Raw genomic sequence first — 115343 nt, forward strand, 5'->3', positions numbered from 1 at the left:
CCGACCCGAAACGCTCGATGGCATACAACAACCGGCCCACGTCGAGGTCGCCGTGGATCTCCACGTATTGCGCGATGGTGAGCGGAATGTCGGGCCTGATGCGCTGCGCGTAATACAGCGCCGCCTGCGCGGGAGAGAGCGCGAAAGGTTGAGCCGAGAATTCACCCGATGAACATTGGTCGACACGATCGGTGGCCAATGAACTCATCAAACACTCCGTTCTGCCGCTGTTGACGCAACTCCCCGAGCCCCAATACCGATCACGGTCGGCGATCGCGCGCATGCGCGAGCCTTAGGACGTGATCCACGTCCTATGATTCGGAGCATCCCGCCGAGTGGATCGGTGGTGATCTCGAGTTGCCCGCAACTGACGACGTTGACGGAGCGCTTTATTAGGCTAGTTACCTCATGGCAAACCTCGCGACTGTCGCTTAACTCGCATAAGAAACCGCATCAAACTCGGGCAAAACGCGAGGAACCGGGCTGACAGAAGCGCCCTGGTTACGCGCTGGCGAATAGAGCGCCGCCGGAGCGGGACGGCCCTCGTCGCACGTGCCCGCTGTCTATCCGATGATGTTGTCCCGCCGGATGGTTACCGGCTCGCACTTACCTCGGCCGGAGTCGCAGGGGTGTGCGTCCGCCGCCGGATCAGCGCCGCCACAGCGGCAGCCGCGGCCAGAATACACAAGATCCGCTCCGGTGCGGGGCCGAACCGAGTGGCGACCGTCGTGTCCGTTTGCAATTGCAGTTGTGCCACCAGCGCCGCCGGAACGAACTGTTCAGTCTGCTGTTGGATGGCGCCGTCGGCGGTGATGATCGCGCTCACGCCGGTGGTCACCGAGACCACCACGGCGCGACCGTGTTCCACCGCGCGGATGCGGGACATGGCCAACTGCTGGAAGGTCATCTCGCTGTCGCCGAAAGTGGCGTTGTTGGACGGAACCGCCAGCAGCTGCGCGCCGGCCTCCACCGCCTGCTGGAAAGCGCGGTCGAAGACCACCTCGTAACAGGTCGCGATACCGATGGGCACCGGTGCGCCGCCGCCCGCCGGCTGTACGTGCACCACGCCGTCCCCGGTGCCCGGCACGAAATAGCCTGCCCGGTCGGCATAGTCGGAGAAGTGCCGGAAGAAGCTCCGCATCGGGAGGTACTCACCGAAGGGCTGGATGATCTTCTTGTCGTGCCGCTCCCCCGGCCCGTCCGCGCCGTTCCACACGATCACCGAATTGGTGGTGGTCCGGTCATCGTTGACGAGCACCGCCCCGACCAGAATGGGGGCCTTGATGTCTCGCGACGCCTGGGTGATGAGCGCACGCGCGTCCGCATTGCGGAAGGGATCGATATCGGAGGAGTTCTCCGGCCAGATCACCACGTCCGGCTGCGGGGCCCGGCCCGCGGCAACGGCTTTCGCCAGTTCCTCGGTGCGCTTGACGTGATTGTCGAGAACCGCGCGCCGCTGGGAATTGAAGTCGAGTCCCAGGCGCGGCACGCTGCCCTGGATGGCGGCGACCGTGATCGGCCGGTTGCCGTCTTCCGGGCGGGGCAGCGCGGTCCGGAGGATCACTCCGGTGAGGGGAACTATAGCCACAAGCATTGCCGCAGCAACAATCCGCGTCCACGATGTGAGACGCCGGGCCCCCCATCTGGGAATATCCGACACACCGCCCGACACGCCCGCACCGCCCTTTTCCGGCAGCGCGCGTAATACCGACGCGGCCAGCGCGGTCCCGGTGAGCGCCACCGCGAAACTCACCAGCGGCGCTCCGCCGATCATCGCGAACGGCAGATACCAGCCGTCGGCCTGCCCGAAAGCCAGCCGCCCCCAAGGAAACCCGCCGAACGGGAAACTCGAGCGCGCCCATTCGGTCGCCGACCAGGCGGCGGCCACCCACAGCGGCCACCCCGGCAGCCGCCCGACCAGACGCACCAACATTCCGAACAACCCGACATATACGGCACACACCGTCGACAGCGCGATCCACGGCACCGGGCCCACATAGATCCCGGTCCACGGCAGCAAAGGCAGGAAGAACGCCAGCCCCGCCAGGAACCCGTACCCGAATCCCCCACGCAGCCGCCCACTTCCGCGCACCGCGAGCACCAACACCGCGATCCCCACCGGCGCCAGGAACCACAAAGTACGCGGCGGAAAACTCGCGAACAGCAACAATCCCGCGACCACCGCCGCCACCGCCCGCCACAGCACCGGATACCGCGCCGCGACGGCAGCCGCCCGACCTCGCACCCCGGAGCCGCCGTCCGCCGCCGCGGCGGTGACCCCGGCCGCGTCACTCTCGTCCACGAACCCGCCCGATACGACCGGATCCCGACGATTTGCCGAGGTTTCGGATTCCACTGCGGCACTCCCGCTTTCGGTCGTCATCACACTCCTGGCAAGAACTCGGCCGCCGAAGCCGGGCGTCCCTCGACCCGTTCGGTAGCACCACTCGAATCACGCGGTGCGGCAGACTCTTCGGACTCCAGGGCCGGCAGCGTGAGGATCTCCGACTGCCGCGGGCGCATGGCGACCGGCTTGCCCGCCTTGTCCGCGGCCCGCCGGCCGGCCGCCGGCTCGGCCCGACCGAGTCCGCTCGCGCGGTACGGCGCCGCTTCCGGTCGCGGGCCCGGCGCGGTGACGTCGGGTTGCGTTGCGGCGGAGGGGTTTTCGGGTCGCGACTCAGCCGGCATGGATGGTGACCCCGCGGTGCACGGTGCGCAGGCAGCGCGGCAGCGGGGCGCCCGGGTGCAGCGGCGGCAGACCGGGGACACGGGAGCGGGGGTCGGTGGACCAGCGCTGGACGGTGTCGGAGGCGGCGGCGACCACGAGATCGGCTGCCTCCCAGACCGCGTAGGAGGCGGGTGCGCCTGCCACCAGGGTGCCCGCCATTCCGTCACGGACGCCGCCGGCGCGCCAGGCGCCGCGGGTGGCGGCGGCGAAGGCGGCACGCGGGGAGATCTGGTGGCCGGGGGTGCGATGGTGGGCGGCGGCGCGGATGGCTTCCCACGGGCTGAGCGCGGTGACCGGGGCGTCGGAGCCGATCGCCAGCGAGATGCCCGCGGCGGCCATGGCCGAGAAGGGGTTCAGGGTGGCGGCGCGTTCGGCCCCCAGGCGGGTGGCGTACATGCCGTCGGGGCCACCCCAGGCGGCGTCGAAAGCCGGTTGGACACTGGCGATCACACCCCACCGCGCGAGCCTGGCGATCTGGTCGGCGTCGATCATCTCGGCGTGTTCCAGGCGGTGCCCGCGCGCGGCGACGGCGGGGCCGCCGACCTGCGCGACGACGCGTTCGAAGGCGGTGACGACCGCGTCCATGGCGGCGTCGCCGATGACGTGGAAGCCGGTCTGGATGCCCGCCTCGGTGCAGGCCAGGAGGTGCGCGGTGACGGCGTCGGCATCGAGGTAGGCGGTGCCGGTGGTGTCGCGGTCGGCGTAGGGGGCGCGCAGCAGGGCGGTGTGCGAGCCCAGGGAGCCGTCGACGAACAGGTCGCCGCCGAGGGCGTGCACGCCGAGATCCTTGATCAGCGTGCGGGCTTCGTCGGCGGTGCGGACGGCCTGGCCCCAGTAGGCGCGGACTTCGACGCCGTGCGGGAATTCCAGGAGTTCGCGCACGTCGGTCTCGCCGGAGATGTCGGGGCCCGCGCATTCGTGTACGGCCGCAATGCCGTTCGCGGCGGCGGCATCCAAGGCGGCGCGGCGGGCCCGGTCGCGCTGGGTGCGATCCAGGGCGCCGAGCGCGGCGGCGCGCACCTTGTGGTGGGCGTCGGCGCGCAGCGGTTCGCCGCGGGTGTAGCCGGTGGTTGCGGTGATGCCGGGGACGGTGTCGAGCAGCGCGGTGGAGGCCATCGCCGAATGTGCGTCCACGCGAACCAGATACACCAGCCGTCCGGGTGCGGCGGCATCGATCTCCTCGACCGACGGTGCGCGCCCTTCGGGCCAGGCGGTCTCGTCCCAGCCGTCGCCGAGCAGCGCGCCTTCGGGGTGCGCGGCGGCGAAAGCGGCCAGCAGTTCCAGGCATTCGCGCAGCGAGGCGGCGCGGCTCAGATCCAGTCCGGTGAGTTTCAACCCCAGTGCGGTGACGTGCACGTGCGGGTCCACGAACGCGGGTGCGACGAACGCGCCGTCCAATTCGACGATTTCGGCGTCGGGGTGCAAGGCCCGCCCCGCGCGGTCCAGACCCACCCAGCTCACCACCCCGTCGGTGACGGCCATGGCCGTCGCGTCGGGATTACTCGAACTGTAGATACGACCGCCGACCAGCAACTGGGTACTCACGAGTTTCCAGTCTGCCCCACGGGTACGCCCCGCCCGCAACCGCACCGGCCCACTGTGACCTGGGTCCGATCCGGAAGGGCCGGGCGCCCAGCGGCGGCCCGGCCCCGAATTGCCGATAGCGTCCGGCTATCTCGAACCTCAGCGCGGATCGATGGCCCGGACGCCTCCGTTCTTGCCCTGCCCGTCGTCGTACCACTCGGTCACCACGGTCGCGTCGATGACCTCGCCGTCGGGATCGACGACCACGTTCCGGTATCCGTACGGCCCGACCGCGGTCGCCACCCGGCGCAGCCGTCGCGCCGCGAACGCCGCCACGACCGGCCGCAGCACGAACCGGGTGAACGGCACCAGCGCCAGCAGGCCGAGCATCGAGGTCAGCAGACCGGGCACGAACATCAGCACCGCGCCCACCCCGACCAGTGCCCCGTCGGCGACCGCGGTACTCGGGTCGGCCTCACCGCGCGCGGCCTTGCGGAACCCCTCGAACACCTTCCGCCCCTGCGAGCGCACCAGCACCAACCCGGCCGCCGACCCGGCGATGAGCAGCAGGATGGTCGGGAACACCCCGATCAGGTGCCCGAACACCACGAGCGTGGCGATCTCGGCAATGAAGTACAGCGCGAACAGCAGTGCGGGCATGTCGGCGATCCTTTCGATCGATCTACCCTCCCCAACGCGCGAGGCCCCCGTTTTTCTCCCGCCTGCGTCCCGACTCACAGTCCCCGCGGAAAGCGGGAACCGGCTGCGGCCGGAACCGGCGTGTCACCGCGGCCGGTTCCCGGTTTGCGGAGGTCAGGCGCTGCCGGGGCGGACGAGACCGGTTTCGTAGGCCAGCACGACCGCTTGGACCCGGTCGCGCAGGTCGAGTTTGGTCAGGACGCGGCCCACGTGGGTTTTGACGGTGGCTTCGGAGAGGAAGAGGGCGGCGGCGATCTCGGCGTTGGAGCGTCCGGCGGCGATGTGTTCGAGGACCTCGCGCTCGCGGGCGGTGAGGGCATCGAGGATCGAGGGGTCGCGGCCCGATCCTGGGGTGTCGGCGATGAGGCGGTCCAGCAGGCGCTTGGTGACCTTCGGGGAGACGACGGCGTCCCCGGCGGCGACGCTGCGAATGGCGGAGACCAGGTCCTCGGGCGGGGTGTCCTTGAGCAGGAAGCCGCTGGCCCCGGCGCGCAGCGCGCCCAGTGCGTGCTCGTCCAGGTCGAAGGTGGTCATGACCAGAACCCGGCTGCCGCAACCGGATTCGATGATCCGGGCGGTGGCGGTGACTCCGTCGGTGACCGGCATCCGCACATCCATCAGCACCACGTCGGGGCGCAGTTCGGCGGTGCGGGTGATGGCGGTGGCGCCGTTGTCGGCCTCCCCCACCACCTCGATGTCGGGTTGCGCACCGAGCACCATCCTCAATCCCGCGCGCATGAGCTCCTGATCGTCGACTACTAGAACGGTGATCGGCACGCGTTCAATCTATCGGTCGGCCGACCGTGCCCGGTGTTCTCGGTCTCCCGCCCGGGTCGCGACCGGCCCCGGCGGCTACTCGGTTTCGTTGCGACTCAGGGGGATGGTGGCGCGAACCGACCAGCCGCCCTGCGGGTTCCGGCCCGCCGACAAGGTCCCGCCGAGCACGGCGATGCGCTCGCGCATACCGACCAGCCCGAGCCCGCTGCCCGGGATCCGGGGCTCGGCGGCGCCGCGGTCATCGGACGGTGGGTTCGAAGCGCGCCCGGCGAGCGCCGGATTCGGCGCGGCCGCACCCGAGGTGCGTGCCGCGGCGGCCGGCAACCTCCGCCCGGGCATCGATCCGGCCTCGGGCAGGTTAGGGCCGGCCAGGCTCGCGGGGGTGTGCCAGGCGGGCCCGGAGCCGTTGCACGACCGGCCTTTCGGGGCGGTTTCGGGACGGATGCCGCGGGAATCGACGATTTCGACCAGGACGTCGGCGTCGCGGCGGGCGACGGTGACCCGGGCCCACGGGGTGGGTCCGGCGTGGCGGAGGGTGTTGGTGAGCGATTCCTGCACGATCCGGTGGATGCCGAGGCTGACTTCCGGGCTGACGGTATCGATTTCGCCGGTCAGCTCGAGGGAGACCTCCAGACCGGTATTGCGCATCATCTCCACCACTTTGGCGATGCCGGCGGTGCCGTGCTGCGGAAGTTGTTCGGGCGCATGCTCGGTGCGCAGCAACTCCACGGTGCGGCGCAGTTCCCGCAGGGCTTCGCGGCCGGTGCCGGCGATGGTGCCGAGCGCCTGCTCCGCGGTGTCGGGATCGTGCCGCAGTGCGAAGCGCGCCCCGTCGGCCTGCACGATGATGACGCTGACCGCGTGCGCGACCACATCGTGCAGTTCGCGGGCGATGCGGGTGCGTTCGGCGGCCACCGCGTCGTGGGCGCGGCGCTCGCGGTCGTAGTCGGCGACGGCCAGGCGGGCCGCGACCTCGTTGTCGTAGGCGTGGCGAGCGCCGACGAATTCGGCCAGGGTCCAGCACAGTGCGTAGTACAGCGCGGTGAACGGAATGTCCGCACCCTCCGGTTTGCCGATCATGCTGTACGAGAAGGCGACATCCAGCACCAGCACCAGCAGGTAGAGAAGACCTTCGCGCCGGCCCACGTACGCGACCAGCGTGTACAGCATGATGCCCAGGCCCAGCAGCGCCGGATGCGCCGAATCGGCGTCGTTGCCGGCCCAGTTCGTCAGCGTCGCCGTCGTGGACACCAGCACCAGCGCCAGCGCGGCGGCCTTCGGATAGGTGCGGCGGAAGATCAGCGGCAGCACCAGCAGCACGCTGAGCACCAGGTAGGCGATCTTGTTGCGGCTCTCCCCCACGGCGAGCACATCGATGACGAACAGTCCGAGCGCGAGCAGCGAATCGGAAACCATGGGCTTGCCACGCAGCCACAGACTGAACCGGCGCACCGCCCCACCCTAGCCGCCGTCCTGCACACGCCGCCGCAGCAGCGGGGGCGGGCCGGGCGGGTGGTGGTTTGCCCGGGGTTGGCGCGGTCTGGTTGGGTTCCGGTGTGGGTGTTGCGGACTGGGCGGTATTGCTGACGGCGGCGACGGCGGCCGGGTGGGTGGACGCGGTGGTGGGCGGCGGCGGCTTGATCGTGTTGCCGACCTTGTTCGTGGTGTTGCCCGGAGTGGTGCCGCAAACCGCTTTGGGGACCAACAAACTCGCCGCGTTCTCCGGCACCAGTGCCGCGGTGATCACCTTCGCCCGCAAGGTGCCGTTGCGATGGAAACAGTTGCTGCCCGCCGCCGCCCTGGCCGCGGTCGCCGCCGCCGGTGGTTCGGCGGCGGTCGGTCTCATCGATCGGGCGCTGTTCATTCCCATCGTGATGGTGGTGCTGGTCGGAGTGGCGATCTTCGTGACCATCCGCCCGTCCATCGGCGTCACCATGGCCACCCATGCGCCGACCCGCCGCAAGACGCTGCTGGTGCTGGGCCTGGCGGCGGGTTTGATCGGCCTCTACGACGGCATTCTCGGCCCGGGCACCGGCACCTTCCTGATCATCACCTTCGCGACCCTGCTGGGGACCGAATTCGTGCGCGCCGCGGCCATGGCCAAGGTCGTCAATTGCGGTTCGAACCTCGGGTCGCTGATCTTCCTGGGCGCCACCGGCCATGTGCTGTGGACCCTCGGCCTGGCCATGGCGGTGGCCAATGTCGCGGGTTCGATCGTCGGCTCGCGGATGGCGCTGGCGCGTGGCGCGGGATTCGTCCGCGTCGTCCTGCTGGTCGTGGTGATCGCCATGGTGATTCGGCTCGGCTGGCAGCAATTCGCCTGAGCCGGTACGGCCTCGGCCGGAAAACACCGAATCGGCCCGGCCGGAGCAGTCCGGCCGGGCCGATTCGCGTCAGCTGCGAACGGGATTCGGCGCTACACCAGCACCTCGTTTTCGGCCTCGGATCCGGATTCACCCAATGCCGTTCCCGCGTCGACGGATTCACCGGCCGTGGGTGTGGAGCCGCCGAGCTCCGGACCGTTCCCGTCCGGCACGCTCGCGGATTCGGCGGCATCGACGCCGATACCGGCGTCGACGGCGGCCGTCTCGGCGTGGTCGATCGCGTTCTCGCCGAAGGCGTTCCCGGCCCGCAGCGTCCGCACCGCCTCCTTGTACAGCTTGCCGGCGTCGGCGTACTCGAGCTGTGCGCTCGCCTCGGAGATCGGCCGGAACACGGCCGAATTGACATGCATACGCGAGCGCCACGGCGGCACCATCACGGCCGGGCGCGGCGGCCGCGGCGCCGGATGCTCGCGCACCACGAATTCTCCGGTCTCGGTCCGCACCGGTGCGGGTTGCTGCGCGGCCCAACCGTCGGCGGCCGGGCGATCCGCGCCGCCCTCGGCCGGGTTCCCTTCGCCCCGCCCCGGATTCACGCTCGCCGACTCGCCCTGGCCGTCCCGCGCCCCGCCTTCGCGCGCCCACTGGCCTGAGACCGAATCGCCCCGGACACCCCGCACCGCGGCCGCGAGATCGTGCAATCGTGCCGCTGCGGAAGGACTTGTTCGCTCGGGCTCCCCGGCCCATGCCACGGTTGCGCTAACCCCGGGAAGGCGCACCACGTTCGATGGCACTTCCCCCGCACGCACCACATTCGACGATGCATCCTCCGGGCGCACCACATTCGATGGCGCATCCCCCGGGCGGACCACATTCGAGGTCACATCCCCCGAGCGGACCACATTCGAGGTCACATCCGCCGGGCGGACCACGTTCGACGACGCATCTCCCGGGCGGACCACGTTCGCGGTCGCATCCGTCGGGCGGACCACGTTCGACGACGCGTCCCCCGGGCGGACCACGTTCGCGGTCGCATCCGCCAAGCGGACCACTTTCGAGGTCGCATCCGCTGGGCCAACCGCGTTCGAGGGCGCACTCGCCGAGTGCACCAGACGCGGTGTCGCCCCGGTGCGTACGCCGTCTTCGGACCCGGCCTTGCCGGTGTCCTCGCTGACCTGGATCTCCGGCTTTCCGACAGACGCGACGATGTCATCGTCCTCGCCGGCGCGCCGGATATCCGCGGGCTGCGGGTCTTCCGATTGCGGCGCCGGCGATTCCGGTTCTTCGAAGTCGAGGCGGAGCGCCGCTTCGCGCACCCCGGTCAGGCCGGAGGCGAACGCGTGCGGACCGACTTCGTCGTCGAGCGGATGCAGCGGCACCGAGGACTCGGCGTCGACGCGCGTGTCCGCCCGGCTCCGGCCTTGGTTGTCGGCGGAGTCTTCTCGCGCGTCCCCGCCCGCCGATACCGGAGGGTTGTGCTGTTGCGGGGCGGGCTCATTGCCGGTGGACCGGAATCGGGGTGACGGGTCGTCGGCCGAATCCGGGCGTATTCCTTCGCTTTCCGGCGTGGGGGCCGACCGTGTGGGGGTGGCGACGCTTCCGGTGTCCGGCCGCGCGGGGTCGCCGATGGTTTGCCCGGGCGCTGGATTGAGCCATGGGGCAAGGACTTTGTTGGTGATCTCGCCGATCTGCCGGTGCAGGCGATCGGAATCCTCGATGCCGCGCGGTTGGGCGAAGAGGGCGGTGAGCGCACCGGAGACCGCGCCCACCACCGCGCCCACCAAGGCGGCGGCTTCGACTTCGTCGAGCTCGTCGGGGAAGGCGGCGCGCAGGTGGTGGGCGATCTCCATCTGGGCGGCGAGCTGGGCGTGCGCGGCGCGGCCACTGACCGCGGGGACCGTGCGGGAGATCTGCGCGCGCAGTACGGCTATGCGCGCGCCCAGATCGTCGCCGAGCTGGTCGCCGGGGTTGTCGCCGGCCGCGCGCAGGGCACGCAACAGCACCTCCACCGGGCGTTCGTCGGCATGGCGGGTGGCGATGGCATGCGCTGCGGCGGTGACGCGTTCGTCGGGTTCGGGGAAGAGCAGCTCTTCCTTGCTGGCGAAGTAGTTGAAGAACGTCCGGGTGCCGACTTCGGCCGCGGCGGCGATATCGGCGACGGTGGTCGCCTCGTAACCTCGGCTCTCGAACATTTCGACGGCGGCCCTTTGCAGGGCGCGGCGGGTACGTTCACGTTTGCGATCACGGAGTGCGGATGGCGGCACGCGGACGGACAGTACGGCATTCACGCGGCAAAACGCCGCATATCCTGGGCTTGTCGGGCGCGTTTCATGCTGTGCGACTTCGCAGTTCGTGCATTGTTGCAGCGTGTGCACGTTTGCATGTTGTGTATTTCACTCGGCGTGAGCGTGTTGTTGATGCCCGCCCGGGTCGCCCTCTAGCGTGGAGCGGGTGAGCATCGCAACCAAGGTCGTGGACGAGCAGTTCCGCGCACTGCCATTGGCCGCGCTCGCCGATGCCGCGCTGTCGGCGGCGAAAGCGGCCGGGGCCGAGTACGCGGATCTGCGGGTGCACCGGCTTCTCCAGCAGTCCATCCGGTTACGTGACGGGCGGGTCGAATCGGTGCGCGACAGTACCGATCTCGGTTTCGCGGTGCGCGTGATCGTGGACGGAACTTGGGGTTTCGCCTCGCACGCCGACCTCACCACCGCCTCCGCCGCCGAAGTGGCACGCCGTGCGGTCACGGTAGCCAAATCATTGCGGGCACTCAATCGGGAGCGTGTCGAGCTGGCTCCGGAGCCGGTCTACGCCGACGCCGAATACGTCTCGCCGTACGAGATCGACCCGTTCGAGGTCGCCACGCCGGAGAAAGTCGCACTGCTGCTGGACTATTCGGAACGGCTGAAGTCCGCGGACGGCGTCGATCACGTGACGGCGAGCGTGCTCCAGGTCAAGGAGCAGACCTTCTACGCCGACAGTTTCGGTTCGCGCATCACCCAGCAGCGGGTGCGGCTGCATCCGGATCTGGAGGCCATCACCGTCGATCCGGCGGCGGGCGTGTTCGAGACCATGCGCACCCTGGCCGCCCCGGCTGGCCGCGGCTGGGAGTATGTCACCGGCGCGGACGGAACCTGGGACTGGGCGGGCGAACTCGCGCAGATCCCGGAGTGGCTGGCCGAGAAGGTGAAGGCCCCGACCGTGCAGGCCGGGCCGGCGGATCTGGTCATCGACCCGACCAATCTGTGGCTGACCATTCACGAATCGATCGGGCACGCGACCGAATACGACCGCGCCATCGGCTACGAATCGGCCTACGCGGGCACCTCTTTCGCCACCCCCGACAAACTCGGCGCCCTGAAGTACGGCACGCCGATCATGCACGTCACCGGCGACCGCACCGAAACCCACGGCCTGGCCTCGGTCGGCTGGGACGACGAGGGCGTGGCCGGGCAGCGCTGGGATCTGGTGCGCGAGGGCGTACTCGTCGGCTACCAGCTCGATCGCGCCTTCGCACCGCGCCTGGGCCTGGAGCGCTCCAACGGCTGCTCCTATGCCGACTCCGCGCATCACGTGCCCATCCAGCGCATGGCCAATGTGTCGCTGCAACCGGATCCGGACCGCGACACCAGCACCGCCGAACTCATCTCCCGCGTCGAGAACGGCATCTACATCGTCGGCGACAAGTCCTGGTCGATCGATATGCAGCGCTACAACTTCCAATTCACCGGCCAGCGCTTCTTCCGCATCCGCAACGGCGAACTCGCCGGGCAGCTGCGCGATGTCGCCTACCAGGCCACCACGACCGACTTCTGGGGTGCGATGGAGGCGGTCGGCGGGCCGTCGACCTGGGTGCTGGGCGGGGCGTTCAACTGCGGCAAGGCACAACCCGGTCAGGTGGCGGCGGTCTCGCACGGCTGCCCGTCGGTGCTGGTGCGCGGCATCAATATTCTCAATACCCGCGCCGAAGCCGGGCAGTGAGGAAAGGACTTTCACCGTGAGTGTGCTCCCCGCCCCCGAGGTCGTCGACCGCGCGCTGCGCGCCTCCCGCGCCGACGAAGCCGTGGTGATCGTCACCGACGCGCACGAGGCGTCGCTGCGCTGGGCCGGAAACTCCATGACCACCAACGGTTCCTCGGTATCGCGGGACTGGGCGGTGGTGTCGATCTTCCGTGACGGCCCGAACTCCGCGCGGGTCGGCAGCGTCGCTTCCACGAGCGTGGATCCGGCCGATATCGAGGCGGTGGTGCGCGCCAGCGAGGAGGCGGCCCGCACCGCCGAACCGGCCCGCGACGCCATGCCGCTGCTGGACGCGGTGGATCCCGGTGCGCTCGATCAGCTGCTGGATTGGGACGGCCTGCCCGTCACCACCGATATCGGCGTATTCGGCGGCCTGGCCCGCGAGCTCGCGCCCGCTTTCGACGAGGCCGACGCCCTCTACGGTTTCGCCCACCATCAGGTGCACTCCAGCTGGCTCGGCACCTCCACCGGGCTGCGCCGCCGCTGGGTGCAGCCGACCGGTTCGGTCGAGATCAATGGAAAGCGCGGCGCCGGAACCGATCTGGCGAGTGCCTGGGTCGGTGCGGGCACCACCGACTTCACCGACCTGGACACCGCGGGATTGCTCGCCGAACTCTCCCGCCGCCTGGACTGGTCCAAGCGGCGCATCGAGCTGCCCGCCGGCCGCTACGAGACGCTGCTGCCGCCCTCGGCCGTCGCCGACCTGATGATCTACATGGCCTGGACCATGGAGGGCCGTGGCGCGCACGAAGGCCACACCGCCTTCGCGCGTGCGGGCGGCACCCGAATCGGTGAGCGGCTCACCGATATTCCGCTCACCCTCTACTCCGATCCCGGTGCGGCGGGTCTCGAATACCGGCCGTTCGTGGCCACCCCCGCCTCCTCGGAGTCGCTGTCGGTGTTCGACAACGGCCTCACCGCCCAGCGCGCCGACTGGGTGCGCGACGGGGTCATCGAATCGCTGGTCTATCCGCGCGCCACCGCCGCCGAATTCGACGCCGCCGTCACCGTGCCGGGTGAGAACCTGCTCATGACAGGCGGTTCCGATGCCACCCTGCCCGATATGATCGCCCGCACCGAACGCGGCCTGCTGCTCACCTGCCTGTGGTACATCCGCGAAGTGGATCCGGCGACCCTGTTGCTCACCGGCCTCACCCGCGACGGCGTCTATCTGATCGAGAACGGCGAAGTCACCGGCGCGGTCAACAACTTCCGCTTCAACGAGAGCCCCCTGGACCTGCTGCGCCGGGTCACCGAAGCCGGCCGCACCGAGATCACCCTGCCGCGCGAATGGAAGGACTGGTTCACCCGCACCGCCATGCCGCCCCTGCGCATTCCCGACTTCCACATGTCCTCGGTCAGCCAGGCGACCTGACCGCTGAGGCGCGCAGCCGCGGGATCAGGATGAACGGCGCGACCGAATTGCACAGCTGCACTTCCGCGCCGGCGCGCACGAACCGATTGCGCTGTCGGCGAACTGGTTGTCGTCGCGCTCCGGCGCGCGCATCCTGAATTCAGGACTGTAATCATGTAATCGGGGACGGTGATCGTCGTGGACGACGAAGCGACCTTCTCGTCGGCGGCGAGATCGGGCGATGCGGCGGACCGCCACGTGGCCGGTGCCCCGGGCGGCGACCAGCCGGGGGAGGCCACCGCCGGGGCGGAATCCACCGGCGTGCCGCACCCCGAGGACGCGGGCACGCAGGGGTCGCCGGTGCTCGGCGGTCCCGCGGACCCGTCCGCGCTGGACTCGTATTCCCGGACCGTCATCGCGGTGGCCGCGTCGGTGACACCGCATGTGGCGAGCGTGCAGACGCGGCGCGGGGGCGGGTCGGCGGTGGTGTTCACCGATGACGGGTTCCTGCTGACCAATGCGCACGTGGTGGGGTCGGCGCGCAACGGGTCGATCGTGTTCGCCGACGGCGTCGAATCGAAGTTCGATGTGGTCGGGGTGGATCCGCTGTCGGATCTGGCGGTGCTGCGGGCGCGCGGCGGTGCGCCGGACGCGGCGCTGCTCGGGGACGCCGATCACCTGGTGGTCGGTCAGCTGGTGGTGGCGGTGGGGAGCCCGCTGGGGTTGGCCGGGTCGGTGACCGCCGGGGTGGTCAGCGCGCTGGGACGGTCGGTGCCGGTGGGGAACAATCGGGCCGCGCGGGTCATCGAGGACGTCATTCAGACCGATGCGGCGCTCAACCCGGGGAATTCCGGCGGGGCACTGGCGAATTCGGCCGGACGGGTGGTGGGGATCAATACCGCCGTCGCGGGTATCGGCTTGGGACTGGCGATTCCGATCAATATCACCACGCGGCGCATCATCACCACGCTGCTGCACGAAGGGCAGGTGCGGCGCGCGTATCTGGGCGTGGTCGGGGTGCCCGCGCCGCTGCCGGCCGCCGTGGCCGAGCGCACCGGGCAGGATGCCGGGTTGCGCATTGTCGAAGTGGTGCGGGGCGGGCCCGCCGAACGCGCGGGGCTGCGCCGCGGCGACCTGGTGCTGAGTGTGGCGCGCCGGGAAGTCCGTGACGCGCAAGGCATTCAGCGTCAGCTCTTCGCCGAGGCGATCGGGCGTTCGCTCCCGGTGACGGTGCTGCGCAACGGCGCGATGGTCGATGTGATCGCCGTTCCGGTCGAACTCACCGTCGACTAGGCCGAAGACGGCTGGGGCGCAGCCGAATTCAGGAAGCCGAGCGATGCGCTGCCGCGGCGCTGGGCTGCCAGACCTCGGCCAGGTCGTCGAGCGGAACCTCCAGGGCGCGGGCGAGTGCGACCACCGTGCCGAAGGCGGGTGTCGGCAACCGGCCCGATTCGATCTTGCGCAGGGTCTCCGGGGAGATACTCGCGGCGGCGGCAATGGCATTGAGGTCGCGCCCGGCCCGTGCGGCGCGCAGTGCGGCCCCGAGGCGGCGGCCGGCCTCGAGCTGGGCGGGAGTCAGCGGCAGTCGGACCATGCCGGTCACCCTACGGTTGGTATTTAAATACCGCAACCCGCTATGGTCGGTATAAAAATACCGAACGATGGAGGTTGTCATGGTGGAGCTCAAGAGCGCGGAGGAGATCGCCCGGATGCGGGTGACCGGACGGTTCGTCGCCGACGTCCTCGCCGAACTGCGCGAGCGGGCGCAGATCGGAGTGAACCTCCTGGAACTGGAAGCGGTGGTGCGCGAGCGCATCCGAGAACGCGGCGCGGTCTCCTGCTATTGGGACTACTCCCCCTCGTTCGGGCGCGGCCCGTTCCGCAATACCGTCTGCCTGTCGGTCAATGACGCCGTGCTGCACGGACTTCCACACGACTACGCGCTGCGCGACGGCGATGTGCTGAGCATGGACCTGGCGGTGAGCATCGACGGCTGGGTGGCCGACTCGGCGGTCACGACCATTGTCGGCACCCCGGACCCGGAGGACGTGCGCCTGGTGCGCGCCACCGAAGCCGCTCTGGATGCCGCGATCGCGGTGGCGCGCCCCGGCAATCGGATGGGCGATATCTCCGCCGCGATCGAGGCGGTGGCGCGCGCCGGCGGCTACCCCGTGAACACCGAATTCGGCGGTCACGGCCTGGGCCGCACCATGCACGAGGACCCGCACGTCTCCAATGCCGGGCGCGCCGGGCGCGGATTCCGGTTGCGGCCCGGACTCACCATCGCCATCGAGCCGTGGTTCGCCCGCACCACCGATCGCGTGCACACCGATGCCGACGGCTGGACCATTCGCTCCGCCGACGGCTCTCGCACCGCCCACTCCGAGCACACCATCGCCGTCACCGCCGACGGTGCGCAGGTGCTGACCCGGCGCGACTGAGCGATTTCCGGCAGCCGCTCGATCCCATTGACTGGGCATTCCCGGGCCGTGAGCTTGACCACACGGTGTGATCCAGTTAACGTTCCGTTCACTAAGCGACCGCTTAGCCGGAACAAGTGACCTGAACCACTCGGCCAGTATGTTCTATCCAACCATTCGGGTAGAGAGTCGGTTCAGGTGAGGCCCTGAGAAGGACACGATGAGGAAGATCGCCGCCACCTCCGCCCTGCTGATCGGCACCGCCGTGGTGGGTTGCGGAACGGCAAACGCCGCCCCGGCCCCCGCCGCGGACCCGGTGAACTACGCCGCCCAGATCAGCGAAAAGAATGCCGTGATCACCACCGACGCCGGTTCGCTGACCGCCGAGAACGGCGTCTTCGCCATCAAGGCCACCGACGGCACCGTGCTGGGCGGCACCGAACTCTCCTTCCGCGTGGACGATTTCGTCTTCCCGATCGCCGCCGAGATCGCCGGCCACACCGCCACCCTCACCCCCCAGTTCGATCTCGCGCACGCCACCTACAAGCCGGTCTCCCTCCCCTACGAGAACCAGGCCCCCTGGAAGACCGAGTACGACCGCGAACAGGCCGCCTGGAACCGCATGACCCAGACCATCACCATGGGCGCCACCATCGGCACCCTGGTCGGCGGTATCGGCGGCGCCGGCCTCGGCTGCCTGCTCGGCGCCGGCGTCGCCTTCGCCGCCACCATCCCGCTGGCCGCCATCTTCGGCCTCGGCCCGCTCGGCGGCTGCGTCATCGGCGCCAGCCTCACCGGCTTCCTGGGCACCGTCGCCGGCCAGCTCTTCGTGACCGCCCCGGTCGCCATCGCGGCCGCCGTGCAGTACTTCACCACCATCAACGCCCCGGCCCCGGGTAAGTGATCGGCCCGGCGGCCTTCGACCCGAATCGGCCGCCGCACCGCACCTTTCGGCGGTGACATGAAACGACGACGCCCTCGCCGGCCGGTGCAGCATGTGTGCACCCGCCGACGAGGGCGTAATCGCGCGATGGGAAATCGACCGGAGCGCATAGCTTTCCGCTATGACACGGTGCACCACGCCGCTTGTGCACCCGCACGATTTTCCGATCTTCTTTCTCGAACAATTGTTTTGCGTGCCAGCATGTTTTAGTCTCGTGGATCTGACACCGACCGGTACCACATTAGGGATTCACAAGTGCTTCGCACCACAGGAATGCGGTTCGGCATGGCCGCGCTCACCATCGCCGCGAGCGCTGCGCTCGCCGCGCCGCCGGCGGCGATCGCGGAACCGGCGTCCACGCCCGCCCCGATCGCGGAGACCCCGCAGGCCGCTATCCTCACCCAGGCTCGCACCCTGCTGGCCACGCTGAATCCCCCGGAGCAGCTCAAAGCGACGTTGGAGAAGGTCATCACCTTCCTGGACGGCAGCGGTGGGGGCGGCCCCGCTCTGCCGCCTTCGGACGGCCCCGTCATCTCCCAGTTCTTCTATCCGACCGTCGGCAAGGGCTGCATGGGTGCGGCATCGAATTCGGTTGGGGCGGCGCTCGCCGTACCCGGACCGGCCACGCTGCCCCCACCCGGACCGAAGGCCGGTCAGACCGGATTCGTGTTCACCGCGCTCGGCACCAAAGCACTGACGCCGCAGCAGAACTCGCCGATCGCCGTGCAGTGGGTCAACCTCGACACCGGCAAGTCGGGTAGCACTCCCCTGACCGACGAGGCGAAGATCAACACCGGGGGTCCGGTCACGCTCAGCGCGATCGCCGACACCGGCTCGGGCCGGATCGCCGCGGTCCTGTCCGGTTCGCTGACCGGTACCGCCGACGTCGCCGATCCCACCACCTGCTCGTTCCTGCCGACGCTCGGATTCTTCACCGTCGCTTGAGCTTTCGATTTCGATCTGGAGAACCCGATGAAGTTCGCAGTACCCGCGCTCACGAGCGCGGTGGCCGGCCTCACCCTGGGCGTGGCCGCCGTCCTCGCCATCACCCTTGCCGCCCAGCAGGATTCACGCCCCGACCACCGGCACAGCGCCGACCCCGGCTCGTCCATGCTCGGCAACGTCGAATACGGCCACCGATGAGCGCCGCGCGCAGGACCGTCGCCTGCCTGCTGGTGGCGCTGGGCGCGCTGCTGATCGTCATGGCGGCGATGATCCCGACCTACACCCTGAACCGGCTGGCCAAGACTCCCCTCGATCTCGAGATCACCACCGTCGCGACGAGCCGGCCGGGCGAGGACAGTCTGGTGCTGGACGCCAAATCGCTCACCTCCCCGGACGGCGCGGCCAAGGTCGACAAGGAGGTGCCGATCATCTCGCAGCGGTTCGTCACCGTCGAAGAGCCCTCCGACGCCGCCGAAATGACCATCCAAGCGGGCCAGACGCTGCGCCGCGCCGACCGGGACGGCACCGGCGGCCTGCTCACCGCGACCGTCGACCGGGTCACCATCGACCGCAAGTCCGGTGCGCCCGTAGCCGCGAGCCCCAATGGCTCGATCGCGGTCACCGTCACCAAAGACGGTGCGCCCATTGCCGATCCGGTCCAGCACGTCGGGCTTCAGTACCGATTCCCGATCGGCACCGAGAAGCACAGCTACCCGTACTTCGACCTGAACGCCCGCAAGACCTACGACGTCGACTTCCTCGACGAAACCTCGATCAACGGCATGCTGGTCTACCACTTCCAGCAGACCATCCCCGTCACCGATATGTGGCAGGTGGTGCAGGCGCCTACCAACAAACTGACCCTGCCCGCCGCCAAATGGGGCCTGCCGGGTGACGGCCCGGTCACCATGACCCGCTACTACACCAACACCCGCGATCTGTGGATCGAGCCGCAGACCGGAACGGTCGTCAAGGGCGGCGAGCAGATCCACCTGTATTACGCCCGCACCGGGGACAAGCCCGATGTCACCGCCTTGAAGTCGCATCTCGTCTTCGACGAGAAGACCATCGAATCGCAGATCGCGGTCGCACAGCAGAGCATCGACAAACTGTCGGTCTTCGGCCGGCGCGTCCCGATCGCCCTCGGCGTTCTGGGCGTGCTGCTCCTGATCGCGGGTACGGCTTCGGGCGTCACCGGCGGCCGGGCTAACGGCGCCCGGCGAGCACGATGACCGACCCGCGTTCGGAGTCGGCCACATACACATCGTGTGTGTGCGGATCGACGGCGATGCCCTGCGGCTTGCCGCCGACGTCGACGGTCGCGACGACCGTGCCGGAGGTGGTGTCGATGATCGAGACGGTGTGGTCCTCCCGATTCGAGACGTACGCCGTGTGCGAGGCGGTGTCCAATGCCGGCAATGCCGCGTCGCGACCGACCTTCACCGTCCCCGTCAGCGTGCCGGACCGAATGTCGATCACCTGGACGCTGCCGGCTTCGCGGTTGGCCACATAGGCGATGTGGCGTTCGGTGTCGACGACGATTCCGTGCGGTCGGCGACCGGTGGCGATGCGGCCGGTCACCGCCAGCGTCCCGGTGTCGATCGTGACGATATCGGTCGCGCAGGACACCAGCGCGATCCCGAGCGCCGGGTCGGTGGCGAGCCCGAACGGGAAGCCCGGTCCGCAATCGATCGCCGTGGACAGGCGAACCTTGCTGTCCGCGGTGTCGATCGCGAAGATCTTGTTGCCGTTACCGTGTGTCGTCGAGTACACGGTCTTCGTGGCCGGATCGACGACCGCGGTCAGGGCGATGACGTCGAGTTCGACGGTCGCGCGAACCGTCCGGCTGCCGGTGTCGATCACCGACAGGGCGCCGCTGCGTGCGTTCGCGACGTACACCGAATGCCCTGCGGGGTCGACCGCGAGCGCGATCGGCCCCGCTTCGACGGTCGTCGTCGTCAAGAGCACGCGCTTGTTCGTATCGAGCATGGCCACCGAACCATCGGTGCCGTTCGACACGTAAGCGAAGCCGCCGGGGTCGATGGCGACACTGTTCGCGCCCGCCCCGGCGGGGATGGTCGCCAGCACCGTGCCGGGCGGTGCCGTTGCCTGTGCCGGGGCATCCGGGCCACCGGACTTCTCACCGTTCATGACCGCGACCCCGATCGCCGTCGCGCCCGCCAGCATCACCACCGACACCGCCGCGCCTGCCGCCCTGCGCATACTCCGGCGCGGCCTGCCCACCGGCGCGACATCCGGTGCCGTCGGGGGGCCGGCTCGCACGGGAGCCACCTGCGTGACGGCCAGCCGCCCGGGAGTTTGCACGGCGGCGCGCGCGGCGGCGGCCAGTGCACCGGCGCTCGCGTAGCGGTCGCCGGGCTGCTTGGCCATGCCTCGTGCGATGACGTCGTCCAGGGCCGGCGGCACCTCCGGGTTCACGACGCCGGCCCGGGGCGGTTCGCCGTAGAGGTGCGCGACCATGAGCTGCGCGAGGTCGGAGTGTGTGAAAGGCTTTCTGCCGGTGAGGCATTCGAAGAGCACGCAGGCGAGCGAATAGATGTCGACTCGTGCCGACAGCTCACCCTCGAACCGCTCGGGCGCCATATAGGCCCAGGTTCCGACCGCTCCGCCGGTATCGGTCAGCGCCGGCTGATCCTGTCGCCACGCGATCCCGAAATCGATCAGGTAAACGAAGCCGGTCGCGTGCACGACGATGTTCGACGGTTTCACATCACGGTGCACGAGCCCCATCGCGTGGGCGGCATCGAGCGCGGCCGCGGCCTGTTCGATGACATCGATCGCGTCGGCCGGCGTCATCGGGCCGGATCGGCGCAGCATGGTGCCGACATCGTCCCCGGCGATCAACGCCATATCGATGTAGAGCTGTCCGTCGATCTCACCGAAGCTGTGGATCGGGATCACATGCGGTTCTTGCAGGCCGGCCGTCACCTCCGCTTCACGCAGGAACCGGGTCCGGTAGGCGTCATCGCGCGCCAGTTCCGCGGGCAATACCTTGACGGCCACGCGGCGGCGCGTCTGATTGTCGAAGGCCGCCCAGACCTGCCCCATACCGCCCGCGCCGAGGAGATGTTCGAGGGTGTAGCGGCCGAACGAAAGCTGTTGCGTCATCCGGTATTCGCCGAGATCAGCGAGACGGTGTCGGCGTCGGCGTTGGTGACGAACACCTCGTGCGTCGTCTCGTCGACCGCGATCCCGGGGCCGTCGGTCGACTTGCCGACCGGCACCGTGGCGACGCGGGTGTTGTCGAAAGAATCGATGACGCTCACCATTTCGTATTGCGCGACATAGACGAACCCGGTCACGGTATCGACCGCGATCGCTTGCGGGGCGTACCCGACCTTGATGGTGGCGGTGACGGCATTGGTCCCGATGTCTATCACCGACACCGATTCGGAGGAGTAGTTGACGACGTAGGCAACGCCTTTCGTCGCGTCGACGGCGATCGCGATCGGCTCGGCGCCAACGGGAATCGTCGCCGTGATCGCATTGGTGCGGGTGTCCAGCACCGTCACCGTGCGGTGCGATTGATTGGTCACATAGACCGTGTTCCCGGGCGGGTACGCGGCGATCCCCAATGGCGTACGGATGCCACCGACAGTGCTCAGCAACGCGTCGGTGCCGGCGTCGATCACGCCGACCGTCTCACTACCCAGGTCGGTGACATAGGCCCGGCGCGCACTCGGATCCGACGCCACGCCGACCGAATAGCCGCCGGTGGCGACCTTCCCGGTCACCGTGCCGGTGCGGTCCGCGACGAACACGCCGCCGTCGATATCGCCGATGAACACCTTTCCCGCCGTGGCGTCGACCGTGACGTCGCGGGGACGCCCGCTCACCGGGACGGTTCGAACGGGCACGCGGGCGCGCGTGTCGAGGACGGCCACCGAATCCGACCCCACGACGTACGCCGTGCCGGCCACCGAGTCGACGGCGATCCCGCGCGGTAGGTGGTTCACCGCGATCGTGGTGGTCACCGTGAATTTCGCGGCCGGCCGGAGTGTCGTTGTCCCGGAACGTGTCCGGCTCGGCGCGGCTTCCGGACGGGCGGCGTCTTCCGTGATGACCAGCGCATGAACTGTGGTCACGACCGCCGCGACGACGAGTACCGCGACTCCGGCGATCAACCCTGTTCGCATCCCACGCGGGCGAGTCGCCTCCTGTGCGGCGCGAGCCAGCGCCCCGGCGCTCCGATAGCGATCGGTCGGGTCCTTCGCCATACCCCGTGCGATGACCGCGTCGAGTGCTCGTGGGACGGTATCGACGAATCGACGGGCGCGCGGCGGTGGCGCGGTCAATTGAGCACGCATCTGCCGCGCCGGGTCGGCATCGCCGAACGGGCGGCGGGCGGTGAGGCATTCGTAGAGGACACCGGCGAGCGCGTACACATCGACAAGGTGGGAAACGCTGCCGGAGAACCGTTCCGGAGCCATATACGCCCAGGTGCCCACGGCAGCGCCGGATGCGGTCAAGCCGGTCTGATCCGCGCGCCACGCGATGCCGAAATCGATCACATGGACGAAACCGCGGCCGTCGATCACGATGTTGGATGGTTTGACATCGCGATGAACCAGCCCCGCGGCGTGTACCGCGTCCAGGGCCTCCGCGATCTGGGCGACCACCCCGACGGCCTCGGCGACCGGCATGGGGCCCTGTCGCAGCCGAGTCGCGAGATCGGTGCCCTCGATCATCTCCATGTCGATGTAGAGCCGGCCGTCGATCTCGCCGTGCCCGTGGACGGCGACCACATGCGGATTGTGGACACTCGCCGCGGCGGCCGCTTCGCGTTCGAACCTGCGGCGATAAGCGGCATCTCGCGACCATGCTGCGGGCAGCACTTTCAGCGCGACAGCACGCTGGTGGCGGGTGTCGAAGGCGAGCCACACCTCGCCCATCCCGCCCGCACCGAGGCGACGATCGAGCCGATAGTCCCCGAAGCGATCGGAGCGGGGTCCCGACAACGAAGATCCTTCCCCGCACTGCGCTGACCTCCACCGGAGCGTAGCACCGCGGTCACCATCCGGCGGCGGTATCGCACGCTCGGGAACATCGGGGCGCGGGGCCACCGGCGAGCGGCCCAAAGCGCCGCTGCGCGATACTGATTCGATGGGTACCGAAGATCAGCCGCAGCCCGCCGCCGACGGCGCGCTCGCCACCGCGATGGCGAACCTGGAACGCACCCAGCGCCGCTTTCCCGAGGGCCAGCGGCGGATCTTCCGTGCCGCCCTCGACGCCTTCGCCGAACGCGGGTTCCATGCCACCACGACCCGCGATATCGCGGCCCGCGCAGGGTTGAGCCCCGCCGGGTTGTATGTGCATTTCGGCTCGAAAGAGGAAGTGCTGCATCAGATCTCGGTGTCTTCGCTGTTGCTGACGCGCAATGTGGTGACCGCGGCGGCCACTGCGGCGGGCACTCCGGTCGAGCGGCTCGCGGCCACGGTGCGCGAGCTCAGCGTCTGGCATGCCGAGCATGCCGCCACGGTGCGAATCGTGCTGCATCATCTGACCGATCTGACGCCGGAGCATCGCACCGAGGTCACCGATATTCAGCGCGATATCTTCGAGATCATGCGCACGGTGGTCGCCGAGGGGGCCGCGACCGGCGACTTCGATATCACCGATCCCGGGGCCACCACGATCGCGATCACATCACTGTGCGTGGACACCGCACGCTGGTACCTGCCCGGCTCACGCCGCACGCCCGCGCAGATCGGCGACGACAATGCGGCCGCCGCCCTGCGCGTGGCCGGGGTGCGAGCGCGGTAGCGGTCAGCGTTCGCCGGTCAGCCAGGCGCTCAACTCGGTGACCAGCTGGAGTTCGGCGGCCACCACGGCGCGACCGGCATCGTCCAGAGCCGCGATCCAAGCTACGGACGGATTCGGGTCGCACGCACATGGAAATTTGCGCGAGCCCGGATAGGCTGCGGTCGTGGAGAACCCGTTCGGGGCCGTGGGCACCGCCAACTACGTCAACCTGACCACCTTCAAGAAGGACGGCACGCCCGTCGGGACCCCGCTGTGGGCCGCGCTGGACGACGGCAAGCTGTACCTCTGGACCGTCACCGACAGCTGGAAGGTGAAGCGAATTCGCCGCAACCCTCAGGTCACCCTGCAACCGTGTGATGTGCGCGGGAAGACGCACGGGGAGATCGTGAAGGGCACCGCGGTGCTGCTCGATACCGCCGGCAGCGACCGCACTCGCGCGCTGATCCGCAAGCGCTACGGGATCATCGGCGCGCTCACCGTCGTCGGCAGCGTCCTCCGGCGCGGTAAGGGCGGAACCATCGGCATCGAGGTCACCGCCGCGTAGCGGTCAGCGGGCCGGTTCATCGGGTGTGATGGCCAGGCCGACGGAGCGATCGGGGCCGCGAAAAAGCTTGTGGCCCTTGATCGCCAGGCTGCCGAGCCAGCCGTACTTGCCGCTGACCACGTCGCGGACATGTTCGGTCCCGGCCGCGTCGAGCACGACGGCGGTTCCGGTGACGATCTCGTCGCCGCGCACCCGCCCGCGATTGTCGCAAGCCTGAAGCGTGACCGCCGGATTGCGCCGGATCCGCTTCACCTTCCAGGTGCCCGGATTGGTCCACACCACGATCCGATCGCCGTCGGGCGCCACCCACACCGGGGTGCCGACGGGGGTGCCGTCCTTGCGATAGGTGGTGATCAGTGCGTATCTGGCCTGCGCCACGTCATTCCACGTCATGTCCTCCACGGTAGGAATCCGGCGGCGGGCGCACATCCGTCCACGGGCGGCCGCGGCGATACGCCCGCGGACGTAGCCCGTACCGTTGCCGCGCGCGGGAAAGCGCCGGACCGGCGGGGACCCGGCCCGGCACTCACCCTCGCGTGCCGTTCTAGGGGTTGTCCCCCGCGATGATGGCCCCGATCAAGCCACCGACCCCGCAGCCGACGATCGCGCCGATCAGGAAGAACCAGATTCCGATCAGGACGCCGACCAGGCAGCCCAGCACCGCGCCGGCCACGATATTGCCGGCGCTGGCGACATCGGCCAGGGCCGAGACCTGGGTGGTGGGTGCGGCGATATCGGCCATGCTCTCCGGCCGGACCGTCAATGTGGTTCCACCGGAATCGATTTCGGGTACGACGTGCACCGTCCGGTCGGCGGCCTGGTAGGTCATCGGTAGCGCGGCCAGGACTTCCCCGCCGGTGCCGAGGATGTTCACGGTGCCGCCCGCGAGTTCGAAGTGGCCCGCGGTGAGGGTGGTGGTGACCGCGGACCGGTCCTGGGCTAGCGAGATCTGGTAGCCGACGCCGCGGTCGACCCCGCTGATGCCCGGTTGCGCGACGGCGGGTTCACCGTGCGCGGTGACGGTCGCGACACAGAGTGCGGCGACGGAAAGCATTGCTGTAGCGGCGAATTTGGCGATTCTCATAATTGTCACCTGTAATCGAAGGCCGATTCACCCCGTGGTCGAGTAGGCGTTTCCGCGAGGGAACACCGAATGGGTTTACTCGATTGCGCGAACACGAGGACGCGGCGAATCGGGAATACACTTCCAATTTTTCGGCCCAACAAGATGATTGGGTTACCCCGCTCGGGGGTGTTCCGAAGCCTCCCCGGGTGACACCGGAACCATTCTTATGTTCCTCTTAATGTCACGCCCGGGGTAGGTCAGGTGTCAGGGTTGTCCGCCCCTTGTCCTACACGCCACCCGGCACGCCGCTACGCGTGCCGGATATCCGCGCCGGAATTCGGAATTCGCCTATTCCAGTTCGCCTTCGGTCTCCAGATAGACCTGACGCAGCCGGTCCAGGGTGCCGGCTTCGGGCTGCTCCCAGAGTTTCCGCTCCGCCGCCTCCAGCAAACGCTCCGCGATACCGTGCAGCGCCCACGGATTCGACCGCTGATGAACTTGCGGTTCACCTCGTCGAATACATAGCTCTCGGCGAGCTTCTCGTACATCCAGTCGGCGACCACATTGGTGGTGGCGTCGTAGCCGAAGAGATAGTCGACGGTGGCGGCCATTTCGAACGCGCCCTTGTATCCGTGCCGGCGCATGGCCTCGAGCCAGCGCGGATTCACCACGCGCGCACGGAATACGCGCGCGGTCTCCTCGGACAGGGTGCGGGTGCGCACATGCTCGGGCCGGGTGCTGTCGCCGATATAGGCTTCCGGATTCTTACCGGTGAGCGCGCGCACCGCGGCGACCATGCCGCCGTGGTACTGGAAATAGTCGTCGGAGTCGGCGATATCGTGTTCGCGGGTGTCGGTGTTCTTGGCCGCCACCGCGATTCGCTTGTACGCGGTCCGCATATCGTCGGCGGCGGGCGCGCCGTCCAGGTCGCGGCCGTAGGCGTAACCGCCCCAGGTGGTGTACACCTGCGCCAGGTCCTCATCGGTGCGCCAGCTCTTGGAGTCGATGAGCTGGAGCAGCCCCGCCCCGTAGGTGCCCGGCTTGGAACCGAAAATGCGGGTGGTGGCGCGGCGTTCGTCGCCGTGCGCGGCCAGATCCGACCGGGTGTGCGCGCGAACATAATTCGATTCGGCGGGCTCGTCCAGGCCGGCGGCCAAGCGCACCGCGTCGTCGAGCATGGCGAGCACGTGCGGGAAGGCATCGCGGAAGAAGCCGCTGATGCGCACGGTCACATCGATGCGCGGGCGGCCCAGCTCCGCGAGCGAGATGGCCTCGAGGGTGGTGACGCGGCGACTGGCCTCGTCCCAAACCGGGCGCACGCCCAGCAGCGCGAACACCTCGGCGATATCGTCGCCGGAGGTGCGCATGGCGGAGGTGCCCCACACCGAAAGGCCCACCGAGCGCGGGTATTCGCCGTGATCGGCGAGGTAGCGCTCCAGCAGCGAGTCGGCCATCGCCTGCCCGGTTTCCCAGGCCAGTCGCGACGGCACCGCCTTGGGGTCGACGGAGTAGAAATTGCGCCCGGTGGGCAGCACGTTGATCAGCCCGCGCAGCGGCGATCCGCTGGGCCCGGCCGGAATGAATCCGCCGTTGAGCGCGTGCAGGATTCGCGATACCTCGACCCCGGTCTGGCGCAGCCGCGGCACCACCTCGGTCGCGGCGAACCCGAGCACCTTGCGCACGTTCTCCAGCCGCACCGGCTCGTCGGTGCCGACCAGGTCCTCGGTGAGCGGATCGATGGCCTGCACATCCCAGTCGTTCTGCTGCAACGCCGACACCAGTTCGCGGGCGCGCGCCTCGAAGCCGTCCACCCGTTCCCGGGATTCGTCACCGGCTTCGCTGAGCCCCAAGGCTTCTCGCAATCCGGGGACGTTAACCTCGCCGCCCCACAGCTGGCGGGCGCGCAGCATGGCCAGCACCAGGTCGACCTCGGCTTCACCTTCGGGCGCTTGGCCGAGCACGTGCAGCCCGTCGCGGATCTGCACGTCCTTGATCTCGCACAGCCAGCCGTCGACGTGCAGCAGCATGTCGTCGAAGACGTCCTCTTCCGGGCGTTCGGCGAGCCCGAGGTCGTGGTCCATCTTGGCCGCGCGCATCAGCGTCCAGATCTGCTGGCGGATGGCGGGCAGCTTGGCCGGATCGAGGGCGGAGATATTGGAGTGCTCGTCGAGAAGCTGCTCCAGCCGCGAGATGTCGCCGTAGGTTTCGGCGCGCGCCATCGGCGGGATCAGGTGATCGACGAGGGTGGCGTGGGCGCGGCGCTTGGCCTGGGTGCCCTCGCCCGGATCGTTGACCAGGAACGGGTAGATGAGCGGCAGGTCGCCGAGGGCGGCGTCGGTGCCGCAGGAGGCGGACATGCCGAGGGTCTTGCCGGGCAGCCATTCCAGATTGCCGTGCTTGCCCAGGTGCACCATGGCGTCCGCGCCGAAGCCCTCCTTCGCCGCGATCCACCGGTAGGCGGCCAGATAGTGGTGGCTGGGCGGCAGGTCCGGGTCGTGGTAGATGGCGACCGGGTTCTCACCGAATCCGCGCGGCGGCTGCACGATCAGCACCACATTGCCGAATCGCAGTGCGGCGATGACGATTTCACCCTTGGGATCCTGCGAGCGATCTACATACAGCTCGCCCGGCGCGGGCCCCCACGCCTCGTTCACGGCCTCGCGCAGATCGGCGGGCAGCGTGGCGAACCATTCGGCGTACAGATCCGCGGAGATGCGAATCGGATTGCCTTCCAGCTGTTCGGCGCTGAGCCAGTCCGGATCCTGACCGCCGGCGGCGATGAGCGCGTGGATCAGCGCGTCGCCGTCCTCCTGCTCCAGCCCGGGAATCTCACCCGGATCGCCGAGATCGTAACCAGCCGAACGCAATTCGTTGAGCAGCTTGATCGCACTCGCCGGGGTGTCCAGGCCGACCGCGTTGCCGATGCGCGCGTGCTTGGTCGGGTACGCCGACAGCACGATCGCGATCCGCTTCTCCGCCGCCGGAATATGCCGCAGCCGCGCGTACCGCACCGCGATTCCGGCGACCCGGGCCGCCCGCTCGGGATCGGGCACATAGCTCGACAGCCCGTCGGCGTCGAATTCCTTGAACGAGAACGGCACCGTGATGATGCGCCCGTCGAACTCCGGCACCGCCACCTGGGTCGCCACATCCAGCGGTGAGAGCCCGTCATCGTTGGCTTCCCACTGCTCGCGCCCGCTGGTGAGGCAGAGTCCTTGCAGGATCGGCACATCCAGGTCGGCGAGCGCGCCCACATCCCAGGCTTCGTCGTCGCCGCCCGCCGAGGCGGTCGCGGGTTTGGTGCCGCCCGCCGCCAGCACGGTCACCACCAGCGCGTCGGCCTGCCGAAGCCGGTGCAGCAGTGCCGGTTCCGCGGTGCGCAGCGAGGCGCAGTACAGCGGGACGGCGCGTGCGCCCTGGTCCTCGACGGCCGAGCACAGCGCGTCGATGTAAGCCGTATTGCCCGCCAGATGCTGGGCCCGGTAGTAGACGACCGCCACGGTCGGCGCGTCTGCGGGCAGCTCGCGCGAATCCCGTTCCAGCTCACCCCAGCCGGGCATGTCGATCGGCGGTTCGAAGCCGTTGCCGGTGAGCAGCACGGTGTCGGACAGGAAGTTGTGCAGTTGCCGCAGGTTCTCCGGTCCGCCGGCCGCCAGGTAGTTGTGTGCGTCGGCCGCGACCCCGCCCGGGACGGTGGAGACCTCCATGAGTTCGGCATCGGGTGCGATCTCGCCGCCGAGCGCGACCAGCGGAATCCCGCTGGCGCGCACCGTGTCCAGGCCCTCTTCCCATGCCCGGCGGCCGCCGAGAATGCGCACGATCACCAGGTCCGCGCCTTCGATCAGGCCCGGCAGGTCCTCCGGCAGCAGGCGCGCCGGATTGGCGAGCCGGTACTCGGCCCCGCTGGCGCGCGCGCTCAGCAGATCGGTGTCGGAGGTGGACAGCAGCAGAATCACAGTTCGGCCTTCCTAGGGGTTGCGCGCCCAGCACGGTTCGGCGCCCGCCGGGAAGGTCTGACTGTCACAGTGGCGCGACCGCACCGGAATTGCACCGGTTTCTTCTGGTCCGACGAGCCCGTGGATGTTATCGCGCCCGGGTCACGGTGCGGCAAAGGTGTTGTGAGCACCGCCGCGCACCGGTACGCCCGCACGTATGCTGCGCGTATGCCGAATACTCCAGGATGGGTCCGGCGGAATCGGTTTGCCGCCTGGTCAGGATACTTTTGCGCCTTGGTTGCTTTCGCAACGCTGGCAATGGCCTTGACGGCCGCCGGCTCCGGTCACGCGCAGTACGCCATGCTCGCCGGCATCGTCTGCGCGGCAACGCTGCTGTTCGCGGTCACCATCATCAGCACGACCGTGCATCGCGATCACGTCCAGCACCATCATGCGCCCAGCCTGCTCATGGACGGCTATCAGCAGTCCCCGGCCTTCGCCACCGAGCGTGGGGCGCAGCCGGCGGTGGACCCGCACCGAACCACCTGATCCGCAACCCTTGCTGAACCCACGAGACGGTGCCCGGCCTCGCCGGGCGCCGTCTCGCGCGAACCGGGCGGGTCGTGCCGGCCGGTGGTGGGGCCGGCGCCACCCGGTTTCGGGCACCGACACAGCCGCAGCGGGTCCGAACCTCGGTGGGCCGGAATCGATCAGCCGGAGCATCCCCGCGCGGTGGCGCGGCAGGCCGCACCCGTTTTCGCGTAGAGGTTCCGCCCCGCGCCGGTTTGCACGTCGGCGCGGGTGGTCCGGAATGTATCGGCGGAGTACACGGTGGCAGGCGCGGCGCGCATCCGCCGTAGGCTGGTGGGGCCATGACCCGCACCGATTCCGATTCCTGCCCCGGCGTATTGCGCCTGCACGAGGCCGCCGACGGTCCCCTCGCCCGCATCCGCGTACCCGGCGGGCGGCTGACCCCCGAACAATTGCAGGTGCTCGCCGAAGCCGCCCGCGATCTCGGCGACGGCAATATCGAACTCACCTCGCGCGGCAATGTGCAGCTGCGCCAGGTCCGCGATGCCGCCGAGCTCGAAACGCGGCTGACCGCCGCCGGTCTGCTGCCGAGCTCCACGCACGAGCGAGTGCGAAACATCATCGCCTCCCCGCTCTCCGGACGCGTCGGCGGCTGGACCGATGTGCACGCCCTGGTGCCCGACCTCGACCGGGGGCTGCAATCCGATCCACGTCTCGCCGAACTACCCGGCCGGGTGCTGTTCACCTTGGACGACGGTCGTGGCGATGTCAGCGGCCTCGGTGGCGATATCGGTGTGCACGCCCTGGACGAGAACACCTACGCGCTGCTGCTCGCCGGTGACGACAGCGGTATCCGGGTTCCGCCACACGCGGCGGTCGATCTCATGCTCCGCGCCGCCCACGCCTTCCTCGAACTGCGCGACGGGCACTGGCGGATCCATGAGATCCCCGAGGGCCGCGCTCGCATCACCGACCGATTGCGTACGGCCGCAAAGAAACTCGACTCGGGGGCGGCGAAGTCGAGGGCAGACGACGACCCGGCCGAACGGGGGAACACTGCTCCGGCGACGCCGGATTCGATGGCGAACGAGGATCCGGCCGAAGGCGAGAACACTGAGGCCCCGGCCGAAGGCGAGAACGCTGCTCCGGACGCGGCCGATACGGAACCCGGCATGGGCGATGCCCCGAACAGCACCGGTGATCCGGTGGCTCTCGTTGCGCGCCAAGACATTCCCATCGGGTGGCTGACCCAGACCGACGACCGCGTCACGCTCGGTGCCGGGGTGCGGCTCGGTTCCCTGCCCGCCCGCACCGCCGAGTTCATCGCCGCCATCGAGCGCCCAATCTATCTCACCCCGTGGCGCAGCCTGCTCATCACCGATCTCGACGAGTGGACCGCCGAGCAGGTGGTCCGAGTCCTGGCCCCGATGGGCCTGATCTTCGACGCGAACTCCCCGTGGCTCGAGGTGTCGGCCTGCGCCGGACAGCCGGGATGCGCCAAGTCGCACACCGATGTCCGCGCCGATGTGGCCGCGGCGGTCGAATCCGGGCGCGTCGTCCACGAAACCCCGGACGCCCCGGCGCCATCGGAGGCCGAGGGCCTCGATGCCGGCGAGGTCGTGGCGGCGGGCCGCCAGCACTGGTCCGGCTGTGAGCGCCGCTGCGGCCGCCCGCGAGGCCAGGTCACCGAGATCACCGCAACTCCCGACGGCTACGGAATCACCCCGCCTTCGTAACCGTCGGGGCCCTGTACCGACAGGTCGGCACCGCACGTGGCACGCGCCGGCAGCCGATAGCCGATAGCCGATAGCCGATAGCCGATAGCTGATGATCTTCGATGCGGCTCCGGGCGGTCGCGGCACGCATCGCGCTCGGTTCAGCGTCCGCGGGTGCATCGGCTGTCGCCGCCGCCACCGCGTCCTGGGTGCGCCACGGTGCGACGCTGGCACAGTGGAGGAACGCGAACCCAGGAGGGCGGGATGTCGGTTTCGAGGCTGAGCGACGAGGAAATCGCTGGGATGTCGGACGCCGAGCGGCGGGCACTGATCGAGCGGCTGCAATTGCCGCCCGACCGGGTGCTGCCGCGGCCGGGGCTGGTGCGCTGGCATCGGCGGGTTCGGTTGACGCTCATGGTGGGTGGGTCGGTGGCTTTGATTCCGTGGATCGTGTTCCTGGCCCTCACGCTGCCGGCCGAGTACACCGCACGGAACTGGTCGGTCACCTGGGTGGGGTTCGACATTCTGCTGGTGCTGATGATGGCCGCCACCGCCTACCTGGGCTGGCGGCGGCGGGCCATGCTCATGCTGCCGGCGTTCGGGACCGGCTTGCTGCTGCTCGTCGATGCCTGGTTCGACATCGTGACGGCCGATGCCCGGGACGTGTGGGTCTCGGTGGGGACGGCGCTGCTCGGCGAATTGCCGTTGGCGGCCTTGCAGATCAGCGGGGCGCTCATGCTCTTCCGGTTCCTGGTGCTCGCGCACCCGTTGCACGATCCGGCGGTCAGTGCGTGGCGGACACCGCTGCCGTTCTGACGGTGCGGGCGGCATGCAGCTCCATGGTGCAGCACTTCACGCTGCCGCCCGACTTGAGCAGTTCGGACAGGTCGATGCCGATCGGCAGGTAGCCGCGGTCGCGCAGTTCGGCGGTGAGCGCGGTGGCGCGATCGGTCAGGAAGACGTGGTAGCCGTCGCAGACGCCGTTGAGCCCCAGCACATTCGCGTCCGCCTCAGTGGCGATCACCGCATCCGGGTAGAGCCCGGCCAGCAGGGCGGCGCTCGCGGCGCTGAAGGCCGCCGGATAGTAGGCGACCGTGTCATCGAGGACCATCAGCGCGGTGTCGAGGTGGTAGAAGCGTGGATCCACCAATTCAAGTGAGACGACCGGCAATTCGAAGAAGTCCTCGACCTCGCGATGCGCGCCGGGCGAGGTGCGGAAGCCGGTGCCGGCCAGGATGCGATCCCCGGCGATCGCGAAATCGCCTTCGCCCTCGTTGGTTTCGGTGGCGGCCGCCACCCGGGTGAAGCCGCCGGCCGCCAGCCGGCGGTGGTATGCGGGCCCTTCGGCGGCGCGTTCGGGATTGGCGAAGCGGGCCGAGAGAGCGCGGTCCCCGATCACCAGGCCGCCGTTGGCCGCGAAGACCATGTCCGGCAGTCCGGGTACGCCGTCGATCACCTCGACTCGATGGCCATGGGCTTCGAACACGGCGCGCAGCGTGTCCCACTGGGCCAGCGCCAGCGCCCGGTCCACGGGCGTGGCGGTATCCATCCACGGATTGATGGCGTAGGTGACCTCGAAGTGTTCGGGCCTGCACATGAGATACCGCCGCGAGGTAGGGCGGCGGTATCCGGCGGGGTCGGGAGTCTGGAGCGTGGCTGCGATGGTCAACGAGGCTCCTCTGGAGTTGGGCGCGTAGTGCGGTTGCCACGAAAGTAACCGGCGTAGCGTTGCGTCCGGAACACCGATTCGTTGCGTGATTCTCGCCTCCATCGGCGATTCATTGCGTCTGGACGAAGGGCTGCATCGTGGACGAACTCGACCGGCGGATCCTGGGCGCGCTGCTGAAGAACGCCCGCGCCTCCTTCCAGGAGATCGGCGCGGGCATCGGGCTCTCGGCCCCGGCGGTGAAACGCCGGGTCGACAAGCTGGTCGCGGGCGGGCAGATCACCGGCTTCACCGCGGTGGTCAATCCGGCCGCGCTCGGCTGGCGCACCGAGGCGTACGTGGAGGTCTTCTACCGCGACAACATCTCTCCGGCCGAGCTGCGGCGCGGCCTGGAACCCATCCCGCAGGTGGTCGGGGTGTGGACCATCGCCGGCGAGGCCGACGCGCTCGTGCACGTCATGGCCACCGATATGGCCGAGATCGAGTCCACGGTGGAACGCATTCGCGAGAACGCGCGGGTGGGCCGCACCCGCAGCAGCATCGTCATGTCGCGGCTGCTGGAACGCCCGCGCCCCTGATCCCGGGATAGCCGGGGTGTGACCCGCTCCACGACCGCCGGGCGGCGAAATCTAGGGTGGACCCCATGTCCGACGTGCGTACCAGCTACATCAAAGACGGGGCCGAGATCTATCGGCGCTCGTTCGCGACCATTCGGGAGGAAGCCGACCTGGCGCGATTCCCCGCGGATGTGTCGCAGGTGGTGGTGCGCATGATCCATGCCTGCGGGCAGGTCGATCTGGCCGGGGACGTGGAATTCAGCACCGATGTGGTGGCGAAGGCGCGGGCCGCGCTGCGGGCCGGTGCGCCGATCCTGTGCGATGCGAACATGGTCGCCTCGGGCGTGACCCGCAAGCGGTTGCCCGCCGATAACGACGTGCTGTGCCTGCTCGGCGATCCGCGGGTGCCGGACCTGGCGGCCGAACTCGGCAACACCAGATCCGCTGCCGCGCTGGAGCTTTGGCGCGACCGCCTGGACGGCGCGGTGGTGGCCGTCGGCAATGCGCCGACCGCGCTGTTCCACCTGCTCGACATGCTCGATGCCGGCGCCCCGAAACCCGCTGCGGTGCTGGGCATTCCGGTCGGCTTCATCGGCGCCGCCGAATCCAAGCAGGCCCTGGCCGAATACGGCGGCGTCGAATTCCTGACCGTGCGGGGACGGCGCGGCGGCAGCGCCATCACCGCCGCGGCCCTCAATGCGATTGCGAGTGAACAAGAATGAGCAAGCTCTGGGGTGTCGGGCTCGGACCCGGCGATCCGGAACTGGTGACGGTCAAGGCGGCGCGGATCATCGGCGCGGCCGATGTGATCGCCTTCCACAGCGCCAAGCACGGGCGCAGCATCTCGCGCGCCATCGCCGCCCCGTACATGCGGGCCGGGCAGCTCGAGGAGCACCTGGTCTACCCGGTCACCACCGAGACCACCGATCACCCCGGCGGCTATCAGGGCGCGATCGACGAGTTCTACGAGACGGCCGCCGCGCGCCTGGCCGAACATCTCGCCGCCGGACGCTCGGTCGCCCTGCTCGCGGCCGGCGATCCGCTGTTCTACAGCAGCTTCATGCATATGCACCGCCGCCTGGCCGACCGGTTCGACACCGAGATCATTCCCGGCGTCACCTCGGTCAGCGCCGCATCGGCCGCATTGGGTACGCCGTTGGTCGAGGGTGATCAGGTGTTGTCGGTGCTGCCGGGCACCATGTCCACCGAGGAGCTCACCCGGCGACTGCGCGACGCGGACGCCGCGGCCATCATGAAGCTGGGGCGCACCTATCCGAATGTGCGTCAGGCCCTTGCCGATTCGGGTCGCCTGGAGGATGCCTACTACGTCGAGCGCGCCAGCTCCACCAAGCAGCGGGTGCTGCGGGCCGCGGATGTGGACGAGGCCAGCGTGCCGTACTTCGCCATCACCGTGGTGCCAGGTCCGACGCCTGCGACCCGGATTCCGTTGAGCGACAACGCGTCCACCGATTCCCTGAGTGCCGTCACGGAGTCCGTTGCGGAATCCGTTGCGCAGCAAGCCGAATCGATCGGCGAAGTGGTCGTTGTCGGGATGGGCCCCGGCGCGCAGGACTGGACCACCCCCGAGGTCGCCAAGGCGCTGGCCGAGGCCACCGACATCGTCGGCTACACGACCTATGTGAACCGGGTCCCCGAGCGGGCCGGACAGCGGCGGCATGCCAGCGACAACAAGGTCGAATCCGAGCGCGCCGCAATGGCTTTGGACCTCGCCAAGCACGGGGCCAAGGTCGTGGTGGTCTCCTCGGGCGATCCCGGCGTCTTCGCCATGGCGGCGGCGGTGATCGAGGAGTCCGCCGATCCGCAGTGGCGCGAGGTCCCGGTGCGGGTACTGCCGGGCGTGACCGCCGCCAGCGCGGTGGCCAGCCGGATGGGCGCGCCGCTCGGCCACGACTTCGCCATGCTCTCGCTCTCGGATCGCTTGAAGCCGTGGGAGACCGTCGCGCAGCGCATCTCCGCGGTCGCCGCCGCCGATATGGCCTTCGCCGTCTACAACCCCGCCTCCACCCAGCGCCGCTGGCAGGTGGCGGCGATGCGCGATCTGGTCCTCGAGCACCGCAAGCCGGAGACGCCGGTGGTGATCGGCCGCGACGTGGGCGGGCCTGCCGAATCCGTCCGCGTGGTCACCCTGGCCGAATTGGATCCGGAGGAGGTGGACATGCGCACCCTGCTGATCGTCGGCGCGTCCACCACCACGGTCTTCGACGCCGCCGGTGGGCCCCGGGTGTACACCTCCCGGCGTTACGGGAGCTAATATCCCATAGTGGAACGTTAAGTGCCTCGAACCGAGAGGGAGACGGTGGCAGAAGACAAGGCTCGACGCCCGCTCAACTCGACGGCAGCTTCCCTACTGGGCTTCCTGCACCAGGGCGACATGTCCGGCTGGGACCTGGTCGCCCAGGCCCAGGACCGCATCGGCGACTTCTGGACCATCACCCAGAGCCAGGTGTATCGCGAGCTGGCGGCCATGCATCAGATCGGCCTGGTCGAGAAGGGCGAGGCGGGGGCGCGCGACCGGACGCCGTATCGCATCACCGAGGACGGCCGCGATGCCTTCGCCGAGTGGATCGCCCGCGATCCCGGGGCCGAGACCATCCGGGTGCCGTTGCTGCTCACGCTCTCCTTCGGTGAGTTCGTGGAGCGGTCGCGGCTGGATCGCATCATCGCCGCCAATCGCGTGATTCACGAACAGCGGCTGGCCGGTTACCTCTCCGGCCACGACGAGCAGCGGATGTCGCCGTTCGACCGCGCCACCCTCGATTTCGGGATCCGCTACGAACGCGCGGTGCTCGACTGGTTCGATCGGCTGCCCGAGCTGCTGGATCGCACGAGCCGGCTGTCCTGACGCCACTCAGTGGGCGAGCCCGCGCAGCCAATCCCAGGCCGCGGCAACGGTTTCCACACTCCGCGCGCCCGCCGGCAGGGCCGGGCGGTCGATCACGACGACGGGCAGGGCGAGCGCACGGGCGGCGGCGATCTTCGCCTCGGTCAGCGCTCCCCCACTGTCCTTGGTGACCAGGACATCGATGCGGCGGCCGGTGAGCAGGGCGATCTCGTCGGCCTCCGCGAACGGGCCGCGCGCGAGCAGCAACTCGTGTCGCGCGGGCAGCGCGCCTTCGGGTGGATCGATGGCGCGAATCAGGAACCAGGCCTTCGATTCCGCGAACGCCACCACGCCTTGGCGGCCGATCGTCAGGAACACCCGATCCCCCAGCCCGGTCAGCGCCTTGGCGGCAGCGGCCAGATCGGGCACGCGCCGCCAATCGTCACCGCTCTCCTGCACCCAAGCCGGACGGCGCAGATGCAGCACCGGCACCCCGAGGCTCTCCGCCGCCTGCGCCGCGTTCGCGGTTATCCCCCCGGCGAACGGATGCGTAGCGTCGATCACGGCTTCGATGCCATTGGCGGCCAGCCACTCCCGCAGCCCCGCCACCCCGCCGAACCCGCCGACCCGCACCTGTCCCACCGGCAGCACGGGTGCGCGCACACGACCGGCGAGCGAGGAGACGATCTCGAATCCTCGCTCGCCGGCGGCGATACCGGCCAGTTCCCGGGCTTCCCGGGTCCCGCCCAGAATCAGTGTCTTCAGTCTTCACTCACCTCGAAGTGCGGCCGACCCGGAATCGACCAGCGGCTGTCCACCGACAATCAGCAACCCGATCAGCGCGCCCGGGAACGCGCCGATCCCGAACAGGAAAGCACCCAGAATCGCACCGACGATGCCACCCACGGCCGACCGCTGCAACTCCCGCCAGAACCAATCCGACCCCGCCGAGATATCCTTCGCCGCGCCCGGCTCCACAGCCGGGCTCAAAGCCAGCTGCTGCCCGTCGTTCCCGATCTTCGCCGAAACGGCCTGCACCCCGGAATTCCCCGCGAGCGGGAATTCCGCGACCACCGCACCGGCCCCGTTCTTCAGCGTGACGACCTTACCCTCGGCGTCCATGCTGAACACCCCGCCACTGACCTCCGCGAGCAATTCCTTACCCGACTCCGAGGCCTTCACGGTGTAATCGACACCCTCCGCCTGCCCCTGCGCAGCCTGCCCCTGCTCGACGGCGGCCGGCGCGGCACTCGAGGTCCCAGCGGCGACGGTGGTGGCGGCGACAGCCAGAAAAGCAGTGGCCACGAACTTCTTGTACGACATGAATCTCCCAATATGGCTGGTACGCAACCCCTTACAAATTGGGTTACCGCCCGTCACCCTACCTGTGACAAATGGTTGTTTCAGTCTGAATGTCTCATCTAGGCCATTCGTGCGCCGTCGCGGTTGTCCTCCCCCGCTTCATTCGCGGCGCCGAACACCACATCGTCGACGAGTGCCGGGAAGGAATAATGCGTGCACCGCAAGTTCCCACCTCACCGGCCGCGATATTGCGATGTGCCGTCGAAGAGCCTGTCGAGGTAGTAGTCGATCGCGGCCGATGCGGCGTCGGAATCGATGACGTCGAGGTCGAGAAGTGGAGTGAAGCCGGTCAGTGCAAGCAGCAGGTTTGTCTCTATGACCGGATCACGATCCGGTGGGATGTGGCCCTCCGTGATTGCTTGCCGGATCAGGCGTTCGGTCAGTGCTCTGCCGTTCCGGAGTCCGAGTCGGGCCCGTTCGTGCAGGTCTGGGTCGTGCAGTGCTTCGAGAGTGTAGGCGGCGCTCATCCGGCTGGTGGCGCGGGCGTCGGCGTGCAGGGGAAGCATCTCCATGAGCGTCACCCGCAGTGCCTCTCGGGGGTGCGGGGGTGTGCCGAGTCGGTCGAGGCTCTGGGCGATGCGCTGGGAGGTCTGTTCGGCAGCGAACTCCATCGCGAATTCGAGCATCGCCGTCCGCGAGGCGAAATAGTGCTGGACCTGGCCGAGGGAGACGCCCGCCGCATTCGCGATCTCGCGCATCGTCGCGCGGGTCCAGCCCTGTTGTTCCACCACCCGCCACAGCGCGCGTGCGATGGTTTCGCGGCGTTCTCGATGGTCGACTTGTTTCGGCAACATGCACCCCCGTTATTTTTGCCATACATCTGACATAATACAGGTGACTTGGAAAGGGTGGCGCAAATGACTCGACCCAGGCCACTTCGAGGCGGGAGTGCGCGATGACCACGTTCGCCGACCCCGAGCTGGAGACGGCATACTTCGCGGCCTACGACGCGGTGATGGCGAATTGGCCGGTGCCGGCCGAGACGGTGGATCTTCCCGGGCGGTACGGAACCACGCGAGTCACGTCCGCGGGCCCACCCGCAGCACCGTCGCTGGTCCTGCTCCACGGATACGGCGGCACGTCCGGAATGTGGTACCCGGTCATCGGCGCATTGGCCGCGGAGCATCACGTGCGGGCCGTGGACACCATCGGCGAGCCGGGTCGCAGCCGACACACCGGCGCCGCCCTGAACAGCATGGATGATCTCGTGGACTGGCTGGCGGAAACTTTCGATCTGCTCGGCCTACCCGCCGCCGACCTGTGTGGCCAGTCCCTCGGCGGGCACCTCGCGTTCCGGTTCGCACTCGCCCATCCCGAACGGGTGCGGCGACTGGTCCTGCTCGATCCGCCCCTGGTCTTCGCCGGGCTCAGCCCCGAGTTCCAGGAGTTGGGCCGCAACCGCGACCCGCACCCGACTTTCGAGGATGCTCGCGCGATGCTGGCAGGGGGCGCCCCCGGCGGCGGGCCGGCGCATCTGGAGGCCTACCTCGACCTGCTCGCGCACGGAGCCGCCCACTTCCCGGCCTCACCGATCGTTCATCCCCGCCTGCCGGACGGGCTCACGCATCTGCCGGTCCCGACCCTCGTCGCCCTGGCCGGAGCGAGCCAGGTGCATGATTCGGAGGCGGCCGCCGAAGTCGCGCGGCGCGCCGGGGCGCACACGGTGATTCTGCCCGGTGCGGGGCACGGTCTCCTAGCCGACGTCGAACCCGTCCGCAGCCTCGTCGTCGAACACCTCCGCGGAAAGAGCGAGCCGCACTGACCATTCCGTCGCGGTGACGTCGGCGTATACCAATTGCGCATTTACCCGATCTCGGTCCCGGTGAGTCTGCGGAACGACGGTGGGAACAGGTCGGCGCTGGGGCGGTGCCGGTAGTCGCGTTCGGAGTAGGCCGCGCGCATGCGGTCGAACAGGGATTGGGCGCGGGCGGTCATGGCATTCAGGTCGACGCCGGGAATTTCGCTGTCGCGCATGGTGATTCGTCCGGCGATCATGGAGAAGGTGGCGGCGCGGGCGGTGCTGTTCATGCACAGGGTGCGGATCGGGTCGTCGATGACACCGTCGAGAGGGTCGTGGAGGCGGAAGGCGACCAGGTCGGCGGTGGCGCCGGGTTCGAGTCTGCCCAGGTCGGGGCGCCCGAGGGCGCGAGCGCCGCCCAGGGTGGCGGAGTTGAGGTATTCGGCGTAGGTGGCGGCGTCGGTTCGGTGTGCCAGGATCTTCGCCACGGTGACGCCGGTATCGATGCCGCGGACGAGATCGGGTGGGTAGGAGTCGGTTCCGAGGGCGAGGGTGATGCCGGCGGCGCGGTAGCGTTCGAAACTGTCGAGGGCGGCGCCGTGCCGGGCCGAGGTGAGTGGGCAGTGGATGACGGTGACGCCGGACGTGGCCAAGGTGGCGATGTCGGTGGAGGTGCCGGCCGCGACCAGGGGGTGTGAGTCGAGGTAGATGCCGTGGGGTATCAACAGGTTCGGGCCGAGTAGGCCGGTTCGTTCCAGGACGGTGAGCGGGGGCGCGCCGAGGGTGTCGAGGACGAGTTCGCGTTCGAGCAGTCCTTGCAGGGCGTGCAGGCGGACCAGGACACCGGTTTCGGCGGCCAGTGCCGCTGTGCGGCGCATGAGGTCTTCGCTGAGCGTCTCGATCCGGCAGGGCAGTAGCGCGCCGTGCACCAGGTCGGAGTGGCGGTCGGCGGCCCAGCGCAGGAATCGTTCGGCGTCGGCGAAGCCGTTCATTCCCAGTTCTTCGTTCCAGTAGATGGAGCGGGTGCCGTCGGCGTCGACCACGTTGACGCCGGAACGGTAGCTCGGTCCGAGGTATACCCGAAGGCCCAGCTGCTGTGCGGTTTCCGCCATGGCGACGGCGTCGTCGTAGGTTTCGGCCCAGTCGCTGTGCACCTCGGAGGCGATCGGCATGGCCGTCGTCACGCCGTGCCGCAGCAGTTGGACGAAACCGTAGCGGCGGATGAAAGCCCGTTCCTCGGCGTCGAATACGGCCCGGCGCCGGTGCTGGGCGTAGTCGCGGGACCATTGCAGGCCCAGGCTCAGCTCCGGGGATTGCCAGGAGTCGAGGATCGTGTGGTCGATATCGGTGAGCGCGTCGAGGTCGATCAGGCCCGGCAGCAGTACGGCGGCTCCGAGGTCGATGGTCTCCTCGACCGCCGGACCGCCCCCGCGCGGCCCGGCGTAGACGATCCGATCCCCTTCGACCACCACCTCGCCGTCGTCGATCAGGAGGTGCTCGCCGTCCGCATGCCCCAGCACATGCGCGGCCCGGATACCGCGCCGCGCGCTCATGCCCACCGTCCGGGCAGCTCGAAACCCTCCAGATCGGTATCGACCCGAACGACCGCACCACGATGCACGACGGTGCGTCCGGCGGGCCGATCCATCACGGCCGCAGTGGGATTCGCCGCGCCGAGCAGCACGAACTCGGCGGGATCCCCCGGCTCGAAACCGGGATGCAGACCGAGCCGGTCGAGCGGTTCGAGCCCGCGATCCAGAATGCCCGCCCCACCCCAGGTGGCGACCGCGAGCGCGTGTTCGATCTCGAGGTCGGAGGAGAATCCGTTGGTGAACGCCAATTGCCAAGCGCGGTCGAGCATATCGCCGTTGCCGTAGGGCGACCAGAAGTCACGCTGGCCGTCCATACCCACCCCCACCCGCACGCCCGCGGCGGCCAGCTCGAGCAGCGGCAGCTCCCATCCCTTCGGCCCGGCCGCATGGGTGATCGCCACCTGGTTGACCGCCAGCCGGTCGATGGTCGCGGGCACCCCGGGCAGACCGCCGCACAGACTGCGCGCGTGCGAAATGGTCACCAGCCCTTGCATTCCCAGCGCTTCGACGCGATCGAGGATCAGCGACATGGTGAACAGCCCGAGTTCCCCGGCTTCGTGCAGATGGATATCGACTCCGACCTGATGCCGTTCGGCCAGGCCGAAAACCGTATCCAGGTGCCGCACCGGATCCCGATCGATTTCGCACGGATCGATGCCGCCGATCAGATCGGCGCCTTCGCGCAGCGCCGCGTCCAGCAGATCGGGCACGCCCGGCTCGAGCAGGATGCCCACTTGCGGAAACGCGACGATCTGCACATCGGCCAAGTCGGCGTACCGGTCACGCGCCGCCCGCACACCCTCGAACTTCTCCAGCCCGGAATCGGCATCCACCTGGGCGTGGGTGCGAATTCGAGTGGCCCCGTTGGCGATCGCGACGGCGAGGGCGAACGTGGCGCGCTCGGCGACGGAACGCTCGGCCGTACGCCAGCGCGCGCGGTCGTTCATGATCCGTCCCCAGCGCCCCGGCTCCCCCGTGTACTGGCGGACGGGCAACCCTAAACAGCTGGAGTCCAGGTGCAGATGCACATCCGAGAACGCGGGCAGGATCAGCTGCCCCCGCCCGTCCAGCCGGTCGTCGGCATCGGCGATGGAATCGATTGCGGCCGACGTGATCTCGGCCACCACTCCGTCCTTCACGACAATGTCGACAAGGTCACCGCCCCAGGGCCGCACCTGACCGATGCGCAGCGTGCTCATGGATCGATCAGCCCTTCCCGAAGCTCGCGGTGCCCACGGTGATCATGCCGTCGGCGCGCGGCGTCCACCGCAGTTCCGGATCCACCGCATAGCTGGTGTCGGGCGTGTACAGCCCGACGATCAGCGCCTGCGCGTCGTTGAGCCGGAACAGTTCGCTGTAGGCGTCGATGCGGGCCTGTCCGCTGACGGTGCGGGTCTTAGCGACCAGCGCCTTGGTGGCGGGCAGCATGGCGTAATCGTTCTGCTGGCCGCCGAACATGGAGGACACGGGCGCGTCGCCGTCCATGGTCGAAGGCGCGTAGGTGTTCAGGTACAGACCCGCCACGGCCTTCTTGCCGTAGATGATCTGCGACAGGCTGGCCTGATCGGTGCCCTGCAAGGTGACGGTGAGACCGGCCTTGGCCAGATCACCCTGGATGGCCTGCGCGATCTCCGAACTCAGCGGGATGCGGCCGTTGGTGGCGTACTGGAAGGGAATCGGCTGCCCGCTGTACCCGGATTCGGCGACCAGCTGCTTGGCCTTGGCGAGATCACGTTGCGCCGCCGGGTAATTCGGGTTGAAGCCGCCCACGTTCCGGGCGACGAGCTGATTGTCGACCGTGGCCCGGCCGGCCAGTACGGTCTTGACGATGGCCTCACGATCGATCGCCAGCGAAATCGCTTCGCGCACTTTCTGATTCGCCAGCGGCCCCGCCGAGGAGTTCATGCCCAGGAAGGTCACCCCGTTGGAGGTGTTGGCTTTCACCGAGATACTCGACGAACCCGACACCGCTGACACCTGATTCGGTGCGATGAGCGCGATATCCAGGCTGCCGGATTGCACACCGTTGAGGCGGGCATCGGCATCGCCGACGGTCTTGAAGGTCACCTTCTCGATCTCGGCGGGCGTCCCCCAATAGTTCGGATTGCGCTTGAGCACGTATTCCACCCCGCGGGTGTAATGGTCGAACACGAACGGCCCGGAGCCCACCGGGGCGGCGGCGAATCCGGCGGAACCGAGCTTGGTGTACACCGCTTCGGGCACGATCGAGACGCCGGTGACAATGGTCGGCCACGCCGAATAGGCGGCGTTCAAAGTGAATTCGACGGTGTTCTGCGGCCCGACGGCGGCGGATTCGAACATCTCCATATAGGACGCCGGATCGCCGGTGGGGTTGGCTTTGATCGTGTTGTAGGTGAACGCCACATCGGAGGCTTTCACCGGCTCGCCGTTATGGAATTTCGCGTCCTCGCGGATGGTGAAGCTCCACCGCGTGAAGTCCTCGTTGTGCTCCCATTTCGTGGCCAGCAGCGGATTGATCTTGCCGTCGGCGTCGAAGCGGGCCAACTGGTCGAAGGCCGCGAAGTAGTAGTTGTAGCCCGCGAGCGAGCCGTCCATGATCGGGTCGGGCGCCTTCTCCGGTTCGGCGACCGCACCGACCACGATCTCGTGTGACGACGCGGCCGAACTGCCCGCGGGCGCGCAGCCGCTCAGCGCCACGGTGGCGGCGAGGACGGCCAATCCGGCCATCGCGGTGGGAATCTTGAATCTCACGGGGTTTCCTCGATCATCGGTAGGGCGGAAATCAGTGGGGTACCGGAAAGTGGCAGGCCACCGTGTGGCCGTCGGAGCCGATCGGTGTGAGTGCCGGTTCACGCTGTGCGCAAAGCTCTTTCGCGGCGGGGCAGCGGGTGCGGAAGGTGCAGCCGCTCGGTGGGTTCGCGGCATCGGGCATCTCGCCGCGGATCAAGGCCGATGCGGTGCGGTCCCGCCGGTGCGGGTCGGGTATCGGCGCGGCGGCGATGAGCGCCCGGGTGTAGGGGTGGCGCGGCCGGGTGAAAACCTCCTCGGTCGCACCGATCTCCACCAGCTTGCCCAGATGCATGACCGCGACCCGGTCGGCCAGATGCCGCACCACCGACAGGTCGTGGGCGATGAACAGATACGACAACCCGAGGCGTTCCTGGAGATCCTGGAGCAGGTTGATCACCTGGGCCTGCACCGAGGCGTCGAGCGCGGACACCGGTTCGTCCAGCACCAGCACTTCCGGGTCCAGTGCCAGCGCCCGGGCGATGCCGAGGCGCTGGCGTTGCCCGCCGGAGAACGCCGCGGGACGGCGGGTCAGCGCATCCTGCCCGAGACCGACTTGGGCGAGCAGTTCGACGACGCGGTCTCGCGAATATCCGCCGGTGATGCGCAGCGGCTCGGCGACGATATCGTGCGCGGTCATGCGGGGATCGAGGGACGAGTACGGGTCTTGGAAGACCAGCTGAACGCGGTTGCGCAAGGCTCTTCGCTCACGCGCGCTCAACGCTGCCAGATCGTGGCCGAGCACGCGAATGGAACCCGCCCTGGGAGTGTTGATTCCGAACAGCGTCCGCACCAGGGTCGACTTGCCGCCGCCGGATTCGCCTACCAGGCCGAAGGTTTCACCGCGGCGCACGGCGAAGGTGACGCCGTCGAGAGCGCGCAGCCTGCGTTCACCGCGCAGCCCGCGGCGGCTGCGGAAGGTGACCGCCAACCCCTCTACGCGTATGACCTCGTCAATGTTCTTGTCGACGGTTGTGCTCATGACGCGGCGTCCTGTCCGACGAGAGTGGATTCCAGTGCGGGCGGGCAGGCGAGGGCGCGGCCGGCCCCGAACGCGACCAAGGCGGGCGCGGTGGCATCGCAGTCGCTGTTCTTGCCCGCGAACTCGCAGCGCGGCGCGAACCCGCATCCGGCCGGACGGGCGGTCGGCGCGGGCGGAGCGCCGGGAATGGCGTAGGCGCGAGCCTCCTCACCGGCCTGCCCGAGCAGACTTCGTTGCAGCCCACGGGTATACGGGTGCGCGGCATCGTCGAACAGCTGCCAGACGGTGCCGGATTCGACGATCCGACCGGCGTACATGATCGCCACCCGATCGGCATGCTGGGCCACCAGTCCCAGATCGTGGGTGATCAGCACCATGGCGGCGCCGCTGCGTTCGCGGGCCTGCGCCAGCACCTCCATCAGCTGGGCTTGAATCGTCACATCGAGCGCGGTGGTGGGTTCGTCGGCGATGAGTATCGCGGGATCGTTAGCCATCGCCATGGCGATCACCGCGCGCTGGCGCATACCGCCCGACCATTCGTGCGGGTAGGCGCGAGAGCGTTGCGCGGGCTGCGGGATTCCCACATCGGTGAGCAGTTCGACGACGCGGCGGCGGCGTGTGCGGGCATCCAGGCGCTGATGAACCGCGAGTGCACGCTCGATCTGGATACCCACGCGGCGCACCGGATTCAACGACGTCATCGGATCCTGGAAGACCATGCCGAGTTCCGCGCCGCGCAATCGGCGCAAAGTTTCGTCATCCGCGCCGACCAGTTCGCGGCCGCGGAAGCGAATACTGCCGCCGAAGATCGTCAACGGCGGGGTGAGCAGGCCGAGCACGGCAAGCATGGTCACCGATTTGCCGGAACCGGATTCGCCTACCAGACACAGGACTTCACCGGCGTCCAGGCGCAAGCTGACCGAGTCGACGAGCACGACACGGCGGCCGTCCGCATCGACATATCCGACGGTCAGATCCGAGACCTCCAGCAGCGGGGTGCCGCTCATGCCGCCACCGCCCCGGCACGGCCTTCGGTGCGAGCGATCGGCCTGCGCACCGTGCGCCGCAGTCCCTGTCCCGCTGCCGCGAAACGCTGACCGACCAACAGGGTTCCGGCGATCACCAGCAGCAACGCGACCGCCGGGACGATGGTCAGATACGGCGCCTGCCGCACGTACTTCTGCCCGTCGGTGATCATGAGACCCCAACTGGGCGTGGGTGGTTGGACTCCGAGACCGAGATAGTCGAAGGACGAGATCATGATCATCACATTTCCGAGATCGGCGGCGGCGAGAATGCCGACCGGGACGAGCACATGGGGCACCACGTGTTTGCGCATCACCCACGCCGGGCCCGCGCCCAGCAATTGCGGGGCGATGACGAAATCGCGCGCGGACAGGCCCAACGCGACCGAGCGGGCGACGCGCGCGTAACCGACCCAGAACGTCAGGCCCAGAATGGTGGCCATCAGTCCGACACTGGGTCCGCGCACCGCCGACAGCGCCAGGATGACCAGGCTCATCGGGACCGCCAATTGCACATCGGCGTAGCCCATGAGCAGGCTGTCCAGGGGGCCGCGGAAATAGCCGGAGACGGTGCCGACGACCACCCCGATCGCGGCGTTGACCGTCACGATGACCACGACCAGCACCAGGGTGATCCGGCCGGCCAGTGCCAGCCGGCTGGCCAGGTCGCGGCCGAGCGAGTCGGTGCCCAGCGGATAGTGCGCGGTCGTGAAGGGACGAGTGAACGCTTGCGCCAGCTCTTGCGCGTACGGGTCGTAGCCCGAGGTGAGCGGGTAGAGCAGCGCGAAACCCACCACCGTGCCGATCATGGCGAAACCTATGAGCGCGAAGGCATTTCGCGGTGACTTGAAGCGTTTGAGGGCGGCGGGGATCATCGGACTCTCGCTCTCGGGTCGACGAAGCCGTACAGAATGTCGACGCAGAGGTTGACGACGACGAAGATGGTGGCGATGACGATCAGCCCGGACTGCACGACCGGGAAATCGCGGCCGAACACCGAGGTGAGCATCAGCTGCCCCAGTCCGGGCCAGGCGAACACCGCCTCGACGATCACCAGACCGCCCAGCAGGGTGCCGAGATTGATGCCCGAAACGGTGAGCACGGGCAGCAGCGCATTGGGCAGCACCTCGCGCAACAGCACGGTCGAGCGCCGCTCGCCACGGGCATACGCGGTGCGCACGTAATCCTGTGCGCTCTCGGTGATCAGCGAATTGTCCAGCAGCCGTGAGTAAACGACGAACTGCCCGGTCGCGATGGTCACCGCGGGCATCACGATCGCCAGCGGATCGGCGCCCGCCAGCGACGGCAGCCAGCCCAGCGATACCGAGAACACCAGCACCAGCAGCAGCCCGAACAGGAAGTCCGGCACCGCGAGTCGCGCCGCGCCCAGCCCGAGCATGACTCCGCGCAGCGACCAGAACCCGCTCAGATGCACGGTGAGCACGGCGGCGAAGGCCAGCACCACCCCGATCAGGAATCCGACGACCCCGAGCTGCAACGAGGCGGGCAGCCGCTCCAGCACGATCGTCATCGACGAGGTGCCCTGTTGCCGGTAGGAGTCACCGAAATCGCCGCTGACGATCCCGCGCAGGTACTCGAAATACTGTGTCAGCGGCGGCTTGTCGAAGCCGAGCTTGGTATTCAAGGCCGCGATATCGGCTTCGCTGGCGGTGTCGGGCAGCAGCGAGGCCGCCGGACTGCCGGTGAGCCGGCCCAGTACGAAGGCCAGCGAGACCACGGCGAACACGGTGATCACCGCCTGGATCAGACGGCGCAGAAGGTAGCCGGTCAAACTCGAACTCTCCTTGCCTCGCAGCATTCGGTATACAGAATCTGCCGGGCGCGTATCTCGGTTGTGTTCCGCATGTTTCGAGTTGGTGAACCATTTCACAAGCTGCTCGTGTCAAATACGCAGCAAGACTGCGCAAATCACGCGGTCACTGCCCAGCTACGGCCACGTGCAACGGTTTCCGAGCGAATCCGAACACCCTCCAGCCGCCACCCGCGGGAAGGAATTCGGTCTACCAAATCGAAGACGAGGCGGTCCGACCCGCTCACCTGAAGGGCAGCGACAGCCGTATCCGGCACCCCGCCCCACCGCTTCGTAGACTGACCCGATGCCCCCAGATCACCGATCGTCGCCACCAGCGATCGACGACACCTCCCAAACGCGACGGATCTACGACGATCTTCGCCGCAGCATCATCACTGGGGTCTATGCCGAAGGCCAGAAACTCCCCGAGGCCCGGCTGGCCGAGATGCTCGGCACCTCGAGGCTTCCGGTCCGAGAAGCCTTGGCCCTCCTCGAATTCGACGGCATCGTCAGCGCCAGCCCGCGCCGCAGCGCCGTCGTCCGCTCCTGGGACCGCACCGCCGTCGAGGAACTCTTCGACATCCGCATCGGCCTCGAACCCCTCGCCGCGCGACTCGCAGCGGCCCGCATCCAGCAGGGCGCCGACAGTTCCCCCCTACATGCCGCCCTCCGAGAATCCAACGCGGCCATCGCATCTCACGACCCCCTGCGCATCGCCGAAGCCAACGCGAAACTGCACGGCGAAATCGTGGAGCTGGCCGGCAACTCCCTGCTCACCCAGCTGATGCGCACCATCCTGGCCCGCATGGCGTGGCTCTTCTTCATCACCACCAAACGCGCCGTAGCCGCCCAGCTCGACGAACACCACCACCTCATCGACGCCATCACCTCCGGCAACGAACGCCTCGCCGAATACGCCATGCTCGACCACACCGAAGCCGGCCGCGCCCCCACCCTGGCGATCATCACCGCACTACGCCACCCCGACGCGAAACTCCCACCCGAGCCCTCGCCGCCGCATTGACAGGGCGACGGCGAAGCCCACATGAACCACCGGCCCGAACCGGTGCGGCCGAAGTCAGCAGAAACGGCCGTTACGGACCGCCGCCTTGGTGTCGAAACTCTCCGGAGTGACCACGGTCCGCACGACCGTCTGCTTGGCCAGATCCACCAGGAAGGTCCAGCCGCCGGCCAGAATGTGACCGTTACTGTCCACCCGGTTGACCTGGATGTACTTCCCACCCTGGCTGGGCCGGCGAGCGGCGAACGCCCCGAAACGAGCATCCTGAGCCTTCGCCCGCACCAGGGCGATCGCGGCGGCCGCCTGATCGCCGAGGTCCTCCGCCACGGCAGCGGTTTCGATGTGCACGATCGTCAGTTCCCCTCATCAGGTCCAGCTTGTCGCCCCACTTCCTACCTTATGGGCCCCACATTCGGTAACCGAAACCTGAAGGCCGCGTGCGCACACCACCCTGAGCGCACCCGCGGCACTCACTGTTGAACGTGAACGCCTCGCTACCCGACCGCGAGCAGATGGAAGGCGGTTTTGCCGACCAGGCCGAAGTTGTTGTCCGACAACAGGATCAGGGATCGAGAACCGTCGAGCAGGGCCGGGCCCCAGGTCATGCCCTCGACGCATTGCGGATCCAGGCCGAGGGTCGCGAAGGCGACGAGCAGGCGCTTGGACACGGGGCGGGCGGTGGCCGGCGCGGCCGTCCCCGCCGATCAACGGTTGTCGTGGCGAAATCAAGGGCAGAATCGGCGGTATCGTGCCGAAATATCTAGAAGGGGAATAGTGGAGGTACCCCTTTTACGGGGGACATAAACATGCATATAACAATTTGATCACGAAGTGCGGTGGCGGGGACATTCGTCCTTGCTGCACGCCTGGCGTAGTGACAGTGTGGAGGGCAGTTTGGCTCAGTTCAACCTCAAGGACGAGGAGTTTTGAAATGAGTAACAAGCTTTCGCGCAATTCTTCTCTTCGAAATACGCTCGATCTGCTGGGCAATCTCGAAAATCCTGAACCGCCCATGACGAACGGTGCGGAAAAGAATTCTCTCCATATTGTCCTGGTGGCTCCGCCGTATTTCGATATTCCGCCCGCCGGGTACGGCGGCGTCGAGGCCGTGGTCGCCGCGCTCGCCGATGAGCTGGTCGAACACGGGCATCGGGTGACGCTGCTGGGCGCGGGACGCGCCGGGACGAAGGCCGACTTCGTGCGTATCTGGGACGATTTGCTCACCCATCAACTGGGGCAGCCGTATCCGGAGATCGTGAATACGCTCAAGGCGTGGCGGGTGATCGAGGAACTGCACCAGCGGGATCCGATCGATGTGGTGCACGACCACACCTTCGCCGGACCGGTCAATGCCGCCGCCTACCGGATGCTCGGCATTCCGACCGTCGTCACCGTGCACGGCCCGGTGGATCCCGAAATGCACGAGTATTACCAGGCATTCGATCGCAGTGTCCGGCTGGTGGCGATCAGCGACCGGCAGCGTGAGCTGGCTCCGGACCTGAATTGGATCGGCCGGGTACACAATGCGATTCGGCCCGACGAATGGCCGTTCCGCACCGAGAAAATGGATTACGCGCTGTTCCTCGGCCGGTACGCGCCCTACAAGGGCCCGCACCTGGCGCTCGAGGCCGCGCACGCCGCCGGCCTGCGCCTGATCCTCGCGGGTAAGTGCAACGAGCCTCCCGAGCGCGCCTTCTTCGACGAGTTCGTGCGCCCGCTGCTCACCTCCACCGACGACGTGTTCGGTGAGGCCGACGCGGTCGCCAAGCGGCAATTGCTGGCCGGCGCGCGCTGCCTGCTGTTCCCCATCCAGTGGGAGGAACCCTTCGGCATCGTGATGATCGAGTCCATGGTGTGCGGCACGCCGGTGATCGCCCTGCGCGGCGGCGCGGTGGAAGAGGTGATCGAGCACGGCGTCACCGGGTTCATCTGCGACGATCCCGAGGAGTTGCCGGAGGCCATCGCCCGCATCGACGAGATCGATCCGTACGCCTGCCGGGAACGGGTCGAGCGGCTCTTCGCCACCGACCGTTTCGCCGCCGGCTACGAAGCGGCCTACTTCCGGGCCATCTCGAAGACCCCGAAACCCGCCGCGCACACCGTTATTCGCACCGCGGAGCGCCACCGGCCGACCATCACCGTGCCGCGCGACGCCCAGCTGCCGAGCGTCCGCCCGTGACGGTGCTGAATGCCGGGCCGCCGACCCCCGTCGACGGCGGCACCGGCCTCATCACGCTGGTCGAGGCGAGCACCTTCTGCCTCTCCGACCAGCTGGGCGACATTCACCCGGGCACCGCGCACGGCCTGTTCTACCGCGATGCCCGGGTGCTCACCCGCTGGGAGCTGCGGCTGGACGGGCAACCGCCGGAACAGCTTTCGGTGGTGCTGCGCGATCCCTTCCGGGCACGGTTCGTGGCGCGCAAACCGCCACCGCACGGCGTCGCCGACGCCACCGTGCTGGTGCAGCGGCGGCGCATGATCGGCGAGGGCATGCGCGAGGCCATCACGGTGCACAATCTCGGCGCCGAGGACACCGCCATGACCGTAACCCTCACCGCCGACGCCGATTTCGCGGATCTGTTCGCGGTCAAGGAGGGCCGCGGACATGGGCACGGCTGCGAATACAGCGTCTCGGAGGGAGCGCTACGGCTCACCGGGCGCGGCGGCCCCGGGCGTGAACTCGCCATCACCGCCGAGGGCGAACCGGAGATCCAGCCGGGCTCGCTGTCCTGGCAGATCCTGGTGCCCGCACACGGGTCCTGGCACACCGTCGTATGGTGCCAGCCCATCGTCGAACACCATGCGGCGCCGATGAAATTCGACGCCGGCGACGAGGACAGCCCGGTCAACAAGATCCGGCAGTGGCGCGCCACCACCACCGCGCTCACCGCGAGCGGAGCCGGGCTGAACACCATCTTGCAGCGCACCGAAACCGATCTGGGGGCGCTGCGGCTCGACGATCCCGAGGACGGCACCGCGTATGTGGCGGCGGGCGCGCCCTGGTTCATGGCGCTGTTCGGCCGCGACAGCCTGCTCACCTCGTGGATGGCCCTGCTGCTGGATTCCGCCCTCGCCGTGGGTACCCTGCGGCAACTGGCGAAACTACAAGGCACACAGGATGATCCGGTCACCGAGGAGGAGCCGGGGCGGATCATGCACGAACGGCGCTACGGTCCCGGCAGCGAACGGGTGCTCGGGGGCAGCGTGTACTACGGCAGCGTGGACGCCACGCCGCTGTTCGTCATGCTGCTGGCCGAATGCCTGCGCTGGGGCGTGGACCCGGCCGCGATCCGCGAACTGCTGCCGGCCGCCGACGCGGCACTGACCTGGCTCGACACCTGCGGTGACGGCGACGGCGACGGGTTCGTGGAGTACCGGCGCAAAACCGATCGCGGCCTGGCGAATCAGGGCTGGAAGGACAGCTGGGACGCCATCGGATTCGCCGACGGGCAGCTCGCCGAACCGCCGATCGCGCTCTGCGAGGTGCAGGGCTACACCTACGCCGCTCAGCTGGGCCGCGCCGAACTGGCGGACGCGTTCGGCGATCACGAGACCGCCGCCCGCCTGCGCGCCCGCGCCCAGGAGCTGAAAAGCCGCTTCGACGAGGCGTTCTGGATGCCGCGCGAAAGTTGCTACGCGCTCGCGCTGGACGCCGGGAAACGACAGGTCGATGCCGTGTCCAGCAATCCCGGCCACTGCCTGTGGACCGGGATCGTGCCGGACGAGCGGGCCGCGGCCCTGATCGAGCGCCTGGCCGGCGCCGATATGAACAGCGGATTCGGTTTGCGCACACTCTCTTCCAGGGCCGGTCGATTCAATCCCATGGGCTACCACAATGGCTCGGTGTGGCCGCACGACACCGCCATCGTGGTCGCCGGGCTGCTGCGCTACCGGCACATCCCGGGGGCGCTGCGGCTGGCCGAACATCTGGCCACCGGGCTGCTCGAAGCCATCCTGGAGTACGGGGCGCGCCCGCCGGAGCTGTTCTGCGGCTTCGCCCGGACCGAATTCCGTTCGCCGGTACCGTATCCCACCTCGTGTTCGCCGCAGGCGTGGGCGAGCGCGGCGCCACTGCTGCTGATGCGGTCGTTCCTGGGCCTGCGACCGGACGCGCCCAACCGCACCCTCACCATCGCGCCGCGACTGCCCGAGCGGGCGGGCACGGTGCGGCTGGCGGATCTGCGGCTGGGCTCGGCGTCGGTCACCATCGAGGCGACCGGCACCTCCGCGAAAGTCATCGGCCTGCCCGATGATTGGCGGCTCAACGAGGAGTGAGGGGTTTCACCACCGACCACTGGGTGACGGGCAGTTGCGGACGCCAGGAGGTGAAGTCGCCCAGCGGTTCGGCCCGGTAGATCTGGAACCGGCGCAGCGTGCCGCCGTGTTTGACCGACAGGATCGTCAGCAGCGCCTCGGATTCGGCGGTCACCGCATTGGCCACCAGCCGACCGCCGGGGCGCAGGCGTTCCCAGCAGGCGTCGAACATGCCGTCCTGGGTGAGGCCGCCGCCGATGAAGACCGCGTCCGGGGCGGGCAGGTCGGCGAAGGCCGCCGGGGCTTCACCACGTACCCCGATGCCCGGCACGCCGAGCCGCGTGGCGTTCGCGGTGATCTGCTCGCGGCGGCTCTCGCGTTGTTCGAAAGTCATCGCGCGGCACGAGGAATCGGTACGGCACCATTCGATGGCGATGGTGCCCGAACCGCCGCCGACATCCCACAGCAGCTCCCCGGGGGTGGGGGCGAGCGCGGCCACGGTGAGCGTGCGGACCTCGGACTTGGTGAGCTGGCCGTCGCCCCCGTACACCGTGTCCGGTAGCCCCGGCACGCGGCTCAGATGCGGCGCGTCGGCGTCGGAAACGGCTTCGATGCCGACGATATTGAGCGCGTCACCGGCCGGATGGCTCCACTTGGCGGCGATACCGTCGTAGATCCGCTCCCCCGGCCCGCCGAGTTGTTCGAGCACCGTCAACAGCGATTCGCCGAAGCCGTTGCGCGCCAGCAGTTCCGCCAGCCGGCCCGGGGTGCGCTCATCGGAGCTGAGCAGCAGAATCCGCCGGCCGTCGGCCAATTCGGGCAGCACGGTTTCCAGGGGCCGCCCGACCGCGCTGACCACCGGGGTTCCCGCCAAGCCCCAGCCCAGTCGCGCGCAGGCCAGCGAGGCCGACGACGGCTGCGGCAGCACGCGCAGGGCTTCGGCCCCCACCAGGCGCGCGAGCGTCACGCCGATCCCGTAGAACATGGGGTCGCCGCTGGCCAGCACGCACATGCGCCGCCCGGCGAAGCGTTCCAGCAGACCCGGCAGCGCGGGCACCAGCGGCGAAGGCCACGCCACCCGCTCGGCCGCGCACGCCTGCACGGGCACCAGCTCCAGTTGCCGGGCGGAACCGAACAGCACCTGCGCCGCCGCGATCTCGCGCCGCGCGCCGCCGCCGAGGCCGTCCCAGCCGTCGGCCCCGATACCGACGACGACGATCGGATGACCGGTCACCGGGGAGCCCGCCGCCACAGCGACTGCGGGACCAGGCGCATGGTGAAGAACACCAGCTTCAGCGCACGCGGCACCGTGACGATGCGGGTCCGCTTGTACAGCCCGGCGATCACCCCGTCGGCGACCTGATCGGGGGTGCTCGACAGCGGCGCCGGCTCCATGCCCGCCGTCATCCGGCCGATCACGAATCCCGAGCGCACCAGCAGCAGGTGAACTCCGCTGCCGTGCAACGCATCCTGGAGACCGTTGACGAAGCCGTCGAGCCCGGCCTTGGCCGATCCGTACACATAGTTGGCCCGCCGCACCCGGATCCCCGCGATGGAGCTGAACGCCACCAGCTGCCCATCGCCCTGCTCCCGCAACAGGTTCGCGAGCAGGGTGAGCATATTCACCTGTGCCACATAGTCGGTGTGCACGATCGCCACCGCGTGCGCCGGATCCTGTTCCGCGCGAGCCTGATCCCCGAGAATCCCGAACGCCAGCACCGCCACGCCGATCCGCCCGTGCTCGGCGACGAGCTTCTCCAGCAGCGGCTGATGGCTGCCCAGATCGTCGGCGTCGAACTCCACGCAGTGCACCGCGGCGGCCTCGGAGGTCATCAGCTCACGACGCTGTTTCTCCAGTTCGTCGCTGCGGCGCGCCGCCAGGATCACCACCCGCCCCGGGGCCAGCCGCCGAGCCACCTCGAGCCCGATCTCGCTGCGCCCACCCAACAGCAGAATGACGCCCGCGTCGACGTCTCGTGATGATCCGAATGCCATGGCCCACAGTTTGCCATCCGCGCCGCGAAGGCCCGCGTGGCGAGCGTGTCGTGACCGCCGGTTGCTAGCGTCGTGTCCATGACGACCACCACCACCCGCCCCGGGCTGACTCCCGCCGCCACCGAATTCGTCACCGAGCGGCACCTGGCGACCCTCACCACGCTGCGCGCCGACGGCACCCCGCACGTGGTCGCGGTCGGGTTCACCTGGGATGCCGAGACGGGGGTGGCGCGGGTGATCTGTGACGGCGCGTCGGTGAAGGTCCGCAATGTGCGCCGCTCCGGGTATGCGGCGGTCAGCCAGGTCGACGGCGCGCGCTGGATCACCCTGGAGGGCAAAGCCACCGTCCTCGACGACGCGGATTCGGTAGCCGAGGCGGTGGAGCGGTACGCCGGCCGCTATCGGCAGCCGCGCGAGAACCCGACCCGGGTGGTCATCGCCATCACCGTGGGAAAGGTCCTGTCCAGCAGCGGCTTCAAACCGAAGGCGGCAAGCGGTAGCTGACCGGCGCGGGTGGGCCGCCCCGGCGGACGGCCCACGGTCGCTCAGAGTCGCGTCAGCCCGTGCGGGCGCTTGTTGACCGATTCGCAGCCATCCGCGGTGACCACCACGATGTCCTCGATGCGCGCGCCCCACTGGCCCGGGAAGTAGATGCCCGGCTCGATGCTGAACGCCATCCCGGTCTCCAGCACCAGGTCGTTGCCCGCCACGATGTAGGGCTCCTCGTGCACCGACAGCCCGATGCCGTGGCCGGTGCGATGCACGAAATACTCGCCCAGACCGGCTGCGGTGAGCACGTCACGGGCGGCGGCGTCCACCGATTCCGCGGTGACGCCCGGGCGCGCGGCCGCGACCGCGGCGGCCTGGGCGCGCTCGAGGATCGCGATCTGCTCGGCGACCTCTTCCCCGGGCTCGCCCAGCACATAGGTGCGGGTGGAGTCGGAGTAGTAGCCCGGCTCGACCGGCCCGCCGATATCGATGACCACCACATCATCGGGTTCGATGACCCGCTGCGACACCTCGTGATGCGGATCGGCCCCGTGCGGGCCACTGCCCACGATCACGAAAGCCGCTGCGGTATGGCCTTCTTCGACGATCGCCGCCGCGATGTCGGCCGCCACCTCGGCCTCGGTGCGCCCGGCCCGCAACCACTCGCCCATCCGCGCGTGCACCCGGTCGATGGCCGCGCCCGCCCGCCGCAGAGCGTCGATCTCGCTGGCGTCCTTCGACATTCGCAGCTCGCGCAGCACCGGGGTGGCCGAAACCGGCAGCGCCCCCAGATGATCCGCGATCGGCAGCAGATGCAGCGCCGGCATCGCGTCATCCACCGCGGTCCGCGCCCCGGCATTCAGAATGCTCTTCACGATCCGATACGGATCCACCCCGTCGACCCAGTCCACCACCTGCAACCCGAGCTCCCCGGCCGCCGAATCCTTCAGCGAAGCCAGTTCCAGCTTGGGAATCACCACCGAGGGCGTCTCGCCGCTCGCCGGAATCACCAGGCAGGTGAGCCGCTCGAAGGACTGCGCCCGCGACCCGATCAGATACCGCAGATCCGGCCCCGGCGTGATGAGCAGTGCGTCGAGGTGGGCAATGCGGGCGAGTTCCGCCGCCCGCTCCAACCGCGCCCCGTAGATCCGTGCCGCGAACCGTGACTCGTCATGAGAGCTCATGTCGATCCAAGTTACCCGGTCGGGCAAACCGGGCGCAGCCCAACGTGGCCCCCCGGGGCCGGAGACCCGGAATGTCCCCAGGTCGCGGTAGTGTCGGACTCCATGAGCACTCCTGCCGCCGGTCCGCTGCTGCTGCTCGACGGGGCCAGTCTGTGGTTCCGCGCGTTCTATGCGATTCCGGAGAAGATCACCGCGCCGGACGGGCGACCGGTCAATGCGTTGCGCGGGTTCACCGATATGGTGGCGGCGCTGGTCAAACAGCATTCGCCGAGCCGCCTGGTGGTGTGCCTGGATCTGGATTGGCGGCCGAAGTTCCGGGTGGAGCTGATTCCGTCGTACAAGGCGCACCGGGTGGCGGCGGAGGTATCCGCCCTTGCCGCAGCGGGATCGGTGGCCGAGGAGGTTCCCGACACCCTCACGCCCCAGGTCGAGATGATCATGGAGGTGCTGGCGGCGGCGGGGATCGCCACCGCCGGCGCCGAGGGGCTGGAGGCCGACGATGTGATCGGCACCCTCGCGACCGTCGAACGCGATACCGAGGTGATCGTGGTGAGCGGCGACCGCGACCTGCTGCAACTGGTGCGCGATACGCCCACGCCGCCGGTCCGCGTCTTCTATGTGGGCCGTGGCCTGGCCAAGGCCGAGCTCTGGGGCCCGGCCGAGGTGTCGGCCAAATACGGTGTGCCGGAAGCGATCGCGGGCCCGGCCTATGCCGATATGGCCGCCCTGCGCGGCGATGCCTCCGACGGTCTGCCGGGTGTGGCCGGTATCGGCGACAAATCCGCCGCCCAGCTCATCACCCGCTTCGGATCGGTGGAGGCGCTGCGGGCCGCCGCCGCGGACCCCGACTCCGACCTGGCCAAGGGCGTGCGCGCGAAACTCGTTGCCGCCGACGACTATTTGAGGGCCGCCGCCCCGGTGGTCCGCGTGGTCCGGGACGCGACCGTCGAATTCTCCGGTCCGGACCTGCTCCCCTACACCCCCGCCGACCCGGAGGCGCTGCAAGCCCTCGCCGTCGCCTACAACGCCGAAAGTCCGGTCAAGCGCCTGATTTCCGCCCTGGCGAAGCACTGACCGCCGACCCACGGACCGACTCGGTGGGATAGCCCTCCCGAGCGAGACGCGTGAAATACCTTCGGACACAGAAAGGCCCGGCTGCGATTCTCTCGAATCACAGCCGGGCCAAGCTTTTTCACGCCGAGGCGAATCCGGGTTTCAGGGGTTTGTCTCTGAGAGTCCCGAGAGCCGGCCTAGCTGGGGCGACCCACCTCGTAGGTGCCGTCGTCCTTGGTCACCTTGATGGTCACCTTCTTGTTCTCGCCACCCACCTTGAGCTGGCATTCGAAGGTCGCGTCCACCTTGACCTTCTGGCCGGACGGGCAGCTCACATCGGCCACGTCCTCGATACCGTAGGAGTCCTTGAGCACCTTCTGCACCCCGGTCGCCACGGCCTTGTTGTCGAGCTTGTCGGTGGCGGTCAGGAACAGCACACCGGCGATGATGCCGCCCAGCACCACCAGCAGCACCGCGACGCCACCGATGATCAGGCCGGTCTTCTTCTTACCGCCAGGCTGACCGGGCTGACCCGGCTGCGGCCACTGGCCCGGCTGCCCGGTCTGCTGGTTCCAGTCCGGCTGTCCCTGCTGCGGCCATTGCGGCTGACTCTGCCCCCAGGTCTGCGCGCCCGGCTGCACCTGCGGCTGCGGCTGGCTCTGATTCCAGTCCGGCTGCCCCGGCTGCGGCTGGCCCTGCTGCGGCCACTGCGGCTGACTCTGCCCCCACTGCTGTCCCTGCACCGGCTGCTGCGGCTGGCTCTGCCCCCACGGCTGCTGGCCCGGCTGGGGCTGTTGCTGCTGCGGGTCGCCCCACTGCGCGGTCGGCGGCGCCGGCTGCTGCGGCTGCCCACCCCATTGCTGACCCGGAACAGCGCCGCCGGGCGCGGGCTGACCGCTGCCCCACTGCTGCGTCGGATCGTTGCGTCCCTCCCCTGTGCCAGGGGCGTCGTTCGGTCCGTACGGGCCGCTCATTTGCTTGCCTCCATCGCAATTCCGTTGCACAACACGCTAGCCCCCCGAGCGGGAACACGCTCGTGAACCCACCGCAGTTGCCTGCGTCCAGGAAATCAAATCACAGTCACCGAGGCTAGGCGGCGTCCACCGCCACGACACCCCGCCGGATAGCGCGTACCGCCTTGGCCGCGGTGGCGGCCACTTCCTCGTCGTCGGCGGTGGAGTGGATCTGGTCGAGCAGGTCGATCACTTGCCGACACCATCGCACGAAATCACCCGCCGACAAGGAGTTTCCGCGATCCCCGCTGGCGAGCAGCGCGTCGGCGAGGTCACCGCCGGCGGCCCAGGTGTGCACACCGGAGATGAAACCCAGATCGGGTTCCCGGGTCGGCTGCAACCGGTGTTTGGATTCGTCCGAACGCAATTGGGTCCAGATGCCGATGGTGGCGTCCACCGCGCGGCGAATCGGCGCGGTCGGCCCGGACGCACCCAAATAGCCGCCCTCCTGCCGGGATTCGTACACCAGGATCGAGACCACGGCCGCGAGTTCGGCCGGGCCGAGACCGCGCCACACACCCTGCCGCAGGCTTTCGGCCACCACCAGATCGGCTTCGGCGTAGATGCGCGCCAGCCGCCGCCCGTCGGCGGTCACCTCACCGTCTTCGACGTAACCGCGTTCTTCCAGCAGTCCGAGAATGCGATCGAAGGTGCGCGCGAGGGAGTTGGTGGTCGCCGCGACCTGCTGCCGCATGGACTCGGTCTCCCGCTGCACCCGGTTGTAGCGTTCGCCGATGCGAGCCAGCTGTTCCCGGTCCGGCCGCGCATGCGCCGGATGGTTGCGCAGCGCCCGCCGCAGCGCCTGCAATTCGTGATCGTCGGCGGCCCGCGATTTTGGTCCGCCGCCGCGCCCGCGCCGGGGCACGCTGATCCCGGTGCTGCGCAGCGCCGAGGCCAGGTCCCGGCGCACCCGCGCGGTCCGGTGATCGACATGCTTGGGCAGCCGCAGTTTGCCCAATGTCTGTGCGGGCGTGGGGAAGTCGGCGGCCGACACCCGCCCCGCCCACTTGTCCTCGGTGAGCACCAGTGGTCGCGGATCGCCCGGCGTCATATCGGGTTCCAGCACCACGGCCAGCCCCTGCCGGCGCCCGGACGGAATCACCACCACATCGCCGCGCCGCAGCCCGCTCAGCGCCGCCACCGCGGCCTGCCGCCGATCGGTGCGCCCCTGCCGTTCGATGCTGCGCTCCCGGTCCCGGATGCGTTCGCGCAACTGGATGTATTCGAAGAAGCTCTCATCGCCCAACTGGGAGCGCAGCTTCCGCTGCTGCGCCTCATTGCGTTCGATGCCGCGCACCAACCCGACCACCGACCGGTCGGCCTGGAACTGTGCGAAGGACCGCTCGAGCAGCGCCCGCGATTCCGCCGCGCCCATGCGATCGACCAGGTTGATCGACATGTTGTAGCCGGGCCGGAACGAACTGCGCAGCGGATAGGTCCGGGTCGAGGCCAGACCGGCCACCGCACTGGTGTCCACCTCCGGCTGCCACAGCACCACCGCATGCCCCTCGACATCGATGCCGCGCCGCCCCGCACGCCCGGTGAGCTGCGTGTACTCCCCCGGCGTGAGTTCGGCGTGGCTCTCGCCGTTGAACTTGACCAGCCGCTCCAGCACCACGGTGCGCGCGGGCATATTGATGCCCAATGCCAGTGTCTCGGTGGCGAATACGGCTCGCACCAGACCCTTGACGAACAACTCCTCGACGGTGTGCCGGAAGGCCGGGAGCATGCCCGCGTGATGCGCCGCGAACCCGCGATGCAGCGCCTCCCGCCATTCCCAGTACCCGAGCACCTCGAGGTCGCTGCGCGGCAGATCACCGGTGTGCTTCTCGATGATCGCGTCGACTTCTTCGCGATCCTCGGCGCGCGAGAGATCCAGCCGGGACCGCACGCACTGTGCCAGCGCGCCGTCACAACCGGCGCGGCTGAAGATGAAGGTGATGGCCGGCAGCAGCCCGTCCTCGTCGAGGCGCGCGATCACCTCCGGCCGCGGGGTCGGCCGGTACATGCGCCGCCCGCCGCCGCGCCCACGCCCCGGCACCCCCCAGTTCTCCATCCGGTCAACGGCTTCCCGCTGTTTGATGAAGCGCACCAGGTCCTGGTCCACCACCACCTTGGCGTCACTTGACTTGGGGTCGAAGAGGTCGAACATGCGCCGCCCGACCATGACGTGCTGCCACAGCGGCACCGGCCGGGTCTCGTCCACGATGACCGCGGTGTCGCCGCGCACGGTCTCCATCCACGCACCGAACTCCTCGGCATTGGAGACCGTGGCGGACAGGCTGACCAGGCGCACCTCCGGCGGCAGGTGCAGGATGACCTCTTCCCAGACCGCGCCGCGGAACCGGTCGGCCAGGTAGTGCACCTCGTCCATCACCACGTACGACAGGCCCTGCAACGCATCGGAACTCGCGTAGAGCATGTTGCGCAGCACCTCGGTGGTCATCACGACCACCGGGGCATCGGGGTTGATGGACTGGTCACCGGTGAGCAGCCCGACCGTCTCACGCCCGTAGCGCTCGGTCAGGTCCGCGAACTTCTGGTTCGACAGCGCCTTGATCGGGGTGGTGTAGAAGCATTTCCCGCCCGAGGCCAGGGCCATGTGCACGGCGAATTCACCGACCACGGTCTTGCCCGCGCCGGTGGGCGCGCAGACGAGCACGCTGTGCCCGCTCTCGAGAGCTTCACACGACTGCTGCTGGAACGGATCCAGTGCGAATTTCAGCTCGGCGGCGAATGCCGCCAGTTCGCCAGTAAGCGACCTTGATGTCACTTGTCAGAGCGTATCGGAGTAGTCCGACGCGGATCGCGTGGTTTTCTCCGCGGATGTCGCGCCGACCGGCTCGGGAGTCTCGACCGGCGACACGCCGTCGCCACCGTCGGCGTCGCTCAGCGGGGAGGCTTCGTCGTCCGAGAGTTTGCTCCAGTCCTCGCCCAGTCGCGCCTTGCGCTTGTCGTTGATCCGGGCGATTTGCACCGCGACCTCGAACAGCACGGTCAATGCCAGCGCCAGGGCCAGCATCGAGAAGGGGTCCTGCGGGGTGACGATGGCCGCGAACACGAACAGGCCGAAGATCAGGCCGCGCCGCCATTTGGTGAGCCGCTCGTAGGTGAGCACGCCCAGGAAGTTCAAACCCACGATGAGCAAAGGGGTTTCGAAGCTGACGCCGAAGATGATCAGCAGCTGGATGATGAACCCGAAGTACTGCGAACCGCTCAACGCGGTGATCTGCACGTTGTTGCCGATGGTCATCAGGAAGGCCAGCGCGTGCGAGACGATGAAGTAGGCCAGCACCGCGCCCGCCACGAACAGCGTGGCCGCGGCGGTCACGAACGACACCGCGTACTTGCGCTCCTTGGCGTACAGGCCGGGCGTGATGAACGCCCACAGCTGATAAAGCCAGATCGGGCAGGCCAGCACCACGCCCGCGGTCACGCCGACCTTCAAACGCAGCATGAACTGCTCGAACGGCGCGGTCGCCAGCAGGCGGCAGGCCCCGTCGGGGCTCAGCGCGGCGCGCGAGGACGCCGGCAGCTCACAGTAGGGACCGGTCAGGATGTCACCGAGCGGGGTGATCCCGAACAGCGAATGCGAATACCAGAAGAAGCCGACCAGCGTGGTGACCGCGATGGCCGCCAGCGCCAGCAGCAATCGGGTCCGCAGCTCGGCCAGATGCTCGACCAACGACATGGTGCCGTCGGGATTGGTTCGCCGCTTGCTGCGTCGCGGATCGAACGGAATACGCATGTAAGTGCTGCCTCGCTGCGAGTGAACGCCCCGGACCTGGACAAAAACTTACCCGGGATGAGCCGCGCTCACCCCGGCACAACGACCGTTGTCAGGCCTGCTGCTGGTCGCCCTGCGGCTTGGTCAGGTTCGCGGCCGGAGCGACGGCCGGAGCCGACGGCAGCTGCTGCTGCGGGGCGGCGGGGGCGGGCGCGGCCTCGTCGGCCTTGCCCTCGTTCTGCATCTGGTTCATTTCACTCTTGAAGATGCGCAACGACCGGCCGAGGCCACGGGCGGCGTCGGGCATCCGCTTGGCGCCGAAGAACAGCAAGAAGACCAGCGCGACGATCAGCAGATGAGTGGGACTGAGCGAGCCCATCGTTTCCTACCTCCAAAGACTGTGGTGTTTCAGATGCTACCGGACATGCATATGCCCGGTTCACGCGTCAAGTGCTCGGGGCGCCGCTGTGAACGCCCGGTGAACGGCTAGCTCGCCGCGGCGGCGGTCAGCTCGGCCAGCAACTCCGCGCCCGACCAGGTGCGACGGTCGCCGTCCTCCGCTCGTCTCACGAGTTCGATCAACCTGCGGTTCACCGGAGTGGGCAGTCCGACCATGTCACCCAGGCTCACGATTTCACCGCAGAGCCAAGCGATCTCGGTCTTGCGGCCGGCGGCGAGGTCGTCGGCCATGGAGGAACGGGCCACCGGATCGATGGCCAGCACCTTGCCCGCAACCCGCTGGAAGAGACCGTCGGGGACGGTGAGCAGGCGGGTCATCAGCTCGGGCGGCAGCGCGGTGAGCCGGGCCGGGCGAATGCGGGCGCGCGCCATGGCGGTCAGGGCCTCGCGCTGGGTCAGGGCCAGGCAGCGGCGGTAATCGCGATTGCCGAGCTCCTCGCGCAGCGGGCGGCCGGAGAGCGCGTTGATCGGATTGTTGAGGTTGAGCAGCAGTTTCGCCCATTGCACCGGCAGCAGATCGGGGTAGCGCTCGAACTCCAGGCCGGATGCGGCGAAGACCGTGGCGAATCGGCTCAGCACCGGATCGTCGGCGATGGCCACCCCGCCCGCGGTGCCGCGATGGAACCGGCCGCCCGAATGGTGCACCACATTGAACATGACCATGCCGGGCAGCACCACACAGGCCGGCAGCACTTCGCGGATGACCGCGTCGTTGCCGATGCCGTTCTGGAGGCTGATCACCACGGTGCCGGGTTTCAGCAAACCGATCAGCTGCCGCGCCGCCGCCTCGGTATCGGCCGATTTGACGGTGACGAGCACCAGGTCGGCTTCACCGGAAGGCTCGGTGGCCGTGCGGAATCGGCCCTGCTCGACCCGGATGTCGTGGCCGTCGAGGTCGGTGAGGCGCAGGCCGTGGGCGCGGATCTCGTCGAGCAGCCGGGGGCGGCCGACGAAGGTGACGTCCGCGCCCGCGGCCGCCAGCGCCCCACCGACATAGATCCCGATACTGCCCGCGCCGAGCACCATCACGCGAAAGCTCAAGCGGGACCGACCTCCTCGAGCCCGGCCGGCTGTAGACCGCTGGGCTCGTCGGCCAGTGCCGCGTAGGCCGAGAGCGCGGCGCCGGAGCGTTCGCGGACGGCGCTCACCAGCTCCGGCGGGCCGAGCACGGTGACGCCGGCGCCGAAGCCGAGCAGCAGGCGGGCCATCCAGTCGAGGGTGGCGAAGCGCATGGTGGCTTCGATGCTCTCGTCGGGATGGGTGGTGACCTTGTGCATGGGGTACTGGTCGAGCACCCAGGCGTAGTCGGGGCGAATCAGCAAGCGCGCCAGCGGGACCGCGGGATCGTCCACGAACAGATCCAGCGCCGAGGTCTCGTCGGCGGCGGCCTCGGCGGGCGGGCGCGCGGGTTCGTCGAGTTCTGTGGCCTCTTCGATGCGGTCGAGGCGGAACAGGCGCACGCCCTCGGCCTCGCGGCACCAGGCGCGCAGGTAGGAGTTGTTGTCCACCAGCACGATTCGAATGGGATCCACCACGCGTTCGGAGACCACGTCGCGGCTGGCCGAGTAGTAGACCAGGCGCAGGGCGTGATCGCGCTCCAGGGCGGACCGGACGGTCGCCACGGCGGGGGCCTCGGTCGGGACCGGGACGGTGACGGCGTCGAATTCCAGTCCGGAGAAGGCGGATTCGATCTTCGCGATGGCGGCTTGGGCGGCGCTCGGGTCCACCATGCCGGGCAGGTCGGCGATGGAGCGCAACGCCACCAGCAGGGCGGTCGCCTCCAGGGAGGTCAGGCGCAGCGGGCGGTCGATGCCCGCGGAGAAGGTGACCTCGATGCTCTCCTCGGAGAAGGACAGATCGATCAGGTCACCGGGCCCGTAGCCCGGAAGCCCGCACATCCACAGCTGATTCAGGTCGGTCATCAGCTGCTTGGTCGTGACACCCAGTTCCGAGGCGGCCTCAGCGGCGCTGATACCCGGATTGGCCTGGAAATACGGCACCATATTGAGCAACCGGGCCAGGCGGGTGGAGAGCCGGGTCCCGGCCGCCGCGGTGCTCCGGCGCTCCCGACCATCCGACGCGCGCGTCACGCTGTTCACATTTCGGCGTTCCCGGGTGCCGCCGTGGTTACGCTCGCTGCCGCCTCCGGCCCCGTCGCTCACGCCGACACCTCCGTCCGTTCCAGCACCGACTCCAGCCGGGCGATCACATTGTCGCGCAGGTCTTCCGGCGCGAGCACCAGGGCGTCCGCGCCCAGACCGGTGATGAGGCGAGCCAGCCAATCGCGTGAGCGCACCGGCACCTCCACGATGGTGCCCTTGCGGCCGCCGAGCTCGCGCTCTTCCATGGTGGCGCCGAGCCGGCGGATCTCCTGGCCGCGGCCGTCGGCGACCCACACGGTGGCCGATCCGGTGATCGGGGCCTGCCCGGTCACCTCGGCGACGCGGGCACGCACGTCCACGCCCTCGGGCTTGTGCACGGCATTGGCCGGACCGTATTCGACGATCTCCTCGCCGATGCGGGAGACCCGGAAGACGCGTTCGGCGTTGCGGGCATTGTCATAACCCACGAGATACCAGCGGCCGTGATGGGTGACCACGCCCCAGGGCTGCACATCGCGTTCGATGGGGTCGCCGTGCGACTGCCGGTGCTGGAACTTCACCGCCCGGCCCGCGTCGATCGCGGCCAGCAGCTTGCCCAGTACCGGTTCGGAACCGCGGGTGCGCGCCGGAACCGCGGGTACCGAGGCCACCCCGGCCTCCGGCTCCACATGGATACCGGCCGCCTTCAGCTTCAGCAGCGCGCCTTCGGCCGCGGTCGCCAGCTCCGGCGATTCCCACAGCTGCACCGCCACCGCCACCGCGGCGGCTTCCTCGCTGGTCAGATCGATATCGGGGAGCTCGTAGGAGTCCCGGTTGATCCGGTAGCCCTCGACACTCGAATACCGGCTGACCGGGCCGATTTCCAGGGGAATGCCCAGATCGCGCAGCTCGTTCTTGTCGCGCTCGAACATGCGGCTGAACGCCTCGTCGCTCGCGGACTCCTCGTATCCCGCGACACTTTCCCGGATCCGCTCGGCGGTCAGGAACTGGCGGGTGGACAGCAGCGCGATAACCAGATTCATCAACCGCTCGACCTTGGATATCGCCACCCGTAAGAGAGTAATGTGCCCGCCTCGCGCATGTGGTACGGCGGGTCCCTAATTTCCCCGCGGCCCATACCGACGCATCCTCTCGCGCGGGCTCCTCCCCGAAGACACGGGATGACCAGGCATGCCGCGGGCCGCGAACCCGGGAGGTTCGCGGCCCGTTGTGCACTCGGGATCGACGCGCAAACGCGTTGCGCTACACCGATATTCGCGACTACATGGAGGCGATCAGCCGGTCCACGCGCTCGTCGACCGAACGGAACGGGTCCTTGCACAGGACCGTGCGCTGCGCCTGGTCGTTGAGCTTGAGGTGCACCCAGTCGACGGTGAAGTCGCGCCCGGCCTCTTGCGCGGCGGTGATGAAATCGCCGCGCAGTTTGGCGCGGGTGGTCTGCGGCGGCGTGGTGACCGCGGCATCCACCGCCTCGTCCTCGGTGACCCGCTTGGCCAGACCCTTGCGCTGGAGCAGGTCGAAGACGCCGCGCCCGCGCTTGATGTCGTGGTAGGCCAGGTCCAGCTGGGCGATCTTGGGATCGGACAGCTCCATGTTGTAGCGGTCCTGGTAGCGCTGGAAGAGCTTGCGCTTGATGATCCAGTCGATCTCGGTGTCCACCTTGGCGAAATCCTGCGCCTCGACGGCGTCCAGGGTGCGGCCCCACAGGTCCACCACGGCGTCGACCTGCGGATCGCGATCGCGATTGTTCAGGTGCTCGACCGCGCGGGCGTAGTACTCGCGCTGGATGTCCAGGGCCGAAGCCTGCCGCCCACCGGCCAGCCGGACCGGCCGCCGCCCGGTCAGATCGTGCGAGACCTCGCGGATGGCGCGAATCGGGTTGTCCAGGGCGAAGTCCCGGAACGCCACGCCCGCCTCGATCATCTCGAGCACCAGTGAGGCGGTCCCCACCTTGAGCATGGTGGTCGGCTCGGCCATGTTCGAGTCGCCGACGATGACATGCAGGCGCCGGTACTTCTCGGCATCCGCGTGCGGCTCGTCACGAGTGTTGATGATCGGCCGGGACCGGGTGGTCGCCGAGGAGACGCCCTCCCAGATGTGCTCGGCCCGCTGCGAGAGGCAGAAGGTCGCCGCCTTGGGCGTCTGGAGCACCTTGCCGGCGCCGCAGATCAACTGCCGGGTCACCAGGAAGGGCAACAGCACATCGGAGATGCGGGAGAACTCACCGGCGCGCACCACGAGGAAGTTCTCGTGGCAACCGTAGGAGTTGCCCGCGGAGTCCGTGTTGTTCTTGAACAGGTAGATGTCCCCGCCGATGCCTTCTTCGGCGAGACGCTGTTCGGCGTCGATGAGCAGATCCTCCAGGACCCGCTCGCCCGCTCGATCGTGCGTCACCAGCTGCACCAGGCTGTCGCACTCGGCCGTCGCGTACTCCGGATGGGAACCGACATCGAGGTAGAGCCGGGCGCCATTACGGAGGAACACGTTGGAACTACGGCCCCAAGAAACTACCCGGCGGAATAGATACCGGGCCACCTCGTCAGGACTCAACCGACGGTGACCGTGGAAGGTGCACGTCACCCCGAATTCGGTTTCGATCCCCATGATTCGTCGCTGCACCCTATCGACATTACAGCGATGTTGTGTGCTACCAGGGTGTAGTCGGACAGGTACTGCAAACGGGTTCACAACGATTTAGCACGGTCTGCAACCCGGCAGCACGCGCACGCAGCGAAAAAGCAAGGCCCCTTTGCACTCTGCCATTGAGAGTGCGAACGGATTCGTCCCGAATATCGGGATTGTTTTTCCGGCGGAGTGACCGTGAACACGCGATCGGCCGCGATTCCGGGTGGAATCGCGGCCGATCGGCGGGCCCGCGCCGGCGCGGGCCGAATCGTAGTGTGGGACTACGGGTTGGACGGGTCCCCGGAGGACGGCTTGTCGGCTTCGGCGCCTGCCTCGGCGTTGAGCGTCTTACCGGTGACCAGCTCTTGCAGGAGCGAGCCCTGGATGCGGCGGAAAGCCCGTCGCGGGCGCGCCTGTTCGAGGGTGGCGACCTCGAGCGAACCGACACCGACGGTGCGCTTGTCCTTGTCGCCGCCTTCGGGGGCGGCCTTCTGGAGAGCGGCCGTGGCGACGGTGATCGCCGTGTGCAGGTCCATGCCGGCCTGGTAGGAACCCTTGAGCGCGGCGATGATCGGGTCGGTATTGCCGCCCATCACCACGAATTCCCGTTCGTCGACAATGGATCCGTCGAAGTTGATCCGGTACAGCACCGAGTTCGACTGCTGCTCCGGGTATCCCACCTCGGCGACGCAGATCTCCACCTCGTAGGGCTTGAGCTGATCGGTGAAGATGCTGCCCAGGCTCTGCGCGTACAGGTTGGCCAGGAAGCGGCCGGTCACGTCGCGCCGATCGAACTGGTAGCCGCGCAGATCCGCCTGAAGGATGCCGCCGCGGCGCAACGCCTCGAACTCGTTGTACTTGCCGACCGCGGCGAAACCGACACGGTCGTACAACTCGCTCACCTTGTGCAGTGTCGCCGAAGGGTTCTCGGCGACGAACAGCACGCCCTTGTCGTAGGTCAGCACGACGACACTGCGGCCCCGGGCGATGCCTTTGCGCGCAAGTTCGGTCTTGTCGCGCATGATCTGTTCGGCCGACGCGTAATACGGCAGTGTCATGCTTCGCCGCCCCCTTCCGCAGCCAGGGCGGCACGATCGGCCACGATCGCCCGCGTGATCTCCTTGAGCCGATCCTCGGACACCTCGGCCGCGCCTTCGGCGTCGATGACGATCGCCGTCGGATAGATGTCCCGCATGGTGTCGGGACCGCCGGTGGCGGTGTCGTCGTCGGCGGCGTCGAACAGCGACTCGACCGCGTAGCGCAGCGCCTTGTCCTGATCGATGCCGCGGCGGTAGGTCTTCTTCAGCGACGATTTGGCGAACAGTGAACCGGACCCCACCGCGGTGTAGCCGAAGCGCTCCTCGGAGCGCCCGCCGACCACGTCGTAGGAGATGATGCGGCCGGACTTGTCCGGGTCCTGCGCGGCGGGATCGAACCCGACGAGCAGCGGCACCACCGCCAGGCCCTGAAGGGCCGCGGGCAGGTGGTCGCGCACCATCTTCGACAGCTTGTTGGCCTTGCCGTCGAAGGTGAGGGGGACGCCTTCGATCTTCTCGTAGTACTCGAGCTCGACCGCGAACAGGCGGATCATCTCGATCGCCATGCCCGCGGTGCCCGCGATGCCCGCCGCCGAGTAGGTGTCGGTGATGTACACCTTCTCGATGTCACGGCTGGCGAGCAGATTGCCCTGGGTTGCCCGCCGGTCGCCCGCGATCAGCACCCCGCCGCGGTAGGAGACCGCGACGATGGTGGTGCCGTGCGGGGCGATATCGGCGTGCGCGCCCGCCGCGGTGGGCGCTCCCCCGGTCCCGAAACCGTTGCCGGGCAACAGTTCCGGTGCACTCATGCGCAAGTATTCGGAGAAAGAGGATTGGGCGAACCCCGTCTGGAGCCGCAGGGGGTCACCTTGGGTCACTGGCCGCCCTTCTGCACATAGGCGCGGACGAAGTCCTCCGCGTTCTCCTCCAGGACGTCGTCGATCTCGTCGAGCAGGTCGTCGGTCTCCTCAGCGAGCTTCTCGCGTCGCTCCTGTCCAGCAGCACCGTCCCCGACCGGGCCCTCGTCCTCGTCGCCACCACCGGCGCGCTTGGTCTGCTCTTGTGCCATAGCAGCCGACCTCCTCTGTGATCATCGGCGAGCATCGGAAAGATCCGATGCTCGTGCAGTCAACATTACCCACGGTCGGCGACAACATGCCGGATTAGCCGCAATGTGCTCTTGCTGCGACCCTTCCGAGGCTCCCGGAAAAGCGGGTGCGGGGGCCTGGCCCCCGCACCCCGGGAGAAATACGTCCGGCGCTCAGTGGGTGAGTTGCTGGACCAGTTCCGAAGCGGTGTGGACACCGTCGAGCAACTTGCCGACGTGAGACTTGGTGCCGCGGCGGGGTTCCAGGGTGGGGATGCGGACCAGCGAGTCGCCGCCCAGGTCGAAGATGACCGAATCCCAGCTGGCCGCTGCGATATCCGCGCCGAAGCGGCGCAGGCATTCGCCGCGGAAGTAGGCGCGGGTGTCGGTGGGCGGATTGGTCATGGCATCGACGATTTGTTGTTCGGTGACCAGACGCTGCATGGAGCCGCGGGCCACCAGACGGTTGTAGAGGCCCTTGTCGAGGCGGACATCGGAGTACTGGAGGTCCACCAGGTGGAGTTTCGGGGCGGCCCAGGTCAGGCCCTCGCGGTTCCGCATGCCTTCCAGGAGGCGGAGTTTGGCGGTCCAGTCCAGCAGGTCGGCGGTTTCCATCGGGTCGCGTTCGAGCAGATCGAGGACGTGCGCCCACTTTTCGATGACGTCCTTGACGCGCGGGTCGTCATTGCCCTCGCGGTCCATGAACTTCTCGACGCGATCGAGGTAGATGCGTTGCAGGGCAAGGCCGGTGAGCTCGCGGCCGTCCGAAAGGGCAACGGTGGCACGGAGAGTGGGGTCGTGGGAGATGGTGTGGACCGCGGTCACCGGGCGGGCCAGCTGGAGATCCGACAGATCCTCGCCGGCCTCGATGAGATCGAGCACCAGCGCCGTGGTGCCGACCTTCAGGTAGGTCGACCATTCCGAGAGGTTGGCGTCGCCGATGATGACGTGCAGCCGGCGGTACTTGTCGGCGTCGGCGTGCGGTTCGTCACGGGTGTTGATGATGCCGCGCTTGAGCGTGGTCTCCAGGCCGACCTCGACCTCGATGTAATCCGCGCGCTGCGAGAGCTGGAAGCCGGGCGTATCACCGGACTGGCCGATGCCCACCCGCCCGGAACCGCAGATCACCTGGCGGGAGGCGAAGAACGGCGTCAGGCCGAGGATGATCTGGTTGAAGGGGGTGTCGCGGCTCATCAGGTAGTTCTCGTGGGTGCCGTAGGAAGCGCCCTTGCCGTCGACATTGTTCTTGTAGAGCTGCATCCGGGGCGCGCCGGGGACGCTGGAGGCGTAACGAGCGGCCGCTTCCATGACGCGTTCGCCCGCTTTGTCCCAGATGACCGCGTCGAGGGGGTCGGTGACCTCGGGGGCGGAGTACTCCGGATGGGCATGGTCGACATAGAGCCGGGCCCCGTTGGTGAGGATCATGTTCGCCGCGCCGACCTCGTCGGCGTCGATGACCGGAGCGGGCCCGTTGAGCCGCCCCAGGTCGAAACCGCGCGCGTCGCGCAGCGGGGATTCCACCTCGTAGTCCCAGCGAGTTCGCTTGGCGCGCGGCACGCCTTCGGCCGCGGCATAGGCGAGCACCGCCTGGGTCGACGTGAGAATCGGGTTGGCCGACGGCTCCGAAGGCGTCGAAATGCCGTACTCGACCTCGATTCCGATGATGCGCTGCATGGGTTCGAGCCTAGGCGAACACCGCACCCGGCCGCGGGTGGACTGTCCGGGTTGGGGTCATTCGCGAGTCGTACGCCGGATCGTCCCGCAGGCCGATCCGGAAATCCCGGCCCGCCCGGCACAATGACGCGCATGGTCGAATCGGTCTCCCCGCAGCGCGCGACGCCCCCCGCCACCGGCGTCCCCGCCGAACCGAATCCCACTCCCCCGCAAGCACATTCGCCGCGATTGGCGGCCCTGGACGTGCTGCGCGGCATCGCCATCCTGGGCACGCTCGGCACCAATATCTGGATCTTCACCAATGCCGAAGGGCTGCTGGGATATATCTCCCACGGTGACGAACCCCATGGCGCGTGGCTGTGGGCGGAACGGTTTCTCCAGCAGCTGGCGCAGGGCAAGTTCCTGGGCCTGCTGACCATCATGTTCGGCATCGGCCTGGCGATTCAGCAGCGTTCGGCGGTCAAGACCGGGCGACCCTGGCCGGGCGGCTATCCGATTCGCGCGGGCCTGCTGTTCCTGGACGGTCTGCTGAACTTCTTCCTCGTCGCCGAATTCGATGTGCTGATGGGCTATGCGGTCACCGGCCTGGTGGTGGCGTTCGTGCTGGCCACCGGACCCAAGGCGCAGCGCCGCTGGCTGATCGTGACGGCGAGTATCCACCTGGCCATGCTCACATTGCTCGCGGTCGCCATGACCCTCGCCGGTGCGGACGAATCCCCCGCCCGCGAGCCCCTGGATCCGAATCCCTATGCGGATGGCTCGTTCTGGGATCTGATGGTCTTCCGCTGGGAGCACCTGCTCACCTTCCGCCTCGAACCGATCTTCATCTTCCCGATGTCGATCGCCCTGTTCCTGCTGGGCGCGCGCCTGTTCCGGGCCGGGGTGTTCCTGCCCGAGGGTGCGCGAATCCGCAAGCGGCTCATGATCATCGGTTTCGCCGTGGCCGCACCCCTGGACCTGGTACTGGGCATGATCGGCGGCGATCTGATCCTGTTCACCCGCTACGGGCTCGCCCCGTTCGTCGCCATGGGCATCCTGGGCCTGGTCGCGGAGTTCTATGTCCACCGCTCCGCCCCCGGCCCGGTCGGCCGCCGCTTCGCCGAGGTCGGCCGGATGGCCTTGAGCTGCTACATCTTGCAGAACCTGGTGGCGGGCGCGATCTGCTACGGCTGGGGCCTGGGCTTGGCCGCGCTGGTCTCCCCGGACTCCCGCGTCCCGTTCACCATCGGCGTCTACCTGCTGGTGTGCGCGCTCATGCTGGCTTTCGCCCACCTCTGGCTGCGCCGCTTCGAGCGCGGGCCGGTGGAGTGGCTGTGGCACGTGAGCTACCGGGCGATCACCGTACGCCGTCAGCCCGCGGCGGCCTGAGCGCCCGCTCGCGCGATCACCTCGGCGACCACACTGTCGCGCGAGAGCGGCACGTCCAGGCTGCGCGCGTTGCCTTCGATGAGCGCCAGCACCGATTCGGTGAGGATGCCTTCGACCTGCTCGGAGGTCAGCGTGTCGTCCGAACGCCAGCTGTTGACCACCCCGTCCACGAACCCGACCATGCCGAATGCCATGGGCCGCGCCCGATTCCGATCCAGCCCGAACCGGGCCAGTGTGTCGGCGAACAGGTCCGCCAGCTGCCCGCCGATCCGATCCCGCGCGCCCGCCAGCGCACTGGAGGAAACATGCTGCGGATCGGCCGCGGTCAGGAATCGATGCAGGTTGGGATGGCGTTCCACCCAGCCGACGTAGGTGCCGACGGCCCCGCGCACGGCATCGCGCACGGTCCCGTCCGGGCGTAGTCGCGGAAGCAGTTCGGCCAGTAGCGAATCCAGGATGTGGCGGCGAATCGCCTCGTCCAGATCGGCGCGGCCGTCGAAATGGCGGTAGACGACCGGTCGCGGCACGCGCAGCCGATCCGCGATCTGCTGCACCGAGATCTCGATGCCGTGCTCCTCGATCACGGCGGTGGCGGCATCGAGCATGTCCGCCCGCCGCCGCGCTTTGTGCCCGTTCCAACGGGTACTGCGGCCGTCCTCGGCCTGGTTCTGCTTTCTCGCGTTGGTCCCGGTCACGACGCTCACGATACCCATCCGACGGTTGACCGATACACGGTGTACCACTAATCTGAGTGTAACAGCTTGTATCAGCAATCCGAGCTAGGAGCTGCCATGGGCGACAACGCCGTCACCGCCGCATTACTCCCCGAGGAATCCTTCGCACAGCGTTTGCTACAGGGTTCGGTCAAGAAGTCCTACGACCCCGTGGTGGATCTGGACTGGGCCGCACCCCTGGATCCGGAGAAACTCTTCCTGCCCGCCGAGGTGATCTCGCTCTACGGCACCGAGCTGTGGGATGCGCTGAGCCCCGAGCAGCGGCGCGAGCTCTCCCGCCAGGAGCTGGCGAACGTGCTCTCGGTCGGCATCTGGTTCGAGAACCTCTTGAATCGCCTGTTGCTGCGCGAGCTCATGGCCAGCGATCCGACCTCGCGCCACGCGCACTACACGCTCACCGAGATGGGCGACGAATGCCGGCACATGATGATGTTCGGCAAGCTCATCGACCGCATCGAGGCCCGCCCGTACTGGCCGAATCGCTATGAGCGCCTGGTCATCAGCTCGCTGCAACTGTTTCTGCGCGGTTCGATGGTCTGGGTCGGCGCCCTGGTCGGCGAGGAGATCTTCGACGCGATCCAGCGCCGCACCCTCGACGATCCGCAATTGCAGCCGATCGTGGCGCGGGCCATGCGGATTCACGTGACCGAGGAGGCCCGGCACATCGGCTTCGCGCGCGATGCCCTCGCCCGGCGGGTGCCGGTCATGTCGAGATCCGAACTGGCGTATACGCGTTTGTGCGTGGCGGTGGCCGCGCCGTTGTTCGTGCATTTGATGACCAACTGGCACATGTACAGCCGCGCGGGCCTCGAGGACGGTCGCGCGGCGCGCCGAATCGCGCGGAGCAACCCGCAGGCCAAACGCACGCTCGGCGCGGGCGCCGCGAATCTCGGCGCCTTCCTGGAGAAGCAGGGCCTGATCGGGCCGATCGGCAAGCGCATCTGGCGGCGTCAGGGGCTGCTGTGATTCGCGGGCGGCGGAACCGCACCCGCGATCGCAGCCGCAGCGCCTTGCGCGGGTGGAACAGCGGCGACGCGGCGATCGACCCGCTGGAACCCGAACCCGCGCCGGAGTATTCGGGTCCGGCCCTGCTGGACGCACCCGGGCTGGAATTGCCGGTGACGGTCGCGCTGAGCGGCCATCTGGACCCGACCGACGGCCATTTCCATTGGTACGGGCGGATTTCCGCATCGGAACCGGCCGAGCTGCCCGATCCGGGTCGCGGTCAGATCTTCCTCACGCTGCCCGGCGGCTCACCCGTCGCCGGTCGGCTCCAGGAGCGCGATCCGTGGGGCAACCTGCGGGTCGCCGGGATCGGCGTACCACCGTTCCCGTTGGCGGAGGACGAAATTCCGGCCTGACCGGTCAGCTCACTCCAGCCCGATCAGGTCGGCCATGGCATCGACCGCGTAGTCGAAGAACGGCCCGGACGGGTCCATACTTCCTTTGAGCTGCCCGAACACTTCGAAGCTCACCGCGCCGAACAGCTGCGTCCAGGCGATCACCACCCGGACCACGACCGCGTGGGGCACCCCCGGCGCGAGCTGCTTCGACACCGCGGCCGCCTGGGCGGCGAGTTCCCCCGTGACCGCCCCCGGGTGGCCGCTCAATCGCCCACTCTCCCAGGCGCGATGGACGATCCCGAGCACCGCGACCGGCACCCGCGAGGCATGCGCGATGGTCGCCTCCGGAGCCTGATACCCCGGCACCGGCGACCCGTACACCAGCGCGTACTCGTGCGGATGCGCAAGCGCCCACTCCCGCACCGCCGCCGCCACGCCCCGCCATTGCCGCCGCGGCGTATCCCCTTGTCCCGCGGCGCTCTCCACCGCCCCGCCGATGGCGTCGTACGCCTCGATGATCAGCGCGGTCAGCAGCTCGTCACGGCTCGGGAAGTACCGGTACAGCGCCGAGGACACCATCCCCAGCTCCCGCGCGATGGCCCGCAGCGACAACCCCGGCGCCCCGCTGTCGGCCAGCTGCCGGCGCGCGGCATCGGTGATCTCGCGGGTGATCTCGGCCCGGGCACGCTCCCGGGCGGTCCTGGTGACGCCCATTCGACCAGTCTGCCACATTCCGGATCATCGAAATGTTTCGAGAGCACTGCTCTTGACAGATCCGAGCCGTCACGCGCACACTGTTCACATCAGAGAGCACCGCTCTCGAATCGGCTTCTCGAGGAGATCGCAATGGACGCCCACACCGCCGCCACCCGCAATATCGCCCCCTCCGGCCTGGACCCCCTCATGAACCGCATCTTCAATACGCTGCCCAAACTCGGCATCAGCGTGGCCGGTTCCCGCCTGCTCGCGGTCCGCGGCCGCAAAACCGGCGAATGGCGCTCCACCATGGTCAACGTCCTGACCGCCGCGGACGGCACCCGCTACCTCGTCGCCCCGCGCGGCCACACCCAATGGGTCCGCAACCTCCGCGCAGCCGGCGCCGGCGAACTCCGCCTCGGCCGCAAAGTCGAATCCTTCACCGCCACCGAACTACCCGACGCCGACAAGGTCCCCGTCCTGCGCGACTACCTGAAGCGCTGGGGCTGGGAGGTAGGCCGCTTCTTCGAGGGCATCACCAAGGACGCCACCGACGCCGAACTCGCCGACATCGCCCCCGGCTTCCCCGTCTTCCGCATCGCGTGACTATTACGCCCCGTCATCCCGGCATGCTTTTGGCCGGGATCCACACAGTGCCGGCGTGTGGATCCCGGCCAAAAGCGCGCCGGGATGACGGGAGTTCGACTTCAGCGGAGGGTGTCGAGGGTTTCGTCGTCGCGGACTATGCGGGCTCGGCCGTCGGCGGTGAGGACGATGGGGCGCTGGATGAGGCGCGGGTGGGCGGCGAGGGCTTCGATCCAGCGGTCGCGGTCGGCGGGGGTTTTGGGCCAGGAGCTGAGGCCGAGATCTTTGGCTTCGGGTTCGGCGGTGCGGGTGATCTGCCAGGGTTCGAGGCCGAGTTTGGCCAGGACGTCGCGGATTTCGGGGGCGGTGGGCGGGTTGTCGAGGTAGCGGCGTTCGACGTAGTCGGCACCGGTCTCGTCCAGCACCGCTTTGGCCGTGCGGCTCTTGGAGCACTTGGGGTTGTGCCAGATTTCGGTTACTTCGGATGCCATGGCCGCAGCTTAGGCCCTGGCTTCGGGCCCGCCGCGATCAGAGCCAGTCGACATGCCAGTGGTAGGGGCGCATCCAGTAGAGACCGGCTTCCGGGATCGGTCCGTTCCAGCGTTGCGCGGCTTGTTCGAAGTGCCAACGGTATTCGGGGGCGGGTTCGCCCTCGTGGATTTCGCGCAGATGGCGTCGCCAGGTGTTCAGCATGGGCGGCACCGCCATCGGGTCCTGGCCCGATGCCCAGTCCACGCAACGCCCCATCAGGGTGTCGACCGCGTGATTGGCGGCATTGCGATCACCGGTGCTCAGCGAATGCAGGAACGCCGCGACCAGGTTGTAGGCGATGCCGTCGTGCACCGAGGTCTGCCCGTTCTCCAACGCCCAGATGCCCAGGTAGGTCGGCCCCTGCTCGTCGATCCACACCTCGTGCGCCTCACCCACCCGATTGTCGAAGATCAGCGACATGAGCAGGCCGAGAACGGATTTCCCGACGATCAGCGGATCGGGTTTCCCGCTGGCCATGGAATCGTCGATCAGTGCCCGGTAGGCCGCGGCCGCGATACCGGGCCGCTGCGCATCCAGCAGCGCGTCCGCGGTCTCACCACCGGCCACCATCTCGGCGGGCGGCTGCGCGTGCGGCGTCGCCGAATCCGCGTCGCCCCCCGAAATCCGCAGGTACTGCGTCGCATTCGCGTCGGCGGGCGACGGCGCGTACTGCCCGGCCAGCGGCGGCGGCACGGCGGGGCTCGAGAACGGACCGTTACCGGGCGGCGGCCCCCCGAAAGGCGCTGCACCGGACGGCGAAACCGGTCCCGGCCCCGGGATGGGAGTGGTCGAAGGCGGTCCCCCGAACGGATCGAACGGAGGCGGCGGTGTGACCCCGGGAAAGGGAATGACGACGCCCGGCGGATTGGAACCGGGTGCCGCGTACGGACCGCTCGGCACCGAATCCGCCGGGGAGGCACCGACATCCGACGGCCGTGCGGCGAATGCGTCCGCCGCATAACCCCCCTCGCTAGCGCCTGATTCAGCCGCGAAAGGACCGGCACCGCGTGGCGGGGAGGGCAACGGGTCGACCGCGAACAGCTCGGTCACGGGTGGCGGGGCGAGCGGATCCACCGCACGCGGCGCGGCACCCAGCGGATCGACAGCAAAACCCGGCGCGGCCAGCGGATCAACGGCGCGCGGCGCGGCAGGCGCAGGGTCGGCGGCTGGATGTGGGGCGGCCAGGGGGTCGGCGGCGAAGGGGTCCACCGCGGTGAGCGGGGCGATCTGGGCGTTGCGGATGGCGGGGGCGTGGTCCAGGTAATCGAGTGCGACGCGGGCGAATTCGATGTCGTGGGTGGTCAGCCAGTCGCGGCCGGCGCGGAGCAGGTCGATGAGGTCGGTGTCGGCGGCGTGTTCGATGGCGGCGCAGATGCCGTAGTAACCGTAGGCGCGGTATTCGTCGTAGCCTTCGCCTTCGGCGACCAGTAGCCGGGCGTAGCGGCCGGCCAGGTCGTGGCGTTCGATATCGCCGAGCAGGGTGCAGGCGGTCATGGCGGCCATCAGGACTTCGCCGTGATCGGCATGGCCGCGGCGCAGTTCGATGCAGCGGTCGGCCATCTGGACGGCGCTGTCGGCGCGCCCGAGCTGGGTCGCGGCCTCCACCGCCATGGAGTACATGCTGGCCAGGGTGGCGGGCGGGATATCGGCGGGGAAGCGCGCCGGGCCCTGGGCGGCCAGGCGCAGGGCCTGGTCGAATTCGCCTGCGGCGAAGGCGGAGCGGAAGCGGTAGGAGACGATCCAGCCGTACTCTTTGGGGTCCGGCGGCGCGGTCAGGCCGTCGTCGAATGCCGTCAACCTGGCGAGCGCCTCGGGTGCGCGTCCGGCATCCAGCATGCCGCTCGCCTCGTTCATCACTTCGACGAACGCATTTCGATCCACAGCCTCCACGCCTTCCCACATCATTCAGGCCCGGATCGTATGGCGCACCGCCAGACCCGCGGGCCCAGTGAGGGCAAGGTCATAGTTTGGAAACCCGCGGTATGACCGCGGGCTCGCCGATAATGCCCCGCCCCAACGTAATTGCACCTTACCGGCGGCGGTGACGGTGCTGCCAACGTGCGGGTGGCGGGTCCCGTTCAGTGACGGTGGCGCGGACTTCGGTTCCGCGCCATCGTGCTTCGTGCTACGAGCGGTTCAGCCCGGCACCTTGTCCAGGAAGCCCTGCACCCGGCTGATCCGCCCGGCCTCGAGGGTGATCACGTCGAAGCCGATCACCAGCGGTTCGGCCGCGCCGGGCGCGCCCAGTGTCCAAGTGAACCGGGCGATGTCGTGATGCCCGTCCACCGGACCGAGCCCGAATTCCAATCCGGCGAACTGCGCCTGCGCCCCCGCCACCATGGCGTCGATGGCCTCGGTGCCCGCGAGCTGCACCAGCGGGTCGGTGAATTCGGCTCCCGCCGTGTACAACTCGTCGATCAGCGCCTTGCGCTTGTCGGCGTCCTGCTCGTTCCAGGTGTCGATGTATCGCTGTGCGATGTTCTCGTATTCGCTCATGTACCAAGCATCTTCGGAACGCGGCACGGAAGCGATTACGCGTCGGGTAATGCCGGCGGTGCGCCGCGTCACAGCCAGTCGATCACCCAGCGCGAGGGCTGCGACCAGTACAGCGGGCCCGGCGGCGCGGTGTAGCCGAGCCGGCTTTCGGCCACCTCGACCTGGGCGAATACCGCCGGCGGCGGTGCGTCGTCGTAGATTTCGGTGAGGTGCCGCCGCCAGTTGGTGAGCATCCGCGCCACGACATCGGGTTCGTGCGCGAAGGCGTAGTCGACGCAGCCGCGCATCACGGTGTCCACGGCCTGCGTCGCGGCGGTCTTGTCGCCCGAGCTGAGCGAGTGCAGATACGCCTCGACCAGGCGGTAACCGATGAGATCGTGGACCGAGGTCTGCCCCTGCTCCAACGCCAGAATGCCGATCTTGCTCGCCGGTCCCTGGTCCACCCAGACGTCGAACGCCTCCCGCACCCGATTGTCGAAGATCAACGCCTGCATCAGGCCGAGCAGCGATTTGCCCATGATCAGCAGATCCGGGCGCCCGGTGCCGAGGGCGTCGGTGATGAGCGCCCGGTAAGCCTCCGCCGCCCGCCCCGGCTGCCCTGCGGCAAGGAGTCCGTCGGCGAGCTCACCCGCCTCGCACTGCGCGGCCGGCGGCTGCTTCGTCACGGGCGCCGCCGCCGGGCCCTGATCCGGCGCGAACCGCACCCCCGCCACCCGGTCGACGGCCTCCGCCCGTTCCCGCAGCGCCGGGAAGCTCTCGATGAACGCCAGCGCCGCCCGCGCTTCCTGGCTCTCGCTCCCGCGCAACCATTCCCGGCCCGACAGCAGCACCGCCATCACCTCCGGGTCGGGGTTCTCCGCGGTCGCGTCGCACAGCTGCCGGTACCCGTGCGCCCGATACCGCTCGAACCCCTCGCCCTCGGTCACCAGCAGCAGCGAGTACTTGCGCGCCAGGTCGTAGCGCCCGATCCGGCCCAGCAGCGTCCCCGCCGTCATGGCCGCCATCAGCACTTCCTCGCGCTGATTCTGCTTGCGCCGCAATTCGATCGAACGATCGGCCATCACCACCGCCGACTCCGGCCGCCCGAGCTGGACCGCGGCCTCCATGGCTTCGGAGTACATGGTTCCCACCACCGGCGCGGGCACGTCGGCGGGGAAGCGCGCGGGCCCGTATTCGGCGAGCCGCAGCGCCAGCTCGTAGTCCTTGGTCTCGAAGGCGGCCCGGAACCGGTAGTAGTGGATCCACCCGTAATCCTTGGGTGGCGGCGGCGATTCGAGGGCCGCGTCGTAGGCATTGAGCAGCGTCAATGCCTCCGCGACCCGGCCCGTCTGCAACAACCGCGTCGACTCCGTCATGACGGCGACGAACTTCTCGCTATCCACCCGTGTAACTCCCCTCCGGTCGAACCACGGAGTCTATGACACGGCCGGATCGCGGGTCGTCCTACACGTCGAAGTACAGCTCGAATTCGTAGGGATGCGGCCGGAGATTGATCTCGGCGATTTCGGCGTCGCGCTTGAGCCGAATCCAGGTTTCGATCAGGTCCTCGGTGAAAACACCCCCCTGCGTGAGGTATTCGTGGTCCGCTTCGAGCCGGTCGATGACCGCGTCCAGACTGCCGGGGGTCTGGGTGACCTCGGCCGATTCCTCGGGGGTGAGTTCGTACAGGTCCTTGTCGATGGGAATGGCGGGCTCGATTTTGTTCATGATGCCGTCGAGTCCGGCCATCATCATGGCGGCGAAGGACAGGTACGGATTGCCGGAGGAGTCCGGGCAGCGGAATTCGAGGCGTTTGGCGTGCGGATTGGCTCCGGTCACCGGGATTCGCACCGCGGCGGACCGGTTACGCTGGGAATACACCAGATTCACCGGCGCTTCGTAACCGGGCACCAGCCGCTTGTAGGAGTTCACCGTCGGATTCGTGAACGCCAGCAGCGACGGCGCGTGATGCAGTAATCCGCCGATGTAGTGGCGCGCCAGATCCGACAGCCCCGCATATCCCGCCTCGTCGTAGAAGAGCGGCGATCCGTCCTTCCACAACGATTGGTGCACATGCATTCCCGAGCCGTTATCGCCGAAAAGCGGTTTGGGCATGAACGTCACGGTCTTGCCGGACTCCCAGGCCGTGTTCTTGATGATGTACTTGTAGAGCATCAAGTCATCGGCGGCGGCCAGCAGCGTATTGAATTTGTAATTGATTTCGGCCTGTCCGGCGGTGCCGACCTCGTGGTGGCCCTTCTCCAGTTCGAATCCGGCGCGCATCAGGTTGGTGCACATCCGGTCGCGCAGGTCCACATCGTGGTCGTAGGGCGCCACCGGAAAGTAGCCGCCCTTGGGCCGCACCTTGTAGCCGCGGTTGATGCTGCCGTCGGGGTTCAGCGCCGACCCGGTGTTCCAGTCCGCCGAGGCCGAATCCACCTCGTAGAACGCCTTGTTCATGCCGGTGTCGTAGCGGACCGAATCGAAGATGTAGAACTCGGCCTCGGGCCCGAAGTAGGCGGTGTCGGCCAGCGCGGTGGAGCGCAGATACTCCTCGGCCTTGCGGGCCACATTGCGTGGATCGCGGCTGTAGGCCGCGCGCGTCTGCGGATCGTGCACGAAACAGTTGATGTTCAGCGTTTTCGCGGCCCGGAACGAATCCGGTTGCGCGGTGCGCAGATCCGGCAGCAGCAGCATGTCCGATTCGTGGATGGCCTGGAACCCGCGCACCGACGAACCGTCGAAGGCGATGCCGTCCTCGACCAGTTCGTCGCCGAACATGGTGGCGGGAATGGAGAAGTGCTGTTGTGTGCCGGGGACATCGCAGAACCGGATGTCGACGTACTCGACTTCCTCCGAGTCGATGTAGTCCTGCACTCCGCTGATGGTCGGTGGGATCACTGTGGGGCTCCTCGTACAGCCGCACCGCTGCCCGATCGGACGGCCCGGTCGGGGTCCGGTGTCCTCTTCGTGCAATTCACGATACGTCCGACGCATGATCAAGATTCCGGAATCGGACCGCGCCACAGCCTTTGTCACTGTGCACAAATCGCCCGAGTCAGATCTTGACCATTGCCACTTACCGGGACCGGAGTTTGTGCGGTGTGCTGTATGGCACCACGGGGCCGGGTGGCCTCGCCCACACATGAGCCAGAGGTAGGTCGTGAGTTCAACACCGGTTGCGGGGAATGCCCCGCGCACCATGGTCGAGGCGTTCCAAGCCGATGTGGCCCGGTACCCGGACGAGGTGGCGCTGCGCACGCTCGGCGGCGCGGTCGCCATCACCTGGCGCGAATACGGTGATCGGGTGCGGGCCATCGCTACCGGGCTGGCCGCGCGCGGTATCGGCCGGGGCGACACGGTGGCGTTGATGATGACCAACCGGCCCGAATTCCATCTGTGCGACACCGCGATTCTGCATACCGGCGCGACGCCGTTCTCGGTGTACAACACCAACCCGGTGGATCTGCTGGTGTACCAGTTCGGGAACGCGGGCAACAAGGCGATCATCTGTGAGGCGCAGTTCGCGCCCAAGGTCCTGGAAGCGGTCGAGCAGGCCGCCGCGCAGGGCATTGTCGTGGAGCATGTGATCTGTGTGGACGAGACGCCGGCGGGGTGCGTCTCGCTCGCCGAGATCGAGGCCACGGAGAACGCCGGGTTCGACTTCGAATCCGCCTGGCGCGCGGTGGATCCCGAGGATCTGCTGACCATCGTCTACACCTCGGGCACCACCGGGCCGCCGAAGGGCGTGGAGCTCACCCATACGAACTTCTTCGAAAACGCCCGCGTGGTGGCGGAATTCGGCGGCGGCACCGCGGACGACCGGGTGATCTCCTATCTGCCCGACGCGCACGCCGCCAACCGCTGGCTGGCGCACTACCTGTCGATTCTGACCGGCGGCCAGATCACCACCTGCCCGGATCTCAAGCAGGTCGCCGCCGCCCTCACCGAGGTGCATCCGACCGTGTTCCTGGGTGTGCCGCGCGTCTGGGTGAAAGTCAAAGCGGCACTGGAGGAACGGTTCGCCGCCGACCCCAGCCCGCTCAAGCGCCGGCTGATCGCGTGGGCGATCGACACCGGCCGGGCGCGGGCGCGTGCGGCCTCCGACGGACGCGCGCAGGGCCTGCTGCCCACGCTGCGGTACCGGCTGGCCGATCGCCTGGTGCTCTCGACCGTTCGAGAACAGCTGGGCCTGGACAAGATTCGCATCGCCGTCACCGGTTCCGCGCCCATCCCGAAGGACACCCACGAGTTCTTCCTCGGCCTGGGCCTGCCGCTGTGCGAGGGCTACGGCATGACCGAATGCACCGCGGGCGCGACCATGGACCGTCCGGCCCGCATCAAGATCGGCACGGTGGGCACCGCGTTCCCGGGCACCGAGGTGCGCATCGCCGACGACGGCGAGGTGCTGGTGCGCGGCAAGAGCGTCATGCGCGGTTATCGCAACGCCCCCGACAAGACCGCCGAGACGGTGGACGCGGACGGCTGGCTGCACACCGGCGATATCGGCGAGCTCGATGCCGAGGGGTTCCTGAAGATCGTGGATCGCAAGAAGGAGCTCATCATCAGCGCCCACGGCAAGAACATGTCGCCGACCAATATCGAGAACACCGTCACCGAGAACACGCCGCTGGCGGGCACGGTGGTGGCGATCGGTGAGGGCCGCCCGTACAACACCGCGCTCATCTGCCTGGACCCCGATCTGGCCGCCGGTTTCGCCGAGCGGCATCAGCTACCGGACCGCAGCATTGCCGCCCTGGCCCGGCACCCGGCGGTGCTGAAGTCCCTGCAAGAGGGCATCGACGCGGCCAATACCAAGCTCTCTCGGGTGGAACAGATCAAGAAGTTCACGGTGCTGACCGAGGTGTGGAATCCGGGCTCCGAATGCCTCACGGCCACCGGAAAGCTCAGGCGCAAACCGATAGCTAACGCGTATGCGGATACTATCGAGGCGCTGTACAGCTAGTAGGAGAGTCATGCACGCGCAAACCCGGGACCGAGCGCTCGAAGAGCTGTACAAGCGTGCGGTCGTGGTGCGGGAGGAGTTCACCTCCGTGCTGCTCCCCTATCGCACCCTGCCGCAGCGGCTGATCGAGAGCGGCTTCGAACGCGGCGCCAAGCTGAATGTCGATCTGTTCTTCGACTTCCTGCGCACCGGCATCCTGCCCACCGAGGAGGAGACGCGCGAGCTGGTGGAGATCGCGCTGTGCCGGGTGCGAGACGGCGAACCCCTGGAAGAAGTGCTGGGCCGCTATCGAATCGGGGCCGAGTTCATCTGGACGCGGCTGCGCGAGGCGGCCGCCGAGCACGAACGCGACCTGCTCTCCGACGGCGCGCTGAACCTGCTGCAATACGTGACCCTGGTGACCGAGCGGATCGCCACCGCCTGCCTGCGCCGGGCGCACGATCCGCGCTGGGAACTCCTCGACCGGCGGCGCGCCATCGCGGACGCGCTGCTCACCGGGCGCGATCCCATCGAATGGGCCGAGGAGCCGGCGATCGCGGTGCCCGACGCGGTGCTCATCGCCGTCTTCCGGCTCGGGGCGGGCCGCGGCACCGATACCAGTGAATTGCGCCATCGCATCGAGGCGATCCCGGGAGTTTTCCTGCGCCTGGACAGCGGCGGCTGGACCGCACTGCTGCCCCTGCAACCCGGCGACGACGGCACCGCCACCACGGCCGCCCTGGCCACCCGGCTGCCGGCCGCCGTGCCCGGGCAACCGGCACAGCCCGCGCCCTTCTGGGTGGGGGTGACCGCGGCCCCGGCGCGCACGCTGATTCCCGAGCAGTTCGCCGAGGCGCGCATGCTCGCCGAACTCGGCCGCTGCCTGGATCGTTCGCAGATCGTCTGCCGCCGTGCGGATCTGATGTTCGAGTACACCGTCGCGGCCGGCGGTCCCGCCCGCGCCGGGCTGGCGGCGGTGCTCGCACCCCTGGATTCGCAGCCGCTGCTGGCCGAAACGCTGGAGGTGTTCGTGGACACCGGTTTCAACCAGCTCGCCACCGCCCGGCTGCTCACCATCCACCGCAATACGGTGACCTATCGGCTGGCCCGTGTGCACGAGCTCACCGGCCTGGATCCGCATCGTCCCACCGATGCCATGACCCTGTCGGCGGCGCGCATCGCCCGCCGCCTGGAAGCGGCTTCGTTCACTCCGTAACTCCGCGCCGCGCCTTGGTCGGATGCACAATCCGCTCGCACGCAGTCTTGGTGATTGCCGGTAGCGACGCCTATCGGCTGTGCGGTGTGCTGAATTCCGACGACGAGGTCAGGCGCGCGGCGGCGGAAACGGCTGCGCGCGGCGGCCTCCCGACCATCCGCAGAGGTAGATCTTGAGAAGCAAGCCCAGGCCGCCGCGGCGCTGCCGATTCGCGCCACTGGCGATCGCCGGATTCTCCGCACTCGCGCTGACCGTTTCGGCCACCACCGCGAACGGTGCGCCGGTGTTCGGTCCCGTGCCGGACGCGCCCACGAACTTCGGACTGCCGGCCGACTACCAGCCGACCGCCGCCGGGTACGGGGTGGAATATCAGCTGGGACAGGTGGTTTCGCTCTCGGACGGTACCCAGTTACAGACCGAGGTGCGGTATCCGACCGATCCGGCGACCGGGCAGCGGGCGGTGGGTGAGTTCCCGGTGGTCGTCAACTTCACCACCTACGGCGCGGTGACCAGCGCGCTCACCGCCGCGATCACCAGCGTGATCGACGAACTGCACATTCAGTTGCCCGATCAGTTGAAGGACGCGCGCCGCATCATCAATCAGGCCACCTCCATGCAGGACACGCTGGTGCGGCACGGGTACATCGAGGTGACCGCGGATGTGCGCGGCACCGGCGGCTCCACCGGGGCGTGGAGCCCGGCGTCGAAGCAGGACGGCCGCGATGGCGCGGAGTTGGTGGAGTGGGCGGCGAAACTGCCCGGCTCCAATGGCAAGGTCGGCATGTACGGGTATTCGTTCCCGGGCCTGTCCGCCATGCGCACCGCCGAAACCGTCGGCCCCGGTTCGCCTTTGAAGGCGATCGTGCCGTTCGCGGTGCCCAACAACATCTTCGACGAGGTGTTGAACCAGGACGGCATGATGAGCCCGCTGCTGCTCACCGTCATCTCGCTGATGGTGCCGTACATGAGCCTGATCGGGCCGTTCCTGAGCGCGGTGGTGACCCCGCAGCTGTTCCTGAAGTCGCTCGGCGATCACCTTGCGGCGCTGGTGGGTTCGGACAGCACGGTCAAGCTGCTGCTGGATGCCTACACCGGCGGGCGCACCGCCTACGACAACGAGTTCTGGCAGGATCGCCGGTTCGAGACGGGGCTGCGCAATCTGGTCGACAACGGCATCGCCATGTATCAGGTCGACGGCTGGTGGGATCTGTATCAGGAAGGCGCGGTGCGCAATTACGCGCAGTTGCAGAACCTGGCTGCCGGGCGCGACCAGTTCGGTCCGATGGCGCCGGATCAGCGGGCCGACGGCCGCTACCAATTGCTGATGGGCCCTTGGTATCACGTCGGCCTGGGGCTGGGTCCCGGCTCGCGGATGGACACCGACCAGATCACCCTGGCCTGGTTCGACCGCTGGCTCAAGGACATCGACAACGGCGTGGACAAGACCGACAAGCCGCTGCATGTCATCGACGCGAACAATCATGCCGCCGATACCGCCCGCTACCCGTTCGAGCAGGCCGCCGTGCAGCAGCGCTGGTTCGACGGTGACCGCCTGACCGTGGCCCGGCCCGCCATCGCGGAGGCCTCGGATCGCCTGGCGTACACCGGAATCGACAATATCTGCAATCGTGAGACGCTGGGCCAGTACACGGCCGGGCTGCTGGATTTCGTGTTCCGCGCCTTCACCGTCTCCAACCCGTGCACCGAATGGGTGCAGGGCCCGACCGCCGGGCTGAAGTACACCATGGACCCGGTGACCGAGCCGACCGTGCTGGCCGGGCCGTCGAGCGTCTCGCTGTACGTCTCCTCCACCGGCACCGACGCCGCGTTCCAGGTGTGGCTCGACGATGTGGCCCCCGACGGGACGGCCGTGAACATCACCGGCGGAGCGCAATTGGCGTCGCAGCGGACGCTGAACGAGGAGAAGACCTGGCGCAGCGCCGACGGCACCGTCTACGCGCCGGAGCACACGGTGCTGAAGGAGAACGAGAAGCTGCTCGTCCCGGGTGACGTGGTGCAGCTGGAGATCAAGCTGCGGCCCACCTTCTACCGCCTGGACCCGGGTCATTCGCTGCGGCTGCGCATCACCAGCGGCACCTTCCCCTCCACCATCCCCAATCCCGCCGATCTGGGCCGCCTGCTGGGCACTTCGCAGCAGATCCAGCGCAATTCGGTGTTCCCGTCGAGCCTGGTGGTCCCGCTGGCCCCGGCGAGCGAGTTCACCCACTAGCCCCCGGGGAGCCGGGCAAGGGTGGCACGGCCGGTCGCCGCCGCCGTGCCACCCGGCCTGAGGTGAGTGAACGCCGCGCGGGCCCCCTGCACCCACGCGGCGTCCCATCACACCGGATCGGAGATCCGGCGGCACTCGGTGATGTAAGTCCCGCGGCGGTCCATTCAGAATACAGCTGTCCCAGACAATTTCGATACCATGGTCATCGCGGGCATGACACACTGGTGCCGCCGATCTTTCGGAGGTCACGAATGCCCGAACCGCGCCAGGGTGGATTGCGACGATTGCGCCGTCGCAGCGCGTCCGCGAACACCGGACAACCGCCGACCCTCCCTGCCCTGCGCAATGCCAAGATCGCCGTGCTGCCGGTGGCCTATGCCGCGCGCAAGGCCGGGGGCTTGGGCCGCCGGGCTGCCGGGCAATCGAAAGCCCGGGTGGACTTCGACATTCAGGCCCGCACCGCCCAGCACATGTTCGAGGTGCTCGGCGAACTCAAAGGCTGCGCCGCCAAATTCGGTCAGCTGCTGGCGCTCTACGAACTGGCGCTGCCGCCGGAGCTGGGCGCGCCCTACCGCGAGGCGCTGAGCCGGCTCCAGGATTCGGCCCCGGCCATGCTGCCCGCCGCGGTGCATCAGGCGATGGCCGCACAGCTCGGCCCGCAGTGGCGAACGCTGTTCGCCGCCTTCGATTCCCGCGCCACCGCCGCCGCCTCGGTCGGGCAGGTGCATCGCGCGACCTGGCACGACGGGCGCCGGGTCGCGGTCAAACTGATGTATCCCGGTGCGCGCGAATCGGTCCGCTCGGACCTGGCCCAGATCCGGCGGATGGCGCCGTTGGCCGCCATCTTCATGCCGGGCGCGGATGTGCAGGCGGTGACCGACGCCCTGATCGCCTGCATCGACGACGAACTCGATTACGCCAAAGAGGCCGCCGCTCAGCAGATCTTCGCCGCGGCTTTCGCCGGCGACCCGGACTTCGTGGTGCCGCGGGTGGTGCATCAGCAGGGCGATGTGGTGATCAGCGAATGGCTGGACGGGATTCCGCTGACCCGGGTCATCGCCTCCGGCGCGCAGCAGGAGCGGGATCGGGTCGGCGTGCTGCTGCTGCGCTTCGTGATGAACTCCTTCACCCGCACCGGTCTGCTCTACACCGATACGCATCCGGGCAATTTCCGGGTGCTGCGCGACGGGCGGCTCGGCGTGGTCGACTACGGGGCTTGCTCGCCGTTCCCCGCCCACTTCCCGCACCTTTTCGGCGAGCTGGCCGATGCCGAGCTCAACGGCACGCCCGCCGATCTGAAGGCGGCGCTGCGCCGCAACGGATTCCTCGGCATCGAGCGGGATTTCGACATCCACGCCTTCAAAACCATGATCGAACCGATCAGCGCGCTCATCTTTCCCCGCACCGTGCACCTGACCACATCGTGGCTGCGCAGTCAGGTGCTGCGCGCGACCGAGATGCGGCTGTCGAATGTGGTGCGGCAGCTCACCACGCCCGCGGAGTACACCCCGATCGGCCGGACCATGCTCACCACCACCGGGGTGCTGTGTCAGCTGGGCGTGCAGGGGGCGCTGCGCGACGAGGTGTTCGCGCAGTGCCCGGAGCTCGCGGCGGTGCTGGAGCGTTTCAACCTCGGCGAGGGCCCGGCTAGAGATGCATCCACTTCGGCCACAGTTGCGCCCAGGCTTGTTTCCGTCCCGTGCACTTCCAGATGGTGACATCCTGGGTATTGCCCGGGAAACCGATGCGGGTGTTCACCTTGCCGACCGGGTCGACATGCTCGAATTGGGTGCGCAGGACCGCTTCGTAGCCGCCGACCGCGATCACGGCGGTGGCGTCGTCCGGTGGCGTGCCGAAGTAGCCGAAGCCGCGGCTCGGACTGTAGACGGGCGGCAGCTGATCCCGGCCCAGTTGATCCAATGCGGCTGCCTGCCAATAGGTGTCGGTGAGGATGATGGCGCGTTCCTGCTCGGCGGGCGGCAGGCCGTCGTAGACCCGGATGACCTCATCGGTGAGTTCGTGCCAGCCGAAAGAGCCGTACACGCCGATATTGATGGCCGCCTCGGCGTCGTCCCGGTAGGGCTGGATCGAGTCCGCCGACCGCCACGGGGTCGCGTACAGCACGAAACCCGTTGCCCCGGCCGCGAGTAGGGCCGTCGCGACGATAAGGGTGTTGCGCCACACCGGTTTCGATCGCTCGGCCGTGGTGACCAGGCCGACCGCACCGGCCGCGATCATCACCGCGTACATGCCCGCCGCGTAGTAGATGCGCCCGCCGGTGACCAGGAACGCCAGGAACAGCAGGATCAGCGTGACACCCAGAAACCGATACGGCCGCAGCGATTCCCACAGCAGCAGCACCCACAGCCCCCACAGCAACAGCAGGGCCCCGAGGTATCCGGCGAGGCTGATGGACATGGGCACGAACAGCAGTCGGCCGCCCAGAATGTCCTGCTCGGCGCCGATCACCCGGCCCATCTCCAGCTGCGGCCAGTCGTGATGCGCCTGCCACAGCAGCTCCGGCACGGTCGCCAGCACCACCACCACACCGCCCGCCCAGAGCAGCGGCCGGCGCACCAGCCGGCGCGGGCCGAATAGCAGGCTGCTCACCGCGACCGCGATCCAGAAGAACGGGATCAGCCATTTCACCTGCATATCCACGGCGGTGACGAGCGCAGCCGCCAGCAGTAGCCGGTCGTCGCGGGTGCGCACCCAGCGCACCACCAGCCAGGTGATGATCACCCACAGCGCGGTGTCGACCGCGTTGGTGGTGAGCATGGTGCCCTGCAAGAGCAGGAACGGTGAACTGGCGTAGCCGAGCGCGGCCAGGGTCTGCGCCCAGCGGCCGCCGCCGAATTCGCGGGCGAGCATGGCGCACAATACGATCGCGAGCACGGTGAGCAGGACCGACGGCAGGCGCAGCACGAAGAACGAACCGGGCGCGAGCAAATCCATGAGCCGCGACAGCAGCGGCAGCACCGGTCCCTGATCGGCGTAGCCCCAGGCGGGCCGGCGCCCGGCGGCCAGGAAGTACAGCTCGTCCCCGAAGTAGCCGTAGCGGGTCGCGGAGAGCAGCAACACCACAGCAGCCGGTCCGGCGACGGCGGCCACCGCACCCCAGGACATGCGCGGACGATCCTCGGGTGCGGCGTGCCGCCCGGACGATCGCGGGTGCGGCGGACGATCGACCACGTCGGTCAACGTTTCGGCTCCTCGTCGGCGGGGTGGAGCTCCGGATACCGGCGAATCTACAGCGCCCGGACGAACCTCCCGGTCTGCGAAACGCCCGCGACCCGCTCGAGCCGTCCGCCACCGGCCTATACTCGATTTTGTATCAGCCTGCCGTGCAACGCTTTTCCGCGAAGGAGACCGGCATGTCCGAGCAAACCCCTGAAACCAACCCGTACGGCACGCCGAGCACCAGCGGCCCGGAACCCATCCGCTCGTATCAAGGCACCCTCAACAAGGTCATCCGCACCCTGCTGAAGGCACCGATCCTCGGCCGGCAGCTCGGCAAACGCCTGGCGGTCCTGCATGTGACCGGACGCAAATCCGGCAAGGTCTACGACGTTCCCATCGCCTACACCCGCCAGGGCGGCGCCCTCCTGGTCGGCACCGCCAAGCATCCGTGGGTGCGCAATATCCGCAAGGACGTCCCGATCCAGATCTCGATGGGCGGTCCGAAGCTGACCGCCGACGCCGAGGTCTTCGAGGACGCCGAATCGGTGGTGCGCCTGTCCACGGTCATCGCCACCGACAACAAGCAGTGGGCCAAGTTCAACGGCATCGGCTTCGACGCGGCGGGCAACCCCAACAAGGCCGACGCCTATCAGAGCTGGCAGCAGGGCGCGGTGATCATCAGCGTCACGCCCCGCTGATTCAGGCCGCCTTGCGCGCCTGCACGTAGTACTCGACGTTCAACGTTTTCAGGAATTGCCGTACCGGCGGCGGCGCCCACGAGACCGAGGCATCCTGACCGATCACGGGATCGGTCAGGGTGACGGTCTTCCCGCGGTGCTCGAATTCGAACTTCCCGGCGGCCCGAATGTTCTTCACCCAGTCCACATCCCGCCCGTAGGTCAGTGCGATACGGTATCCCCCGTCCCGGGCGAACACCGCCACCGGCGCCCGATACGGCTTCCCGGATTTGCGCCCGGTGTGGATCACGATGCCGAACCCCGGCAGCACCCGCGCGAACACCCCCAGCACCGGATTGCTGACCCGCCGATTGATCTTGGCAAGCGCCTTCGGAAATGGCATAACCTCGTCCTCTCCGACGAAAACCATTGCGCCCCAAACGCTACGCCCCTCCCACCCGATCCGCCCGCCGTCCCGCCCTTCCCACCGCCTAATGTTCACGAAAACGGGAAGGAGCCACCCCAGATGCCGGAAACGATCGCCGTCTACAACGCCGCCGGCCGAGAGATCGGCGCCGAAGACCGAGCCGTGGTCTACGAATCCGGCCTCTGGCACGCCAGCGCCGGCGTCCTGGTCCGCTCCACCGACGGCAAACGCGTCTACGTCCACCGCCGCACCACCACCAAAACCGTCTTCCCCGGCATGCACGACTGCCTGGCCGGCGGCGTCCTCGCCCCCCACGAGGACCCCGCCGAAGCCGCCATCCGAGAACTCTCCGAAGAACTGGGCATCACCCTCTCCCCCCACACCGACCGCCCCCTCCCGGTCGCCGCCGCCTCCTGGGACGGCGCATGGGCCGGCCGTCCCATGCGCTGCCACCTCTTCGCCTACGAACTCCGCCACGACGGCCCCTTCCACCACCAACCGGAAGAGATCGCCGCCGGCTGGTGGTGGACCGACGAAGAACTCCGCTCCCACCTCGAAGACCCGGCCTGGCCCTTCGTCCCCGACACCCGAATCCTCATCCCCGACCTACTCCGCTGACCGGCATACGAATCCGACCGGCCATGGCCACTCCTGTTGGAAACCGCTTATTTCCAAGGGTTTAGCCGTCACATCCGTCAATGACGGCAGCTTGCTCCGAAAGACCGGAGCGGCGGCTCACTCGGACTCGAACCATTCGCCAGCCTTCCGGCGAATGGCGCCCGATCTTGCTGCGCTCCAGGGAAAATCCACCCTGATCGTGTGCATGTGTACCACCCGCGCGGACAGTTGAGGTGCGGTCGCTCGAGGCTCCTGACGACCTTGTGTAGCCCCTCTCGGGTTCGAACCCGGCCAAAACGCAGTGAGCCCACCGAATCCCGCGCGATTCGGTGGGCTCTGGTACTACGCGACTACTTGCCGGCAGTTCCGGTGAACAGACCCTGGATGGTCTTGATCAGAACTTCGGACAGGAAATCCGCTGCGGATCCGGACACGTGGTACTCCTCATCTACTACTGACATGTCAGACGTGTGAAGCATGCATGATTCACATTCCCCGGCGTGGGATTTTCGGTAAGAAAGTCGGCCGGTTCGGACGAGGATTCCAGATAGAACACGTTTCAACTGCGGTTATGTCCGGTCAGTGGGACTGTGGCGTGGGGCACATTTTAGCCGCTGGAGGCGACGGAGCCGGCCCAAGCGGCGAAAGCGCCGGGATTGCGGGTTTGGAGCAGGACGCGGCCGGGGCCGACGAAGTCGAAGACGAAGCCTTCGCCGGATTTGAGGGATTGCAGGGAGCGGCCGGAGACGGCGCGGCGGATGGTGAAGTTCATGGCGAGGTCGTAGGCGACGACGTGGCCGGTGTCGATGGTGACCGGTTCGCCAGGGGCCAGGTCGATGACGTCGATGGCACCGAAGACGCCGAGGACCACCTCGCCCTGACCATGGGCGCGCAGGCCGAAACCGCCTTCGCCGCCGAAGAGATTGGCCAGGCCGCCCCATTTGGCTTCGACGGTGACGCCGTGCGAGTTGGCGATCCAGCCGCCGCGGCTGATGAAGTAGGGGCGATCGGGGCTGATGTCGAGGGCGAGCATGTCACCGGGGAGGGCGGGGGCCACGTCCACCCAGCCGCCCTGCTGCGGCGCGGTGAACGTGGAGACGAAGAACGATTCCCCGGCCAGCACCGAGCGCTTGAGCCCGGCGAGAATCCCGCCTTCGGCCTTGGCGGCCAAGGTGACTCCCGCCGAGTGCGCGACCATGGCCCCGCTCTCCACGCGCATCGGTTCGCCCCCGGCAAGGAAGCAGCGGGCAATGGTCGAGGAGGGATTGTGCCGCAGTTCTACCTTCATGACGGCGACGATAACAGCGCGGGCCGACCGCCGGGTGAACGTCGAACAAGCTGCTCGCAGCGGCTATTTGCCGCCCTCGGCGAGGGTCACGGGCTGGGGCGAATAGCCGACGCCGTTCACGTCCACGCCCTGGGTTCTCAGCATGTCCAGCGCCTTGGTGACGTACTCGTTGGAGTAGGCCGCCGCGTCCGGATCCTTGGTCAGCACCGTCGCGCCCTCTTGATTACGCGCGGTCTTGGCGATGGAGACGGTGCGATCCCAGGCCGCCTTGTCGATCATGCCGATGCCGTTGGGGGACGGCCAGATCAGCTTGTTCACCTCGGTGATCTGCCATTGCTGATGGCTGGCGCCCAGCGTCGATCCGGCCGCCACCGTGATATCGCGGCACTTGTCCACATTGTCGCGGCAGAAAGCCCAGCCCTTCAGCGAGGCCGCGATGAACTTGACCGTGCGATCGGCGTAAGCGCTGTCCTTCAGCTTCTCGGTATTGGCCCAGATGGCGTCCTGCAACATGGCCACGCCTTGATCGTTCCAGTCCAGGGCGGCGAAATCGGCTGCGGTGTAGAGCTTTCCGGTCGCGGGGTTCTTGGTCTCGAGCAGCTGCGCGTACTCGTTGTAGGACATGGCCTGGGCGGCGTCGATATCGTGCGCGAGGAAGGCGTTCATATCGAACTGCTGCTGCACCAGTTTCACGTCCGCGGACGGATCCAGTCCGGCCTTGGTCATGCCCGCGAAGAGCTCGAATTCATTGCCGTACCCCCAGTTTCCGACCTTCTTACCGCGCAGGTCGGCCGCGCCGTTGATGCCCGCGGCCTTGAACGACACCTGCTTGGTGCCCGAACGCTGGAAGACCTGCGCCACATCGGTGATCCCCGCTCCGGCTTCGCGGGACGCGAGCGCCTTGGGCACCCAGGCGATGGCGTAATCGGCCTGCCCCTGCGCCAGCACCGTCTGCGGCACGATATCGGTTCCGCCGTCGAGGATTTCGACGTCCAGGCCCTGTTCTTTGTAGAACCCCTGATCCACGGCGGCCAGATACCCCGCGAACTGCCCCTGCTTGAACCACTGCAATTGCAGCTTGATCTTGGTCAGCCCGTCGGCGGTGGTCCCGCTGTCGGAGGTGCTGCACCCGGTCAGGGCGGCAAGGCCCAGCGCGGCGGCGGCCAGCACGGCTCGAAACCGGTATTGCTTTGCGGTTCTTCTCATTTGGATCTCCCAAGGATGGTGCGGGGTCTGCGGGTGAGCTGCTCGAGCAGCAGCACGGCGGCCAGGAACACCAGGCCGAGCACCATGGCGGCGACGACGTAGGCCCAGGCGCGCGGGTAGGCGGTATTGGCGGCGGCGGAGGTGATGCGGCTGCCCAGGCCGTGCTGGAGCCCGCCGAAGTATTCGGCGATGATGGCGGCGATCACCGCACCCGGCGCCGCTATCCGCAGCCCGGTGAACAGGTGCGGCAGCGCGGCGGGCAACCGCACGGTGCGGGTGATCTGCCAGCCGGTGGCGGCGTAGGCGGTCATCAGGTCGGCGTGTACCCGCGGCACTTGGCGCAATCCGCGTGCGGCACTGACGAAGACGGGAAAGAACACCACGATGGTGGCGACCAGCCGGCGCGGGGTGTCGGTGGTGGTGGAGTACATGGAGTTCAGCAGCGGCGCCAGCGCCACGATCGGCACGGCGGCCGCCCCCGCCGCGAGCGCGCCCAGTATGCCGTCGGCGACGCTGAAGCGCACGGCCAGGATCGCGGCGGCGATGCCGAGCACCGCACCCACGACCAGCCCGACCAGGGCATTGGATCCGGTGGCGAGCGCGGCCTTGAGAATGGCATCGAAGTTGTCCCCGAAGGCTTTCCCGATGGCGGTCGGCGCGGGCAGCAGGAACGAGGGCACGCCCGCCGCGACGGTGAGCACCTGCCAGAGCACCAGGATGGCCGCGCCGAACAGGACCGGCGGCAGCCAGGTCGCGAGCACGCGTTTCATCGAAGATCCCGTCCCGCAGCGCTTTCCACGGGCGCGTCCCCGTGCCCTTCGCGCAGCGCGGCGCGCACGGCCGCGACCGCGGTGAAGAATTCGTCGCTGGAGCGCACGTCACCCTCGCCGTCGCGCCCCCAGCCGCCGGTGTCCAGCACCGCGGTGATGCGCCCCGGCCGCGGCGACATGACGACCACCCGATCGGAGAGGAACACCGCCTCGGGAATCGAGTGCGTCACGAATACCACTGCGGCGCCGGTCTCTTCGGCGATCCGCAGCAGCTCGCCCTGCATGCGTTCCCGGGTCATCTCGTCGAGCGCCCCGAAGGGTTCGTCCATGAGCAGCAGCGGCGGTTTGCGCGCCAGTGCCCGGGCGATCGCGACCCGCTGCTGCATGCCGCCGGAGAGTTCGGCCGGAAAGCGCTCGGCGAAATCGGTGAGCCCGGTGATCTCCAGCAGTTCCGCACTGCGCGAACGTCTTTCACGTTTGCCCACGCCGTGCAGTTGCAACGGCAGTTCCACATTCTCCTGCACGGTCCGCCAATCCAGCAGCCCCGCCTGCTGGAACGCGATCCCGTACTCCTGATCGCGGCGCGCCTGCCGCGCGGTCTTACCGTGCACCACAACGGTTCCCGTGCTCGGCTGTTCCAGATCGGCGACGATCCGCAGCAGCGTGGATTTACCGCATCCGGAGGGCCCGATCAGCGAGACGAACTCGCCCGCCGCCACGGTCAGCGTGATGTCCTGGAGCGCGGTGACCTGCCCGGCCGGGAAGACCTTGCCGACTTGCCGCAGCTCGACGGCGGGCGTCGAATCCGGCCCGGCCGTACCGCTCGCGGCGAGGGGTGTTTCGACGGTCAACGCGAACCTCCTGAAGAATCACCGGCCCCGGCCGGCCGGTGGTAGCGGCGCAACGCGAGTTCGATGAGCGAAACGAGCGCGGTCAGCACCACGCCGAGCAGGGCGGCGGCGATGACCGCCGCATAGAGCCGGGCGGCATTGCCGGTGGACTGCTGGGAGAACACGATGATCTGCCGCCCGATCCCGCCCGCGGTGCCGGTGGAGATCTCGGCGACCACCGCGCCGATCACCGCGGCGGCCGCGCCCAGCCGTAAGGCGGGCAGCAGATGCGGGACGGCGGCCGGTAACCGCAAGTGCAACAGCGTGGCCCACCATCCGGCGGCACAGCTGTGCAGCAGCTCCACGGCGGCTTTCGACGGTGATTGCAGGCCGCGCAGCATGCCGATGGCGACCGGGAAGAACACCAGGTACGCGGCGATCACCACGATGCTCATCCACGGCTGCCACGGCTGCCCGGCGATATGGATCTTGCCGCCCCAACCGGCCACCAGCGGGGCGAGGGCGATGAGCGGAACGGTCTGCGAGACGATCACATACGGCAGCAGACCCCGCTCCACCCACGCGAAGCGTTGCATGAGCACGGCCAGCGCGATGCCGACCACGGTGCCGAGCACCAGCGCGAGCAGCGCCAGTTCGAGGGTGAAACCGGCGGTGCGCAGCAGGGTTCCGCCGACGGTGGATTTACCGTCCCGCTCCCCCAGCACGGTCACCACCGCCCACGCGTGCGGGAGGGCGCCGTCGGTGGTGCGCGGCAGGATCCGCTGATCGCCGATGCTGACCCCATTCGCCGGGACCAGGTACTTGATCAACTCCCAGACCGCGATGAGCAAGCCGAACGCCGCGATCGGATACAGCAGGCCGCGCACCCCGGGCCGGACGGCGCGCCGTCTGGGCAGCACCGAAACCGGTTCCGGGGCAATCGCTTCCGATAGCTCCGAGAGCGCGGTCACGAGGCGCTCCCGGTGGCCGTGGCCGGATGCGCGAGCCGCGGCAGCACCGATTCGCCGTACGCGTCCAGCGTCGAAGTCTTGGCGTCGTGCTGGAGGTAGACCGCGAACTGGTCGACGCCGAGCGCCTCCAGCTCCCGCAGGCGCGCCAGATGATCATCGGGTGTGCCGAGGATGCAGAACCGGTCCACGATCTCGTCCGGCACGAACGCGGCGTGCGTATTGCCGGCACGGCCGTGCTCGTTGTAGTCGTAGCCTTCCCGCCCGGCGATATAGTCGGTCAGCGCCTGCGGGACATCACTGTCGGTGCCGTATCTGGTCACGATGTCGGCGACGTGATTACCGACCATACCGCCGAACCAACGGCATTGCTCCCGAGCGTGTTTCAAGCCCGCGGCCGTGCCGTCGGTGATGTAGGCCGGGGCCGCGACGCAGATGCTGATCTGCGCCGGATCCCGGCCCGCGCGTTCGGCCGCGGCCCGCACCCGGGCGATCGTCCACGCGGCGATATCGGGGTCGGCGAGCTGAAGGATGAACCCGTCGGCCACCTCGCCGGTCAGATCCAGTACCCGCGGCCCGTAACCGGCCACCCACACCGGCAGCCGCGAATCCGCCGCCCACGGGAAGCGCACCTCCACCTCACCGATGTGCGCGGACCTGCCATTGCCCAATTCCCTTATCACGCCGATGGATTCGCGCAAAGCGCCCACGGTCGCCGGTCGCCCGCCGAGCGTCCGCACCGCCGAATCCCCGCGCCCGATCCCGCACACGGTGCGATTGCCGAACATCTCGTTCAAGGTGGCGAAGGTGGAGGCGGTGACCGTCCAATCCCGGGTAGCGGGATTGGTCACCATCGGCCCGACCACGACTTTCCTCGTCACCGCCAGGATCTGGCTGTAGATGACGTACGGCTCCTGCCACAGCAGGTGCGAGTCGAACGTCCACACATGCGAGAACCCGTGCGTCTCGGCGATTCTCGCCAATTCCACGACCCGTGATGCGGGCGGCGTGCATTGCAGCACCACACCGATATCCATGCGGCACCCTCCGTTTCGCTCAGCTGGGTCGGTTCAGATCAGGTTCTGCGAGAGCCCGCGTTTGACGAACCGGCCGTGCCCGGTACCGCCCAGGTATTCGCCGCCGTCGACGATCACCCGTCCGCGCGAGAGCACGGTGTCGACATGCCCGTCGATCTCGAAACCCTCGTAGGCGGAGTGATCCATGTTCATGTGATGGGTCTTGCCGAGCCCGATGCTGGTGTGCCCGTTGGGGTCGTAGATCACCACGTCGGCATCGGCTCCCGGGCTGATCACGCCCTTGCGCGGATACATGCCGAACATGCGCGCGGGCGCGGTGCAGCAGATCTCGACCCATTTCTCCAGCGAGATGCGCCCGTCCTTGACGCCCTGGAACATCAGGTCCATGCGATGCTCCACACCGCCGATGCCATTGGGGATCTTGCTGAAATCGCCGAGCCCCAGCTCTTTCTGGCCCTTCATACAGAACGGACAGTGGTCGGTGGCGACGCTGGTGACGTCACCGGTGCGGATATACCGCCACAGCTCGTCCTGATGCCCCTCCGAGCGCGCCCGCAGCGGTGTCGAGCACACCCACTTCGCGCCCTCGAAACCCGGTGCGCCCAACTGTTCTTCGAGCGAGAGGTACAGGTACTGCGGGCAGGTTTCGCCGAACACGTTCTGTCCCCGGCCGCGTGCCTGCGCGATCTGCTCGAGGGCCTGTTTGGCCGAGACGTGCACGACGTACAGCGGTGCGCCGGTCACCTTGGCCAGCATGATGGCCCGGTGGGTGGCCTCCTCCTCCAGTTCCCACGGCCGTGAGGTGCCGTGGAAATACGGTGCGGTGTCGCCCCTTCGCAGCGCCTGCTCGATCAGCACGTCGATGGCGATCCCGTTCTCGGCATGCATCATCAGCAGCGAACCCAGGTCGGCGCTGGTCTGCATGGCGCGCAGGATCTGCCCGTCATCGGAGTAGAAGACGCCCGGATAGGCCATGAACAGCTTGAAGCTGGTGACGCCCTCGGACACCAATTCGGCCATCCCTTTGAGGGATTCGGCGTTGACGTCCCCGATGATCTGGTGGAAGCCGTAGTCGATCGCGCACTGCCCCTCGGCTTTGCGATGCCAGAGCGCGAGGGTGTCCTGCACCCGCTCCCCCGGCTTCTGCACCGCGAAGTCCACGATGGTGGTGGTGCCGCCCCAGGCCGCGGCCCGGGTCCCGGTCTCGAAGGTGTCGGAGGCTTCGGTCCCGCCGAAGGGCAGCTGCATATGGGTGTGCCCGTCCACACCGCCCGGAATGACGTATTTGCCGGTGGCGTCGATGACCGTGTCCGCGGTCGCGGCCAGGTCGGCGCCGAGCGCGGTGGACCCGGGCTGCACGACCGCGGCGATGGTCTCCCCGTCGATCAATACGTCCAGCGGTTGAGAACCCGTGGCGGACACCACGATTCCACCGTGGATGAAGACCTTGCTCACGGCTCCACCAGCTTCCCGTAGGAATCCGGCCGCCGGTCGCGATAGAACGCCCACCGGTCCCGGACCACCTTGATCAGATCCATATCGAGATCCCGCACCACCAGCTCGGGGCTGGTATCGGAGGCGACCTCACCGACGAACTTGCCCTCGGGATCGACGAAGTAACTGGTCCCGTAGAAGTCGTCGTCCCCGAGGTCCTCGATCCCCACCCGGTTGATGGCCCCGATGTAGTACTCGTTGGCCACCGCCGACGCGGGCTGCTCGAGTTTCCACAAATAACTCGACAGCCCGCGCGAGGTGGCCGAGGGATTGAATACGATCTGCGCCCCCGCCAGCCCCAGCGCCCGCCAGCCTTCCGGGAAATGCCGGTCGTAACAGATGTACACGCCGACCTTGCCGACCGCGGTATCGAACACCGGCCAGCCCAGATTCCCGGGCCGGAAATAGAACTTCTCCCAGAACCCGTACACCTGCGGAATATGGTGCTTGCGGTATTTGCCGAGGTAACTCCCGTCGGCGTCGACCACGGCCGCGGTGTTGTACAGGAACCCGTCCTGTTCCTTCTCGTACACCGGCAGCACCATCACCAGCCCGAGTTCCCGGGCCAGCGCCTGGAACCGCTCCACCGTGGGCCCCGGCACCGTCTCCGCGTACTCGTAGAACTTCGCGTCCTGTACCTGGCAGAAGTACGGCCCGTAGAACAACTCCTGGAAGCAGATCACCTTGGCCCCCGCCGCGGCGGCCTGCCGCGCGTACTCCTCGTGGGCCTTGATCATGGACTCTTTATCACCGGTCCAGTTCGTCTGAACCAGCGCAGCTCGAACAATCGCCATGCCTTGTAATACTGCACCTGAAACGGAATTACTTGTGTTACAAGATGAAGGAAACAGTTTCGTGACCGTAAATCTTGCGGCACTCCCCGCCAACTTTTCCCGCGCACCCGCAGAATCACAGTGTGACAACCGATCTCGGCCCGTCGCCCCCGGACCCGGCACCGCCCGGGCAATCCGGCCGTGCGCGGGACCCCGATCGCACGATCCCGTCCCCGGCCACGGCCTCCGACGCCCTGCTCGCCGACATCCACGAACGCACCGCGGCGGGGATAGCCGCCGCCGTCAGCCGTAGCATCCGCTCCGGCAACCTGCCCCCGGGCGCCCGGCTGCCCACCGTCCGCGAGGTCTCCCGTCAACTGAAGGTCTCCCCCGCCACCGTCACCCAAGCCTGGCGCGCCCTGGCCGCCGCGGGCGCGATCGTCGCGCGCGGCCGCGCCGGCACCTTCGTCGGCAGCACCCCGCACCCCCTCCCGCCCTCGGGCCGCTACCAGCGCCTGCACCCGCACTCCGACAACACCTTCCGCACCGACCTGTCCCGCGGCACCCCCGACCCGGCCCTGCTCCCCGACCTCACCGCCGCCCTGCGCGCCATCAGCACCGGCGACGCCGTCGACGACCTCTCCGCCACCTACCTCGGCGACGCCGTCCTCCCCGACCTGGAACGCCTGGTCCGCGCCGACTGGCCGGGCCGCGCCGAACGCCTCACCGTCCTGGACGGCGCCCTCGACGCCGTCGACCGCCTGCTCACCGCCCACGTCCGCCTCGGCGACACCGTCGCCGTCGAAAACCCCTGCTTCCCACCGTTTCTCGACATGCTGACCCGCCTCGGCGTACGCCCCATCCCGGTCGCCCTCGACCACTGCGGCATGCTCCCCCACGACCTGGCCACCACCCTGGCCACACACTCCCCCACCGCCGTCCTGCTCCAACCCCGAGCCCAGAACCCCACCGGCGCCTCCCTCTCCCCCCAGCGCATCCGCGAACTGGCCGACGTCCTCTCCGACGCCGCCGTCACCGCCGGCGCCACCCCCACCATCATCGAAGACGACCACAGTGCCGGCATCGCCCACACACCCCCGCGCTCCCTCGCCTCCCGCCTCCCCACCCGCACCATCCACATCCGCTCCTACTCCAAATCCCACGGCGCCGACCTCCGCCTCGCCGTAGCCGGCGGCCCCGCCACTCTCCTCGACCCGGTGATCGAACGCCGCATGCTGGGCCCCGGCTGGTCCAGCCACCTGCTCCAGCGCATCCTCACCCACATGCTCACCGACCCCACCGCCCGCGCCACCGTAGCCACCGCCCGCGACACCTACCGCACACGCAGCGACGCTCTCCGCAAAGCCCTGGCCCGCCAAGGCATCCCGCTACTCCGCGCCGACGGCATCAACCTCTGGATCCCGGTGGCCGACGAGAATGCCGCCCTCATCACTCTCGCCGCGGCAGGCATCAAAGCGGCCCCCGGCGGCCCGTTCGAAGTCACCGATCATCGACCCACCGATCACCTGCGCCTCACCGTGGCAGCCGTTCAGGCCGGCGAAATCGACGACCTGGCAATCCATCTCGCCGCCGCCGCCACCGCCGCCCCCACCTACCGCCGCATGCGCCGCCCCTGACCCGCGTTCCGGCGTGATCACAGCGGGGCGGGCGTCCACCACTTCTCGATCAAGGACTGGCCGCCGACCGTGCCGCCGAATACGGTGAGGGAACAGAACTTGCGGGCGTCATCGTCGAACGTGATCACGAGCGTGCCGGTCGACCTGTCGAATTGGCCGACGCCCGCGCCCCAGGCCTGGCGGCCCGTGCCGGAAGAGCGTTCCCACGCCCGTTCGCCCCAGGCGGTACTACCCTTCGACATCTCCAGGGCCATGGCGCTGCGGTCGACCGCGCAGTCCACGAAGAGCCATTCCACCGGATTGCCGTCGCCTCGGCACCGCAACCGGGCCTCGGAGCCGAGCGGCACGGAGATCTCGATGCGTTCACCCGCTTGGGAGTACGCACTGCATCGCAGCCCCTGGAAGCCGATACCCGTCGGGGCGGACGGTAGCAGCGCGGGCAGTGCGTCGATAACGAATTGGTATGCGCCCCAACCTAATCGACCGCTCGCCGCCGTACTCGGCACCACGACCGCCGGTGTCGTCGCGGCGGTTTCCGGTGTGGCCGGTCCGGCTCCCGGGCTCAAGGGCCAGACCGCCACGGCGGCCGTCACCGCGGCGACCGCGGCCACCAGACCGGCGGCCGCCCAGCCGAGGCGGCGGCCACCGGTCCGGCCTTCCCGGTTGCCCGATCCGGTCCGGGTGCGCGGCGCCGGTGCACCGCCCGGCGAACCTGGCCCGCCGAACGCCGCCTGCTCGGCGGCGCTCGCCAGCGCGCCGCACGATGCGTAGCGTTCCTCCGGATCTTTGGCCAGCGCGCACCGGACGACCTCGTCCAGCGCCGGCGGCAGCGCCGGGCGCAGCGCGCTGGGTCGCGGCGGCGGATCCGACAGATGCGCACGTACCAGCGCCGCGGGCGTGGCGTGCGGGAAAGGTTTGGTACCCGTGAGCAATTCGAAGAGTGTGCAGCCCAGTGCATAGACGTCCGCGCGCTGATCGATGGCCTGCCCGGTCAGCAATTCGGGGGCGGCGTACGCCAGGGTGGCGACCACGGTGCCCGCCGCCGTCAGGCGCGCGGTGTCCGCGACCGGGCGCGCAATCCCGAAATCGGTGACGTAGACCCGATCGGCCCGCCCCGGCCGCGGTTCCAGCAGAATATTGGCGGGCTTCACGTCTCGATGCAGGACACCGGCCCGATGCGCTTCGTCCAATCCGCGCGCGGCCTCGGTCACCACATGGGTGGCCTGATCCGGCGGTACGCCCTCCGGCCACCGCCGGATCAGCTCGGCGGCATCGATACCGTCGACGAAACCCATGGCCAGCCACGGCAATCCACTTTCACTACCGCGATCGAACACCGGCACGATATTCGGATGGTCCAGCAGTGCGACCAATTCCGCCTCGCGCCGGAAGCGCGCCGCCTGCTCGGCATCAGCCCGGTCGAATTCCCCTGGCGCCCCGCTGAATTCGGCGTCACCGCCCGGCGAAGTCATCACCTTCAAGGCGTCGTAGCGAGGCAGGCGAGGGTGGGCGGCCAGATACACCGCACCCATTCCGCCCCGGCCCAGGATCCTCTCGATCCGGTAGCCGGCGAATACGTCACCGGGCTCCGGGAGTGGCGTCCGCATCTATGCCACGCCCGCCAGCAGACCGTACTGCGCGGCCACCTTCCGCCGGACATGCTCGTGGTCACGGCTGGTCACCACGGCGTAGTAGCGGCCGTACAGCAGACGGCAGGTGTAGGTGACCATCGTGTCCACCTCGGACAGTGCGCTCTCCGCGGTCCGGCTGTACTCGAAACAGTGGACGTCCGGAACGCCCTCGGGTCCTGCGACGGCCCGCCAGCCGTTCCGGCCGGCATACAGCGCGGGACCGGCATCGAAGTACCGCCGCGCCTCCCGCACCCCGGAGAACCGCGCGAGCTCGGTCGATCCGTTCACCGCCAGCGCCTCGATCGCCCGGTCGGCGCCGGTCCGTCCGCTCCACAACCAGGCCGCCCGCGCGCCGTACACCACGCCCGCGCCCTCCACGCTGGTCCCCCAGCGTGCCACCAGGCTCACCATGCCGACGGTGATCATCGGATACGGCCAACGGCCGGGCGCTTCGGGCAGCATCCGGCGCAGCATGCCGTCGCGGTCCAGTGACAGGGTGGCCAGCTGCGCCCGCGGGGTCGGGGTGAACTCGCGCAGGCGCGGCAGCTGGGCATCGAAAGCCTTGCGTGCCAGCCCGGTCAACGCCGCCGGGTCGGCCGTGGTCTCGCCGGCGAGCAGGCTCACCACGTACACGTCGTCCGCGATGGTGGCGGCCAGAGTGGGCACGGTGGGCCGCCAATGCGCCTGCGCCGCGGGATGATCGGGAATCTCGATCGCTTCGTTGCCGGGGCTCAGCCCCGAGTCGAGGGCGTCGATCTCGGCGGCCGCCGACCGCGCCGCCTCCGCGTCCGGGAAGCGCAGGACGAGCAGCGACAACACCCGCGCCGCACCGACCGCCGTACCGTCGATCGAAGGCGGAATGCTCGCCCGGTTCACCGCGCACCCGGCCAGCATCCCGTGCCGGTCCAGCACCGTGCGCACCGGTTCCGCCAGCAGCACACTCGCTTTCGCCGCGGTGGGCAGCAGCGAAAGGCTGCGGGTGCCGGCGGAGTACGCGAGCTCCGAATCGATCTCGCTGGGATCGATCAGGGCCTCGGCCATGCGCGCCGATTCCACCACGCGCCCGTACGCGTCGGTCCCGGCCGGTTCGTCGAGCGGGCGAATGCTCATGCCGCCGGTATCGAGCGCGCGCGGTCCCGGATAGTCAGCGACGGGGTTGCCCTGGACCACGCAGCCGGTGGTGAGCAGCAGCGCCGCCGCCACGAGCAGCGCCGCCACCCCACACCGCCCGGGAATCGGTGACCTCATGCCGTTCGCTCTCCTGACCCGGCCGATCACAGCGGCGCGTCTTGCCACCAGCGGGCCCGCAATTCGGCCCCGCTGTTACCGCCGCCGTGAATCTGCAAGCGGCAGAAGTTCCGCGCCGGATCGTCGAAATACAGCTCCAGCACGCCGGTCGCCCGCTCGAACACGGTCTCGCCGGTGCCGGCGTCGGCCGAGGTCTTCCCGAACCCCCAGGACAGGGTGCCGCTGCCCGACGCGCGCGACCATCGCTCGGTGCCCTCGGTCGGCACCGCCGCCGGGTCCGGCGAGATCGGCGACCGGTCCGCATTGCACACCACGTAGATCAGATACGCCGGATCCGAGTCGCCGGCGCACATCAGGAAGTTCTGCGCGACCTGATGGCCGAAGGACAGCTCGTTGTAGTTCTCGTCGGTGGCGGCACACCCCGAAAGCCCTTGGTAGCCGATGCCTTCCGGCGTCGCGGGCAGCAGATTGGGCAGGGCCTCCGCGATATAGGCGTATACGCCCCATTCGACCGGATCGATGGTTCCCGTGACCGGTGTGTTCGGGGCGGCCTCCGGCTTTCCGGCGCCGGACTCGCCGCCGCCCCCGCGCAGTACGATCACCGCCGTCGCGGCCAGCGCCGCCACCAGTGTCGCCGCCACTCCCATCGATAGCGAACGGCGTCCATTCCGGCTGCGCCACAATCTATTTCGGGTCACGTGCCGATCGGTCGCGGCCCGGGGACGCGGCACCGTCTCGGCGGTGCCCACCAGCGCCGCGCGCGCCGCGACGGCCAGCTCGCCGCAACTGCCGTACCGCTCGTCCGGATCCTTGGCCAGTGCCCGCGCGATCACCGCGTCGAAGGCCGGGGGTACCCCCGGATTCACCACGGACGGCCGGGGCGGCGGCTCGGTGAGGTGTGCGGTGATCAACCCGCCCGCGCTGTCCCGAGGGAAGGGCACCGACCCGGTGAGCATCTGAAACAGTGTGCAGCCCAAGGCATAGACATCTACGCGATGGTCGATCCGGCTGGTCTCGATCTGCTCGGGCGCGGCGTAGGCCAGGGTGCCGGTGAACCCGCCGGCGTTCAGCGTGGTCCAGTCCTCGACCCGCCGCGCGATCCCGTAGTCGGTCACCAGCACCCGCTCGGGCCGGTCCGGCTGCTCGGCGAGCAGGATATTGCCGGGCTTCACATCTCGATGCAGCAGGCCGGCCGCGTGCAGTTCGTCCAAGCCCTGCGCGGCTTCCCACAGCACGCGTACGGCTCGCTCCGGATCACCGATGCCCCGGCCCGGAACGATCACCTGGGACAGGTCCCGTCCGGGGACGTACTGCATCGCGATCCACAGCCGGCCCCGGTACTCGCCCCGGTCGCGCCCGGCCACCAGATTCGGATGCCGCAGCCGCGCAGCCACTTCCGCTTCCCGCAGGAACGCGGTCCGGAAGACGAGATCGTCGCCGTGTTCCACCGAGAGCACCTTGAGCGCGTCCAGGCGCGGCAGTCGCGGATGCCGGGCCAGGTACACCGTCCCCATCCCGCCCGCACCGAGTAGTCGTTCGATGCGATAACCGGCGAACACCGTACCGCCGGCGATCTGCACCGGGGCTCCCCTCCCGTGTCGTGCATCGGTCCAGCGGACCGATAGATACTGCGTGGCAACAACTCCCGTCGGCACTATAACAGTGCAACTGCGACAATTCAGGCAAGCAGTAGCACTGCGTGGACACGAGTCAGGACCAACCGGCCAGCAGCCCGTACTGCACCGCGGCCCGCCGCCGGGAGGACTCCTTGTCCCGGCTGGCGAAGCTCACCGAATACCGCCCGGAGAGCACCCAGCAGTTGTACTTGAACGCCTGGCTGATCTCCGCCTCGTCCCACTCGGCGCAGGACACGTCCGGCAACCCGTCCGGTCCGAGGTATTCGGTCCATCCCCGTTCGGGCGTCCGGCGTTTCCGACCGGCCTCGAAGTGTTCGCGGGCAGCAGCGACGGTGGCGAATCGAGTGAGGTCGGTCCAGCCGTTGGTGGCCACCGCTTCGATCGCCGGATCGGCGACGGCGTCGGCACGCCACAGTCGCACGCCCCGCGGACCTAGCACCACGCCCGCGGCCCGGATCAACGGATTCCACCGATCCACTCCCTGCACGATGCCCGCGGTCACCACCGGATACGGCCAGCGCCCCGGGGCGTCCGGGACCATATGCGCGAGCATGCCATCAGTGTCCAGCGGCAGCGCGGCCAGCTGATCCCGTGGGGTCGCGGCGAACTCCCGCAAGCGGGGCAGTTGCGCGTCCAGGGTCTTGCGCACCAGTGCGGTCAACGCGTCCAGGTCCGGTGCGGCGTCGACCGCGAGCACGTCGACCACGTAGGAACCGGTCGCGACCACGGCCTCCAGCGTCGGCGCGTCGGGACGCCAATGCGCTTGCACCGCAGGATATTCCGGCACGGTGACCGGCGTGGTCCGGCCGGTCGCGGCGGCATCGGCGGCATCGACGGCGATGGCGGCCCGCGCCGCGGCCGCATCGTCGGGAAAGCGCAATACCGTCACCTCGAGGATTCGGACGGTATCGAAGCGCGGTCCCCGGATCGGCTGGTCGGAGTTCGCGACCGCCACCCCGGTCAGTAATCCGTGCTGTTCGAGGATCGTGCGCACCGCGGGTTCGAACACCAGCGCCGCGCGGGCGGGCGCGGACAGCAGCATCACTCCTACCGCTCCGGCCGGATTACTCAGCGCGGCATCGACTTCGACCGGATCGACCACGGCCTCGGCCAGGCGCGCGGCCTCCAGCACCCGGCCGTACCGCTCACTCCCGCCCGGCGCGGCCAAGGGCGCCAGACTGTAGGCGCCGATATCCGCGCTCGCCGGCTCCGGGTACTGGCCCACCGGATGCCCCGGTATCGCACAGCCTGCCACCGGCAGTGACGCGGCGAGCAGCGTCGCGACCCACCGCCATCCGCGCGAGCTCGGCTTCACCATGGACCTCTCTCCGGCCGGCTGACGTTCACAGCGGCGCATCCGGCCACCATCGCGCCCGCAGTTCGGCCCCGCTGCTGGTGTATCCGAATACTTTCATCCGGCAGAAGTCGCGATCCTTGCCCTCGAAGTACAGCTCGAGCCAAGCCTGCGCGCCTTCGAACGATGCGGCGGCCGCCGCGTATCCCCAGAACAATGTGCCCGATCCCGACTTGCGGGACCACCGCTCGCTGCCCTGCGCGGCTATCGGGGATGCGTCGGGGGTGATCGGCGCTCGATCGGTGTTGCAGGTGAGCTGTACGAGCCGCACCGGATCCACATCGCCGTCGCAGCTCACCACTTCGACCGGCAGCGCGACCGTGAAATTCAATTCGACGCCGTGTTCGTCCTCGGGCCAGCAGCCCGAGACCGCCTGATAACCGGTCGAGTCCGGAGCAGGCGGCAGCAGATCCGGAAACGCCTGTGCGATATAGGCGTACGCGCCCCATTCGGCGGGCTCGACGGTCCCGGTGCGCGGCGGGATCGGCGTCGCGGTCACCGGCCCCGCCACGGAATGATCATCGCTGCGCGCGGCCGCCATCGCGCCCGCCCCGGCCACGAGCGCGGTGACCAGCGTCGCCGCGATCATCGTCCGCCGACCCGGCCGCCGGCGCGGCGGCCGGATCCCCTTGTCCGCCTCCGGATTCCGTGAGACCCGCGGGACGCGCACGGTCTCCTCGATCCCGGCTCGGGCCGCGCGCACCGCCACCGCCAGCTCACCGCAGCTGCCGTAGCGATCCGCCGGATCCTTGGCCATGGCGCGGGCCACCACCGCGTCGAAAGTCGGGGGCACCGCCGGATTCAGCCGTGACGGCGGCGGCGCGTCCTCGTGCAGGTGCGCGTAGATCAGCCCGCCGATGGTCTCCCGCGGAAACGGTACCGATCCGGTGAGCATCTGAAACAGCGTGCAGCCCAAGGCATACACATCGACGCGGTGATCGATCCGGCCACCCTCGAGCTGTTCGGGGGCGGCGTAGGCCAGCGTCCCGCTGAACCCGCCGCCGTTGACGGTGGTCCAGTCCTCTACGCGCCGGGCGATGCCGAAATCGGTGACCAGCACCCGATCGGTGCGGCCCGCCGCCTCGGAGATCAAGATGTTGGCGGGCTTCACATCTCGATGCAGCAGCCCCGCGCGATGCAGCTCGCCGAGGCCCTGCGCCGCCTCACCGAGAATATGCACGACGCGATCGAGATCGTCACCGGCGATGTGCCCCGGCCGGATCAGTCCGCTCAGATCGCCGCCCGGGACATACTGCATGGCGATCCACAGCCGGCCCGCGTCCTCGCCGCGATCGTGCACCGCGACCAAGTTCGGGTGGCGCAGCCGCGCGGCCACTTCGGCTTCACGCAGAAAATTCGCACGGAACCCGGGGTCGTCACCGTGCTGGGCCGAGAGCACCTTGAGTGCGTCCCGCCGCGGCAATCGGGGATGCTCGGCCAGGTATACCGTCCCCATTCCACCGGACCCCAGCGTGCGCTCGATCCGATATCCCGCGAACGTCGCGCCGACGTCGAACTCCACGGGGCTCCCCTCCCGATTTCACTGGGCCCCGCACTCCCGCAATGGCTCTGGTCCGCACTATATAAGTGCCGACCAGTCCGCAACAATCGCCGCCGGTCCCGAGCCCCGGACTCACGCCACGTGACGCGGATCATGGAAACTGACCGGTCCGCTGCGACGATGAGCCCTATGATGCCGAATGGCTATCGTGATCGAAGACGATGGAGGGAAACGCGATGACAGCACGTACCGCCAAGCGTGTGGGCGCGATCGTATCGGCCGCCGGAGCCGCACTCGCCCTGGGAATGGGGGTGGCGCATGCCGGTGAGTGGCCCGAGCAGCAGCCCAACAGTCCCATCTCGGTGTTCGAGACGAAGAACTTTCTGACGCCGGACAATCCGGGGTATTGGAATCCGTTCGACTTCGGCAATCGGCTGACTTCGCCGTATGGCACCAGCACTCGGATCGTGTGCAACAGCTTTCACGGGGTGACCATGTCTTGCTGGCAGGCCGATCAGGACGGGAATCCGCACCAGTTGCAGAAGTTGCCGTTCAATTTCCCGGCGCTGCCGGGGTATGGGCGGCTCGATGGCGGCAGCAACTTCGTTTATCCGGGATATATCCCCGGGGTGAGCTGAGTTCGGCTCTGCGCGAACGACGAAAGCGGCGCATCTCCGGTGAGGAGATGCGCCGCTTCGGTTTCCGGCTTACAGGTACTGGCCGGTGTTCGACTCGGTGTCGATGGCGCGGGAAGCACTCGCGTTCTTCCCCGTGACCAGGGTGCGGATGTAGACGATCCGCTCGCCCTTCTTGCCCGAGATGCGTGCCCAGTCATCGGGATTCGTGGTGTTGGGCAGGTCCTCGTTCTCGGAGAACTCGTCCACGATCGAATCGTAGAGATGCTGGATGCTCAGGCCCGGATTGCCGGTTTCGAGGACGGACTTGATGGCGTACTTCTTGGCCCGGTCCACGATGTTCTGGATCATGGCGCCGGAGTTGAAGTCCTTGAAGTACAGGACTTCCTTGTCACCGTTGGCGTAGGTGACCTCCAGGAAGCGGTTGTCCTCGCTCTCGGCGTACATGCGATCCACCACGCGTTCGATGGTGGCCTGCACGCACTTGCCGCGATCACCGTCGAACTCTTGCAGGTCGTCGGCGCGCAACGGCAGCGTTTCGGTCAGGTACTTGGAGAAGATGTCCTGTGCCGCTTCGGCATCGGGGCGCTCGATCTTGATCTTCACATCGAGACGACCGGGACGCAGGATGGCCGGGTCGATCATGTCCTCGCGGTTGGAAGCGCCGATGACGATGACGTTCTCCAGACCCTCGACGCCGTCGATCTCCGAGAGCAGCTGCGGCACAACGGTGGTCTCCACATCGGAGGAGACGCCCGAACCACGGGTGCGGAAGATGGAATCCATCTCGTCGAAGAACACGATCACCGGGGTGCCCTCGGACGCCTTCTCACGGGCCCGCTGGAAGATGATCCGGATATGCCGCTCGGTCTCACCGACGAACTTGTTCAAGAGCTCGGGGCCCTTGATGTTCAGGAAGAACGACTTGGCTTCCTTGGCATCCTCACCGCGCGCCTCGGCGATCTTCTTGGCGAGCGAATTGGCGACGGCCTTGGCGATCAGCGTCTTACCGCAGCCGGGAGGGCCGTAGAGCAGCACGCCCTTGGGCGGCCGCAGCGCGTACTCGCGGAACAGATCCTTGTGCAGGAACGGCAGTTCCACCGCGTCGCGAATCTGCTCGATCTGGCGCGAGAGGCCACCGATGTCGTGGTAGTCGACATCCGGCACCTCCTCCAGGACCAGATCCTCGACCTCGGCCTTGGGGATGCGCTCGAAGGCGAAGCCGGCCTTGGTGTCGACCAGCAGCGAATCACCCGGGCGCAGTTTGCGAATCGGACGATCCGGATCTTCCAGGTCGTCGACGTCCACCAGCGCGCTCAGCGGTCCGGACAACCAGACCACGCGCTCCTCGTCGGCATGCCCGACGACCAGGGCGCGACGCCCGTCGTCGAGAATCTCACGCAGCGTGCCGATTTCACCGATCTGATCGAACAGCCCCGCTTCCACGACGGTCAGTGCCTCGTTGAGACGCACGGTCTGACCGTAAGTGAGAGTGGAGGTATCGATATTCGGTGAACACGTCAGCCGCATCTTGCGCCCGGAGGTGAACACATCGACCGTTTGATCGTCGTACGTACCAAGCAGGACGCCGTAGCCGGACGGTGGCTGACCGAGCCGGTCGACTTCCTCACGGAGAGCGACCAGTTGCTGGCGCGCCTCCTTGAGGGTGTCCATCAGTTTGGTGTTGCGAATCGTCAGCGAATCGACGCGCGCTTCCAATTCCCGTGTGCGATCCGGCGAGTCGGCGAGTTGCCTCCGGAGTGCAGCCGCCTCGGCACGTACGGCCTCGAGTTCCCTCCAGGCGGCCGAATCGGAATGTTCCATGGGGCTCATGATGCTGCTCCTCCCAGTCCCGGTCTATCAACGCTACCGGGCGATAACCGTTCCCGCTTTCCGACATGGTTTCGTCGTGATCACATCTAGGCTGCGGCGGACGTCCTCGGCAGGCATGTTAGCCTGCCCTAACCTGTTTCCGGCGAGTTAATCGCCGGCCGAACCGAAAGGGTGCCGTCGATGCTCCTTCCCGAGAGTCGTACCCGTATATCGGGGAACGTCACGCGGACGCTTCGTGTTTCCGTGGCTACCGTCGCGGCGGCGATCGCCGTTACCGCAACTTTGGCTGGCTGCGGCTCCGACGACAAGGGTTCCGCGCAAAGCGGAACCAGCGTGTCGGCCTCGACATCGGCCGCGGCCGTCGCTCCGGCCCCCACCGCGGCCGAGTTGCAGGGCGTGCTGAGCGCCTTCGCCGATCCCGCGAAACCAGCCGCTGACAAGGCGAAACTCGTCGTGGACGGGGACAAGCGGGTGGCCTTGATCGAGACCATGAACAAGGGCTTGGCCAACTATCAGGTGAGTTTCACGGTCGGCGAAATCAAGACCGAGGGCAACAAGGCCGACGCCAAGGTTTCGGTGGTCTCCCCGCACGGCACCATGCCCGACGTGCCGATGAGCTTCACCTACGTCGATGGCGCGTGGAAGCTCTCCGACGCCGGCGCCTGCACCATCCTGGGCATGGCGCGCGCCGCCTGCCAGCCGTAATTCGTTCCGCTTCAGTCGAAAGGCACGTTCGCACATGCTCGCTCGCACCGCCCGCATCTCCTTCGCCGCGTTCGGCATCGCCGTCGCGCTGACCTCGGCCACCGGACTCGCCGGTGCCGCCGACGCGCCCGCCCCGGAGGAGTTGCAGTCCCAGCTGGTTCGCTTCACCGACCCGTCGGTTCCGGCCGCCGACAAGGCGAATCTCATGGTCGGCGGATCGAACCGGACCGCCAATATCGAGAAGATGAACCAGGGACTCGCCAATTACGGCACCATCGGCTGGAGCGTGTCGGGCGTGCAGGCGAACGGCGACACCGCCAACGCGACCGTCGCGATCTCCTCGCCGCACGGAACCATGCCCGGCGTGCCCATGACCTGGACCCACACCGAAGCCGGCTGGCAGCTCTCGGAAAGCACGGGCTGCACCATCCTGGCGATGGGCAAAGCACCCTGCTAGGCCGTTCCGCCTCTCCGAGATTTCAGCGCGCGGCTGAGAGCCGTCGCCGGTCCCACACGCGGGCCTGCGGCTAGGCGCGACGCCGATTTCGGGCGTACCCGGTGAGTTACCCTCGCGGCTCGAAATCAGTTGTCACCCACCACAAAGGCGAGTCCCCCGTCACCATCCAGGTGACGGGGGATTCAGTATTTCCATGACTGCGCGAGCTCAGCCCTTCGAAGGGCGGCGCTGGGGGCGCGGGGCGACGACGCCGTCGGCGAGGCGGCGGGCCTTCACCAGGAAGGCGGTGTGGCCCTGCATGCGGTGCTCGGGGCGGACGGCGAGGCCGACCACATGCCAGGGGCGGACCATGGATTCCCAGGCGAGGGGTTCGGTCCAGCACTGCTGGCGGCGCAGGTGCTCGACGACCTCGGAGAGCTGGGTGGTGGTGGCCACGTAGACCAGCAGCACGCCACCGGGGATGAGCGCCTTGGAGACGGCCTCGAGGGTGTCCCAGGGCTTGAGCATGTCCAGGATCACCCGGTCGACCTGCTCGCCGGAGTATTCGGCCACATCGCCGAGGGTGACTTCCCAGTTGGCGGGGCGTTCGCCGAAGAAGCGCTCGACGTTCTTGACGGCGTGCTCGAGGTGGTCGTCGCGGATCTCGTAGGAGATGACCTTGCCCTCGGGGCCGACCGCACGCAGCAGCGAGCAGGTCAGCGCGCCCGAACCGGCGCCGGCCTCCAGCACGCGCGCGCCGGGGAACATGTCACCCTCGTGCACGATCTGGGCGGCGTCCTTGGGGTAGATGACCGCCGCGCCGCGCGGCATGGAGAGCACGTAATCGGTGAGCAGCGGGCGCAGCGCCAGATACTGGGTGTTCTTGGCCGAGTTGACCACGCAGCCCTCGTCGGCGCCGATCAGATCGTCGTGCTCGATGTGCCCGGCGTGCGTGTGGAACTGCTTGCCCGCCTCCAGGATCACCGTGAACTTGCGCCCCTTGGCGTCGGTCAGCTGTACCCGGTCACCGATCTGGAAAGGGCCGGTCCGTCTGGCCGTCATGAGACTCCGTTCTCTATCGCTGCGATTTTGCTGCGTACGTGTGCAATGCACCTTGTCGGTGCGTGCGTCTAGCCTGCCAGGTATGTCGGTACCCGCTATCACTACCCCGGAGACAGCGGGTTTCGCCCCGCGTGGTCCGGCGCTGTCCCCTTCGCGGGCAATCGATTTCAAGCAGTGCCCGTTGAAGTACCGGCTGCGCGCCATCGATCAGATTCCGGAGCAGCCGTCGCGGGCGGCGGTGCGCGGAACGCTCGTGCACTCGGTGCTGGAAGCGCTGTTCGACCTGCCCGCCGGGGATCGGGACCTGCCCGGCGCGGTGACGCTGATCGAGCCCGCGTGGACGGCCATGCTCGAATCCCAGCCCGAGGTGGCCGAGTTGATCGCCGAGGACGATCGGGGGGTGTTCCTCGAGGAGGTGCGCGGGCTGGTCGATGTGTACTTCCGGCTCGAGGATCCGACCGGCTTCGATCCCGAATCCCGTGAGACGTTCATCGAGACCGAGCTCGCCGACGGCACCCCGCTGCGCGGCATCGTGGACCGGATCGACCGCGGTCCGGCCGGGGAACTGCATGTCATCGACTACAAGACCGGCCGGGCCCCGGGTATCGCGTACGAGACCAGGGCGCTGTTCCAGCTGAAGTTCTACGCCCTGGTGCTCATGCGCAAGCTCGGCACGGCCCCGGCGGAGCTCAAGCTGATGTACCTGGCCGACGGCCAGACCCTCACCTATGAGCCCGACGCCGAGGAGCTATCCCGGTTCGAACGGATCCTGTCGGCGCTGTGGGCGGCGATCATCACCGCCGCCGAAACCGGGGACTTTCCGCCCAATCGCAGCTGGATGTGCCAGTACTGCGATTTCAAGCCGCTGTGCCCCGAATTCGGCGGCACCACACCGCCTTTCCCG

General features: G+C 68.4%; 103 protein-coding genes and 2 pseudogenes (2 of these 105 running past the window's edge). 39 read left to right on the plus strand and 66 right to left on the minus strand.

Features of this window, described 5'->3' with window-relative positions:
* From NI1_RS17895 to NI1_RS17925, 6 genes are all read right to left on the minus strand, one after another.
* Window positions 1-208, minus strand: partial view of a non-ribosomal peptide synthetase gene (locus tag NI1_RS17895; RefSeq protein ID WP_084523416.1) — the beginning only. Its footprint begins 13505 nt before the window's first position; the window shows 208 of its 13713 coding nt (coding positions 1-208); its start codon is at window positions 206-208; the stop codon falls past the left edge of the window.
* A gap of 384 nt (window positions 209-592) precedes the next feature.
* Window positions 593-2245: an apolipoprotein N-acyltransferase gene (lnt, locus tag NI1_RS17900; protein WP_067822560.1), complete on the minus strand. Its 1653-nt coding sequence runs from the start codon at window positions 2243-2245 to the stop codon at window positions 593-595.
* Between the two features lie 432 nt (window positions 2246-2677).
* Window positions 2678-4273: an amidohydrolase gene (locus tag NI1_RS17910; RefSeq protein WP_067821640.1), complete on the minus strand. Its 1596-nt coding sequence runs from the start codon at window positions 4271-4273 to the stop codon at window positions 2678-2680.
* A gap of 138 nt (window positions 4274-4411) precedes the next feature.
* Window positions 4412-4912: an FxsA family protein gene (locus tag NI1_RS17915; RefSeq protein ID WP_067821644.1), complete on the minus strand. Its 501-nt coding sequence runs from the start codon at window positions 4910-4912 to the stop codon at window positions 4412-4414.
* A 153-nt stretch (window positions 4913-5065) separates the two neighbouring features.
* Entirely contained in the window at window positions 5066-5728 is a 663-nt protein-coding gene (locus tag NI1_RS17920; RefSeq protein ID WP_067821648.1) for a response regulator, read from the minus strand.
* A 75-nt stretch (window positions 5729-5803) separates the two neighbouring features.
* On the minus strand, window positions 5804-7180 hold the full coding sequence (locus NI1_RS17925; protein WP_369690143.1) for a sensor histidine kinase: 1377 nt from the start codon (window positions 7178-7180) through the stop codon (window positions 5804-5806).
* Window positions 7181-7284: 104 nt separating this feature from the next.
* Between NI1_RS17925 and NI1_RS17930 the strand changes: the two genes are divergently transcribed.
* Window positions 7285-8052 carry a TSUP family transporter gene (locus NI1_RS17930; protein WP_067821649.1) on the plus strand — a complete coding sequence of 256 codons (768 nt, stop codon included), beginning with the start codon at window positions 7285-7287 and terminating at the stop codon, window positions 8050-8052.
* Between the two features lie 92 nt (window positions 8053-8144).
* Here NI1_RS17930 and NI1_RS39370 read toward each other — a convergent pair whose 3' ends face one another.
* On the minus strand, window positions 8145-10424 hold the full coding sequence (locus NI1_RS39370) for a TetR family transcriptional regulator (protein WP_369690144.1): 2280 nt from the start codon (window positions 10422-10424) through the stop codon (window positions 8145-8147).
* A gap of 76 nt (window positions 10425-10500) precedes the next feature.
* Here NI1_RS39370 and NI1_RS17945 point away from each other — a divergent pair, with 76 nt between their 5' ends.
* The 3 genes from NI1_RS17945 to NI1_RS17955 all read left to right on the plus strand — a co-directional run bounded on the left by NI1_RS17945 (window position 10501) and on the right by NI1_RS17955 (window position 14713).
* Window positions 10501-12027: a TldD/PmbA family protein gene (locus tag NI1_RS17945; RefSeq protein ID WP_067822563.1), complete on the plus strand. Its 1527-nt coding sequence runs from the start codon at window positions 10501-10503 to the stop codon at window positions 12025-12027.
* Window positions 12028-12049: 22 nt separating this feature from the next.
* Window positions 12050-13441 (plus strand): TldD/PmbA family protein, encoded by a 1392-nt coding sequence (locus NI1_RS17950; RefSeq protein WP_067822566.1) that lies wholly within the window; start codon window positions 12050-12052, stop codon window positions 13439-13441.
* Window positions 13442-13780: 339 nt separating this feature from the next.
* A complete protein-coding gene (locus NI1_RS17955; RefSeq protein ID WP_067822569.1) occupies window positions 13781-14713 on the plus strand; it encodes a S1C family serine protease in 933 nt (310 codons plus the stop codon).
* A 28-nt stretch (window positions 14714-14741) separates the two neighbouring features.
* Here the strand turns inward: NI1_RS17955 and NI1_RS17960 are convergent, their stop codons facing one another.
* Entirely contained in the window at window positions 14742-15014 is a 273-nt protein-coding gene (locus NI1_RS17960; protein WP_067822571.1) for a helix-turn-helix domain-containing protein, read from the minus strand.
* Window positions 15015-15093: 79 nt separating this feature from the next.
* On the opposite strand from NI1_RS17960, the gene map reads away from it, so the two are divergent.
* From map to pgfA, 5 genes are all read left to right on the plus strand, one after another.
* Window positions 15094-15861: a type I methionyl aminopeptidase gene (gene map / locus NI1_RS17965; protein ID WP_067822574.1), complete on the plus strand. Its 768-nt coding sequence runs from the start codon at window positions 15094-15096 to the stop codon at window positions 15859-15861.
* A gap of 199 nt (window positions 15862-16060) precedes the next feature.
* Entirely contained in the window at window positions 16061-16744 is a 684-nt protein-coding gene (locus tag NI1_RS17970; protein ID WP_067821655.1) for a DUF8020 domain-containing protein, read from the plus strand.
* A 294-nt stretch (window positions 16745-17038) separates the two neighbouring features.
* A complete protein-coding gene (locus tag NI1_RS17975; RefSeq protein WP_245663273.1) occupies window positions 17039-17728 on the plus strand; it encodes an Rv1157c family protein in 690 nt (229 codons plus the stop codon).
* A 27-nt stretch (window positions 17729-17755) separates the two neighbouring features.
* Entirely contained in the window at window positions 17756-17926 is a 171-nt protein-coding gene (locus NI1_RS37225; RefSeq protein WP_084523366.1) for a DUF2613 domain-containing protein, read from the plus strand.
* On the plus strand, window positions 17923-18960 hold the full coding sequence (gene pgfA, locus NI1_RS17980) for a cell envelope lipid trafficking protein PgfA (RefSeq protein ID WP_084523367.1): 1038 nt from the start codon (window positions 17923-17925) through the stop codon (window positions 18958-18960). Before NI1_RS37225 ends, pgfA begins: the two co-directional genes overlap by 4 nt.
* Here the strand turns inward: pgfA and NI1_RS17985 are convergent.
* Complete coding sequence (locus tag NI1_RS17985; protein WP_067821660.1) at window positions 18935-20857, minus strand: serine/threonine-protein kinase; 1923 nt, start codon at window positions 20855-20857, stop codon at window positions 18935-18937. The genes pgfA and NI1_RS17985 overlap by 26 nt on opposite strands.
* Entirely contained in the window at window positions 20854-22707 is a 1854-nt protein-coding gene (locus NI1_RS17990; RefSeq protein ID WP_157535171.1) for a serine/threonine-protein kinase, read from the minus strand. Before NI1_RS17990 ends, NI1_RS17985 begins: the two co-directional genes overlap by 4 nt.
* 145 nt (window positions 22708-22852) lie before the next feature.
* Between NI1_RS17990 and NI1_RS17995 the strand changes: the two genes are divergently transcribed.
* Together NI1_RS17995 and NI1_RS18000 are read left to right on the plus strand one after the other, a co-directional pair.
* On the plus strand, window positions 22853-23512 hold the full coding sequence (locus tag NI1_RS17995) for a TetR/AcrR family transcriptional regulator (protein ID WP_157535172.1): 660 nt from the start codon (window positions 22853-22855) through the stop codon (window positions 23510-23512).
* A 163-nt stretch (window positions 23513-23675) separates the two neighbouring features.
* A complete protein-coding gene (locus NI1_RS18000; protein ID WP_067821667.1) occupies window positions 23676-24056 on the plus strand; it encodes a PPOX class F420-dependent oxidoreductase in 381 nt (126 codons plus the stop codon).
* A 3-nt stretch (window positions 24057-24059) separates the two neighbouring features.
* Here the strand turns inward: NI1_RS18000 and NI1_RS18005 are convergent, their stop codons facing one another.
* From NI1_RS18005 to cobN, 3 genes and pseudogenes are all read right to left on the minus strand, one after another.
* Complete coding sequence (locus NI1_RS18005; protein ID WP_067822580.1) at window positions 24060-24449, minus strand: PPOX class F420-dependent oxidoreductase; 390 nt, start codon at window positions 24447-24449, stop codon at window positions 24060-24062.
* A gap of 151 nt (window positions 24450-24600) precedes the next feature.
* Window positions 24601-25140, minus strand: coding sequence for a DUF8020 domain-containing protein (locus NI1_RS18010; protein ID WP_067821670.1), 540 nt, complete (start codon window positions 25138-25140; stop codon window positions 24601-24603).
* A gap of 330 nt (window positions 25141-25470) precedes the next feature.
* Window positions 25471-29078: pseudogene (gene cobN / locus NI1_RS18015) on the minus strand (cobaltochelatase subunit CobN).
* 273 nt (window positions 29079-29351) lie between these two features.
* On the opposite strand from cobN, the gene NI1_RS18020 reads away from it, so the two are divergent.
* A complete protein-coding gene (locus NI1_RS18020) occupies window positions 29352-29606 on the plus strand; it encodes a hypothetical protein (RefSeq protein ID WP_157535174.1) in 255 nt (84 codons plus the stop codon).
* Window positions 29607-29767: 161 nt separating this feature from the next.
* Here NI1_RS18020 and NI1_RS37980 read toward each other — a convergent pair whose 3' ends face one another.
* Complete coding sequence (locus tag NI1_RS37980; RefSeq protein ID WP_157535175.1) at window positions 29768-29908, minus strand: hypothetical protein; 141 nt, start codon at window positions 29906-29908, stop codon at window positions 29768-29770.
* 21 nt (window positions 29909-29929) lie between these two features.
* On the opposite strand from NI1_RS37980, the gene cobG reads away from it, so the two are divergent.
* The gene (gene cobG, locus NI1_RS37230) at window positions 29930-31324 is read left to right on the plus strand and encodes a precorrin-3B synthase (RefSeq protein WP_084523369.1); all 1395 of its coding nucleotides are present in this window, start codon (window positions 29930-29932) and stop codon (window positions 31322-31324) included.
* A 243-nt stretch (window positions 31325-31567) separates the two neighbouring features.
* Window positions 31568-32119 carry a hypothetical protein gene (locus NI1_RS18035; protein ID WP_067821675.1) on the plus strand — a complete coding sequence of 184 codons (552 nt, stop codon included), beginning with the start codon at window positions 31568-31570 and terminating at the stop codon, window positions 32117-32119.
* On the opposite strand, the gene ddaH is transcribed toward NI1_RS18035, so the two are convergent.
* The gene (gene ddaH / locus NI1_RS18040; protein WP_245663274.1) at window positions 32088-32972 is read right to left on the minus strand and encodes a dimethylargininase; all 885 of its coding nucleotides are present in this window, start codon (window positions 32970-32972) and stop codon (window positions 32088-32090) included. The genes NI1_RS18035 and ddaH overlap by 32 nt on opposite strands.
* 137 nt (window positions 32973-33109) lie before the next feature.
* Here ddaH and NI1_RS18045 point away from each other — a divergent pair, with 137 nt between their 5' ends.
* The 4 genes from NI1_RS18045 to NI1_RS18060 all read left to right on the plus strand — a co-directional run bounded on the left by NI1_RS18045 (window position 33110) and on the right by NI1_RS18060 (window position 36389).
* Window positions 33110-33547: an Lrp/AsnC family transcriptional regulator gene (locus NI1_RS18045; RefSeq protein ID WP_067821681.1), complete on the plus strand. Its 438-nt coding sequence runs from the start codon at window positions 33110-33112 to the stop codon at window positions 33545-33547.
* A gap of 65 nt (window positions 33548-33612) precedes the next feature.
* Window positions 33613-34248 (plus strand): precorrin-8X methylmutase, encoded by a 636-nt coding sequence (locus NI1_RS18050; RefSeq protein ID WP_067821684.1) that lies wholly within the window; start codon window positions 33613-33615, stop codon window positions 34246-34248.
* Window positions 34245-35798, plus strand: a complete 1554-nt coding sequence (locus tag NI1_RS18055) for a precorrin-2 C(20)-methyltransferase (protein ID WP_067821687.1) — start codon at window positions 34245-34247, stop codon at window positions 35796-35798. The genes NI1_RS18050 and NI1_RS18055 overlap by 4 nt, the downstream gene beginning before the upstream one ends.
* A gap of 45 nt (window positions 35799-35843) precedes the next feature.
* The gene (locus NI1_RS18060; RefSeq protein ID WP_067821690.1) at window positions 35844-36389 is read left to right on the plus strand and encodes a PadR family transcriptional regulator; all 546 of its coding nucleotides are present in this window, start codon (window positions 35844-35846) and stop codon (window positions 36387-36389) included.
* A 6-nt stretch (window positions 36390-36395) separates the two neighbouring features.
* Here NI1_RS18060 and NI1_RS18065 read toward each other — a convergent pair whose 3' ends face one another.
* The 3 genes from NI1_RS18065 to NI1_RS18075 form a co-directional block, all read right to left on the minus strand.
* Window positions 36396-37133 carry a cobalt-precorrin-6A reductase gene (locus NI1_RS18065; RefSeq protein ID WP_067821693.1) on the minus strand — a complete coding sequence of 246 codons (738 nt, stop codon included), beginning with the start codon at window positions 37131-37133 and terminating at the stop codon, window positions 36396-36398.
* Window positions 37134-37136: 3 nt separating this feature from the next.
* Window positions 37137-37691 (minus strand): DUF8020 domain-containing protein, encoded by a 555-nt coding sequence (locus NI1_RS18070; RefSeq protein ID WP_067821695.1) that lies wholly within the window; start codon window positions 37689-37691, stop codon window positions 37137-37139.
* A gap of 212 nt (window positions 37692-37903) precedes the next feature.
* Complete coding sequence (locus NI1_RS18075) at window positions 37904-38524, minus strand: TetR/AcrR family transcriptional regulator (RefSeq protein WP_245663275.1); 621 nt, start codon at window positions 38522-38524, stop codon at window positions 37904-37906.
* Window positions 38525-38625: 101 nt separating this feature from the next.
* On the opposite strand from NI1_RS18075, the gene NI1_RS18080 reads away from it, so the two are divergent.
* A complete protein-coding gene (locus NI1_RS18080; protein WP_067821697.1) occupies window positions 38626-39492 on the plus strand; it encodes an alpha/beta fold hydrolase in 867 nt (288 codons plus the stop codon).
* Window positions 39493-39533: 41 nt separating this feature from the next.
* On the opposite strand, the gene NI1_RS18085 is transcribed toward NI1_RS18080, so the two are convergent.
* Genes NI1_RS18085 through NI1_RS18115 form a run of 7 tightly spaced genes read right to left on the minus strand, consistent with a single transcriptional unit; the run spans window position 39534 to window position 47628 of the window.
* Window positions 39534-41021, minus strand: coding sequence for a chlorohydrolase family protein (locus NI1_RS18085; protein ID WP_067822586.1), 1488 nt, complete (start codon window positions 41019-41021; stop codon window positions 39534-39536).
* The gene (locus NI1_RS18090; protein WP_218026767.1) at window positions 41018-42259 is read right to left on the minus strand and encodes an amidohydrolase family protein; all 1242 of its coding nucleotides are present in this window, start codon (window positions 42257-42259) and stop codon (window positions 41018-41020) included. Before NI1_RS18090 ends, NI1_RS18085 begins: the two co-directional genes overlap by 4 nt.
* A 7-nt stretch (window positions 42260-42266) precedes the next feature.
* Window positions 42267-43793: an ABC transporter substrate-binding protein gene (locus NI1_RS18095; RefSeq protein WP_067821700.1), complete on the minus strand. Its 1527-nt coding sequence runs from the start codon at window positions 43791-43793 to the stop codon at window positions 42267-42269.
* A 31-nt stretch (window positions 43794-43824) separates the two neighbouring features.
* Window positions 43825-44811: an ABC transporter ATP-binding protein gene (locus NI1_RS39375; protein ID WP_067821703.1), complete on the minus strand. Its 987-nt coding sequence runs from the start codon at window positions 44809-44811 to the stop codon at window positions 43825-43827.
* Window positions 44808-45818 (minus strand): ABC transporter ATP-binding protein, encoded by a 1011-nt coding sequence (locus tag NI1_RS39380; RefSeq protein WP_067821705.1) that lies wholly within the window; start codon window positions 45816-45818, stop codon window positions 44808-44810. Before NI1_RS39380 ends, NI1_RS39375 begins: the two co-directional genes overlap by 4 nt.
* Window positions 45815-46711, minus strand: coding sequence for an ABC transporter permease (locus tag NI1_RS18110; protein WP_067821708.1), 897 nt, complete (start codon window positions 46709-46711; stop codon window positions 45815-45817). The genes NI1_RS39380 and NI1_RS18110 overlap by 4 nt, the downstream gene beginning before the upstream one ends.
* Complete coding sequence (locus tag NI1_RS18115) at window positions 46708-47628, minus strand: ABC transporter permease (protein WP_067821711.1); 921 nt, start codon at window positions 47626-47628, stop codon at window positions 46708-46710. The genes NI1_RS18110 and NI1_RS18115 overlap by 4 nt, the downstream gene beginning before the upstream one ends.
* 325 nt (window positions 47629-47953) lie before the next feature.
* Here NI1_RS18115 and NI1_RS18120 point away from each other — a divergent pair, with 325 nt between their 5' ends.
* Window positions 47954-48673 (plus strand): GntR family transcriptional regulator, encoded by a 720-nt coding sequence (locus NI1_RS18120; protein ID WP_084523371.1) that lies wholly within the window; start codon window positions 47954-47956, stop codon window positions 48671-48673.
* Between the two features lie 54 nt (window positions 48674-48727).
* Here NI1_RS18120 and NI1_RS18125 read toward each other — a convergent pair whose 3' ends face one another.
* Together NI1_RS18125 and NI1_RS37235 are read right to left on the minus strand one after the other, a co-directional pair.
* Window positions 48728-49018: a hypothetical protein gene (locus NI1_RS18125; RefSeq protein ID WP_067821714.1), complete on the minus strand. Its 291-nt coding sequence runs from the start codon at window positions 49016-49018 to the stop codon at window positions 48728-48730.
* Between the two features lie 146 nt (window positions 49019-49164).
* Window positions 49165-49344, minus strand: a pseudogene (locus tag NI1_RS37235) (esterase-like activity of phytase family protein); the annotation flags it as partial.
* Window positions 49345-49682: 338 nt separating this feature from the next.
* On the opposite strand from NI1_RS37235, the gene NI1_RS18130 reads away from it, so the two are divergent.
* Together NI1_RS18130 and NI1_RS18135 are read left to right on the plus strand one after the other, a co-directional pair.
* The gene (locus tag NI1_RS18130; RefSeq protein WP_067821717.1) at window positions 49683-50849 is read left to right on the plus strand and encodes a glycosyltransferase family 4 protein; all 1167 of its coding nucleotides are present in this window, start codon (window positions 49683-49685) and stop codon (window positions 50847-50849) included.
* Entirely contained in the window at window positions 50846-52945 is a 2100-nt protein-coding gene (locus NI1_RS18135; RefSeq protein ID WP_067821720.1) for an amylo-alpha-1,6-glucosidase, read from the plus strand. Before NI1_RS18130 ends, NI1_RS18135 begins: the two co-directional genes overlap by 4 nt.
* Here the strand turns inward: NI1_RS18135 and NI1_RS18140 are convergent.
* Complete coding sequence (locus NI1_RS18140; RefSeq protein WP_067821722.1) at window positions 52932-54176, minus strand: bifunctional cobalt-precorrin-7 (C(5))-methyltransferase/cobalt-precorrin-6B (C(15))-methyltransferase; 1245 nt, start codon at window positions 54174-54176, stop codon at window positions 52932-52934. The genes NI1_RS18135 and NI1_RS18140 overlap by 14 nt on opposite strands.
* Window positions 54155-54919, minus strand: coding sequence for a decaprenylphospho-beta-D-erythro-pentofuranosid-2-ulose 2-reductase (gene dprE2, locus NI1_RS18145; protein ID WP_067821725.1), 765 nt, complete (start codon window positions 54917-54919; stop codon window positions 54155-54157). Before dprE2 ends, NI1_RS18140 begins: the two co-directional genes overlap by 22 nt.
* Before the next feature lie 78 nt (window positions 54920-54997).
* On the opposite strand from dprE2, the gene NI1_RS18150 reads away from it, so the two are divergent.
* Entirely contained in the window at window positions 54998-55423 is a 426-nt protein-coding gene (locus NI1_RS18150) for a PPOX class F420-dependent oxidoreductase (protein ID WP_067821727.1), read from the plus strand.
* A 41-nt stretch (window positions 55424-55464) separates the two neighbouring features.
* On the opposite strand, the gene NI1_RS18155 is transcribed toward NI1_RS18150, so the two are convergent.
* Window positions 55465-56592 carry a M24 family metallopeptidase gene (locus tag NI1_RS18155; protein WP_067821730.1) on the minus strand — a complete coding sequence of 376 codons (1128 nt, stop codon included), beginning with the start codon at window positions 56590-56592 and terminating at the stop codon, window positions 55465-55467.
* A 102-nt stretch (window positions 56593-56694) separates the two neighbouring features.
* Here NI1_RS18155 and NI1_RS18160 point away from each other — a divergent pair, with 102 nt between their 5' ends.
* Window positions 56695-57666 (plus strand): 5'-3' exonuclease, encoded by a 972-nt coding sequence (locus NI1_RS18160; protein WP_067822597.1) that lies wholly within the window; start codon window positions 56695-56697, stop codon window positions 57664-57666.
* A 176-nt stretch (window positions 57667-57842) separates the two neighbouring features.
* Here NI1_RS18160 and NI1_RS18165 read toward each other — a convergent pair whose 3' ends face one another.
* The 12 genes from NI1_RS18165 to dop form a co-directional block, all read right to left on the minus strand.
* A complete protein-coding gene (locus NI1_RS18165) occupies window positions 57843-58619 on the minus strand; it encodes a DUF4333 domain-containing protein (protein WP_067821733.1) in 777 nt (258 codons plus the stop codon).
* 115 nt (window positions 58620-58734) lie between these two features.
* Window positions 58735-61431, minus strand: coding sequence for a DEAD/DEAH box helicase (locus NI1_RS18170; RefSeq protein WP_067821736.1), 2697 nt, complete (start codon window positions 61429-61431; stop codon window positions 58735-58737).
* A gap of 3 nt (window positions 61432-61434) precedes the next feature.
* A complete protein-coding gene (gene tatC / locus NI1_RS18175) occupies window positions 61435-62406 on the minus strand; it encodes a twin-arginine translocase subunit TatC (RefSeq protein ID WP_067821740.1) in 972 nt (323 codons plus the stop codon).
* 91 nt (window positions 62407-62497) lie between these two features.
* Window positions 62498-62764 carry a Sec-independent protein translocase subunit TatA gene (gene tatA / locus NI1_RS18180; RefSeq protein ID WP_067821743.1) on the minus strand — a complete coding sequence of 89 codons (267 nt, stop codon included), beginning with the start codon at window positions 62762-62764 and terminating at the stop codon, window positions 62498-62500.
* A 107-nt stretch (window positions 62765-62871) separates the two neighbouring features.
* The gene (locus NI1_RS18185) at window positions 62872-63885 is read right to left on the minus strand and encodes a 2-dehydropantoate 2-reductase (RefSeq protein ID WP_245663277.1); all 1014 of its coding nucleotides are present in this window, start codon (window positions 63883-63885) and stop codon (window positions 62872-62874) included.
* A complete protein-coding gene (locus NI1_RS18190; RefSeq protein ID WP_067822601.1) occupies window positions 63882-64847 on the minus strand; it encodes a helix-turn-helix transcriptional regulator in 966 nt (321 codons plus the stop codon). Before NI1_RS18190 ends, NI1_RS18185 begins: the two co-directional genes overlap by 4 nt.
* 155 nt (window positions 64848-65002) lie before the next feature.
* Entirely contained in the window at window positions 65003-65995 is a 993-nt protein-coding gene (locus tag NI1_RS18195; protein WP_084523373.1) for a helix-turn-helix transcriptional regulator, read from the minus strand.
* Window positions 65996-66206: 211 nt separating this feature from the next.
* Complete coding sequence (pafA, locus tag NI1_RS18200; RefSeq protein ID WP_218026768.1) at window positions 66207-67565, minus strand: Pup--protein ligase; 1359 nt, start codon at window positions 67563-67565, stop codon at window positions 66207-66209.
* A 287-nt stretch (window positions 67566-67852) separates the two neighbouring features.
* Window positions 67853-68629, minus strand: a complete 777-nt coding sequence (gene prcA / locus NI1_RS18205; RefSeq protein WP_067821748.1) for a proteasome subunit alpha — start codon at window positions 68627-68629, stop codon at window positions 67853-67855.
* Window positions 68626-69417 carry a proteasome subunit beta gene (prcB, locus tag NI1_RS18210; protein WP_157535176.1) on the minus strand — a complete coding sequence of 264 codons (792 nt, stop codon included), beginning with the start codon at window positions 69415-69417 and terminating at the stop codon, window positions 68626-68628. The genes prcA and prcB overlap by 4 nt, the downstream gene beginning before the upstream one ends.
* A gap of 65 nt (window positions 69418-69482) precedes the next feature.
* Window positions 69483-69677 (minus strand): ubiquitin-like protein Pup, encoded by a 195-nt coding sequence (locus tag NI1_RS18215; RefSeq protein ID WP_067536347.1) that lies wholly within the window; start codon window positions 69675-69677, stop codon window positions 69483-69485.
* A 192-nt stretch (window positions 69678-69869) separates the two neighbouring features.
* Window positions 69870-71369 carry a depupylase/deamidase Dop gene (dop, locus tag NI1_RS18220; RefSeq protein WP_067821754.1) on the minus strand — a complete coding sequence of 500 codons (1500 nt, stop codon included), beginning with the start codon at window positions 71367-71369 and terminating at the stop codon, window positions 69870-69872.
* 132 nt (window positions 71370-71501) lie between these two features.
* On the opposite strand from dop, the gene NI1_RS18225 reads away from it, so the two are divergent.
* The gene (locus NI1_RS18225; RefSeq protein ID WP_084523417.1) at window positions 71502-72737 is read left to right on the plus strand and encodes a DUF418 domain-containing protein; all 1236 of its coding nucleotides are present in this window, start codon (window positions 71502-71504) and stop codon (window positions 72735-72737) included.
* On the opposite strand, the gene NI1_RS18230 is transcribed toward NI1_RS18225, so the two are convergent.
* A complete protein-coding gene (locus NI1_RS18230; RefSeq protein ID WP_245663278.1) occupies window positions 72719-73432 on the minus strand; it encodes a TetR/AcrR family transcriptional regulator in 714 nt (237 codons plus the stop codon). The genes NI1_RS18225 and NI1_RS18230 overlap by 19 nt on opposite strands.
* A gap of 96 nt (window positions 73433-73528) precedes the next feature.
* On the opposite strand from NI1_RS18230, the gene NI1_RS18235 reads away from it, so the two are divergent.
* Together NI1_RS18235 and NI1_RS18240 are read left to right on the plus strand one after the other, a co-directional pair.
* Window positions 73529-74437, plus strand: coding sequence for an AurF N-oxygenase family protein (locus NI1_RS18235; protein WP_067821759.1), 909 nt, complete (start codon window positions 73529-73531; stop codon window positions 74435-74437).
* On the plus strand, window positions 74434-74832 hold the full coding sequence (locus NI1_RS18240; RefSeq protein ID WP_245663279.1) for a DUF4873 domain-containing protein: 399 nt from the start codon (window positions 74434-74436) through the stop codon (window positions 74830-74832). The genes NI1_RS18235 and NI1_RS18240 overlap by 4 nt, the downstream gene beginning before the upstream one ends.
* A gap of 9 nt (window positions 74833-74841) precedes the next feature.
* Here NI1_RS18240 and NI1_RS18245 read toward each other — a convergent pair whose 3' ends face one another.
* Entirely contained in the window at window positions 74842-75528 is a 687-nt protein-coding gene (locus NI1_RS18245) for a TetR/AcrR family transcriptional regulator (protein WP_067821762.1), read from the minus strand.
* 132 nt (window positions 75529-75660) lie between these two features.
* On the opposite strand from NI1_RS18245, the gene NI1_RS18250 reads away from it, so the two are divergent.
* Window positions 75661-76116 (plus strand): nitroreductase family deazaflavin-dependent oxidoreductase, encoded by a 456-nt coding sequence (locus tag NI1_RS18250; RefSeq protein WP_067821765.1) that lies wholly within the window; start codon window positions 75661-75663, stop codon window positions 76114-76116.
* A 101-nt stretch (window positions 76117-76217) separates the two neighbouring features.
* Here the strand turns inward: NI1_RS18250 and NI1_RS18255 are convergent, their stop codons facing one another.
* The 5 genes from NI1_RS18255 to glnA all read right to left on the minus strand — a co-directional run bounded on the left by NI1_RS18255 (window position 76218) and on the right by glnA (window position 82002).
* Complete coding sequence (locus tag NI1_RS18255) at window positions 76218-76586, minus strand: arsenate reductase family protein (RefSeq protein WP_067821768.1); 369 nt, start codon at window positions 76584-76586, stop codon at window positions 76218-76220.
* A 37-nt stretch (window positions 76587-76623) separates the two neighbouring features.
* Window positions 76624-78507: an ATP-binding protein gene (locus NI1_RS18260; RefSeq protein ID WP_157535177.1), complete on the minus strand. Its 1884-nt coding sequence runs from the start codon at window positions 78505-78507 to the stop codon at window positions 76624-76626.
* A 255-nt stretch (window positions 78508-78762) separates the two neighbouring features.
* On the minus strand, window positions 78763-79122 hold the full coding sequence (locus NI1_RS18265) for a nuclear transport factor 2 family protein (protein WP_067821774.1): 360 nt from the start codon (window positions 79120-79122) through the stop codon (window positions 78763-78765).
* 68 nt (window positions 79123-79190) lie between these two features.
* Window positions 79191-80504 (minus strand): ATP-binding protein, encoded by a 1314-nt coding sequence (locus tag NI1_RS18270; RefSeq protein WP_067821777.1) that lies wholly within the window; start codon window positions 80502-80504, stop codon window positions 79191-79193.
* Between the two features lie 61 nt (window positions 80505-80565).
* Window positions 80566-82002 (minus strand): type I glutamate--ammonia ligase, encoded by a 1437-nt coding sequence (gene glnA / locus NI1_RS18275; RefSeq protein ID WP_067821781.1) that lies wholly within the window; start codon window positions 82000-82002, stop codon window positions 80566-80568.
* Between the two features lie 301 nt (window positions 82003-82303).
* On the opposite strand from glnA, the gene NI1_RS18280 reads away from it, so the two are divergent.
* From NI1_RS18280 to NI1_RS18295, 4 genes are all read left to right on the plus strand, one after another.
* Window positions 82304-84067, plus strand: coding sequence for an AMP-dependent synthetase/ligase (locus NI1_RS18280; protein WP_067821785.1), 1764 nt, complete (start codon window positions 82304-82306; stop codon window positions 84065-84067).
* A 10-nt stretch (window positions 84068-84077) separates the two neighbouring features.
* Entirely contained in the window at window positions 84078-85262 is a 1185-nt protein-coding gene (locus NI1_RS18285) for a PucR family transcriptional regulator (protein ID WP_067821788.1), read from the plus strand.
* 172 nt (window positions 85263-85434) lie between these two features.
* Window positions 85435-87492 carry a CocE/NonD family hydrolase gene (locus NI1_RS18290; RefSeq protein WP_169815592.1) on the plus strand — a complete coding sequence of 686 codons (2058 nt, stop codon included), beginning with the start codon at window positions 85435-85437 and terminating at the stop codon, window positions 87490-87492.
* Window positions 87493-87743: 251 nt separating this feature from the next.
* Window positions 87744-89210, plus strand: coding sequence for an ABC1 kinase family protein (locus NI1_RS18295; RefSeq protein ID WP_067821794.1), 1467 nt, complete (start codon window positions 87744-87746; stop codon window positions 89208-89210).
* Here the strand turns inward: NI1_RS18295 and NI1_RS18300 are convergent.
* Window positions 89140-90684 carry an ArnT family glycosyltransferase gene (locus NI1_RS18300; protein WP_245663306.1) on the minus strand — a complete coding sequence of 515 codons (1545 nt, stop codon included), beginning with the start codon at window positions 90682-90684 and terminating at the stop codon, window positions 89140-89142. The genes NI1_RS18295 and NI1_RS18300 overlap by 71 nt on opposite strands.
* Before the next feature lie 182 nt (window positions 90685-90866).
* Here NI1_RS18300 and NI1_RS18305 point away from each other — a divergent pair, with 182 nt between their 5' ends.
* A complete protein-coding gene (locus NI1_RS18305) occupies window positions 90867-91370 on the plus strand; it encodes a nitroreductase/quinone reductase family protein (RefSeq protein ID WP_157535178.1) in 504 nt (167 codons plus the stop codon).
* Window position 91371: 1 nt separating this feature from the next.
* On the opposite strand, the gene NI1_RS18310 is transcribed toward NI1_RS18305, so the two are convergent.
* Complete coding sequence (locus tag NI1_RS18310; protein WP_067822618.1) at window positions 91372-91752, minus strand: nitroreductase family deazaflavin-dependent oxidoreductase; 381 nt, start codon at window positions 91750-91752, stop codon at window positions 91372-91374.
* A gap of 123 nt (window positions 91753-91875) precedes the next feature.
* Between NI1_RS18310 and NI1_RS18315 the strand changes: the two genes are divergently transcribed.
* Window positions 91876-92394: an NUDIX hydrolase gene (locus NI1_RS18315; protein WP_067821797.1), complete on the plus strand. Its 519-nt coding sequence runs from the start codon at window positions 91876-91878 to the stop codon at window positions 92392-92394.
* Between the two features lie 607 nt (window positions 92395-93001).
* On the opposite strand, the gene NI1_RS18320 is transcribed toward NI1_RS18315, so the two are convergent.
* The 8 genes from NI1_RS18320 to NI1_RS18355 form a co-directional block, all read right to left on the minus strand.
* A complete protein-coding gene (locus NI1_RS18320) occupies window positions 93002-93682 on the minus strand; it encodes a TIGR00266 family protein (protein WP_067821800.1) in 681 nt (226 codons plus the stop codon).
* A 63-nt stretch (window positions 93683-93745) separates the two neighbouring features.
* Window positions 93746-94888 carry an ABC transporter substrate-binding protein gene (locus NI1_RS18325; RefSeq protein ID WP_067821803.1) on the minus strand — a complete coding sequence of 381 codons (1143 nt, stop codon included), beginning with the start codon at window positions 94886-94888 and terminating at the stop codon, window positions 93746-93748.
* A complete protein-coding gene (locus NI1_RS18330) occupies window positions 94885-95658 on the minus strand; it encodes an ABC transporter permease (RefSeq protein ID WP_067821805.1) in 774 nt (257 codons plus the stop codon). Before NI1_RS18330 ends, NI1_RS18325 begins: the two co-directional genes overlap by 4 nt.
* Window positions 95655-96509 (minus strand): ABC transporter ATP-binding protein, encoded by an 855-nt coding sequence (locus tag NI1_RS18335; protein WP_067821808.1) that lies wholly within the window; start codon window positions 96507-96509, stop codon window positions 95655-95657. Before NI1_RS18335 ends, NI1_RS18330 begins: the two co-directional genes overlap by 4 nt.
* Entirely contained in the window at window positions 96506-97459 is a 954-nt protein-coding gene (locus NI1_RS18340) for an ABC transporter permease (protein WP_084523377.1), read from the minus strand. The genes NI1_RS18335 and NI1_RS18340 overlap by 4 nt, the downstream gene beginning before the upstream one ends.
* Window positions 97456-98493, minus strand: coding sequence for a TIGR03842 family LLM class F420-dependent oxidoreductase (locus NI1_RS18345; RefSeq protein ID WP_067821811.1), 1038 nt, complete (start codon window positions 98491-98493; stop codon window positions 97456-97458). The genes NI1_RS18340 and NI1_RS18345 overlap by 4 nt, the downstream gene beginning before the upstream one ends.
* A gap of 33 nt (window positions 98494-98526) precedes the next feature.
* Complete coding sequence (gene hydA, locus NI1_RS18350) at window positions 98527-99948, minus strand: dihydropyrimidinase (protein ID WP_067821814.1); 1422 nt, start codon at window positions 99946-99948, stop codon at window positions 98527-98529.
* Window positions 99945-100781, minus strand: a complete 837-nt coding sequence (locus NI1_RS18355) for a nitrilase-related carbon-nitrogen hydrolase (RefSeq protein ID WP_067821817.1) — start codon at window positions 100779-100781, stop codon at window positions 99945-99947. Before NI1_RS18355 ends, hydA begins: the two co-directional genes overlap by 4 nt.
* Before the next feature lie 122 nt (window positions 100782-100903).
* On the opposite strand from NI1_RS18355, the gene NI1_RS18360 reads away from it, so the two are divergent.
* The gene (locus tag NI1_RS18360; protein ID WP_245663280.1) at window positions 100904-102397 is read left to right on the plus strand and encodes an aminotransferase class I/II-fold pyridoxal phosphate-dependent enzyme; all 1494 of its coding nucleotides are present in this window, start codon (window positions 100904-100906) and stop codon (window positions 102395-102397) included.
* Window positions 102398-102414: 17 nt separating this feature from the next.
* Here the strand turns inward: NI1_RS18360 and NI1_RS18365 are convergent, their stop codons facing one another.
* The 5 genes from NI1_RS18365 to NI1_RS18385 form a co-directional block, all read right to left on the minus strand.
* Complete coding sequence (locus NI1_RS18365; RefSeq protein ID WP_067821820.1) at window positions 102415-104004, minus strand: serine/threonine-protein kinase; 1590 nt, start codon at window positions 104002-104004, stop codon at window positions 102415-102417.
* Window positions 104005-105276, minus strand: a complete 1272-nt coding sequence (locus tag NI1_RS18370; RefSeq protein ID WP_157535179.1) for a DUF7373 family lipoprotein — start codon at window positions 105274-105276, stop codon at window positions 104005-104007.
* 26 nt (window positions 105277-105302) lie between these two features.
* A complete protein-coding gene (locus NI1_RS18375) occupies window positions 105303-106856 on the minus strand; it encodes a serine/threonine-protein kinase (protein WP_067821826.1) in 1554 nt (517 codons plus the stop codon).
* Between the two features lie 130 nt (window positions 106857-106986).
* Entirely contained in the window at window positions 106987-108231 is a 1245-nt protein-coding gene (locus NI1_RS18380; RefSeq protein WP_067821829.1) for a DUF7373 family lipoprotein, read from the minus strand.
* A 25-nt stretch (window positions 108232-108256) separates the two neighbouring features.
* Window positions 108257-109789 carry a serine/threonine-protein kinase gene (locus NI1_RS18385; protein WP_067821832.1) on the minus strand — a complete coding sequence of 511 codons (1533 nt, stop codon included), beginning with the start codon at window positions 109787-109789 and terminating at the stop codon, window positions 108257-108259.
* A 215-nt stretch (window positions 109790-110004) separates the two neighbouring features.
* On the opposite strand from NI1_RS18385, the gene NI1_RS18390 reads away from it, so the two are divergent.
* Window positions 110005-110406, plus strand: coding sequence for a hypothetical protein (locus NI1_RS18390; protein WP_174564505.1), 402 nt, complete (start codon window positions 110005-110007; stop codon window positions 110404-110406).
* A 69-nt stretch (window positions 110407-110475) separates the two neighbouring features.
* Here the strand turns inward: NI1_RS18390 and arc are convergent, their stop codons facing one another.
* Complete coding sequence (gene arc / locus NI1_RS18395) at window positions 110476-112236, minus strand: proteasome ATPase (protein WP_067709574.1); 1761 nt, start codon at window positions 112234-112236, stop codon at window positions 110476-110478.
* Between the two features lie 180 nt (window positions 112237-112416).
* Here arc and NI1_RS18400 point away from each other — a divergent pair, with 180 nt between their 5' ends.
* Window positions 112417-112941, plus strand: coding sequence for a WKL family lipoprotein (locus tag NI1_RS18400; protein WP_084523378.1), 525 nt, complete (start codon window positions 112417-112419; stop codon window positions 112939-112941).
* Between the two features lie 34 nt (window positions 112942-112975).
* Window positions 112976-113398 (plus strand): MTB12 C-terminal domain-containing protein, encoded by a 423-nt coding sequence (locus NI1_RS18405; protein ID WP_067821835.1) that lies wholly within the window; start codon window positions 112976-112978, stop codon window positions 113396-113398.
* A 207-nt stretch (window positions 113399-113605) separates the two neighbouring features.
* On the opposite strand, the gene NI1_RS18410 is transcribed toward NI1_RS18405, so the two are convergent.
* The gene (locus tag NI1_RS18410; RefSeq protein ID WP_067821836.1) at window positions 113606-114439 is read right to left on the minus strand and encodes a tRNA (adenine-N1)-methyltransferase; all 834 of its coding nucleotides are present in this window, start codon (window positions 114437-114439) and stop codon (window positions 113606-113608) included.
* Between the two features lie 82 nt (window positions 114440-114521).
* On the opposite strand from NI1_RS18410, the gene NI1_RS18415 reads away from it, so the two are divergent.
* Window positions 114522-115343, plus strand: partial view of a RecB family exonuclease gene (locus tag NI1_RS18415; protein WP_067821838.1) — the 5' portion only. It continues 9 nt past the right edge of the window; only the first 822 of its 831 coding nucleotides appear in the window; its start codon is at window positions 114522-114524; its stop codon lies off the right edge, out of view.

This window comes from Nocardia inohanensis NBRC 100128 (genome assembly GCF_001612945.1).
Classification (GTDB): Bacteria; Actinomycetota; Actinomycetes; order Mycobacteriales; family Mycobacteriaceae; genus Nocardia; species Nocardia inohanensis.

Bases quoted from the DNA above. Each gene is read 5' to 3' on its own strand.
- NI1_RS17970 (WP_067821655.1), top strand. From the start codon at position 16,061: ATGAGGAAGATCGCCGCCACCTCCGCCCTGCTGATCGGCACCGCCGTG.
- NI1_RS17985 (WP_067821660.1), bottom strand. From the start codon at position 20,857: ATGACGCAACAGCTTTCGTTCGGCCGCTACACCCTCGAACATCTCCTC.
- NI1_RS18280 (WP_067821785.1), top strand. From the start codon at position 82,304: ATGGTCGAGGCGTTCCAAGCCGATGTGGCCCGGTACCCGGACGAGGTG.
- NI1_RS18120 (WP_084523371.1), top strand. From the start codon at position 47,954: ATGCCCCCAGATCACCGATCGTCGCCACCAGCGATCGACGACACCTCC.
- NI1_RS18155 (WP_067821730.1), bottom strand. From the start codon at position 56,592: ATGAGCTCTCATGACGAGTCACGGTTCGCGGCACGGATCTACGGGGCG.
- NI1_RS18110 (WP_067821708.1), bottom strand. From the start codon at position 46,711: ATGATCCCCGCCGCCCTCAAACGCTTCAAGTCACCGCGAAATGCCTTC.
- NI1_RS18165 (WP_067821733.1), bottom strand. From the start codon at position 58,619: ATGAGCGGCCCGTACGGACCGAACGACGCCCCTGGCACAGGGGAGGGA.
- prcB (WP_157535176.1), bottom strand. From the start codon at position 69,417: ATGAGTGCACCGGAACTGTTGCCCGGCAACGGTTTCGGGACCGGGGGA.
- NI1_RS18235 (WP_067821759.1), top strand. From the start codon at position 73,529: ATGGGCGACAACGCCGTCACCGCCGCATTACTCCCCGAGGAATCCTTC.
- NI1_RS18325 (WP_067821803.1), bottom strand. From the start codon at position 94,888: ATGAGAAGAACCGCAAAGCAATACCGGTTTCGAGCCGTGCTGGCCGCC.
- NI1_RS39380 (WP_067821705.1), bottom strand. From the start codon at position 45,818: ATGAGCGGCACCCCGCTGCTGGAGGTCTCGGATCTGACCGTCGGATAT.
- NI1_RS18160 (WP_067822597.1), top strand. From the start codon at position 56,695: ATGAGCACTCCTGCCGCCGGTCCGCTGCTGCTGCTCGACGGGGCCAGT.
- NI1_RS18285 (WP_067821788.1), top strand. From the start codon at position 84,078: ATGCACGCGCAAACCCGGGACCGAGCGCTCGAAGAGCTGTACAAGCGT.
- arc (WP_067709574.1), bottom strand. From the start codon at position 112,236: ATGAGCCCCATGGAACATTCCGATTCGGCCGCCTGGAGGGAACTCGAG.
- NI1_RS18320 (WP_067821800.1), bottom strand. From the start codon at position 93,682: ATGAAGGTAGAACTGCGGCACAATCCCTCCTCGACCATTGCCCGCTGC.
- NI1_RS18080 (WP_067821697.1), top strand. From the start codon at position 38,626: ATGACCACGTTCGCCGACCCCGAGCTGGAGACGGCATACTTCGCGGCC.
- NI1_RS18070 (WP_067821695.1), bottom strand. From the start codon at position 37,691: ATGTCGTACAAGAAGTTCGTGGCCACTGCTTTTCTGGCTGTCGCCGCC.
- NI1_RS18035 (WP_067821675.1), top strand. From the start codon at position 31,568: ATGTCGGTTTCGAGGCTGAGCGACGAGGAAATCGCTGGGATGTCGGAC.
- NI1_RS18245 (WP_067821762.1), bottom strand. From the start codon at position 75,528: ATGGGCGTCACCAGGACCGCCCGGGAGCGTGCCCGGGCCGAGATCACC.
- prcA (WP_067821748.1), bottom strand. From the start codon at position 68,629: ATGACACTGCCGTATTACGCGTCGGCCGAACAGATCATGCGCGACAAG.
- map (WP_067822574.1), top strand. From the start codon at position 15,094: ATGGTGGAGCTCAAGAGCGCGGAGGAGATCGCCCGGATGCGGGTGACC.
- NI1_RS18050 (WP_067821684.1), top strand. From the start codon at position 33,613: ATGTCCGACGTGCGTACCAGCTACATCAAAGACGGGGCCGAGATCTAT.
- NI1_RS18055 (WP_067821687.1), top strand. From the start codon at position 34,245: ATGAGCAAGCTCTGGGGTGTCGGGCTCGGACCCGGCGATCCGGAACTG.
- dprE2 (WP_067821725.1), bottom strand. From the start codon at position 54,919: ATGGCATTCGGATCATCACGAGACGTCGACGCGGGCGTCATTCTGCTG.
- NI1_RS18190 (WP_067822601.1), bottom strand. From the start codon at position 64,847: ATGGTGCCGTATTTCCAGGCCAATCCGGGTATCAGCGCCGCTGAGGCC.
- NI1_RS18265 (WP_067821774.1), bottom strand. From the start codon at position 79,122: ATGAGCGAATACGAGAACATCGCACAGCGATACATCGACACCTGGAAC.
- NI1_RS18365 (WP_067821820.1), bottom strand. From the start codon at position 104,004: ATGCGGACGCCACTCCCGGAGCCCGGTGACGTATTCGCCGGCTACCGG.
- NI1_RS17960 (WP_067822571.1), bottom strand. From the start codon at position 15,014: ATGGTCCGACTGCCGCTGACTCCCGCCCAGCTCGAGGCCGGCCGCCGC.
- dop (WP_067821754.1), bottom strand. From the start codon at position 71,369: ATGCAGCGCATCATCGGAATCGAGGTCGAGTACGGCATTTCGACGCCT.
- cobG (WP_084523369.1), top strand. From the start codon at position 29,930: ATGACCCGCACCGATTCCGATTCCTGCCCCGGCGTATTGCGCCTGCAC.
- NI1_RS18400 (WP_084523378.1), top strand. From the start codon at position 112,417: ATGCTCCTTCCCGAGAGTCGTACCCGTATATCGGGGAACGTCACGCGG.
- NI1_RS18255 (WP_067821768.1), bottom strand. From the start codon at position 76,586: ATGGCATCCGAAGTAACCGAAATCTGGCACAACCCCAAGTGCTCCAAG.
- NI1_RS17915 (WP_067821644.1), bottom strand. From the start codon at position 4,912: ATGCCCGCACTGCTGTTCGCGCTGTACTTCATTGCCGAGATCGCCACG.
- NI1_RS18075 (WP_245663275.1), bottom strand. From the start codon at position 38,524: ATGTTGCCGAAACAAGTCGACCATCGAGAACGCCGCGAAACCATCGCA.
- NI1_RS18345 (WP_067821811.1), bottom strand. From the start codon at position 98,493: ATGGATATCGGTGTGGTGCTGCAATGCACGCCGCCCGCATCACGGGTC.
- NI1_RS18380 (WP_067821829.1), bottom strand. From the start codon at position 108,231: ATGGTGAAGCCGAGCTCGCGCGGATGGCGGTGGGTCGCGACGCTGCTC.
- NI1_RS18405 (WP_067821835.1), top strand. From the start codon at position 112,976: ATGCTCGCTCGCACCGCCCGCATCTCCTTCGCCGCGTTCGGCATCGCC.
- NI1_RS18005 (WP_067822580.1), bottom strand. From the start codon at position 24,449: ATGACGTGGAATGACGTGGCGCAGGCCAGATACGCACTGATCACCACC.
- NI1_RS18225 (WP_084523417.1), top strand. From the start codon at position 71,502: ATGGTCGAATCGGTCTCCCCGCAGCGCGCGACGCCCCCCGCCACCGGC.
- NI1_RS18250 (WP_067821765.1), top strand. From the start codon at position 75,661: ATGGACGCCCACACCGCCGCCACCCGCAATATCGCCCCCTCCGGCCTG.
- NI1_RS18355 (WP_067821817.1), bottom strand. From the start codon at position 100,781: ATGGCGATTGTTCGAGCTGCGCTGGTTCAGACGAACTGGACCGGTGAT.
- NI1_RS18295 (WP_067821794.1), top strand. From the start codon at position 87,744: ATGCCCGAACCGCGCCAGGGTGGATTGCGACGATTGCGCCGTCGCAGC.
- tatC (WP_067821740.1), bottom strand. From the start codon at position 62,406: ATGCGTATTCCGTTCGATCCGCGACGCAGCAAGCGGCGAACCAATCCC.
- NI1_RS37225 (WP_084523366.1), top strand. From the start codon at position 17,756: ATGAAGTTCGCAGTACCCGCGCTCACGAGCGCGGTGGCCGGCCTCACC.
- NI1_RS17995 (WP_157535172.1), top strand. From the start codon at position 22,853: ATGGGTACCGAAGATCAGCCGCAGCCCGCCGCCGACGGCGCGCTCGCC.
- NI1_RS18305 (WP_157535178.1), top strand. From the start codon at position 90,867: ATGTCCGAGCAAACCCCTGAAACCAACCCGTACGGCACGCCGAGCACC.
- NI1_RS18330 (WP_067821805.1), bottom strand. From the start codon at position 95,658: ATGAAACGCGTGCTCGCGACCTGGCTGCCGCCGGTCCTGTTCGGCGCG.
- NI1_RS18215 (WP_067536347.1), bottom strand. From the start codon at position 69,677: ATGGCACAAGAGCAGACCAAGCGCGCCGGTGGTGGCGACGAGGACGAG.
- NI1_RS18090 (WP_218026767.1), bottom strand. From the start codon at position 42,259: ATGAGCACGCTGCGCATCGGTCAGGTGCGGCCCTGGGGCGGTGACCTT.
- NI1_RS18370 (WP_157535179.1), bottom strand. From the start codon at position 105,276: ATGAGGTCACCGATTCCCGGGCGGTGTGGGGTGGCGGCGCTGCTCGTG.
- NI1_RS18310 (WP_067822618.1), bottom strand. From the start codon at position 91,752: ATGCCATTTCCGAAGGCGCTTGCCAAGATCAATCGGCGGGTCAGCAAT.
- NI1_RS18315 (WP_067821797.1), top strand. From the start codon at position 91,876: ATGCCGGAAACGATCGCCGTCTACAACGCCGCCGGCCGAGAGATCGGC.
- NI1_RS18130 (WP_067821717.1), top strand. From the start codon at position 49,683: ATGACGAACGGTGCGGAAAAGAATTCTCTCCATATTGTCCTGGTGGCT.
- NI1_RS39375 (WP_067821703.1), bottom strand. From the start codon at position 44,811: ATGAGCACAACCGTCGACAAGAACATTGACGAGGTCATACGCGTAGAG.
- pgfA (WP_084523367.1), top strand. From the start codon at position 17,923: ATGAGCGCCGCGCGCAGGACCGTCGCCTGCCTGCTGGTGGCGCTGGGC.
- NI1_RS18010 (WP_067821670.1), bottom strand. From the start codon at position 25,140: ATGAGAATCGCCAAATTCGCCGCTACAGCAATGCTTTCCGTCGCCGCA.
- tatA (WP_067821743.1), bottom strand. From the start codon at position 62,764: ATGGGCTCGCTCAGTCCCACTCATCTGCTGATCGTCGCGCTGGTCTTC.
- NI1_RS37980 (WP_157535175.1), bottom strand. From the start codon at position 29,908: ATGCGCGCCGCGCCTGCCACCGTGTACTCCGCCGATACATTCCGGACC.
- NI1_RS18410 (WP_067821836.1), bottom strand. From the start codon at position 114,439: ATGACGGCCAGACGGACCGGCCCTTTCCAGATCGGTGACCGGGTACAG.
- NI1_RS18390 (WP_174564505.1), top strand. From the start codon at position 110,005: ATGACAGCACGTACCGCCAAGCGTGTGGGCGCGATCGTATCGGCCGCC.
- NI1_RS18150 (WP_067821727.1), top strand. From the start codon at position 54,998: ATGACGACCACCACCACCCGCCCCGGGCTGACTCCCGCCGCCACCGAA.
- NI1_RS18085 (WP_067822586.1), bottom strand. From the start codon at position 41,021: ATGAGCGCGCGGCGCGGTATCCGGGCCGCGCATGTGCTGGGGCATGCG.